Annotated in this window: 76 protein-coding genes and 10 pseudogenes; 48 read left to right on the top strand and 38 right to left on the bottom strand. The window is 59.9% G+C overall.

Going from position 1 to position 97866, the window contains the following annotated elements; genetic code table 11:
* Positions 1 to 165: 165 nt before the first annotated feature.
* The 9 genes and pseudogenes from NKH22_RS27525 to NKH22_RS27485 form a co-directional block, all read right to left on the bottom strand.
* Positions 166 to 425 (bottom strand): annotated as a pseudogene (locus tag NKH22_RS27525) (hypothetical protein); the annotation flags it as partial.
* Between the two features lie 8 nt (positions 426 to 433).
* Complete coding sequence (locus tag NKH22_RS27520; protein ID WP_023806356.1) at positions 434 to 1408, bottom strand: LysR family transcriptional regulator; 975 nt, start codon at positions 1406 to 1408, stop codon at positions 434 to 436.
* Between the two features lie 64 nt (positions 1409 to 1472).
* On the bottom strand, positions 1473 to 2261 hold the full coding sequence (locus tag NKH22_RS27515; RefSeq protein ID WP_023687364.1) for an ABC transporter permease: 789 nt from the start codon (positions 2259 to 2261) through the stop codon (positions 1473 to 1475).
* A 3-nt stretch (positions 2262 to 2264) separates the two neighbouring features.
* Positions 2265 to 3176, bottom strand: a complete 912-nt coding sequence (gene nodI, locus NKH22_RS27510; protein WP_023706355.1) for a nodulation factor ABC transporter ATP-binding protein NodI — start codon at positions 3174 to 3176, stop codon at positions 2265 to 2267.
* 54 nt (positions 3177 to 3230) lie between these two features.
* Positions 3231 to 3464 (bottom strand): annotated as a pseudogene (locus NKH22_RS27505) (carbamoyltransferase N-terminal domain-containing protein); the annotation flags it as partial.
* A 35-nt stretch (positions 3465 to 3499) separates the two neighbouring features.
* On the bottom strand, positions 3500 to 4129 hold the full coding sequence (nodS, locus tag NKH22_RS27500) for a nodulation methyltransferase NodS (RefSeq protein WP_352557337.1): 630 nt from the start codon (positions 4127 to 4129) through the stop codon (positions 3500 to 3502).
* A 14-nt stretch (positions 4130 to 4143) separates the two neighbouring features.
* Entirely contained in the window at positions 4144 to 5502 is a 1359-nt protein-coding gene (gene nodC / locus NKH22_RS27495) for a chitooligosaccharide synthase NodC (protein WP_023806352.1), read from the bottom strand.
* Between the two features lie 14 nt (positions 5503 to 5516).
* Complete coding sequence (gene nodB, locus NKH22_RS27490) at positions 5517 to 6176, bottom strand: chitooligosaccharide deacetylase NodB (RefSeq protein WP_023806351.1); 660 nt, start codon at positions 6174 to 6176, stop codon at positions 5517 to 5519.
* Complete coding sequence (locus NKH22_RS27485; protein WP_023694280.1) at positions 6173 to 6766, bottom strand: NodA family N-acyltransferase; 594 nt, start codon at positions 6764 to 6766, stop codon at positions 6173 to 6175. The genes nodB and NKH22_RS27485 overlap by 4 nt, the downstream gene beginning before the upstream one ends.
* Positions 6767 to 7003: 237 nt before the next feature.
* Here NKH22_RS27485 and NKH22_RS27480 point away from each other — a divergent pair, with 237 nt between their 5' ends.
* Positions 7004 to 8029 (top strand): LysR family transcriptional regulator, encoded by a 1026-nt coding sequence (locus NKH22_RS27480; RefSeq protein WP_023807977.1) that lies wholly within the window; start codon positions 7004 to 7006, stop codon positions 8027 to 8029.
* Positions 8030 to 8763: 734 nt separating this feature from the next.
* On the opposite strand, the gene NKH22_RS27475 is transcribed toward NKH22_RS27480, so the two are convergent.
* Together NKH22_RS27475 and NKH22_RS27470 are read right to left on the bottom strand one after the other, a co-directional pair.
* Positions 8764 to 9795, bottom strand: coding sequence for a LacI family DNA-binding transcriptional regulator (locus tag NKH22_RS27475; protein ID WP_023672231.1), 1032 nt, complete (start codon positions 9793 to 9795; stop codon positions 8764 to 8766).
* 304 nt (positions 9796 to 10099) lie between these two features.
* A complete protein-coding gene (locus tag NKH22_RS27470; protein WP_023706359.1) occupies positions 10100 to 11428 on the bottom strand; it encodes a dicarboxylate/amino acid:cation symporter in 1329 nt (442 codons plus the stop codon).
* Between the two features lie 1155 nt (positions 11429 to 12583).
* On the opposite strand from NKH22_RS27470, the gene nifA reads away from it, so the two are divergent.
* The 3 genes from nifA (at position 12584) to NKH22_RS27455 (ending at position 16852) form a co-directional block, all read left to right on the top strand.
* A complete protein-coding gene (gene nifA, locus NKH22_RS27465) occupies positions 12584 to 14347 on the top strand; it encodes a nif-specific transcriptional activator NifA (protein WP_352911802.1) in 1764 nt (587 codons plus the stop codon).
* 235 nt (positions 14348 to 14582) lie between these two features.
* On the top strand, positions 14583 to 15722 hold the full coding sequence (gene hisC, locus NKH22_RS27460; protein WP_352911799.1) for a histidinol-phosphate transaminase: 1140 nt from the start codon (positions 14583 to 14585) through the stop codon (positions 15720 to 15722).
* Positions 15723 to 15811: 89 nt separating this feature from the next.
* Positions 15812 to 16852, top strand: coding sequence for an LLM class flavin-dependent oxidoreductase (locus NKH22_RS27455; protein ID WP_031198794.1), 1041 nt, complete (start codon positions 15812 to 15814; stop codon positions 16850 to 16852).
* A 605-nt stretch (positions 16853 to 17457) separates the two neighbouring features.
* Here NKH22_RS27455 and NKH22_RS27450 read toward each other — a convergent pair.
* From NKH22_RS27450 to NKH22_RS27395, 11 genes are all read right to left on the bottom strand, one after another.
* Positions 17458 to 19350 (bottom strand): ABC transporter ATP-binding protein, encoded by a 1893-nt coding sequence (locus NKH22_RS27450; RefSeq protein WP_352911796.1) that lies wholly within the window; start codon positions 19348 to 19350, stop codon positions 17458 to 17460.
* The gene (locus NKH22_RS27445; protein ID WP_352520147.1) at positions 19350 to 21218 is read right to left on the bottom strand and encodes an ABC transporter ATP-binding protein; all 1869 of its coding nucleotides are present in this window, start codon (positions 21216 to 21218) and stop codon (positions 19350 to 19352) included. Before NKH22_RS27445 ends, NKH22_RS27450 begins: the two co-directional genes overlap by 1 nt.
* Before the next feature lie 85 nt (positions 21219 to 21303).
* A complete protein-coding gene (locus NKH22_RS27440) occupies positions 21304 to 22197 on the bottom strand; it encodes an SIR2 family NAD-dependent protein deacylase (RefSeq protein WP_352515287.1) in 894 nt (297 codons plus the stop codon).
* Between the two features lie 32 nt (positions 22198 to 22229).
* Entirely contained in the window at positions 22230 to 22442 is a 213-nt protein-coding gene (gene nifT / locus NKH22_RS27435; RefSeq protein ID WP_023672220.1) for a putative nitrogen fixation protein NifT, read from the bottom strand.
* Entirely contained in the window at positions 22439 to 22759 is a 321-nt protein-coding gene (locus tag NKH22_RS27430; protein ID WP_023687354.1) for a nitrogen fixation protein NifZ, read from the bottom strand. Before NKH22_RS27430 ends, nifT begins: the two co-directional genes overlap by 4 nt.
* Positions 22760 to 22857: 98 nt before the next feature.
* A complete protein-coding gene (locus NKH22_RS27425) occupies positions 22858 to 23052 on the bottom strand; it encodes a 4Fe-4S dicluster domain-containing protein (RefSeq protein WP_023672218.1) in 195 nt (64 codons plus the stop codon).
* Positions 23053 to 23083: 31 nt separating this feature from the next.
* Positions 23084 to 24562 (bottom strand): nitrogenase cofactor biosynthesis protein NifB, encoded by a 1479-nt coding sequence (nifB, locus tag NKH22_RS27420; protein ID WP_352520148.1) that lies wholly within the window; start codon positions 24560 to 24562, stop codon positions 23084 to 23086.
* A gap of 742 nt (positions 24563 to 25304) precedes the next feature.
* Positions 25305 to 25604: a ferredoxin family protein gene (locus tag NKH22_RS27410; protein WP_023806340.1), complete on the bottom strand. Its 300-nt coding sequence runs from the start codon at positions 25602 to 25604 to the stop codon at positions 25305 to 25307.
* Positions 25605 to 25615: 11 nt separating this feature from the next.
* Positions 25616 to 26923 carry an FAD-binding protein gene (locus NKH22_RS27405; protein WP_023712672.1) on the bottom strand — a complete coding sequence of 436 codons (1308 nt, stop codon included), beginning with the start codon at positions 26921 to 26923 and terminating at the stop codon, positions 25616 to 25618.
* 10 nt (positions 26924 to 26933) lie between these two features.
* On the bottom strand, positions 26934 to 28043 hold the full coding sequence (locus NKH22_RS27400; RefSeq protein ID WP_023685019.1) for an electron transfer flavoprotein subunit alpha/FixB family protein: 1110 nt from the start codon (positions 28041 to 28043) through the stop codon (positions 26934 to 26936).
* Positions 28044 to 28060: 17 nt separating this feature from the next.
* Complete coding sequence (locus tag NKH22_RS27395; RefSeq protein WP_352520149.1) at positions 28061 to 28912, bottom strand: electron transfer flavoprotein subunit beta/FixA family protein; 852 nt, start codon at positions 28910 to 28912, stop codon at positions 28061 to 28063.
* Here NKH22_RS27395 and NKH22_RS27390 point away from each other — a divergent pair.
* On the top strand, positions 28836 to 29045 hold the full coding sequence (locus tag NKH22_RS27390; protein ID WP_198029010.1) for a hypothetical protein: 210 nt from the start codon (positions 28836 to 28838) through the stop codon (positions 29043 to 29045). The genes NKH22_RS27395 and NKH22_RS27390 overlap by 77 nt on opposite strands.
* A 52-nt stretch (positions 29046 to 29097) precedes the next feature.
* Here NKH22_RS27390 and nifW read toward each other — a convergent pair whose 3' ends face one another.
* The 5 genes from nifW to NKH22_RS27365 form a co-directional block, all read right to left on the bottom strand.
* Positions 29098 to 29478 (bottom strand): nitrogenase stabilizing/protective protein NifW, encoded by a 381-nt coding sequence (nifW, locus tag NKH22_RS27385; protein WP_023687348.1) that lies wholly within the window; start codon positions 29476 to 29478, stop codon positions 29098 to 29100.
* Positions 29475 to 30683 carry a homocitrate synthase gene (gene nifV / locus NKH22_RS27380; protein ID WP_023727119.1) on the bottom strand — a complete coding sequence of 403 codons (1209 nt, stop codon included), beginning with the start codon at positions 30681 to 30683 and terminating at the stop codon, positions 29475 to 29477. The genes nifW and nifV overlap by 4 nt, the downstream gene beginning before the upstream one ends.
* A gap of 25 nt (positions 30684 to 30708) precedes the next feature.
* Positions 30709 to 31875, bottom strand: a complete 1167-nt coding sequence (gene nifS / locus NKH22_RS27375; RefSeq protein ID WP_023685015.1) for a cysteine desulfurase NifS — start codon at positions 31873 to 31875, stop codon at positions 30709 to 30711.
* Positions 31876 to 31911: 36 nt separating this feature from the next.
* Positions 31912 to 32139: a hypothetical protein gene (locus NKH22_RS27370; RefSeq protein WP_352520150.1), complete on the bottom strand. Its 228-nt coding sequence runs from the start codon at positions 32137 to 32139 to the stop codon at positions 31912 to 31914.
* A gap of 178 nt (positions 32140 to 32317) precedes the next feature.
* Positions 32318 to 32638, bottom strand: coding sequence for a HesB/IscA family protein (locus NKH22_RS27365; RefSeq protein WP_023698282.1), 321 nt, complete (start codon positions 32636 to 32638; stop codon positions 32318 to 32320).
* 539 nt (positions 32639 to 33177) lie between these two features.
* Between NKH22_RS27365 and hemP the strand changes: the two genes are divergently transcribed.
* From hemP to NKH22_RS27335, 6 genes are all read left to right on the top strand, one after another.
* Positions 33178 to 33282, top strand: coding sequence for a hemin uptake protein HemP (gene hemP / locus NKH22_RS27360; RefSeq protein ID WP_023685012.1), 105 nt, complete (start codon positions 33178 to 33180; stop codon positions 33280 to 33282).
* A gap of 30 nt (positions 33283 to 33312) precedes the next feature.
* The gene (locus tag NKH22_RS27355; RefSeq protein WP_352520151.1) at positions 33313 to 34404 is read left to right on the top strand and encodes a hemin-degrading factor; all 1092 of its coding nucleotides are present in this window, start codon (positions 33313 to 33315) and stop codon (positions 34402 to 34404) included.
* A gap of 832 nt (positions 34405 to 35236) precedes the next feature.
* Entirely contained in the window at positions 35237 to 36454 is a 1218-nt protein-coding gene (locus tag NKH22_RS27350) for a cytochrome P450 (protein WP_352522081.1), read from the top strand.
* A 40-nt stretch (positions 36455 to 36494) separates the two neighbouring features.
* Positions 36495 to 36686 (top strand): ferredoxin, encoded by a 192-nt coding sequence (locus NKH22_RS27345; RefSeq protein ID WP_081725572.1) that lies wholly within the window; start codon positions 36495 to 36497, stop codon positions 36684 to 36686.
* Positions 36687 to 37017: 331 nt separating this feature from the next.
* The gene (locus NKH22_RS27340) at positions 37018 to 37629 is read left to right on the top strand and encodes a nitrogen fixation protein NifQ (protein WP_352911812.1); all 612 of its coding nucleotides are present in this window, start codon (positions 37018 to 37020) and stop codon (positions 37627 to 37629) included.
* Between the two features lie 1000 nt (positions 37630 to 38629).
* Positions 38630 to 39127, top strand: a complete 498-nt coding sequence (locus NKH22_RS27335) for a hypothetical protein (RefSeq protein ID WP_352911790.1) — start codon at positions 38630 to 38632, stop codon at positions 39125 to 39127.
* Positions 39128 to 39497: 370 nt separating this feature from the next.
* Here NKH22_RS27335 and NKH22_RS27330 read toward each other — a convergent pair whose 3' ends face one another.
* Together NKH22_RS27330 and NKH22_RS27325 are read right to left on the bottom strand one after the other, a co-directional pair.
* Positions 39498 to 40088 (bottom strand): hypothetical protein, encoded by a 591-nt coding sequence (locus NKH22_RS27330; RefSeq protein ID WP_352911787.1) that lies wholly within the window; start codon positions 40086 to 40088, stop codon positions 39498 to 39500.
* Between the two features lie 251 nt (positions 40089 to 40339).
* Positions 40340 to 40582 carry a DUF6471 domain-containing protein gene (locus NKH22_RS27325; protein ID WP_352862355.1) on the bottom strand — a complete coding sequence of 81 codons (243 nt, stop codon included), beginning with the start codon at positions 40580 to 40582 and terminating at the stop codon, positions 40340 to 40342.
* A 90-nt stretch (positions 40583 to 40672) separates the two neighbouring features.
* Here NKH22_RS27325 and NKH22_RS27320 point away from each other — a divergent pair.
* From NKH22_RS27320 to NKH22_RS27295, 6 genes and pseudogenes are all read left to right on the top strand, one after another.
* Positions 40673 to 41138, top strand: a pseudogene (locus tag NKH22_RS27320) (transposase); the annotation flags it as partial.
* Between the two features lie 299 nt (positions 41139 to 41437).
* Positions 41438 to 42871, top strand: coding sequence for a hypothetical protein (locus NKH22_RS27315; protein WP_352911809.1), 1434 nt, complete (start codon positions 41438 to 41440; stop codon positions 42869 to 42871).
* Complete coding sequence (locus NKH22_RS27310; protein ID WP_023687338.1) at positions 42864 to 43682, top strand: hypothetical protein; 819 nt, start codon at positions 42864 to 42866, stop codon at positions 43680 to 43682. The genes NKH22_RS27315 and NKH22_RS27310 overlap by 8 nt, the downstream gene beginning before the upstream one ends.
* A complete protein-coding gene (locus tag NKH22_RS27305) occupies positions 43682 to 44995 on the top strand; it encodes a hypothetical protein (protein ID WP_352447976.1) in 1314 nt (437 codons plus the stop codon). Before NKH22_RS27310 ends, NKH22_RS27305 begins: the two co-directional genes overlap by 1 nt.
* Positions 44992 to 46032 (top strand): OmpA family protein, encoded by a 1041-nt coding sequence (locus tag NKH22_RS27300; RefSeq protein WP_352862353.1) that lies wholly within the window; start codon positions 44992 to 44994, stop codon positions 46030 to 46032. Before NKH22_RS27305 ends, NKH22_RS27300 begins: the two co-directional genes overlap by 4 nt.
* Positions 46033 to 46090: 58 nt before the next feature.
* A complete protein-coding gene (locus NKH22_RS27295) occupies positions 46091 to 47245 on the top strand; it encodes a DUF4236 domain-containing protein (RefSeq protein ID WP_352911784.1) in 1155 nt (384 codons plus the stop codon).
* Between the two features lie 33 nt (positions 47246 to 47278).
* Here NKH22_RS27295 and NKH22_RS27290 read toward each other — a convergent pair whose 3' ends face one another.
* Positions 47279 to 48166 (bottom strand): thermonuclease family protein, encoded by an 888-nt coding sequence (locus NKH22_RS27290; protein WP_352911781.1) that lies wholly within the window; start codon positions 48164 to 48166, stop codon positions 47279 to 47281.
* A 474-nt stretch (positions 48167 to 48640) separates the two neighbouring features.
* Here NKH22_RS27290 and NKH22_RS27285 point away from each other — a divergent pair, with 474 nt between their 5' ends.
* From NKH22_RS27285 to NKH22_RS27275, 3 genes are all read left to right on the top strand, one after another.
* Positions 48641 to 54229, top strand: a complete 5589-nt coding sequence (locus NKH22_RS27285) for a DUF3320 domain-containing protein (protein WP_352911778.1) — start codon at positions 48641 to 48643, stop codon at positions 54227 to 54229.
* A 71-nt stretch (positions 54230 to 54300) separates the two neighbouring features.
* Entirely contained in the window at positions 54301 to 55560 is a 1260-nt protein-coding gene (locus NKH22_RS27280; RefSeq protein ID WP_352911775.1) for a metallophosphoesterase family protein, read from the top strand.
* A complete protein-coding gene (locus NKH22_RS27275) occupies positions 55557 to 59027 on the top strand; it encodes an ATP-binding protein (protein ID WP_352911774.1) in 3471 nt (1156 codons plus the stop codon). Before NKH22_RS27280 ends, NKH22_RS27275 begins: the two co-directional genes overlap by 4 nt.
* 623 nt (positions 59028 to 59650) lie before the next feature.
* Here the strand turns inward: NKH22_RS27275 and NKH22_RS27270 are convergent.
* The 3 genes from NKH22_RS27270 to NKH22_RS27260 all read right to left on the bottom strand — a co-directional run bounded on the left by NKH22_RS27270 (position 59651) and on the right by NKH22_RS27260 (position 62965).
* Positions 59651 to 60868: an MFS transporter gene (locus NKH22_RS27270; protein ID WP_352535966.1), complete on the bottom strand. Its 1218-nt coding sequence runs from the start codon at positions 60866 to 60868 to the stop codon at positions 59651 to 59653.
* 57 nt (positions 60869 to 60925) lie between these two features.
* Positions 60926 to 62362 (bottom strand): RNA polymerase factor sigma-54, encoded by a 1437-nt coding sequence (rpoN, locus tag NKH22_RS27265; protein WP_352911772.1) that lies wholly within the window; start codon positions 62360 to 62362, stop codon positions 60926 to 60928.
* A 69-nt stretch (positions 62363 to 62431) separates the two neighbouring features.
* Positions 62432 to 62965: a peroxiredoxin gene (locus NKH22_RS27260; protein ID WP_352911770.1), complete on the bottom strand. Its 534-nt coding sequence runs from the start codon at positions 62963 to 62965 to the stop codon at positions 62432 to 62434.
* Positions 62966 to 64619: 1654 nt separating this feature from the next.
* Here NKH22_RS27260 and NKH22_RS27255 point away from each other — a divergent pair.
* The 26 genes and pseudogenes from NKH22_RS27255 to NKH22_RS27130 all read left to right on the top strand — a co-directional run.
* On the top strand, positions 64620 to 65822 hold the full coding sequence (locus NKH22_RS27255; protein WP_352562698.1) for a cytochrome P450: 1203 nt from the start codon (positions 64620 to 64622) through the stop codon (positions 65820 to 65822).
* Positions 65823 to 65913: 91 nt separating this feature from the next.
* Complete coding sequence (locus NKH22_RS27250) at positions 65914 to 67203, top strand: cytochrome P450 (RefSeq protein WP_352911769.1); 1290 nt, start codon at positions 65914 to 65916, stop codon at positions 67201 to 67203.
* A pseudogene (locus NKH22_RS27245) lies at positions 67187 to 67330 on the top strand (ferredoxin); the annotation flags it as partial. The gene NKH22_RS27250 and the pseudogene NKH22_RS27245, both read left to right, overlap by 17 nt.
* 168 nt (positions 67331 to 67498) lie before the next feature.
* Entirely contained in the window at positions 67499 to 68341 is an 843-nt protein-coding gene (locus NKH22_RS27240; RefSeq protein ID WP_031204274.1) for a glucose 1-dehydrogenase, read from the top strand.
* The gene (locus NKH22_RS27235; protein WP_352911767.1) at positions 68341 to 69684 is read left to right on the top strand and encodes a cytochrome P450; all 1344 of its coding nucleotides are present in this window, start codon (positions 68341 to 68343) and stop codon (positions 69682 to 69684) included. Before NKH22_RS27240 ends, NKH22_RS27235 begins: the two co-directional genes overlap by 1 nt.
* A 129-nt stretch (positions 69685 to 69813) precedes the next feature.
* The gene (locus NKH22_RS27230; protein ID WP_352862347.1) at positions 69814 to 70806 is read left to right on the top strand and encodes a polyprenyl synthetase family protein; all 993 of its coding nucleotides are present in this window, start codon (positions 69814 to 69816) and stop codon (positions 70804 to 70806) included.
* 146 nt (positions 70807 to 70952) lie between these two features.
* A complete protein-coding gene (locus tag NKH22_RS27225) occupies positions 70953 to 72503 on the top strand; it encodes a hypothetical protein (protein ID WP_352911764.1) in 1551 nt (516 codons plus the stop codon).
* Entirely contained in the window at positions 72500 to 73402 is a 903-nt protein-coding gene (locus NKH22_RS27220; protein WP_352911762.1) for a terpene synthase family protein, read from the top strand. The genes NKH22_RS27225 and NKH22_RS27220 overlap by 4 nt, the downstream gene beginning before the upstream one ends.
* A gap of 28 nt (positions 73403 to 73430) precedes the next feature.
* Positions 73431 to 74534 carry a type 2 isopentenyl-diphosphate Delta-isomerase gene (gene fni / locus NKH22_RS27215; RefSeq protein WP_502908605.1) on the top strand — a complete coding sequence of 368 codons (1104 nt, stop codon included), beginning with the start codon at positions 73431 to 73433 and terminating at the stop codon, positions 74532 to 74534.
* A 585-nt stretch (positions 74535 to 75119) separates the two neighbouring features.
* Complete coding sequence (locus NKH22_RS27210; protein ID WP_023766866.1) at positions 75120 to 75446, top strand: helix-turn-helix domain-containing protein; 327 nt, start codon at positions 75120 to 75122, stop codon at positions 75444 to 75446.
* On the top strand, positions 75421 to 76677 hold the full coding sequence (locus NKH22_RS27205; RefSeq protein ID WP_352911760.1) for a type II toxin-antitoxin system HipA family toxin: 1257 nt from the start codon (positions 75421 to 75423) through the stop codon (positions 76675 to 76677). The genes NKH22_RS27210 and NKH22_RS27205 overlap by 26 nt, the downstream gene beginning before the upstream one ends.
* A gap of 473 nt (positions 76678 to 77150) precedes the next feature.
* A complete protein-coding gene (nifH, locus tag NKH22_RS27200) occupies positions 77151 to 78044 on the top strand; it encodes a nitrogenase iron protein (RefSeq protein WP_023763052.1) in 894 nt (297 codons plus the stop codon).
* Between the two features lie 98 nt (positions 78045 to 78142).
* Positions 78143 to 79645, top strand: coding sequence for a nitrogenase molybdenum-iron protein alpha chain (gene nifD, locus NKH22_RS27195; protein ID WP_352911758.1), 1503 nt, complete (start codon positions 78143 to 78145; stop codon positions 79643 to 79645).
* 125 nt (positions 79646 to 79770) lie between these two features.
* Positions 79771 to 81312: a nitrogenase molybdenum-iron protein subunit beta gene (nifK, locus tag NKH22_RS27190; protein WP_352911756.1), complete on the top strand. Its 1542-nt coding sequence runs from the start codon at positions 79771 to 79773 to the stop codon at positions 81310 to 81312.
* A gap of 56 nt (positions 81313 to 81368) precedes the next feature.
* Positions 81369 to 82859, top strand: coding sequence for a nitrogenase iron-molybdenum cofactor biosynthesis protein NifE (gene nifE / locus NKH22_RS27185; protein WP_352657347.1), 1491 nt, complete (start codon positions 81369 to 81371; stop codon positions 82857 to 82859).
* Between the two features lie 8 nt (positions 82860 to 82867).
* Positions 82868 to 84250 (top strand): nitrogenase iron-molybdenum cofactor biosynthesis protein NifN, encoded by a 1383-nt coding sequence (gene nifN, locus NKH22_RS27180; RefSeq protein WP_352911754.1) that lies wholly within the window; start codon positions 82868 to 82870, stop codon positions 84248 to 84250.
* Complete coding sequence (gene nifX / locus NKH22_RS27175; protein ID WP_352911752.1) at positions 84216 to 84713, top strand: nitrogen fixation protein NifX; 498 nt, start codon at positions 84216 to 84218, stop codon at positions 84711 to 84713. Before nifN ends, nifX begins: the two co-directional genes overlap by 35 nt.
* Before the next feature lie 17 nt (positions 84714 to 84730).
* Entirely contained in the window at positions 84731 to 85210 is a 480-nt protein-coding gene (locus tag NKH22_RS27170) for a NifX-associated nitrogen fixation protein (protein ID WP_352911750.1), read from the top strand.
* Positions 85211 to 85237: 27 nt separating this feature from the next.
* Positions 85238 to 86023, top strand: coding sequence for a response regulator transcription factor (locus tag NKH22_RS27165; protein ID WP_352911747.1), 786 nt, complete (start codon positions 85238 to 85240; stop codon positions 86021 to 86023).
* Positions 86024 to 86402: 379 nt separating this feature from the next.
* Positions 86403 to 87005: a universal stress protein gene (locus NKH22_RS27160; RefSeq protein ID WP_352555895.1), complete on the top strand. Its 603-nt coding sequence runs from the start codon at positions 86403 to 86405 to the stop codon at positions 87003 to 87005.
* A 1322-nt stretch (positions 87006 to 88327) separates the two neighbouring features.
* Positions 88328 to 89497 carry a TlpA disulfide reductase family protein gene (locus NKH22_RS27155; RefSeq protein ID WP_352911744.1) on the top strand — a complete coding sequence of 390 codons (1170 nt, stop codon included), beginning with the start codon at positions 88328 to 88330 and terminating at the stop codon, positions 89495 to 89497.
* 334 nt (positions 89498 to 89831) lie between these two features.
* A pseudogene (locus tag NKH22_RS27150) lies at positions 89832 to 90301 on the top strand (NifX-associated nitrogen fixation protein).
* 25 nt (positions 90302 to 90326) lie between these two features.
* Positions 90327 to 90530 (top strand): CCE_0567 family metalloprotein, encoded by a 204-nt coding sequence (locus tag NKH22_RS27145; RefSeq protein WP_352911741.1) that lies wholly within the window; start codon positions 90327 to 90329, stop codon positions 90528 to 90530.
* The gene (fdxB, locus tag NKH22_RS27140) at positions 90527 to 90844 is read left to right on the top strand and encodes a ferredoxin III, nif-specific (RefSeq protein WP_352911739.1); all 318 of its coding nucleotides are present in this window, start codon (positions 90527 to 90529) and stop codon (positions 90842 to 90844) included. The genes NKH22_RS27145 and fdxB overlap by 4 nt, the downstream gene beginning before the upstream one ends.
* A 29-nt stretch (positions 90845 to 90873) precedes the next feature.
* A complete protein-coding gene (locus NKH22_RS27135) occupies positions 90874 to 91197 on the top strand; it encodes an exopolysaccharide production repressor protein (RefSeq protein ID WP_352911736.1) in 324 nt (107 codons plus the stop codon).
* Positions 91198 to 91526: 329 nt separating this feature from the next.
* Positions 91527 to 92018, top strand: a pseudogene (locus NKH22_RS27130) (pyridoxal-phosphate dependent enzyme); the annotation flags it as partial.
* Here the strand turns inward: NKH22_RS27130 and NKH22_RS27125 are convergent.
* Positions 91987 to 92549 (bottom strand): annotated as a pseudogene (locus NKH22_RS27125) (GDP-mannose 4,6-dehydratase); the annotation flags it as partial. The pseudogenes NKH22_RS27130 and NKH22_RS27125 sit on opposite strands and share 32 nt — an antisense overlap.
* Before the next feature lie 632 nt (positions 92550 to 93181).
* Positions 93182 to 94366 (bottom strand): annotated as a pseudogene (locus NKH22_RS27120) (DDE-type integrase/transposase/recombinase).
* A gap of 471 nt (positions 94367 to 94837) precedes the next feature.
* Here NKH22_RS27120 and NKH22_RS27115 point away from each other — a divergent pair.
* A complete protein-coding gene (locus NKH22_RS27115) occupies positions 94838 to 95794 on the top strand; it encodes a cupin-like domain-containing protein (protein ID WP_352911734.1) in 957 nt (318 codons plus the stop codon).
* Positions 95795 to 96030: 236 nt separating this feature from the next.
* Here NKH22_RS27115 and NKH22_RS31580 read toward each other — a convergent pair whose 3' ends face one another.
* Positions 96031 to 96303, bottom strand: coding sequence for a hypothetical protein (locus tag NKH22_RS31580; RefSeq protein WP_502908602.1), 273 nt, complete (start codon positions 96301 to 96303; stop codon positions 96031 to 96033).
* On the opposite strand from NKH22_RS31580, the pseudogene NKH22_RS27110 reads away from it, so the two are divergent.
* Positions 96257 to 96496, top strand: a pseudogene (locus NKH22_RS27110) (transposase); the annotation flags it as partial. The gene NKH22_RS31580 and the pseudogene NKH22_RS27110 sit on opposite strands and share 47 nt — an antisense overlap.
* A 4-nt stretch (positions 96497 to 96500) precedes the next feature.
* On the opposite strand, the pseudogene NKH22_RS27105 reads toward NKH22_RS27110, so the two are convergent.
* A pseudogene (locus tag NKH22_RS27105) lies at positions 96501 to 96690 on the bottom strand (leucine zipper domain-containing protein); the annotation flags it as partial.
* A gap of 240 nt (positions 96691 to 96930) precedes the next feature.
* Positions 96931 to 97617, bottom strand: coding sequence for a transposase (locus NKH22_RS27100; protein ID WP_502908604.1), 687 nt, complete (start codon positions 97615 to 97617; stop codon positions 96931 to 96933).
* Positions 97618 to 97866 lie beyond the last annotated feature (249 nt).

The raw sequence follows: 97866 nt of genomic DNA, 5'->3' as shown, positions 1-97866 counted from the left end.
CGAAAAATACTCCTAATGATGTCCCTGCCTGAGTCGTTCATATTCGTCATCGGACAATTGGAGAAATCGATTGCTTGGATAGGCACACATTTACGAAATGGATGCACTCTCGTTCGCTTCGCCCTTCTGCTGAGCAGTTGCGGGCTCGCAGGCGGCGGGGACCGGAAACAAGCGCTCTCGCAGCCAATCGTCCAGCCCGTCAACGCGGTCGGCCGAACAGGTTTACCAAACGGAACGGTCCCGCCGTGGCGGAGATACCGACGCACCGTGTTGCGCGCGCACCCGAATTCCTTCGCCCATCGGTTCGCTCCACCAGCCAAGTTCATGCAGCCGCAGCATCGCTGCTACCTCTTAGGCTGAAGCATCAGCTCTCTCCACATCGTTCTCGACAATGCAGGAATCTCCCAATTCCAATCGCCATCCATGCCTCCTCTCATAGTCGAGGGGGGAGCAGTTTCTCAATTTGCGGACAACTGAGACGTCCGGTGCTCTTAGGCAAAGGAATCATACGAGATCCCTCCTGCAACATCATTTCACGCATCCACAAGCTTGCCGGATCACTATTGTGGAGCGCAGGCCATTGGATGGCCTCCGTGAATGCGGGAGGAAGTGGTGGCGGAAGTTGGACAATCCGCAGGGGTGTTGTTTTTGCGAAATGCTGCGCCAGCCGTAAGGGCATGGTCCCGATGCGGCTGGTGCCGGATACAACGGGCGGGATCAGGCTAAAGCCGTGTACGACAACTTCGATACGTCTCTCGAAACCGTGCTCAAGCAGATACCATTCCTCGACGGAGAGCTGCCGGGTGTCCCCGAATTTGAGGACAACCTGCCCCATCGATAAGTATCGCTCCAATGTAAGTGGCTCTGACAGCTGCTTGTTCGTGCGGCAGCCTACGCATACGAGCTTATCTTCGAACAGGGCTGCGCGAGGATGTTTCGACATGAATACTTCCGGCATGATCAGAAAATCAACGTCGCCGCGCCGGAGAAGCTCCTCGGGGTCGTCGGAAATAGGGAGACATTCAAAGCGGACGGCGGGAGCTTCCCGCGCAGCACGTTCTACGATCTTCTTAAAAAATACGAGCGTGATGTAATCGGAAAGGATGATCCGGAAGCGACGATCCGATTGGGCTGGGTTGAAGGCGTCCCAGGAAATAATCGATAGCTGGATGTGCAGCAATGCCTCCCTGACTGCTGGGGCGAGCCCCTCAGCGCGCGGTGTCAAAATGAGCTCGCGGCCGCTCATCGTAAATAGCTCATCGCTGAAATAGGCGCGTAACCGAGCAACGGCGGCGCTCATTGCCGGCTGGCTCAGGTTAATACTGCGGGCCGCCGCGGTGACTTTACGTTCCCTGACCAGAGCGTCCAACACAACGAGGAGGTTCAGATCGAGTCCTTTAAAACGCATGTCTTGATCTAGGCGGCGTGTGAATGGGTTGCGCCCAAACATCCAATTCGAATGGTGAGTAGCGTCAACGCATCAGCCTTCGACGAAAAAGAGCAATCGAAAAGAAGAAGGGCAAAACCGTGTATATGCAAAGCGCGCCGATATGCAGGCCCATTTTGTCAATCGGACGGCCAAGCATCGCTGGACGAATGAGGTCGATTGCATGTGCGAGCGGCAATAAGGAGGCAGCATACTGAAAAGCGCCGGGCAATTGGTTGACCGGAAACATCGCGCCGCAAAGGAACAGCATGGGTGTAATAACAAGCGTATTATAAAATATGAAATATTCATAGCTGGGCGCAAGCGCCGTGACGACCATCGCTAGACTCGCGAAGGCGAGGCCATTGAGAGCGATGACTGGCAGCAAGCAGAGGATGGATGGCCACGATGCGTATCCGAGCGTGGTGGCAACAATAGTGATTGCTGTGCCCGCCATGAGGGCCTTCGTGGCTGCCCACGCCAATTCGCCGAGTAAGATATCGCCGAGCGTCAGCTGAGTGCATAGCATTCCTTCCCAGGTGCGCTGGTCGCCCATGCGGCCGAAACTCCCGTAGACCGTTTCAGCGGTCGCCGATGCCATCACGCTTGTGGCAACCATGCCAGCCGCGAGAAACGCAATGTACGAAGTGCCCTCAACAGGACCTATCATTGTTCCGATGCCAAAGCCGAGACCGAACAGATAGATCATCGGATCGGCGAGGTTGCCGAGAACCGATGCAAGCCCGATTTTCTTCCATCCAAGATAGTTGCGGCGCCAAACCGCGACCCAATTCCACGCATTGGCGGGCATGCCCGCCGCATAACGTTCGCCCATTGTTCAGTCCTCCATCTCGCGCCCGGTTAACCGCAAAAACACATCCTCGAGATTGGGGGGACGCTGCAGAAGGCGTAGACCCGTGCGCCCGCGTAGCTGCGCCAGCACCTGCTCCGGATCGGGTGCATAGCAAAAAAGCGTCTCACCGCTCACCTCGATGCGCTGTGCGTACGGCCGGATCAGCGCACCCAGTTCATGCGGATTGCCGCCGTAGACCTCGACCACGTCACAGCCGATCTGCTCGTCAATGAGTTCGGACGGGCGACCTTCGGCGATCTTGCGCCCCTCCTCCATAACGCACAGCCGATCGCACAGCCGCTCGGCCTCTTCCATGAAATGGGTAGTCAAAAGAATAGTCTTGCCCCGCGCCAGCAGCGATCGCAGCCGATCCCAGATCAGGTGGCGGGCCTGCGGATCGAGGCCGGTGGTCGGCTCGTCCATCACCAGCAAGTGCGGGTCATTGATCAGCGCACGCGCGAGCGTCAGGCGCCGCTTCATGCCGCCGGACAGTTCGGCGACGCGCGCATCCGCTTTGTTCTCGAGGCGGGCGAACTCAAGCAGCGATGGTATGACCGCATCGATCTGGCGTCTGCTCATCCGGAAGTAGCGCCCGAACACCAACAGGTTCTCGCGTACAGTGAACGCGGCATCAAGATTGTCGAACTGCGGGACCACGCCGATGCGCATACGTGCCAAACGCGCGCGCGCCGGCACTGGAGCGCCGAGCACAGTAATCTTCCCCGCATCAGGCGATGTCATGCCGAGGACCATACGCGCAATCGTGCTTTTGCCCGCGCCGTTCGGTCCCAAGAGCCCGAAGCATTCCCCCGCCGCAACGCGGAACGACAGCCTGTCGACAACGAGCTTGTCATAAGTTTTGCTTACGTCAGTAAGGTCGATCGCTACCATGGACATGGGTTCATTTTACCGAGAGGGACGACAAAACTGGCGGTTGCTTGGTTGCCTGCCGACCTGAAACTGTGACTCGTCTTCGCCATCCCCGCCGTCGATAACGAACTGATCGACATCACAAGGATCTAGCCGCTGCTCCGCTAAAGCGGCAACAATTGCGTCGAGATTATCGATGGATTGGTAACGCGGATCGTTGTGCCGCTTTTCCTGGTCAACGCAGAAGACGAGCCGTCCATCCTCGACCAGGGCGATCGCCCCATCATGGGTCAGCTTGGTACCACAGATGCGCATAGTGTCTCCACGTTAACGGCGATAGATTCGATTCATCAGGAAGCGGAAATCGGGTTCCGGAAACGGACGAGCAAGCAGTCTTCGTTGACCGACTCGCCCCGACACTCAAGACGCTCTACCTCGATCAACGTTTCGTTCAGCATGGCGATGACCGGCTCAGCACCAGCGGCGTGACCCCAGCGACGGCAATTAGCATCCCTTGCCGATCCGAAGATCAGATGCCCGCCTGGCGCAAGCACCCGCACCAGGTTTTTGACGGCCGCGCGCATCTCGGCTATGTCTCCGAGGTAGTAGAGGACCTCCGCCACAACGATCAGGTCAAACAACTCGTTGGTCGAAAACTGTTGAACATCGGAGACTATCCAGTTGATGCGCGACGGCTCCTTTATCCGTTGACGTGCTCGAGCAATCGCTTGCGCCACGACATCGATGACGGTGAGCCCTTGGCAGTAGGGGTCTAGTTTTTCCGTGAATGCGCCGGCAGCGCACCCGACTTCGAGGGCATTTGTAATGGAGCCTTGGGCAAGCGCCAGCTGGAGCATTTGCGTGTGGCGCTTCTGCTCGAACGGATTGCCGTCGAGGCGCCACGGATCGTCTGCGGCCAATTCCCGATCAAGCAACTGATGATTCGCGTTCTGGGTCAAACTCGTGCACCTCTCGTCCATCAGGTAAGTAGCGATCACTCGTCGCCGCAAATGTTGTCCGACAGGACTAATTCCGAAGAATCCCGCGCAAGATTGAGCCTGCGAAGCGGAGCCGAATGGGGCGAGAATTCTGCCCTGCTGGAACCAGTGATCGGAGTTTGGGTGGGGGCCTGTTTTCCCCCAGTGTTCGATGTAGCGACAGCAGAGCTTCGTGACAGCCAATCGCTATTGCTCAAGGTACACAGCGCGTAGGCCTTCAACGGAAGCAAGAGAAAGACGTTGATGAACGTGTGCAGCGAAAAGCCAAGAAATCGAAATTGTCGAGCACGAAATGCTACCACGCTGCATCGGAGCATGGTCATGGACACAATCATCAGTCCTGTCCACCAAGGCACAGTGCCTGTCAGTGCGAAATGTGCGAGGCCCGTTAATACCGATAGGGCGAGGAGTAGCGCGCCGAGATTCTGTCCGACCACGTCCAACGTGAGATAGCTATTTAGGCTAGGCAGCAAGCGCAGCCCAAGCAGCGTGTCCCGGAATGTGCTTCGTGCCCAACGGAGTTGTTGGCGCAGATACGGTCCGAGTCTGTTCGGAACGACTGTGGCCGCGATGGCGCTCGGAACGTATTCGGTTCGAAAGCCTGCTTTCAGCATCAGGATAGTGAGATGGCGATCCTCACCGAAGTCGCTTGGCTTGCCCCGAAAAAATTGCGACTCGTACTGGTCCAGTAACAAAAGGAGCGCAGACCGGCGGTACATGGCACATGGGCCGCAACAGCACATAACGGCACCGAAGCGAGCCTGTGCCGCGCGCTCCTCGTTGCAAGCCAGCCAGTACTCCATGTCTATCAGCCTGGTCAGCCAGCTCTCGGTTCGGTTACTGGCCGTCAACTGACCCATGACTGCGCCGACCGCTGAATCTCGCATCTTCGGTACAAGCTTGGAAATGACGTCGGGTGCGAGTACCGTGTCTGAATCAACGTTAAGCACCAGATCCCCTGATGAGCGGCGTATCGCGGCGATCTGCGCCTTGCGCTTTCCAACATTCTCGGGAAGCAAAATGATGTCGAACCTGGGGTCGCGCGCGTAGTCTTCGTGGACAGTTCCTAAGGCTTCGCGATTTCCAGAACCGTCATCAACCAAATAGACCCGAAGTCTTCCGGCGTATTCTTGGTCTGCAATGGAAGCCAGGCACTCTGAAAGCGTGCGCGGATCCTCGTTGAAGCAGGGGACGATGACATCCACGCTGGGCAGTTTGTCGGAGCCGACGAGAACCTCCAATGCCGACGAATCCTTTGTCGGCATAGCATAAAGCCCTTGCATGCTCTTATAGGCAGTCGAGAGCAGTGCATAAAGCGAAATGGCCACAGTGCTGGTTGTACCAAGAAGTGTCATGGGATCTCGTTTGTTCAGTGATGTTGAGGAAGTGAGCGGATTACAAATCCGCGCTCACGCAGTGCTGGAATCAGCCGGGACAGCGCCGTGACCGTCTGGTCGCGCATGCCGGCGTGAGCGCCCTGGCTCAACTCGCCGGGAGGGCATCCGTCGTGCAAGAGTACAATTGCGCCCGGCCGGACAGAGGCGAGCACTCTATCAATAATCGCCTCGACTCCAGGGCGAGACCAATCTCGAGGGTCGACGGACCAATGAAGGGCCGCCAGCCCGGCGATCTGTGATGCTGTGCAGACTTCTTCGCTCCAGGCGCCGTAGGGCGCGCGAACAAAGCGGACCGAGGCCTGCGGGCACGCTCTCATGATGGCGTCGTTCGCTTCAAAGACCTCACGTTGCACTTCGCCGAAACCGCATTGGTACAGGTCCGGATGAGACATCGTGTGGTTGCCTACCTCGTGCCCTTCTGCGATCATCCGTTGGATTAGATCTGGGTGCTCTAAGGCGTAGGCGCCGATGACGAAGAAAGTCGCCGGCACCCGCTGCTCTGCCAGCACGTCGAGAATCTCCGGTGTGAAAAGTGGATTGGGACCGTCGTCAAACGTCAGATAAACGCTTCGACGGCCGGTGCCGTCAGAGCACTCACGGCGCACTTCGTACAAGCAATCGGACCAGCTCATAGCTCTGGTCCGTTCCGATCTATCATCGTGCCCGTGGGCCATTCGCTGATCGGCCGTCCAACTGGCAGAACAATGGTGAGTGCGTCATCGATGCGTGTGGGCGGCAGGTCGAGGCGGGCCTCTGGTCGGGTGGAGCGCACGCGAATTCCCGACAAAACGGCCATAGGGCTGTATCGCCGTCCGAACCTCTCAACATGATTCCGCAGCGCGTCCCTGACCGTTCCGAAAGCGAATGGAACGCCAAGCTCCTGCAGTATTGGAAGCATGACATGGATTGAATGGGCGATTCCCAGACCCTCAAGGTCCGGACGTACCCCGTACAGGCCCAGCTCAGCCACCAACAGGTCGACCGCGTCGACCTTGATGAAACGGCGCAGTATGCCCATGTGAGCCGCTACACCGCTTGAATCATAGGCGATTACGCGGAGTTCAGGCCTGGCTCCGGCCCAGCTTCGACTACCTTCGAACGGTTCTGCGTTGGACGCCCCAGTCGGCCCGTACGTATCACGAAAGAACTCGGCGAGCTTAACGTGATCGGAGAGCTGCAACTCGTTTTCCCAGCACAACTTCCACTGCACCTGATGGCGCATTCAGGACCTCTCTTCATATTGGTTTTTGCGGCCGCATTACTCGACCAAAGCGGCGTTGGTGGCTGCACTCAGCCGTTGTCGTTGGCGAAGGTGAGCCAGACGCTCTCTCGAGTTCCGGCCCGTGTCGTCGATTTGAGCTTGACGTCGCTCACTTTCCGTTCCTCTAATGCATGGCTCGTAAATTCGTAAAATTGATTGTTTGAATGATACGCATCCACACGTTGGATAGAACATGACATGCGTTTTAAAGGGCTGGATCTAAATCTCCTCGTTGTGCTGGACGCTCTGATGAGGGAGCGTAAAGTCACTGCCGCGGCTCGCAGTATCAACCTGAGCCAGCCGGCCATGAGCGCCGCCGTTGCTCGGCTACGCGCCTATTTTAACGATGAGCTATTTACGATGAACGGCCGCGAGCTCATTTTGACGCCGCGCGCCGACGGGCTCGCCCCAGCAGTCCGGGACGCATTGCTGCACATCCAGCTATCGATTATTTCCCCCGACGCCTTCAACCCGGCCCAATCGGATCGTCTCTTCCGAATCATGCTTTCCGATTACATCACGCTCGTATTTTTTAGGAAGATAGTAGAGCGCGCTGCGCAGGAAGCTCCCGCCGTTCGCTTTGAATGTCTGCCTATTTGCGACGACCCCGAGGAGCTTCTCCGGCGCGGCGACGTTGATTTTCTGATCATGCCGGAAGTGTTCATGTCGAAACATCCTCGCGCAGCCCTGTTCGAAGATAAGCTCGTAGGCGTAGGCTGCGGCACGAACAAGCAGCTGTCGGAGCCACTTACATTCGAGCGATACTTGTGCATGGGACATGTTGTGCTCAAATTCAGGCACACCCGGCAGCCCACCATGGAGGAATGGTATTTGCTCGAGCACGGTTTCGAGAGACGTATCGAAGTTGTCGTACAGGGCTTTAGCCTGATCCCGCCCGTCCTGTCAGGCACCAACCGCATCGGGACCATGCCCTTACGGCTGGCGCAGCATTTCGCAAAAGCAACACCCCTGCGGATTGTCCAACTTCCGCCGCCACTTCCTCCTCCTGCATTCACGGAAGCCGTCCAATGGCCTGAGCTTCACAATAGTGATCCGGCAAGCATGTGGATGCGGGAAATGATGTTGCAGGAGGCATCTCGCCTGGCGCCTTTGCCTGAAATCATTGAGCGTCTCGGGCACGCCGATCCGACCTTTCGTTTCTTGGTACCGACTGCCACCTCGAAATCGCGTGCGAAGTCCCGGAAGATGTTAAGCCCCACCTAATCGCCCCCTGTAGACGGGCCGATCAGCATCTCGACAAGCGCCGGGGCGGCGCGTGTTGCCTACGTTCTGGGGCTGATCTCAGGCGAGTTGCTCGTCGAGGATGTGTGGCAGAGTGATGCCAGCTGCCTTGATTGCCCGCCTTGGCCGTAGGTGGTGACGACGCGAGCATTCTTTCGATGGCGGCTTCTGGAGGCGGACGCGATCGCGTCGGAGCGGTTGCCCTTCGGGCGTCGGGCCTTTGGCCCGGCAGAGCGGCGCAGTTCCTTGCTAAGTGCGAGGGGCCGGAACGAGCAGAACACACGCCCGGGCTGCTACTGAATTGACTGCCGCCTCGATTTGCGTGCGAAGTCCCAGAAGATGGTTAGCCCGGTTAAATTCCTGCCTTGCCGGCTGTGCCGCGGCTTTTCACGTGCAGCCAGGCGAGGAGATGGCGGTCGACGAGGTCGACCCCCCAAATGGACTGTGCTGGCCTCGCTCGGCTATTGCCGTGCGGGATCATTGACCACACCCCCTTCACGAGAACGTCGGGCATGTTGGCAGTAAAGCCGGTGGAGGTTGACGCTGCGGATCTAGGCAATCTACCTCGCGCTTCCGCCTTAAGGCGCCGCCGATACCCAATTGGCTCTTCGTCCTGGGCCGCGGCTAAGGCCCGGGGGTGCGCCCACCCGTGTGGAGGGACCATCATTCAACTTTCTCTCGTTATGAAAGGAAACTCCCGCTTAGGATAGACTCCTTCATATATTTTCCGGCAGATGGATGTCGAACGGCAGAAATGTCTGGCCGGGTGTTTCAGCGGTGCCGGTCTCGATAGCCCGTGTCATCAGCGTTATCAGCTCCTGGCAAAGCCGGCGCATTGGCGTGGCGACCGCCATCGTGACGATGTTATCTGCGAGCGCTGCCCGAGACTCAGGTGTGATTTCATTCACGATCGCGACGAGATCCCGACTTTTGCCCTCTTCTCGGAGCGCGGAGATGGCGCCCTCCATGCCGCCGCCGGCGACATAGAAGCCGACGAGCTCGGGCTCCCGCTGCATGAGATCAAGCGTTGCCTCGTAGGTGATCTGCCGTTTCTCGAGGTTCATGACCGGATCCAGCACCTCGAACGTGGGCGCGTTCTCACGGCAATAGGAGCGAAAGCCGACGTCACGGAGCTCGTGCCCCTGGAAACGATGGCTGCCGACAAACACCGCCACTTTGCCGGGCCGTTTTGCGACCTTGGACACCATCCAAGCGGCCGTGCGCCCCACCTTGCGGTTGTTGAGGCCGATATACCCCTGTCGCACGCCGGCGGCGAAGTCGGAAAGCAGCGAGAAAACCGGAATGCCCTTGGCCTTGAGGTCCTCAACCGCTGCTGTGATTTTCGGGTGGTCCGGTGCCACCATCGCGATTGCATGGCAGCGTGCGCCCAACTCCTTGAGCGGCGCGATCAGGTCGCTCGGCATATGTGACGGGGCGAATTCGACGAGCGGAATGCCGTGGAAGGACTGGGCCAAATTGACCGATGCTTCGACCTCGCGCGCAAAATCTTGGTAGAAATGCTGGGCCGGTTTTCTCAAGATGAAGCCCAGACGGTAGTGCGGTAGGTCTCGCCGCAACCGCTGCTTGATTAGCCCGGCAGCATGATAGCCGATCGCCTGGGCGGCGTCGTGGACCCGCCGCGCGGTCTCCTCGCGCACCGGATGGCGGGCGTTCAGAACCCGATCGATCGTTGCTACGCTGACTCGGGCTTCGCGGGCGAGATCGGCAATCGTGGGGCGCTTGGTCATAGGTCCTATTCTGATTGGTTTTTGACGCGGGCCGGCTCTCTGTCCGCCTAGCGCGTTTCGGTTTCGGGTGGCAAAGTGAAGACGTCCCCATACGAATGGGCACAACGTGTTGGACGAACATCATTGCAGACGTAAACCGGCCGGGTATACTGAAAGGCTCATTCGCTTAAAGGGCGGTGACGATTTGCACTCACACATTTAGCGCTTCTGATACATGGTCCGTGAGGAGCCGTTTAGAGGCTGCGGGTCGGTCGTTCAGTTATGTGACCAGCTAAGCGACTTGACAGGTCGTGGGCCGCCCACCTTACTTGCAGGAGGGTAGCCGGTTTGATGCCTCGGTAAGCTGATGACCGCTGAAGGCAGCTTTCATCTGTGCTCGGTCCAACTCTCCTTCCCAGCGTGCGACGACGAGGGATGCCACTGCGTTGCCGACGCAATTCGTCAGCGCCCGGCATTCGGACATGAATCGGTCGATGCCGAGTATCAGTGCCATCCCAGCAACGGGAACACTCGGAACTACCGCGAGCGTAGCCGCCAGGGTGATGAAGCCCGCACCTGTCACACCTGCAGCGCCCTTGGAGGAAAGCATTGCTACGAGCAGCAGCAGCACCTGATCGCCGATGGACAGATCCGTGTTCGTCGCCTGTGCGATGAAGAGAGCCGCTAGCGTCATGTAGATATTCGTGCCGTCCAGATTGAACGAATATCCGGCCGGGATGACGAGACCCACAACCGAACGCCTGGCGCCCGCCTTCTCCATTTTCTCCATCAGCGACGGGAGCGCCGCCTCCGAGGAGGACGTTGCGAGGACAAGCAGCAGCTCTTCCTTGATGTAACGAATGAGAGAACAAATAGAAAAGCCGTTGTAGCGGCAGACTGCGCCGAGAACCCCGAACACGAAGAGGAAGGCGGTGAAATAGAACGTCGCGACCAGCATCGCGAGGTTGACTACCGAACCGATGCCATATCTGCCGATGGTGAAGGCCATCGCGCCAAAAGCGCCGATCGGCGCGGCCTTCATCAGAATTCCGACGAGCTTGAAGACAGGCACAATGAGCGCCTGGAGGAAGGAAACGACAGGCTTGCCCGTCTCTCCGGCCATCGCAAGCGCCATGCCGAACAGAACCGAGAAGAACAGCACCTGCAGGATGTCGCCTTCCGCGAAGGCACCGACGATCGTTGGCGGGATGATGTTCATCAGGAAGCCGGTGACCGACTGCGCTTTGGCTTTTGCGGCATAGGTATTCACGGCCTGGACATCGAGCGAGGCCGGATCGATGTTCAGGCCGTCGCCAGGCTGGACGACATTGGCGACGATGAGGCCGACGATCAGCGCGAGCGTTGAGAAGGTGAGGAAATAAACCATTGCCTTGCCGGCGACCCGGCCGACCTTATGAAGATCGTTCATGCCGGCAATGCCGGTCGCAATTGTCAGGAAGATGACAGGCGCGATGATCATCTTGACCAGCTTGATGAAGGCATCACCCAGCGGCTTCAGGCTCTCGCCGGTCTCCGGATAAAAATAGCCAATTGCGACGCCGAGCGCGATGGCGGCAAGCACCTGGGCGTAGAGCTTGGTGTAGAAGGGTTTGCGGGGCGCGGGACTCGCGCCGCGGACTTGTGCAGCTGACACTGTTTCTCTCTCCCTGACCGGATCGAGGTGGCGTGACTTCTCCCGGGCTTCTCCCTATCGCGGCGCTCCGGTCGAACGCTGCACCAACGCCGCCGCAATACCCATGCCAGATGAATCCGCATCACCTGAACTGACGTGGGCTCGCCAATGATGGAGGAATGCGGTGTCAGACCAGCGGGCAAGGCCGCGGTCCGAACGCCCTTGATGGTCTCTGGCAGAGTGCTTGCGGGTCGATCCCTCTGGCTAGCGGCTTTGCTGCAAAAAGCGTGGTGGGTTCCTCATTAGCCGGCTTTGGACCGGGCCCCATCGTTGGCGCCAGCGCGTACCAATAGGTCGCCTGTTCAAGGCCGTCCAGATGACAGGCTAACTTACCCCTGTTCGGAAGCGCTCGTTTCTAGACAGCCTACGACCATGCAGCCACTGCAATCAGATATTCGGACGGCCTTTTGGACGACCAATTTTGCAAATCAACGCCCGCAGCAGGGGCAGCCGTTTCCAAGCGGTCGCATCGTAATCTGTTCAGACTTTTCGATACGCTCATTGAGTGTGCCGATTTCGGCCCCAGGCTGGTGATGGTGCTGACCAAGACGATGCGATTCAGAAGTTGCGGGCACCGCCTACGAAGTCGTACTCGATGCCAGCTTCGCGCCTTCACACGCGACATCGCCGCCGCCTGATCAACTCGAGAAAGATGGCGGTTGCCGCGACCGACCAGTGCCGTTGGCTGTTATTATCGCTCCCGCCCCTCCTTCGCGGGCGCTGGTGAATGGCACGGCCCCGCATTTACACTCCGCGCGGTCAGCGGCTCGGGCAAGGCATGGCCGGCCCAGGTATTTCTGCTTCAACGCAAAGATAGAACTGATGAATCCTATCATAGGCCGCGAGGTTTCCTTTCACAGATGAAAGAAAGCTCGATTGACTATGCCGCCTCGCTCCAGTCTTTTGAAAACAACGTGTGTTTGCCCGGGGCAAGCCAATAACATGGCCAAGCCTCGTGGAGGGAGTAGCCAAGCGATGCGTCAGGGCTAGACCCGCTTTGCACTCGACCACACGGCGGCGGCACGAGTTCACGTCGGAGCATTTTCGCGCGTGCCCGCGATGTCGCGGGCGCACATGCCGCCAGCCTAGATTTGATGGCGCGAGATCGAGGATCACATGCACCACAACATTAGCAAGTCAGAACAGAATGCCCGCGACTGCGGCATATCGCTGCCGAATGCGATAAAGGGTTGTCCAAAGTCCGACACGAATCCTGCGAGTGTGGCATTGCACGAGCGCGCGCTAACCGGCATCTTCGAAATATCGAAAGTACTCGCCGATGCCGCCCGGCTCGAACTCAAGTTGGCCAAGGTAGTCGATCTCCTGCACTCGTTTGTGCAGATGCGGCACGGCATCATCGCTCTCTGCGATGCCGAGGGCGGACTGGACATCACAGTGGCCACCGGCTGCGGCACGAACGGCAATGAGCCCTCCCGGTCGCGCCTGCCGCGCAACGCCATCGACCAGATTGTGACGACCGACACGCCGCTCCTCGCCGAGGACATAGCGATGCATCCGACCTTCACTGCCGCTGATATCGAGGTGCTTGGGGCCTCCGACACCGTGTCGTTCATCGGCGTTCCCATTCGTGTTGATGGGAACGCCATAGGCGCGCTGACTTTGGACCGGGTTTTGGAAAGCAGGTCAAGCTATCGGCTCGACGATGATGTCCGGCTGCTTACCATGATTGCCAACATGGTGGGACAGACAGTCAAGTTGCATCGCTTCTCCGCGGCCGACCGCGAGCGAACGCCGGAGCTGGAACATCGGCTGCAAACGAAATTTTCTGATGTTAAGCACCCTGCACCCCGGCGCAAAAAGGTCCACGTCGAGGGGATGATTGGTGACAGTCCGGCGATAAGCGCCCTGCTGGAGAAGATCGCGGTCGTAGCCAAGGCAAAAACCACAGTTCTGCTGCGAGGTGAGTCCGGTACCGGGAAGGAGCTGGCTGCCAAGGCAATTCACGAGTTGTCGCCGCGCGCCAAGCGGCCCTTCGTTAAACTCAATTGTGCAGCGCTCCCAGAGACAGTCCTGGAATCCGAATTGTTCGGTCATGAGAAGGGTGCCTTCACAAGCGCATTCAATTCCCGCAAGGGGCGCTTTGAGCTCGCTGACAAGGGGACGTTGTTTCTGGACGAGATTGGCGAGATCTCGGCCTCGTTCCAGGCAAAGCTACTGCGCGTGCTGCAGGAGCAGGAGTTTGAGCGCGTCGGCAGCAATCAGACCATCAAGGTCGATGTTCGCGTGATTGCCGCCACGAACAGGAACCTGGAAGAGGCGGTTGCAAGGAATGAGTTCCGCGCCGACCTATACTACCGCATCAACGTGGTTCCCTTGCTGGTACCAGCATTGCGCCAAAGGCGCAGCGATATTCCGCTCCTCGCAGCTGAGTTTCTCAAGAAGTTCAACGACGAGAACGGCTGTACGCTCACCTTCGATCCGCATGCGATTGAAGTGCTGATGAAATGTGAGTTTCCCGGCAACATTCGCGAGCTTGAAAATTGCGTGCACCGGACAGCGATCCTGGCCGAGGGACTGTCAATCGGGAGAAACGACTTTGCCTGCTCCCAAGGCCAATGCTTTGCCGAGGCGCTGTGGAAGTGCAGATCGGGCAAGGCCGCGCTGCAACCACCGCCGATCCTGCCGGAGTCAGCGAATTTGGCCACGCCCCCGGACGAGGCCGCCAGTTCGGCCGCGACTAACCCGCTTGCCGGCGCAACCCACCCAATTGGCGCGAGGACGCCCGATATAGAGCGCGTCATTGCTGCCATGGAAAGATGTGGCTGGGTGCAGGCAAAGGCAGCGCGCTTGCTTGGGCTGACCCCGCGCCAGATTGGCTACGTGCTGAGGAAATACGGCGTCGAGATCAAGCGTCTTTGAAAGCATGACCCTGGGCATGAGCTGAGCCGCTTAGCGCCTTGGCGCCGCGCAGCGATGCAGATCCGCGTCCGCGTCAACTCGATTCGACCGAGGACAGCCTGGCTGAATTCCCATCTCAGCCGGCGCTGCGCCCATTGTGTGAAAGGCAACCCTGCCATCGTCAATCCCGTCCGCCATGTTGCTCTCGTTGCGAGCTCATACGGATGCCCCCTGTGTGACTGAAACGGAGTTAAATATGTCCGACGCAAAACTGCAAACTGTGCTTTCGGCTCTTTCGCAAGTGACACGACAGTTGGATGCTCTGCCGTCCAACGGACCAGCGCCGGACGCAAATTTTATCAAGCTGAATACGAATGAGAACCCGTTTCCGTTGCCGCCAATCATAATGCAAAGTGCAGTGGCGGCCCTCAAGCGCCAGTATCTATATCCGGATGACGATAACTTCAGATTGAGGGAAGCAGCGTCCAGCACCTATGGCGTTTCCAGGGATCAGGTCATCGCTGGCAACGGGTCGTCTGAACTGCTCGGACTGATCTACAGAGCTTTCCTCGCACCCGGCGACAAGGTTGCGATGATGTCGCCAGGGTTTTCGTTCAACCGCAAACTTGCCATGCTTCAGGGCGCTGAGTTCCTCGAAATCGGATGTCAAGCTCATTCCCTGCCAATGGAGCAATTGCTTTCCGGTGCGGCAAAAGATGCCAAGTTTATTATGTTGGCCAATCCAAACAATCCGACCGGAACATTCCTCCCGATAAGCGATATCGAATGCCTCGTAGCACAATCGGACCGCTTGATTGTCCTCGATGAGGCCTACGTCGACTTTGCACCCGATCACGGACTGCGCCTCATCAGCCGGTATTCGAACCTTCTGATCTTGAGGTCATTCTCGAAAAGCTATGCCGCCGCTGGCATTCGCGTCGGTTTCGGTTTCGGTCACCCTGAAATTATTGGAAGGCTGCGAAACATCCAGAACGTCTTCAACATGAACGTGATCGGGCATGCCGTTGGTATCAGCGTGCTTGCGCATCGCGGCGCCTACGCAGACAACCACAAGCACATCGAGGATGAACGAGAGCGAGTGACAGTTGCACTATCGCAACTCGGATTTTCCGTAACACCCTCCCGCGCAAATTTCTTGCTGGCCCGTGTGCCCGCGGGACAGGACGGCTCATGGTGGCAAGCAGCATTGGAGAGGCAAAAGATACTTGTCGCGTTTTTTCCAGACAAAGGCTTGGAACACTGTATCCGCGTCAGCATCGGCACAAAAGAGCAGATGGATGAATTTCTTGCTGCCGCTGGCGACATTGCTGGAAGCTTAACGGTGCCAAGCTCCAGGGGCAGGGAAGCGTCAGGCTCTGCTTCTTCGTTACGCTGACGCTAATCGGCGATCAAACACATCTCTTCCGACTTGCTTGGTGATCCCAGCAAGAAAACAGCCTTCTTTTAAAATCGGGGACTTAAAGAGTGACAAACGTCTTTCCTTCAAACCTGGCTTTCGGCATCTTCGATCATTTGGATGAGGATGGCCGCGATATAGGCCGGCAGTACGAAGATCGCCTCATATTAGCAGAGGCGTGCGATCAGCTAGGGTTCTATGCCTATCATCTCGCAGAACACCACTGTACTCCCCATGGGAGAGGTCCATCGCCGAATCTGTTCTTATCGAGCGTCGCCCAGCGCACCCGGCGCTTGCGTCTCGGACCCTTGGTGATGCTGCTTGCGCTTTATCATCCGCTGCGTGCGTTCGAAGAGATCTGTATGCTGGACCAGTTGAGCGGTGGCAGGCTCGAACTGGGCATAGGGCGCGGTGCTCTCCCGACCGAATTGGGCTACTTCGGGATTGGTGCGGACGCGGTGCCGGGCCGTTATGCCGAAGCCAGCGAAATTCTTATGGAAATACTTGTTAATTCGAGGGAGGTCGGCACGCTATGCTATCAAGGCCGCCATTTTGATCTCAATGACGTTCCTTTGACGCTAAGACCTCATCAGCGTCCACATCCGCCCACATGGGTCGCTGCCAATCGACCCGAGTCCGCAGCTTGGGCCGCTGCGAATGGAACAAATATCGCGTGTGTAGGACCTTCCTCTTCTGTTCGCAAAACTACTGATGCGTTCCGCGCCTATCGAGAGGACAACGCAGGCGGGGGGGATCAAGGGAGATTTGTCGGATTGCTCCGCATGGTCGTGATTGGGCGTTGTGACACACATGCCTATTCGCTCGCGGCACCTGCTTACGCACGCTGGCTCAAGAGCTTCCAATTCCTTTACGAGCTTAACGCTATCCCCACTCCACCAAACTTGCCGCTGACCTTCGATGCGGCAGTCGAGAGTGAATTGTGCGTGGTAGGATCAGCAGAGTCTGTGCGAAAAGCTCTGCTAGATCAGTTGGAAGAGGCAGGTGCCAACTACCTGCTTTGTCAAATGGCATTTGGAAATCTGCCGCTAGATGCTTCCCTTTACACCGCGACGACCATTCAGTCCGAAATCATGGCTCGACTTGGCTGACCATGAAATTCGCGGCCTGAGGTTACATCCTTGTGCAGCGCTCCTCACACCCACGTGCTCGAGCGTGCGCGTGGTGGGGCGGGCAATCGGGAGGAGGCCAAACTGACGACGAGGAGGCGGCACAGAATACCAGCTTTGTGCGTTGGCTGGCGTCTGGGCCATCGTGTGAACATGCACGATCCTAAGGAGAGGGTAGCCGAGCGCGTCGCGATGCCGGCACGCGCCTGCTCGTCGCGCTGGCGCTAGTCGTTGCCCATAGCCAGCCGCAGGAGGTTCTTCTCGCCCGGGGCGGCGTCGGTGCGGCGCCCACTAATCCAGCTTCATCAGCGGCCCGTCGGTAGCAAAGCCGTCACTCGCTACGGCGCTATTGAGGGCGCGCTCGCGAGCGGCTTTGCGACGCCCAGCCAACACCTCGAGCGAGCTCGCCCGATGATGGTGGTGCACCGCGGTCGGATACGATGCTGGAGGAAATCGTTCGCAGCCGGTCTTCACGAACTGCGAGGAGTGCTCGTTCTTGAATGCTGGCTGCTGGCCGGACGCGGTGGCCTGAGTGGTCTGCCGACACGCCCGAAAGCCAACGCCACTACCACAAGGCCGCCAAGATGTCAGGTCTGAGAGCCAGCTTGGACGGTGGTATCGTGTTCGGGAAGGTCGTCGAAGGAGGCGTAGTTGAAATAGTAGAGTTTGGAATACAGGCTGCCCATGGCTATTAGCTCATCGTGGTTGCCAGTCGCAACAACTTGGCCATTCTGAAGCACGATGATGCGGTCGGCCCCCCGGACCGTGGCGAGACGGTGGGCGATGACGAGGCCAGTCCGCCCTTCAAGCAGCTTGATCAGAGCCTTCTGAATCTGCAATTCCGTGTAGCTGTCGATGTTGGCGGTAGCTTCGTCGAGCACGAGGATCTTGGCGTCAGCGACGAGGGCGCGGGCGAAACTGATAAGCTGGCGCTGGCCGAGAGATAAGTTGTCGCCGCGTTCGCCAAGTTGGGTCTCATACCCGTCGGCGAGGCTCATGACGAAGTCATGCGCGCCGACGGCCTTGGCCGCCTCGATCACCTTGTCGCGCGTGGCTTCCGTCTTCTGGTATCGAATGTTCTCGAAGACCGTCCCGGTGAACAGGAATGGCTCCTGCAGCACCATGGCGACCTGGCGGCCGAGCGATTCCTGGGTGAGGTCGCGTACATCATGTCCGCCGACCAGCACCTGACCCTGCTGAACATCATAGAAGCGGTGGACCAGGGCCATCGAACTCGATTTGCCAGAACCGCTCGGTCCGACTATTGCGACCGTCTCGCCCGGATTGACCTTGAACGAGACATTTTTCAGAACCGAACGGTTCGGATCGTAGCCGAAGGTGACGTCCCTAAACTCGACCGAGCCGTCCATTTCGGGCGAAAGCACCTCGGCATTGGGTTTGTCCTTAACATCGATCTTGACGTCGAGCACATCGGTCAGGCGCTTGCCTGAGGCCATGGCGCGCTGCATGACCGAATATTGCAGGGTGAGTGAGCGGATCGGGTCAAAGAAGCGCTGGATGTAAAATAGGTAGGCTACCAACACGCCCACATCTATACGGCTATTCATGACCATCGAGCCGCCGACCACAATAACGGCGGCCAAGGCGAGGCCGGTGATGCCATCGACGATGGGCACCATGACCAGTGCATATCTGGCAGCGATCAGGTGGGTCCTGAGGTTGGCATGGGCCCGATCGTCAAAAAGACTGAAATTCACCTGCTGGCGGTCCATTGACTGTATGGTCCGCACGCCGTGAATGGCTTCGGCCAGCGCGCCATTGACGACGGAATTGGTTTCGTGTGCAGCCATGAAGGCGTCGCGGGCACGCGGCAACCAGACAATGCGGACGATCACCAGGATCGGCAGAACCGATAGCGTCAGGAGGCCGAGGCGAAAGTCGAGCCACAGCATTACGAAAACGATGCCGAAGAGAAGCGCAACATCGCCTAGGGAATATACCGAGGTTTCCAGGAACTCCTGTATGGAGTTAACGTCGCCTTGCAGGCGCGACATCAGGCGTCCGACCTCGGTCTTGTCCATGAAAGAGAGCGAAACCTTTTGCAGATGGCCAAACATGGCGCGGCGGATGTCGAACAGGACAGTTTCGGCCATTTTCCCATCCAAGGCTTCCTGCATGTAGCCGGCGGCGAAATTGACCAAAATCGCCGAAAGGAACGCGCCGACGGCCGCAAGCTGGGCTGAGCGATCGGGCCTTGCCGGGTTCATGCCGAGGTCGATCGCGTAGCGGATGATCAAGGGGATGAGAAGCTGCGTCCCGGTGAAGATCAGCATCGCGACAATCGTGACAACTACCTTTGCCCGGTAGGGATGGACGAAGCCCCAGATGCGACGGAGGATGCTCTTGTCGAAAGCCCGGCCGAACATCTCCTCCTCGATCCGGTGCGAGCCGACGACCGCGCGCGGAGGGCGTCTCCCGTCGTCACGTTCGGCTTCGAGTTCGCCGCGGCCCTGGTCCATCAGCGGGCGCCCCCATCCTGGCTAATAATGCTATCACCCGGGCGCGTCTGGAGATCGTAAAGGGCCCTGTAGCGTCCCCGCTTCGCCAGAAGCTCTTCATGCGTGCCGCGTTCTACGATTTCGCCTTTATCGACAAAAAGGATTTGATCGGCATGCTTAAGCGCACTCAGCCGGTGCGCGATGATGATCGTCACCCGATCCTTTGCGAAGCGCCGCATCGCCGCGCGAATGCGCAGCTCGGTGCCGGCATCGATCGCGGCCATCGAGTCGTCGAAAATGATGACGGAGGGGCGCAGCATCATGGTGCGAGCAATCGTGAGACGCTGGCGCTGGCCGCCAGAGAGAGAAACGCCGCGTTCGCCCACGACCGTCTCATACCCTGCCGGGAGCCCGAGGATGTAGTCGTGGAGCTGGGCGAATTCTCCAGCGCGTTCAATTCGCTGTCTCTTCGCCCAGGGATCGCCATAAGCGATGTTGTTCTCGATCGTTGTGGTGAATAGGAACGCATCCTGCTGTACAACCGCGACCGCCTTGCGAAGGCTCTCGAGGGTGACATTGCGTACGTCCTGGCCGTCCAACGTGATGGCGCCATCGGTCACGTCGTAAAAGCGGGGGACCAGATGAGCCATCGTCGATTTGCCGGAACCCGGCGGACCGACGATCGCGATCGTCTCGCCTCTCCGGGCCTCAAAGCTGAGGTTCTTCAGAATGGCGCGGTTTTCGGCGTTGGGGTAGGCAAATGAGACATTGTGGAAGCGCAGAGTGCCGTCACTTATCTCAAGCGGTCTGGCCTCGAGAGCATCCCTGATTGTGATCTCCTGATCGAGGAGACCGAAAAGCCGCGAACCGCAGCTAGAAGCGCGGGCAAACGCATTGACCATGAGACCGATCTGGCGGACTGGCATTTGCAGCATGGTCATGAAGGTCAGGAAGGTCGCCATGGTTCCGACGCTGATCTCGCCAGCGACGAGCTTGTTGCCACCGATCCCAAGCACCAATCCCATTGAAAAAAAGTAGGACAAGGTCATCGCCGACGTGTTTGGTACGTAGATGTCAACGAGATCGTTGGCGAGGTCGAGCGCGTTCTTGGAAGCGCCGTCGAACTTCAGCATCTCATAGGATTGAGCCGCAAAAGCGCGGACCACACGGATACCTGCGAGATTTTCCTTCATCACGCGGCTTAGTACCGAAAGGCGCTCATAGAGGTCGAGCCAGGTGGCGCGCAGCCTAAGCTGTGTGGTCGATGAGCGCCAAGCGACAAAAGGCACGAAGCTGAGCGCGGCCAAGCCGAGCACGGGATCGGTCGAGATCATCATGTAAGCGCCAATCCCGATCAGCATCGCCAGCAGGAGCACCCGCATGAGCCCGGTGGAAAAATACATCCGCACGCCTTCGAGATCGAGCATTCCGGCGGTTATCAGATCGCCTGAATGGACCCGGTCGTGAAAGGAAAAGCTGAGACGCTGGATCTTGTCGTAGTAGGCGAGCCGCAATTCGTACGCGACATGATGCCCGACGGCTTCGGCAAAATAGTTCTGCGCCATCGTGAAAACGCCGCGTAGCGCGCTGACGGCGAGCAGCAGGAGAGCCGGGGCCCAGAGCGCTTGTCCTGCCGCGGCCCCCGCGACACCGCCCCCGATAGCTGTCTGGGTCTGGTCGACAGCCCGGCCGAGAAGCTGGGGAATGAGCAACTGGAGGATTGCCGCCATGATCGTCGAGCCCATAGCGAGGGCAACCTGCCACGGATGGCGCAGATTCATACGCGTGATGCGCAACAGCGTACTCAAATCCCGGCCCCAGCGCGCCGCTTCAACATGGGCCAACGAATTCAGTGCGTTCGTTGCGCCGCCGACAGCTTCACTGTTCACGGGTGTATTCCCGACTGCATTTTGCGCCTTCGAGGAAAGCCGAAGCAGACATCATCAAAGGCATCCGCCATTGTTAATCCCGTCCTCAACCTGCAGCCGTGCCCGTTCCCACAAGCCGAGCCGCCGCTTGACCTACTGGCATGTCGATCACCGTGATTCCGCTTGCCGCAAGGAAACGCGCTTCGTTTCTGGTCAGGGTTTCGGCGTCCATTACGGTGCAATAGGGACCGCGGGAGCGCTTCATGATCTGTCTGGCGTAGGTGCGCAGCATCTGATCGTTGAAGCGGCAGCCAACGAAGAAAAATCCACGGGTGATGCGCCGTTCCTTCACAGCGTCTGGGATCGGTGTCTGGATATCAATTTCGGACAGGACTTCGACGTAGTCGGAATCTGCGACGAGAAAGTTTTGCGCGGGCGTAATACTCCCGTGAGGTGAATAGAGAACCGTCTTGGCCCCCAATCGGGGGTCGAGCTCCCTCCCGGACAAATCGTAGGTTTTCGTCCAAATGTTGCCGATTTCATTCGCGCGCGTGACGCCTTGTATCTCAACGACGTCCGTTCGGCCCGTCTCTACCAGAGCCGTGCGCATCGCGCTGTCATACCAGCTGTCGATGATGAGGGAGAGTGGCAGCCTTGCGAGCCAGGCGTGGAAGGGGGTCGGCCCCACCGGCGCTGCGAATATGTCGGTCATCCAAGCTTGAAGGGTCCGGCGATGCCGGCGCTGTTCGATGAACTGCGCAACCGACCACATATTGGTGCGGATCCTGGAAGGGGCAGGAGCCCGTGCGTTGAGTGCCGCGGCAACAACCTCCGGGGTATGCGGCACAGGCGGTTCCACACAGTTCAACTCAAGAAGACCCGGACCGAGATAGGGGATCACCTCATCGGCGGCGAGCGCTCCCTTCGCCAGGTCAAGCAGCTTTTCAGCAAAACTGTCCCGCACAATGACGAGGTGGCCCGATGTCAGGATCGTGTTCATCTCGTTTCCTCGCGACGCACCTAGGGGCAGCATCAGCCCTCTTCGGAAATCTTCCTTGCCTCGACGGTGATCGGCAGACGCGTATCATGTGGGAGATCGGGTAGGAGGAGCCGCCACCCGTTCCTGAGCGTGACCGTTCCGCCCCACAACTCTTCCTTCTCCAGTTTGATGATCGGCTCTTCGAGGTCCTTTTTGGGGACATACGCCGACAAACCAGCATCGGTCCTGCGGATCATGACTTTCATCTGGCCGTCCCTTCATTGGTATTGCTTTCAGCACTGCAGGGCGCCTCGGCCTTGTCGAGGCTCATCAGTTCACGCGCTCGCATACCGACGACGGTGCCACGGTCGATCCACTCGACCGCATAGATGAAGAACTGCTGGAGAAAGGTGCCAATGTCGCGCACATATCCCTCGTCCCCCTTCCGCACGAGATTTTCGCCGATCTCCCTGCCAGGATAGGTGCCGTCATTCTTTATGTGGCGAGTGGCACGTACCCGCTCTCCCGGCATGAATCGTGGAGGCCTGCGGATTTCGATCTCCTCTTCGCGTCCGAGCGACATGTCCGTTCCCTGATTTCTCTTGCGGCTGAGATTGCGAACAAGGCGTTCCAGGCGTCCTGCGTAGGCAGCCCCCAACCATGTCGGCAGTCCAATGTCCGTTACGCAGGAACGCAGGTCTTCGGCACCGGACATACCGAGGCACATTGCTGCGCATCGAAGACCCCCTCGCATTCGGTGCACTTCTGTGACTCGATCACGTAGCTCTCGCCTTTGAACTTGATCGCGCCCGAAGGACATTCGAATTCGCAGGCGCCGCATTGGGTGCATTGGGATGCGATGATCTTGAAAGCCATTTTAACTCCTGGTCCGAATGAATGAGACAGCTCAGGCCGTCGCCGCGAGTGTGGGGGTCCCAGACGCGGCGATGTAAATCGCGCTGATTGCTGTCTCGATATAGTCATGGGCACAGGCGTCGGTGGCTCTGATTCCGGCCTCCGCGAGCTGATCCTGCGGGCAATTTCCGATCTTGGCGCACAGCACGATATCTATGCCTTGAAGCGCTGCGATGACGCCATCGAGGGCGGCTTCTGCGCCCCAGCCGCCGAGGCAATACTTGTCCACCTTCCGATGCCCGACGAAGCTGATCCCTTTCAGCGAGGCTTGATAAACCTGGAATTCCTTCGCATGGCCGAAATGCTCATTGACGCGGCCGCCGCCCTTGGTCGCTACCGCGAAGAGAAGGGACTTGCCGCGGCTCGCTGCCTTGACCAATCCGATCGCTTCTCTCCTAGCCTCGACGTGATCACGGCGCTCCTCCGCGACCAGCTCCCGATAGGCCTTGCGTTTGCTGGCATCGTAGGTGACCTCGCCGGGAATCCGGTCGACTGTGAATTCCTGGCCACGATCTTCTCCGAGCAGGCCCACGGCATCTGCCCGGCACTGCCGGCAGTGCCGCATCAACTGGGCGCCACCTTCGACACGATCCTGAAGAGCCTTCATCTCCATTGCGTTTGGGCCGCGCTGCCCGCTCAGTCCGTAATGCGTGCCGTGTGCCGGGTCCGAAATCAGCGGCATAAGGTTGTGCAGGAACGCGCCTCGCTCCTTAACCCATCTATTCACCTCGATCAGATGCTCATCGTTCACGCCTGGGATCACCACCGAGTTGATTTTGGTGAGGATGCCCCGCGCGGTCAGCATCTCCAGGCCCAACATCTGCCGTTGGTGCAGGATCCGGGTGGCTTCAATGCCGACGTAGCGGCGATGATCGTGAAAGATCCAAGGATAGATCTTTGCACCGACCTCAGGGTCGACCATGTTGATCGTGATCGTCACGTGATCGACATTCATGTCAGCAAGCTCATCGACACGGTCGGGCAGCGCCAGCCCATTCGTGGATATGCAAAACTTGATGTCTGGGATTTCCCTGGCGACCCTGGCGAAGGTCGCCTTCGTCTTCTTCCAGTCGTAGCAGGCGTCGCCCGGTCCGGCGATGCCGAGCACGGAAAGCTGCGGCACCTCGTTGGCGACCGCGATCACCTTGCGTAGCGCCTGTTCGGGCGTCAGCTTTTCAGAGGCCACCCCAGGCCGGCTTTCGTTGGCGCAGTCATATTTGCGATTGCAGTAGTTGCACTGGATGTTGCAGCCCGGCGCGACCGCGACGTGCATACGCGCGAAATAGTGATGCGCCTCTTCTGAAAAGCAGGGGTGATCCTTGATCTTCTCCCAGACAGCCGGATCCGTGTCGTCGGGCTTTGTCGACGAGCCGCAGGACGAAGACGCGCAGCCACCGGGTTTCATGGTGCCAAGCAACTGGTCACCGAATGTCGTGCTGAGGCTCTCAAGCGAAATTGCCGGTGCAGACATGAACGGCTCCGTTGCTGCGTGATGTCGCAGTTCAAAGCGCAAGAGCTATGCCAGCTCAAAGAGCTGTTTCGGTTCACGAATAGGCTTCTCGTGTCAGATTCCTTCGGATTGCTCCGACACACCTTTGTCGGGCTTACGACAGTGGACAGGCAAATAGGGTCGCGAAGCTAGCAGCCTCGGGCGCGCAGAGTGTGAGCGAGACCACTCCGGGCTGCTTACGCTTGACGTCATCACGACGTCTGGAATTTCTTCACCTTGTTACCATGCCGGCGCAGGGCGTAGCCGATTTTCCAGGGCGTGAGGCCAAGGATACGAGCCGCCCTGGCAAAACCCAACCGGCCTTGTCAATCGCGTCGATCAGCCACTAGCGTTCCGTCAGATGCGGGCGACAAGCGCCATGGTTCGGACGCCGGCCGTAAGGGGGAGATACCTTGCTGCGGAGGCGCCGATGCGACTGGCCGGCAGCCGCAATTCGCTCGATGTGTTACGGCCAGTGGTATGAGGTGGCGAGTGGCTGATTGAGGTGCGTGGGTATTGCCGGCAGTGGCGGCAATCTCCGGCTCTCCTTCAGCGTCCAGACGACGACTTCTCCATCACCCGTCTGCAGAAACGTGGGCAGGACGTTCACGACAATTGGCCAGCGTATGGCGAGCGCAATCTCCAGCTCGCTTGGCGCGGTCAGCACCTTCACATATCGTAGAGTCCCTGAGCGCGGTATCTGCTTAGGTCATGCGTGCGCCGGTCATCCGAATTTAAAGAGGATTCCGAAACCGCCGCGTGGATAGTTCCACTCGATCTCACCAGTCGTCCCGCACAAAATCCGGCAGGTGCCGCACTCCATGCAGCCGTCGGCAGTGATCTCCACTTGACCCTTGTCGTTCAACTCATAACATTTCGCCGGGCAGACGTGGGTCAGCGCGAGCAAATTCGCGCTCGGCTTCTGGTGCGGTCGCACTTTGATGTGCGGGCGGCCGGAATCCACCAAGTAGCGGTTCTGGTAAAGCTTGTCCTCGACACGTGACTTCGTCGCTGCGCTGGTCATTTCGTCTCCCCTCAGCGCCACGCCAATGCAAGGCGGACCGCGTCGCTGACCAGCCCCCAGCGCGAGCGCGCCTTGATGAAGGCCGCCGTGGTCGCCTTTTCCTTCTCGATCTTCGGCGTGCCGTCGACACGCATGAAGTTCTGCGCAGCTTGCGACATCAACCGCGGATAAGTCGTGAAATAATTGCATGAATTGGTGTGGAGCAAGGCCGGCATGTCTTTGTATTTCCTCAGGTCCTTGACCACGAAGGACTTGTCCAGCATGGCTTTGTAAAGGGCGAGATTCCGTTTGTTCATCGGACCGTTGCGGCTCTTGACCTCGACGATTGCCTCAGCCGCAATGCGGCCGGAGGTCATGGCGAGGTTCGAACCCTCGCGGTGAATGGCGTTGTTCAGTTGCGCGGCATCGCCGACCACGACCCAACCATCGCCAAAGAGCTGCGGAATAGCCTTGTAGCCGCCTTCGGGAATGAGGTGTGCGGAATATTCTTTCACTTCCGAGCCGGCGATCAGCGGCCGGATCGAAGGATGGCTCTTCAAGGCATCAAGGAGAACGTAGGGGCTCTCGACCATCGCGGCAAAATCGGAGACGAGGCAGCCAATGCCCAGTGAGATGGACTCCTTGTTGGTATAGAGGAAGCCGAGCCCGGCCATGCTGCGGGAGGTCGTGCCCACCGCCTCGATCACGCAGCCCTCATCGCCCTTTACGCCGAACCGCTGCTCAATGACCTCTTCGGGCAAGAAATGCATTTCCTTGACGGCGAGGGCCACGGTTTGCGGCTTTGGCATCTCGCGCAGGCCGGCTCGAGTGCCAAGCAGGCCGCAGACACCTTCTGCGAGAACGACCACGTCCGCGTAGATGGCTCCGCCCGCCCGGTCTGTGCGGACGCCGATCACCCTGTCATTGGCATCACGGATGAGTTCCGTCACGGTCGTCTCGCACAGAACGGTCGCGCCGGCCGCGCGCACCTTACGCGAAAACCATTTATCGAACTGGGCACGGATGATCGTGTATCGGTTGGGCTTCGCCTCATTGAAGTCGTCCGACCTATAGTGAATCCCTGTATGGGATGTGTCGTCCATCACCCAAAGCCGCTGTTCAACCAAATGCCGCTCGAGAGGCGCATCATCCCGGAAATCCGGGATGATCTTCTCCAGCATGTTCGCGTACATGATGGCACCCTGGACATTCTTGGAGCCCGGATATTCACCGCGCTCCAACTGCAGCACCTTCAGGCCATGGCTGGCCATGGTGTAAGCAGCTGCGTTTCCGGACATGCCTGCCCCAACAACAATGGCGTCGAAGTTTTCCTCGATCATGTCCATCCCCTTAGCTCGAAAGCTTATCGCGACTGTGGGGCGACAGCCGCCGGGTGAAGGCTTCCGTCAGTGCGGGCAGGAAGCGGATCGCGTCGGTGACGATTCCGAGGTGAGCGAAATCGAAAATCGGCGCGTTCGGGTCGGTGTTGATGGCCACGATGAGATCCGCCCCCTCCACGCCAACCCGATGCTGGACGGCGCCGGAAATCCCGGCCGCTATGTAAAGCTTCGGCCGGATCGTCTTGCCAGTTTGGCCGATCTGCCGATCAGCTGGCATCCAGCTCTTCTGGACCAACGGACGCGAACAGCCGTGCTCGGCGCCGATTGCTCGTGCGAGGTTCTTCACAAGCTGCAGGTTCTCCGCCGCGCCAAGACCAAGGCCTCCCGCAACCACGACGTCGGCATAGGCAAGGTTTGCCTTCGCCGACTGATTGTCCGGCAGGAAGCCGAGGACTTTGGTAGCGATCTCGTCCTCGGCAAGCGAAAGCTTGTGCCGGATGACACGCCCGACCGGTTTATCCGTCCGCTGCGGCATGGGCATGACCCTCGGCCGCACGGTCGCCATCTGCGGGCGGAAATTGAGCGTATAGATCGTGCACAACAAGGAACCGCCGAAAGTCGGACGCGTGGCGGCGAGCGAACTGTCGGTATCCACATCGAGTTCGGTGCAGTCGGCCGTGAGCCCCGTCTGCAAGGTCGTCGCCACGGAGCCGGCAAGATCCCTGCCCAGTGTGGTGGCACCGAGAAGAAGGATTTCGGGTTTGTGGGTATCGACCAGATCCGTCAGCGCCTTGGTGAAAGGTTCATTCCGATAGTCGGCGAGCAGGGGCGCCTCGGCGATGTAGACAAGGTCAGCGCCATACGCGAATGCTTCGGCAACGGCGTTCCCGACGGCCTCTCCCGGCGGTCCAAGCACGACGCCTGCAAGCTGGACCTGAAGCTTGTCTGCTAAGTTGCGGCCTTCGCCGAGCAGTTCGAATGACACCGGATGGACCTCGCCACGTTCGAGCTCGATGAAAACCCAAACGTGCCGATAGTCCTTGAAATGGGCGGGCAACTCCTTCTTTATGCCGGCGCGGCCGGCGGCAGGGCGAGGGGTTTCTCCGTTCGCGGTCGACATCGTTTTGCTCCTTGCCGTCACGCGCCGCCGTTAAAGGCGAGCTCATGTTCCAGCGCCGGCTGGCGGGTGAAGATTGCGGTGATGAGTTCGTCAGCGACATCGCGCAAGGCCTTCTCGGCGGTGTCGATTTGTGTCGCCTTTTCAGCTCGAGCAGGAGGGGCGAAAACACGTTTGACGACGGTCGGTGAACCGCGCAGGCCGCATTTGGTGAGATCCTCAATGCCGGCGTCGGCCGCGCTCCATTTCAAGACCTGGCTGCGCGCGGCGCACAAGGCGTCCTGGATCGAGCCCCGGCGGATCTCGTTTGTGCCTTCCAGCATGGTGATGAGGCAAGGGAGCCTGCTCTTCAGCATCTGTGTGCCGCCTTCGGAACGGCGCTCGACCTTGATCTCGCGTGCAGCAAGGTCGACAGAAGGGATCTTCGCGACATAGGTCAGTTGCAGGAGTCCGAGGCGCTTGGCGATGCCGGGCCCGACCTGGGCGGTGTCGCCATCGATCGTCTGCTTGCCGGTGAAGACGAGGTCTGGCGTGCCGAACGTCTCGCCAATCTTCGCGATTGCCTGGGAAAGGGCGAACGAGGTTGCCAGCGTGTCGGAGCCGGCAAAATAGCGGTCGGTCAAGAGCACCGCTCGGTCGGCGCCGTAACCGAGCGCCTTGCGCAGCGCGTCCTCTGCCATGGGCGGACCCATGGTGAGCACAGTGACTTCGCCACCATGGGCGTCGCGCAGTCTGAGCGCTTCTTCGAGGGCGAACAGGTCGTAAGGGTTGATGATGGTCGGAACACCCTGGCGCATGATCGTGTTCGTGACCGGATGGACCCTTATCTGTGCCGAGTCCGGCACCTGCTTGATGCAGATTACGATGTGCATTGGCGGTTTCTCTAGGCTCGTGTCCGGGTCCGGCATTGCGGTTATCTCCTTTGTCCGCATTATTCGTGCCAAGTCTCTTGCGCTCCCCCTTTCCTACAACTTCGGCTGGTTGCTTCTGACGGCGCTGTGGTGATGACCGGATTTGGCGGCTGCTCGACATTGTCGCGTCGCACCGTTGTCGCCGATCATTCCCGTCCGAACCGCTTCAGTACCGAGTCGAACGGAACAAAGGTGTGACCCGGCGCGGCAGGTTTGTTCGGATCGTGGTCCTTGAGCACCTTGAAAATCCGATGCGTGAGCGGCGAGGAAATCGCAAAGTCCTCGTAAGCTCGTTCGAGCGTCGCGCGCACCCTCGCGGCAATCACCTGGTCGGGCAGACCGGAGAAATCTTCTTCGGCGAGGTATTGGCCCACACGCTTCATGATATGGAGCCGCGAGACATTCAGTACCTTCGGGTCATAGGCGACGCCTAGGACTGAGAAGAATTCCTCTGCAGCCGACAAGCGCTTCAGTCGTGCGAGGATGTCGGTGACATCCATGGGGCGGCTGTCAGCGGAACAATTCATTGCATTCTTCCTGGTCGCAAAACTGTGGCCTCTGTGCGCTCGCGCACGGCTGACTTGGACCCGCACAGCTCGATGAGAGATGCCTCGCTGCACATTCCATCGTAGAGCTCGACCAGTCGAGTTGCAGTGACGGTCGATTTGGTCTCGGCCGCCTCGCGTCGGACGCGGGCCACCATCGCGGCTGCCAGATCCGGGTCGAGATCGCGACCGCTTTCGCTCAGCACATGGGCAATCGCAGTGGCGCCGGAATGCTTGCCGATGACGATCCGCCGGCAGCGGCCCACGAGAGTCGGATCGAGCCCCTGATAAGTACGCGAGTCCTTCAGCAGCCCTGCGACGTGAATGCCGGATTCGTGGGTGAAAACATCGGCGCCGACGACCGGCTTAGTGGCTGCGGTCTGCCGGCGGGCGGCCCAAGCCACCTGGGCGGCGAGGCCGGGCAATGCGGTCAGCTCAATGCCGGTGTCTGCGCCGTCGAAGACTGCCATTGCGGCGGCCACCTCCTCCAGCGCGGCATTGCCCGCACGCTCGCCGAGCCCCAGGACGGTGACGGAGGCATGGCGCGCGCCTGCGCGGATCGCAGCCAGCGTGTTGGCGCCAGCAAGTCCGAGATCGTTGTGCGCATGAAATTCAAGGTCGATTGGAGACTGCACCACGAGCTGGGCGACAAGTTCGAAGGTCGAAAACGGGTCGAGAACACCGACTGTGTCGGCCAGCCTCACGCGGCTTGCGCCGGCGCGTGCGGCCGTCTCGATGACGCGGGCGAGATGATCCCGATTGGCCCGCGAGGCATCCTCGCAGCCCACCGCGACGAAGAAGCCGGCATCGGCGGCGCGCCTGACCATATGATCGATGACCTGGAGCGCTCCCGCCTTGTCGAGGCCGAGCTTGGCGGCAAGTTGGATGTCCGACGCAGGCAGCGACAAATTGACCGCTTGGACGCCGCTCTCGATCGCTGCATCGAGATCCAACGACGTCATCCGGCACCAGGCCATGAGCCGAACCGGAAGACGCCGCGCTACCACGGCGCGAATTGTTTCCATCTCGTCGACGCCCATGACCGGCGTGCCGATCTCGATCTCTGTCACGCCGGCCGCCGCAAGAGACTCAGCGATCTCCAGCTTTTCCGTCGTGGTGAAGGCGACGCCCGGCGCCTGCTCGCCATCGCGCAAGGTCGTATCGTTGAGGGAGACATGACCGGTCATGACAGGCAGCCTGTTCTTCTGCGGCTCACGCATAGACCGGACTACCCGGCCCAGAACCGGAAAAGCTGCGCAGCTTCCCCACGATTCCCGGCATGACCTCGAGCACCCGGTCGATGTCCTCTTCGCTGTTGTCCCGCGCCAAGGAGAAGCGGACTGCCGCGTGTGGCGTTTTCATCGCGCTTAGGACATGGCTTGGTTCCAGAGAGCCGGAGGTGCAGGCCGAGCCAGAGGAACACGCGATGCCAATGCGGCTGAGGAGAAGTGGAATTCCATCACTTTCGACATGTTCGAAGGAGATGTTTGCGGTGTTGGGCAACCGTTGCAAGGGATCACCAGTGACACAGGTGCTTGGGATGCGCTGAAGGATCCCGCCCTCCAGGCGATCGCGGAGCGACTTTACCCGTGTGGTCTCGTCGTCCATGAATTTCAAGGCGAGTTCGGCCGCCGTGCCGAGCCCGGCTATGCCGGGCGTATTCTCGGTGCCAGCACGCCGGTTGTGCTCTTGGTGACCCCCCTTGATCAGCGAATGGAAATCGACGCCACGTTTTACGAAAAGCGCACCGATCCCTTTCGGCCCGTGCAGCTTGTGGCCGGAGAGCGACAGCATGTCGATTGCGGTCGACTTCAGGTCCATCGGAAGCTTGCCGACCGCCTGCACAGCATCGGTATGGAATAGGGCGCCCACTTCCTTGGCCAACTCGGAAAGCCTTGCCACGGGGAAGATCACACCAGTCTCGTTGTTCGCCCACATTATTGACACGATTGCAACCTGTGGGGTGAGGGCGGCCATATAGGCGTCGAGATCGAGCCGACCACGGCAATCCACCGGGATCCTGTGCACCTTGAGGCGGCGGGTCTTCTCAAGATGCGCGCAGAGCGTCAGCACGGCGGGATGCTCGACCGCGGACGTCACGATCTCGGTTCGGTTGGGCGCCGCCTCGAGCGCTGAAAGAAGCGCTGCATTGTCGCTTTCTGTCCCACCCGAGGTGAAAGTGATCTCATCCTCGAACTCCGCGCCGATCAGAGCTTGCAACTGCCTCCGCGCCTTTCTCACCGCCGCACTGACTGAGGCGCCAAGAGCGTGTGCCGACGAAGGGTTGCCGAATTGATCCCTAAAGAACGGCAACATCGCTTGCACGACCTCAGGATCGACCCGTGTGGTTGCGTTGTTGTCGAGGTAGACAGGCTTCATAGGTGCGATCCTCAGTTAAACAGAATGACGCGAGCGCTAGACCGACTCGTTGAGCCTCTGGCGCATGCCGTTGATGATCATTTGAACTGGCAGCGCGCGCAGGCGCCCGGAGTGTTTGACGTAAACCGGATCTCCGTCGATATGGACATGTTCGCAGTGGCCGTAGGTCAGCCCGCAGGTAAGGCCGCCCGAACGCGATAACGCTACCGATGAGCCGAATTTGGCGCAGCGGCGCGATTTGTCCGCAAGCAGCTCGGGTGCCACCAGGAACCGAGCTGCTTCGGGAGGCGACGTTCTTTGAATCCTACTGGGAGCGAATGGCGGTCCCGAGATCGGCTTTGACCTTGTCTTATTTTTTAGGACGGGGGCATCTGTTGTGCCGGCCATATAAGTCTCCTCTGCCGCAAAATCACTCTGTCGGCCGCACAGGCGCTTCGGGCGTTTAACTGAAGGACTTGCCGCAGCCGCACTTTTCGCGCGCATTGGGGTTATCGAAGACAAAACCGGAAGATTGGAGCCCGGTGAGGAAGTCGACGGTCATGCCGGCTACATGGGGTTGGGAGCCCGCGTCCACGAACAGCTTGACCCCATCTGTGTCAGTGATCGCGTCGCCCTCGCGCGACACGCTCTCCAGGCCCATTAAGTATTTGAAGCCGGCGCAGCCGCCGGCCTCGACCATAATGCGAAAGCCGTCCGCCGGCTCGCTGGCGCGGGAAAGAGCAGTCTTGAAGGCGGCAACAGCGTTGTCGGTGAGCGTAATCATGGCTCCATTCTCCTCAGTCCGGGACCTGCTTGCCCATCACGTCGCATGCACCGTGCCAAAGCCAAAAAACGTTTCAACACAGCGCGGCATCTCTCACACTGGTGCTTCTTGTGAGTGCATTGCTGAGAAGGTGTCGGCCAATCGACACGTGCTGTCGGGTTTGTCGGGTCAGCCACGAGGGATGTTGGGCCTGAGTTCTTGGTTGAACTCACATCACCAAATACAGAACTTCTTCTGAGCTTGCTCGGCGCAATTGGCACGGTTTTTGAAGCTCCGTTTGGCGAGACGGCAAGAGCATGCCGATCCACAATCATGCGATAGGTGCCATCGCGATGGATGGGGCGAAGCAGGGGACCAACATGTCAGGACCGTGGTCAGATACGTTTGGCAAAGCAGCGCCGCCCATGGCATCCGAATGCCCGCTTGGCCGATTGCGACAACATCCACACTCGCTCACCACCGCCCAGTAGCCGCCGACCGGCTCGATGGCATGCCATCGGCATGTGGCTGCTCGCTGGTTTTCGCACGGGTGCGACGCCGTGCGCACGCTGTCCAGCGACACCTTGTTCATGGGCCAGCAGCAGATCAGGATCGAGCATTTCGGCGCGCCTTATCGGCTGAAGATTCCCGGGCAGGGCAGATGATCCTCACACGTCGTAGAAACAGGGGTAAGCATGGACCAACGCGAGAAACCGTCGCCCGACGAAATCCGGCGGGCGTGCAAAGACAATCCGAAGATCCGGGAGCATGATCTCGCCGCTCGATTGGGCATTTCGGAAGCCGAGTTCGTCGCGGCGCATTGTGGTCACGGCGCGGTGCGCATCGAGCCGCGCGTCGATGATCTGCTGACCGGCCTCGAAGCGGTCGGCGAGGTGATGGCGGTCACCAGCAACGAAAGTGCCGTGCACCAAAAGATTGGCGTCTACGGCAAAGTGGTCACCGGCAACATGCATGCCATACTGCTCGGCGACGAGATCGACCTGCGCATCTTCCCGAAAGCGTGGGCGTATGGCTTCGCCGTCGAGAAGCGCGAGGGAGCCGAGATCCGCCGCAGCCTTCAATTCTTTGATGCCACCGGCGAGGCGATGCACAAAGCTCATCTCACGCCCGCCTCGAACCTGCAGGCCTATCAGGATCTGACGGCAGAGCTTGTATCCTCCGACCAGGAGCCGATCATATCGCTCGAGGCGAGCGGGGCGCCCGATAACGCAGTGAGTCCAGACCACGCCAACACGGTCGACGACCTACGCGAGCACTGGGGCCGGCTAAGCGACGTGCATCAGTTCTACCATATGTTGAAGACACTGAAGCTCAGCCGCTGCCAGGCGATGCGTATGGCCGACGAGGATGACGCCTGGGCACTCGACAATGATGCCGTTGGCGCCCTGTTCCAACAGGCGGCCGAAGACGAGATGCCGATCATGTGCTTTGTCGGCAATCGTGGTTGCATTCAGATCCATTCCGGCCCGATCAGGTCGGTCAAGCAGATCGGGCCGCGGATCAATGTGCTCGAAGAGACCTTCCATCTGCATCTTAGGACCCATCTCATCCGCGAGGTCTGGGCCGTGCGCAAGCCGACGAGGGATGGTCACGTCACGTCCATTGAAGCTTATGGCGCGGACGGCAAGATGATCATCCAGTTCTTCGGCACGCGCAAGGAAGGCGAACGCGAGGGCAGCGACTGGCGGTTTCTGGCCGAGAGTCTGCCACGCGTTCCCGGTCCGACCTCCAGGGGTGTGTTGACTGCCGACAGGTCCTCGGATTGAACCGACCGCGATAGGACTCAGCACCACGTTCCGACAGCGGCTCGCGAGCAAATTTAGGTCCATGAGCGGAAAGGACTGCCGTCGTAGCGCATGCGCATGGTCAGGTGATGCACGCCGGAATGGACCGCATTTATACAGTCAAGCTGGTGGCCGACCGGACCGTGCGCACGAGTGCATCGCCGTCTGATCGAAAAGCCTTGCAGCGCCTCCGATAAAACGCATACGCCATCAGCGCCGAACCGAAGCGCGGCTTGACCTTTTTGATACTCGCGCAAGCGCCGTCGGGTCTTCTCGGACCGCACCCGATCCTTGCGCTGGATTGCGTCGTTGCTCAATCCGGGCCGTGCGGGCGATCTACTCGCTCGTCGACCGGCAGGCTGTGCCGCAACAGCCAAGCCGAACAGCCCGATGTCGCGGGCTCGACAAAACCGACCACGGATGTCGGTTGTCGGACGTTGTCATAAGAATGATGGACAGGTGATCATCAGCGGCGGGCCCAGCGCAGGCTGGCATTGCTTGGTGCAGCGCCATGGCTACCCCTATCCGGCACGCGAGTTGCTTCGACAATTTGATCAGCAGGGCAGAGGTGGATTGACCAGTCTCTCAACCCTAACGGGGATAAGCGGCGGCTTTGCTTCATGACCGGAGCGCGGCGGAGATGCCCCTCTGATCGACTTCGCAACCCATCTCATCCGCGCTGGTGCAGGTGGGCTGTATCAGGCGACAGAATTTAGAAGGCACCCGACAAGAGACGTGCCCATGCTGGAAATCGACTTTATGAACAGCGGTGCAATCTCAATCGAGCCATGAACGCCAATGTAGAGAAAACAAAATGGCGACCAACCCCGTTCCAGATCATGTCCCGCCCGAAATGGTGAGGGACTTCAGCCTGTTTACATCGCCAGGGATGCCACCAACACCCAACGGGGATCCACACGCAGCTGTCGCTTGCGTACATGACGGGCCTCCGATCTTTTACTCCCGCTACAACACGCAAGATGGCCGGGGTACCTGGGTCATCACCCGTGCCGCGGACCAGCGGAAGGTGCTGCAGGACGCAGAGACTTTTTCCAGCCATCGCAGCATCTTCTCCTCCATACTGGGTGAAAACTGGCCGACGATCCCGCTTGAGCTCGATCCACCGGCCCATGGCGTCTTTCGCTCACTGCTCAATCCGCTGCTTTCGCCAAAGCGGGTGTTGGCTTTGGAACCGGCTGTCCGCGAACGGGCGGTCGAGCTGATCGAAAGGATCGCCGCGTCGGGAACAAGCTGCGAGGTGATGAAGGATTTTGCCTTTCCTTTCGCGGTGAGCACCTTTCTTCGCTTTCTGGGGTTGCCTGATGACCGACTCGATACATTCGTTGGCTGGGGGAAAGATCTGCTCCACGGCGACGATAAGGAACGACCTGTGGCTGCCCGGACGATCGTGGCATTCATCGACGAACTTGCAGCCATGCGCCGCGACGAGGCGGTTGACGATTTCATGACCTTTATCGTGCAGGCACAGGTCGAGGGCCGCCGGCTGACGGACACCCAAGTCCGCGGCATCGGCGTGCTTGTCTTCGTCGCTGGGCTCGACACGGTCGCAGCAGCTATAGGCTTTGACTTGGCGTACCTCGCACGCAACCTCAAAGATCAGCAATTGCTGCGGAGCGAACCGGACCGCATCCCGCTCGCAACCGAAGAATTGCTGCGGGCCTATCCGCCCATTCAGTTAATCCGCGTGGCCACGAAAGATATCGACTTCGAAGGCGCGCCGATCCGGAAGGGGGACTATGTTTCCTGCGCCACGATGATTGCCAATCGTGACCCGGCGGAATTCGAATGCCCCAACACGATTGATTTGGAGCGGGAGGACAACCGCCACGCAGCGTTTGGCTATGGTCCCCACCGTTGCCTTGGCTCACACCTTGCCCGGCGCGAGATTGTCATTGGCCTGGAGGAGTGGCTGGCGCGCATCCCGGCTTTCAGGATCAAGCAGGGTACGGCGCCGATAACTTCTGGCGGCCATGTGTTCGGGATCGAAAATTTGATCCTGGACTGGTCTTAGGCCCGCCCCGAGCCCGGGCACAGACAATGGAGGCAGCGCCATGCGCATCATCGTCCAAAAGGCCAAATGCCAGGGCCACGCGCGATGCGCGGCGCAAGCGCCGGACATCTTTAAACTCGATAATGACGGTTACATCCTGCCTGGTGACATTGAAGTTGCGGAAGGGGAGGAACTGCCTGCATCACGAGGCGCGCGATCCTGTCCTGAACGTGCGCTGGAACTCACTCGCTGACGCTCTGGATGAGACGGCATTCAACCGTGAGTCTGGCGGCTTGAACCATGTGGCCGCACTCAGCACGCGACCTCTGTCCCGCACGGTTCACGTCCAACTCTGCGGGGCAATTCCGGCGCCAGTGTTCCCCGTGAGGCGCAAACGGCAGGGCAGGGGTTCGCGAACCTCTTCGAATCACAGAATTTGCGTCAGAGCCGATGGACCAGACGAGAATTGCCGAACTACTCGACGCGAGGCGACCCGGAGTGCCACACCGAAGAACTGCCCGACCCATGTTGCGGCAGGCCGGGTCTCTGCATGATTTGATAGGGCGAAACCAGGAGAACGCACCATATTTGCCCAACATTATGCCCGGCTCACCACCCGCCAATGGCCGCAGCTGGAGAGGAGGTTCGACCAGCATGTGCTTGCCTGTGTGCTTTCACGTGCGCTCGAGGAGATCGAGGCCGGCGAGGCGACGGCGACGAAGGCAACCGGACTTTCGCGCGCCGAGTTGCGCGATGTCCTGGTCCGCTGTTTCCCTGCTTTTCCTATCAACGCGTTTGCGTTGGAAGAGGGGAGCGAGCCCGAGCCGGATCTGGAAGAAGAACTTCTGCGCGGACTGCTGCTGGCGCATGCCCGGCCCGACGACAAGGCAAGCGCCCGCTTCGCCAAGATCATCGCCCGGCGTGCCATGCGCAATGACCACCTCTGGCAAGACCTTGGCCTTTTTAGTCGAAGCGACCTCGCCCGCCTGCTCGCCTCGCATTTTCCGACGCTGGCGGCCGGCAACACCCAAAACATGAAATGGAAAAAATACTTTTACCGAAAGCTCTGCGAGGCCGAAGGCTTTTCGCTGTGCAGCTCCCCCAGTTGCCGGGACTGCAATGATTTCGAAAGCTGCTTCGGCCCGGAGGAAGGCGAAAGCCGCCTCACACGGACCAAGGACAACGCCCAGGACTGAGAGCCGCTTGCGTCAGTCGTACAGCGTCAGAGCTCGCGCCGCGCCATCTGTCTGTTGTCAAATCTCGACGGACGCCTTGGGGGATTTGAATACTGTGCGCTCGCGATGCTCGCTTCGGCGGGTCGTCGTCATGGCAGGCGCGAGTCGAATGTTTGTTAGATGCCGCCACAACCTAAGCCGGCATCATCAATCGCTACAAGCGCAAGGAGTTGAAGGACACGTTGCGCGATCTTGAGCAGGCCGGACTTGGTGACCAGCTCGTTAGGTTTTCCAATTCATGAGTGGCTAGAGCGATGGCTGTACTGGCGTTCGATCTCGTTTATTTTTCCGGCCTGACGGCAGACCAACTGCTAGCAGCGTCATCTCACTTCTGGCGTGTTTGCTCCTTTATAACGCTCTGGCTCCGGACCGAGTTAATCGATAGGTCGGCGGCCGCTCGGCGTCACTGCTAATGCCCTGATACGATTTTAGGAAACGGGGTCTGCAGTGTTTTCTTCCGCTTCGGCGCCACATAGCTTTCAACCAGGCGAAATGCTCGACGTCGACAGTTACCAGCGGCCGTAGGTTGATGGTCACCGTGTTTGGCGCTCAGAACTTCCTCTGTGCTAGTCAATGGCGAGCATCGGAAGCGATTTTGCAGGTTTTGCGCTGACGGGATTCTGGCTCGGCCCGCCGGTCGGGTTCGTCAAAAGGTGCTAATATAGCGTTGTATGTCCGATCGGCGGTAGTAGCCGCTTACTGATCGCCGGACGGTCGATCCCTGAACCTTGTTGCACCGCACCTGGAGTGCTTAGGGAATGATATTATCTGACAAATGGAAAAATCACGTAGGAGCCCAAGTAAAATTTCATTATATCTGACTCCTGAGAATTACCAAGTAATGATCCAAGAACGAATCTTTCGCGGCCGTTAAGTTGTTTTTCAACTCTAGTGCGTCACTATGGGGTCCGTAGATCCCAAAAAATGTCCCATCCTTTGCAGGGCAACAAGGAGGCGTACTATGGCAAGAATTTTTGAAATTCTTACGGGCAGTCTGACTGCCGGATCTGTTCTCGTAATTCTTTGTATGCCAGCGACTGCAGCTGGAATTAATGTCGGAGGCGTCGGCGGGGTATCCGTCGGCAGCGGAGGCGCCAGCGCTAATGTGGGCGGCAACAGCGGCGCTACGGCTAGCGTATCCCTAGGCGGTTCTGGGGCAAATGCCGGAGCCTCCGTCGGCGGCACTGGCGGAGCGACTGCTTCCATCGGCACCGGCGGCGCCAATGTCGGTGCCGTCACCGGGGTCGGTACCGACGTAAATGTCGGCGTTGGAACCAATCCAGCCGCCAACCCCAGCAACCCGACCGCTTCGAGCAACCCGAATCTGGCTAGCGTTGTCGGCGATATGTCGAACGCCCAGGTCACTCGGATGAAGAAGCGCTGCGTCGAAGTGCTTAGCAACGAAGACACCTATGATCGTGACCTGCGCCGGCTCTGCCTGCTGATCTCGCGCCGCTAACCAGCGACCCCTTTCCGACCTGTCGGGGCTGTCGACATGACACTCTCCAGTTCCGACAGTGGAAGCCCGCCCGCCGAAAGGTTGGGCGGGCTTTTACAGTCAGCGTCCTTCCATCCGCAGCAGGCAGGATGTTTAGGCACTTTCGCGTATGTAAACGTTGACAGTTAAGGCGCTTTCGCCTCGTAGGCAAGTTGTGTAATGCCTTGTTATTAAACAAAAAATGTGAGAACGCCTAGTTGCTTAGGCGAAAAGCGCCTTACCGAGCGAATATCAAAAATAAAGATTGTAGCGATCTTGCAACCGCCCGAGGCTGCTTTACGCGTTCAGAGCAAGTCTAAGGCCGATAAGTCATCGTTTTGCTTATGATTCTTCACGTCACGGCGGCGGTAGGTGTAGCCGGGAATGTCCTGCAAATGGAACGTATTGCCGGGAGGCGAGTAGCGGTAGATAAATCCGAATTGGCCGGTGATCCCGTTGTTAAGTGATCTCGCCATACAGATACATATGGAAGGGAACCCGCCCCTATGTGAGTATCGGACAGGAAAAGCTCATTCAGCACGTTGTTTGTGATAGGGCCGCCGCGATCAAAAGCTGCAGGGCTAAGAGCATCGTCTGCCCCGAGCACCCGTTCAACGTCATTGATTTCTCCGGGATGGTAATGCGGAGTTGGCGGCAAGTTGCAAAGCCGGAGGCTCGCCCGAATCTCGTTTATGATGGCAGGAGTGCGTCCGAAATTCTTGATCGAGTATGCCGCTTCCGGAATTGGTCTTTTGTTGTCGGGCTTGTCAGCCCAATCGTGCGTCACCCACACCAACGGTTTGGTGGCGGTGACGAACAAATACGGGCGCTCGATATCGAGCAAAGCCTTTTCGGCAATGTCGGCGCTGCGCTGGGTGTGCCTAGCAGCCTCTTTGGCGTAGTAAGCAGCGGCCATAGCAGCGGCGAGCGTGAAAGCACCCACGATAGCGCCAATGGTGGTCCAGTTCGCCGACTGTTGGGCAGCGTCGGCAGCCTTCCACTGGGCACACAGATCGGAACTGCGATCATCGTGACCTGCTTGGCATGGGTTAGTGTAACTTGGGGGTTCATTTGCCTGTTGGACTGGCGGAGGACTCGCCGCAACAGGGTTGCCTATGGTCTCTTGATGCTGTTCGGAATGTTGGGGCTGAGTGCTCTTGCGCTCGTCTGGCGGTAAAGCCGCCCCGAGTAAAACTACTCCGAAAGCCGCAATGAGGATGCCCCGATAGCGTCTAAGCATTGCAGTAAGAACGCAGCGCTAAAGCCCCCCCGGCTTATTTTGTTGTTCAAATTACGCTCGGTTTCGTGAATGTCCATAGTCGCCAATTTTTCGGCGAGTTGGGCATAGGTAACGCCCTTCCGCTTCAACTCTGACTTCAAAAGGTTCTTGGCTTTCGTCTCGTATTCGACGGTCTGCGGGTCGTCCTTGCCTGCCATAGCCTCGCCTCAAAAAATATCATCACAGTCGGTGGTACAGGCCCCTGTATTTGGCGATACAAGCCCCGCATATAACCGGATATGATGACAATGGCCCAACACTTCCTCCTTTCCGCCGAAAGCCGCTCCCTTTCTCTGAAAGAGATTTACAAGGGTGGCGAGGAAAAGGCTTACGACGCGTTCAAGCGCCTTCGCTGGGCTTCGACTCAAGGCGAGCCTGTTTGCCGGAAATGCGGGTGCCTGGATCATTACGACATTCCGACCCGTCGCAAGTTCAAGTGCGCCGCTTGCGGGGGCGCAGTTCTCGGTTACGAGCGGCACGATCTTCGCCTTGGCGCAAGCTGTCGTTTGTCGATCTGCTCGCCGCGATCTGCCTGTTTGTTAACGGCGCGAAGGGCATGTCGGCGGTCCAGTTCTCTCGCGATCTGGACGTGCAGTACAAGACCGCCTTTGTGCTGGCTCACAAGCTGCGCGAAGCCTGTCGGCTGAAACCAAGAACGAAACCCTTGAAGGCGAGGTCGAGATTGACGGCGCTTACTTTAGTGGCGTGGTGCGCGCCGGGGGCGCGCGCTTCTGCTACTGCGCGAACGCCTCTGGAGTCGATTTTTAGCAGCTCATTGGCGTGATCTTCAGTTCCTTCGCCACAAAACCCGGCGGAGAAGAGTATGCTGCCTCGCCTATTCATTGGCCCAAGTCCGCTTGCCACGGCAGCTATCGTTGTCATTTTTACATCAGACGATCGTCGCGTGAGCAGTGGACCGCAAAGTTGCGAAGACGCAGTTGCCCTTTGCTTCTACTGTGCATAGAAGCCATTTGTGCGGGCAGAGGTACAAAAATGGGTGCGGTGCTGTGGGAATAAAATTCGAAAAGCTAAATAAACTGCGGGAGTCTCTACTAGAGGCAAATCACGATTTCCGCGCCAGCACCCAATTGTTCAATAGCTTGGATGTCGCGAAAATTGGTCGCGAAATGGATCTTGAAGGTCGTGGAACGCAGCGAGGCGAGGCTAACCAGCCCCCGAAAACGGCCAAGAATTTCGACGATATAGAGCACACAGTTATCGAGAGGGTCGAGGACGAAAAGAAGGCCGCACATCACACACTCGAAGACAGCCTACAGCTACTCTCCGGCCGATTGGCTGGCCTCGACTTTGAAGAGCAGTTTGGTCTGATCCGTCAGGCGAACGCCGCCAGTGTTTCCGATTTCAAGGCCTCGATCGCGGTGGGCCTGGACGAACTTCACGGATTGCGCAAATCGCTCAACGATGCGGAGAAAGAACACGACTGGTTCAAACAGAAGCACGGGCTTGTCCGGGCTGTGAGGGTTCAACACGGAGCGGCCCATGTTTTCCGAGTGTCCCTGCTAATCTTCCTGTTCCTCATTGAAACGGCGATGAACGGAAATTTCCTCGCAAAGGGAAATGAACAGGGATTCTTTGGCGGGCTCCTCGAAGCCGCCGCTTTCTCGTTTTTGAACATCGGCGCCGCTCTGCTGTTCGCAATATTCTGTGCACGCCTGGTGACTCACAGATCGCTTTTTGTGAAGTTGATTGGCGCGCTGTCGATAGTGGCCTATATCGGCTTGGCATTGACCATAAACCTAGCGCTTGCGCATTACCGCGAGGTTAGCGGGTCCTTTGTGGACGGAGCCGGCGTCGAGGTCGTGCGCAGCGTGCTCGCCAATCCGGCTGGCCTTATGGACGTGAAATCCTGGCTTCTGTTCGGCATTGGTCTCATGTTTTCGATCTTTGCGTTTATCGACGGCTGGTTCGTTCTCGACCCATACCCGGGCTATGCGGGTGTCGAAAACAGATTGGTGGCTCGCCGGGAAGACTACATCGAGCGCAAGAGCGAGCTCATCGAGGCTCTGCAAGAGGTGCGCGATGAGCACAACGAGAAGGTGGAGGACATCGTCAAGCGGCTGGGGAGCAGACGCAGGGAGCATCGAGCGATCATCGACCATCGGTCGAGGCTGCTGACGCTCTTTGCGCAGCATCAAGACCAGCTGGAGCGAGCCTGCAACCAGCTTCTCTCAAAGTACAGGGAGGCCAATGTCCAGGCCCGCACAGAGCCAGCGCCAAAACATTTTGCCACACCCTACAAACTTGAGCGCATAAAACCCCTGATATCGTCCGACGATGAATGGAGCGAGAAGGACCTGGGCGCCTCAATTCGTGACGCGCAGGAAGAACTCAACGCTCAGGTGCGGCTCATCGGGCTGGAATGCGAGCGCGGGATCGAACAGTACCGAGATCTCGACAAGCTTCATCCGGATAGCGTGAATGGCTAGGCGGGGTCGCAGAAGAAAGAAAGGCAGTGGCGGCACAATTGTCGCAGCAGCCGGATTGGCCGTGCTGTCGGCTGTGATGCTGGCCGGTTTTGTTTGGATGTGGTCGAGATCCGGGAAGGACCAAATCGACATCAGCACGAATTGCCCACTGAACGGACCTGTGAGCCTGACAGCGGTCTTGATCGACGCCACCGACCCGATTTCGCCGATAACCATGGCGGATCTGAAGAATGAATTCCGCAAGACCATTGGGCGCGTCGAGCCTGGCGGCTATCTCAAGATATTGACGCTGGGCGCGAGGCCCGGCGACCTGACTGTGATGTTTGATGGATGCAATCCGGGCGACGGCTCGACGGTCGACAGCTGGACGAACAATCCGTCTCGGCGGCAGAAGAAATGGGAAGATGCGTTCGAGGACCCTTTGACGAACCTTCCCGACCAGATTCCCAATGGAGAATCCGCGAGCCAATCTCCGATCATGGCCGGAATTCAGAAAATCAAACTGTCGCTATTCGATAGCAGTTTGGCGAAAGAGAAGACCGCTAAGCGAATAATAGTCGCGTCAGATATGATCGAACATACGGCGCTGTACTCACAATATCGTTCGGGTCTCGATTATCAGAAGTACCTTGATAGCGCGGCTGACAGGACTTACGGGACATCGCTCGATGGCGTCGGGTTTACGATACTCTACGTCGATAGGGCGAAGAAGCCATTTGGCTCTTTCGAACATGCAGAGTTCTGGACCCGGTGGGTTCAAAGCCATCATGGTGATTTTGAGAAGCTGGTAGGGTTGGAGGGGTTAAACTAATGGCCAAGAAGCGAGGGGAGTCGTTCTTAGGACATCCGAGCCTGCCCCTTTTCGTCTTTGCGACGCTAACCCTGGGTGGCTGCGTGTTCATCGCAATAGCCAAGCTGTCGGGCGTAGACCCTATAATGGCGGCGAGCGCACCGGTGTGCCTGATGCTCATCTATCTTGCCGCGTCCGTCTTCACCGGCAAGCTACGGCTCCACGATGAGCAAACAGGCGACAATCTCTACTACATGGGTTTCCTGTTTACGTTGACGAGTCTCGGCGTATCGCTGTTTCAGTTTGGTTCCGAAGGATCCACCGACACAATCGTGAGGAACTTTGGTATCGCGGTGACGTCGACGATCACGGGCATTGCTTTGCGGATCTTTTACAATCAGATGCGCCGCGATCCTGCCGACATCGAACGGACGGTCAGGCACGAACTCGCGGATATGACGCGGCGTGTAAGAGCCGAGATGGAAAGTGTAACCAGGGAATTCGCTGACTTTCGCCGCGTAAGCAATCAGATGTTGGAGGAGGGTTTTGCCGAAATCGCCGTTCAAGCGGAGCGGAACGGAGAGCACATAAGATCGGCCCTGGATAAAATCGCGATGGAATCGATCAGACCAGTTCAAGAGGCCTCGGGAAAGCTCAGCAATGCTTTGAGCCACAATTTTGGGCAGATCGAAAGTCAGTTCTCGTCGATCGCACAGCGCGTCGAGGCGGCAGCCGATCTGCTCGACAAAGCCAACAGCTCAATGTCCTCTTCAGTTGGCAGACTGGGTGAACAGGCCGAAAGCGTAGCCACCAAGTTGGAGAAGGTTGTCGTCCCTGATGAGGTCCTTAAGAACGATCTGGCGCCGATGGTGAAACTTCTTGGCAGCGCGGTCGCTCAGTATGCTGTCAAAACAGAGACGGCTTCGCAGGAACAGCAAGCCCGCATGGCGGGCATCGTTGATGCTGTGGCTAAAGTGGCCGCAGGTGTGGAAAAGGCTGTGGCAGCCGCAGAGCAAACAGCGGAGAGCGTCCAAGCGCAACAACGCTTGACCCAGGCGCTTGCCGCAGTGGTGCAAAAGCAAAGCAAGGACACCGGAGACCTTGTCGCAACCTTGGCAGGAAGAACCCTTCACGCGCCGAGGCCTGTTCCCCCTCTCAACGCTCCTATCGCGATTGAACAGCCACTGGCAGATCTGGCCGCAAATGACACCGTCGAGAGCGCACCAATTCGGGTCGAGCCTCAGCCCCAACCAGACGCTTTCCAAACTCTGGGAAGCGAGCCTCCCGCCGAACGGACGGAACCGCCTAAGCGAACCAGTTGGTGGGGCAGGTGAGTGACGCTGGCGGGACTTCGGTCGTCTTCGAGCGCAAGGGTTATGGCCGCGGTTTGATACTGGGCCTGACCATGGCCGAGACGATGCTGCTTTTGGTGTTCTGCCTGTTGCTAGCAGCCGGTGCTATCATCACGAAAAAGCAGAAAGAGACCGATGAGGCACTGCGAGCCACTCAATCAAACAAGGAAAACGTGCAGAGGCTCGAAGCCGAGAACAAGCGGCTTGTGGCTCAGATAAAAGCGGTGTTTCAGCCCACGAGGGGAGGAACCGTTCCCGACGAACAATGGCGCGAGCTGGTCCTGGCCAAGGATGCTGTTAAGTCGGTCAAGGAAGCAGGTATTTCTCTGGAGGAGGTCGTGCGAAATGCCCCTGTCGCGAAAGTCCTTGCGGACAACGACATAAGCGTTGATCAGACCAAGGCCATGATAGATGCGGCGAAGGTCTTGAGAGAATTTGGTTACGCCGGCACCGACAAAGGGCTGCAGGATCTGGCTGATGTGCTCAAGGAGGCTGCAGAGCCGACGCAAGCAGCAAAACCTCACGATTGGCCGCCGATCATCAGTCTCAGCGAACTGGATGGCTATAATTTCGATACCGGAAGCGCAGAGCTTTCGAATGCCTTCAAAACAAAGTTGCGCGATCTTGCGAAGACCATCGCCGGGACTGCGACCTCGTACGGTGTCGACGTCATTGAGGTAATTGGACACACGGACGAACAGGCAATGGCGGGCGAATCCTCCAACATGGACAAGGGGCTCCAACCGGTCCTGTCAGGGAAAGTGGAAATCGGCTCACTCCATCCCGCCGACAATGCCGGTCTTGGGCTGGCCCGCGCGATCTCAGTTACAAGTGTGCTCAGTGACATGCCCGCATTAAAGGGGTTTACGATTTTGCCGATGTCTGGTGGTCAGCTCATCCTGCCCGGCGATCATCTCACCGACGGAGCGCAGATGGGCGATGTACGGGCTCGAAGGCGAATCGAGATTAGGGTGAGGCAGCGATCAAAATTGGCGCGGGTTGGTGGCGCCAAGCCATGAATGGGGACGAGAGACTGGCGCCTTAGCCGGTACGGCAGTTGAGTTGGGGGGGTGGGCTATGGGGTTTTACGTTCGAAAATCGATCAGTGCGGGACCATTCCGCTTTAACTTTTCGGCCGGTGGGGTTGGCGCTTCCGTTGGCGTGAAGGGCCTCCGCATCGGCACTGGGCCAAGAAGTCACTACATCCACGCCGGCGTGGGTGGGCTCTACTATCGTGGCACTTTAGGCAAGGCCAGCGCGAAGAAGGTAGTTCAGCTCTCTCAAACCCCATCTGCGCCGCAACCCCGTCCACAATTCTCGCCCCCGGAATACGTCTCTGACGGCGTCGTGATGAGAGAAATCGAGTCCCGCGATGTGGTGGAAATGCGTGACGAGACATTCGCCAATGTGCTCGATGAAATCAATGCCACGCAATCGCAGACGCGGCTGTCCGTAGCACTCGCGGTTTTGTTCGGGATTGCAGGTTTCCTTGTGGGGACCAAGCTCGGAGGAGCCGCACTGGTGCTGGGCATAGGTGCCTTTGTGCCGGGTATGCTCATTGGCAAATGGTTTGACAGTTACCGCCGGGTGAGCGTGCTCTATTACGATCTGGAAAAAGACGCGGAGGCCGCCTACGGGCGACTTGTCGGCGCGTTCGAAACTCTCACCGGCTGCGCAGGGAGATGGCATGTCGCTGCCGACGGCAAGATAGAGGATCTGACTGCTTGGAAGCGAAATGCCGGGGCCAGCATGCTGGTCGACAAAAAGCCTACGACACTTACAAGCTCCTTGCCGAAGGTTGTACGCAGCAACGTTACTCCGCCTTCAATCCATGTGGGTCGGCAGGTGCTCTTCTTCATGCCTGACCTCGTGCTGGTGAAGGACGGAAACCGATACGGCGCAGTCGGATATGCCGATCTGCAGACCCAATTCGCCCCGAGTAATTTTATCGAGACCGGCAAAGTTCCATCTGATGCGGAGATCGTGAGCTACACCTGGGCTTACCCAAACAAAAACGGCGGGCCTGACAAGCGCTTCAAAGACAATCGGCAGATCCCTGTATGCCGCTACGAAGCGTTGCGGTTTTCTAGCCCGTCCGGACTTAACGAGCTGGTGGAATTTTCCAAGACAAACGTCAGCCAGCCCTTTTGCCAGGCTCTATCGGCACTCGCGCAATTGCATCGAAGCTCCGACCGCCAATTCATAACGCGAAATCCGCACACTAGGGAGTGATGGTTGGGGATGGGCTCAAAGCGTGAGCCCAGGTCAGCAAACGCGTTCGCACGGAATCCCGTCGCTATCTCGATCCAACTTGCTCCCCCATGAGCAGTTGGCGAGATACCAACGTGCTTCTTCGCAAGAAGAAATCTGCGTGCACAAGCGGCGAGGTTGGCATGAGTAGCTCTGTGCTACTTGGCGACGGCTGACAAGCCCAAAGGGGCTTTTGGTTGGGCTCGCAGATTCGGCATGTTGTTCGCGCCAATCCCAAGGGTTGTCAAACGTCCCAATCCAGATTCCAACCTTTGCGGTTTCAGCATTAGTTTGCTGTTGCGCATAGGCGCCGTGGCTATAGCGGGGCCAGTCCAAGGCTTGGCCATGTTCGACCATCCAGGACGCGACGCTGACACCGTCCGCGCGCCGACAATCGCCGACGAAGCGACGGTACCGATCCCATGAAACAAATGTGCATTGGACAGGCTGCGAAGCCGCAAGGAAATTCGCCAATGCTTCGGCCGCCCGGCGCCCGCAGGGGTATTGATGTGCGCTAGCGTCATTGCAGTATTGGCGGCTTTCGGGTGCATCGATGCCGTTGAAGCGGACGCGCTGCCCGTGGATCTCTATCGTGTCTCCATCAATCACCGATGCTATGCCTACAATCGGCCCCCGTCTCGACCCGGCCGAGTTTGCTATATCGAGACCACGTAACTGGTCACCCGAGCCTGTAAAATAGTGGGTCGCGTAAGCAGCCAAGGCCACCACGATCACCACGATCAGAGGCAAGCGCACATCTGGAGAGAAACGTCTGCGGACGATTGGTTCCGCGCCGCGCATTGGTCGCGCGCGGCGACGATGAGAATAGCGATTGTTATTCAATTTCCGATCCTTTGCGAAACGCAAACTGCATGATTTGTAACGTGCCTCTGCACCATTCATAGGCGCCTTTTTCGCTGGCGCTGGTTTGCCTTGTAGTTCGGCGCTTTGAACACCATGGTGCCTTCGCAGATCAGCCCGAAGTCACGACTTTGTAGTTACCTTTTCCGTAAACACGAGCATCTTTCCGCGCTGGAGCCTACAAGTTTTCTTGGAATGAAATTAGGAGGCAGATTCAAAAAGAAGTCGGCTTGTGCGCCAGTTGGTCGTGGCCGGCGAGGCGGATTAGAGCTGCCAACACCTCGTCCACACGTATGATGGCATTTTGTCCGAAAAGGAACCTCGAGATCAAGGTGGGGATGCGAAGTGTCCGGAACATTAAACAAACATCCGCAATTTTTCCACCAAGCCGCAGTGCTCACAATACTAAACGATTGAAGTGTTGGTGGTTGCCATTCGAGGTTGAAAAACCAGCATTTTATGTTGCGGACAGCCCTTGTCTAGGCTCTATGTGTCCAGCCTATCAGGGGGGTGTGAGTGTCGGAAGTTGAAAAATCGGTCTTCCAAAGCGATCTGCCTTTAAAGGAAAAGCTCGAGCGAGCCAGGATGGAATTGCTCGACCTTTCTGCTCGCAACCGACTTTTGAATGTGCCACGGTTTTCAAAGAGCGCGAAGACGATCGATATTGTCGACGAGAGGTCGTCTGAGATCTATCGATTGCTGGTGAGCGAAGGAAAGGCTTTTACCTTCCTGGCCGGCAAGCCGGATCGGCCGAAGGCAGGCCAGGTTGAAAGCAGCCCTCCAGACGAGGAAATCGACTATTCCCCCGTTGCTCTTGCTCAGCCTGAGGACGAAGGATTCGACGATAGAGGGGTATCTGCGCGACATTCTGACACCAAGCTTCAGACGAGGATGACCCCAACGGGGCTGCAGCGCCGGCTCCTTGATCTCTACCACGATGCCCGCACACTTGAGGAAGAGCAGGGCGTCAATATCCTTTTTCTGGCCCTTGGCATGCTGAAGTGGATTGACCCGAGCAACAAAGAAAACATCCGTCAGGCTCCTCTCATTTTGGTCCCGGTACGGCTGGAGCGAGGGGCCGCTGGAGAAAAGTTTCGGCTGCGAGCTCGTACGGAAGATCTTACCGCAAACCTCTCCTTGGAACTCTATCTCGACCGCATTCACAAGCTCGCCCTGCCGCGTTTTGAAGTAGGAGACGACTTCGACGTCTCGGCCTATCTCGATGCCGTTGCCGAAGCAGTGTCGACCAAAGAGGGTTGGCAGGTGCTTGCCGATGATATGGTGCTCGGCTTCTTCTCGTTCGCTAAGTTCTTGATGTACCGTGACCTGGATCCGGATCTCTGGCCGGATGGCGCAAAGATTATCGAACAACCGAAGATCCGCTCGCTTCTTTCAGATGGTTTCGAAACACGCGAACCGCTGATGTCGGACGACATTGCGATTGATCCGCATATCGCGCCTGCCGAAATGTTGCATATCGTCGACAGTGACAGTTCTCAGACGCTGGCGATCCATGATGCAAGAAAGGGTCGCGACCTCGTTATCCAAGGTCCTCCCGGGACAGGAAAATCGCAGACGATCGCAAACATTATCGGGTCGGCCGTTGCCGATGGAAAGACCGTGCTGTTCGTTGCGGAAAAAATGGCCGCACTTGAGGTCGTGAAGCGACGGCTTGACACTGCGGGGGTGGGGGACGCCTGCCTTGAGCTCCATAGCAACAAGGCAAACAAGCGCATGATGCTGGATGAGTTGCGGCGCACCTGGCAACTCGGATCGCCTCGCGGACAGCTTGCTTCTTCCCTTACTGAACGCCTGCTGGAGGCTAGGGATAAACTCAATGCACATGCTACAAGGATGCATGTTCCATTTGGAACGTCCGAACTCACTCCATACCAGGTTCTTGGCCAGCTAACCCGACTAAGGCAGAACGGGCAAAAGCCAGTTGATATTGAACTTGAGGATGCCACCGCTTGGACGAATGACGGTGTCTCGCAACGTCGCAAACTTCTCGATGACGTGTCTCAGCGGATCAACGAGATCGGCTTGCCGATCCACCACCCATGGCGGGGAGTTGGCCTGGATGTCGTTCTACCAACGACCATTGAGAGGCTCGTCCCACGCATTGCGTCGTCGCTGGATCAAGCAAAGGCTCTGCACGCCAAACTGGCCGATATTGCTGAGCGGATCGAGGCGAAGCCTCCGCAAATCCTCAGCGACAGCGGCGAGGTAGAAGATCGCGCTGAGCTTCTCGCGTCCGCACCTGGACTTCCTGCCGAGGCGCTAGTCTCGCCGGTTTGGGATGAGCGTCCAAAGGACATTGCATCGCTTCTCTGGACAGGAACAGATTTCAACCGCAAATCCGAGGAACTGTCGGAGCAGTTGGTGGCGACGGCTATCGACACGCCAATTGAAGGTCTCGAGACAGAGCTTGCTAAGCTTCCTTCAGACTTTCCGAAAGATGGTTTCGTTCGTGCGCGCCAGCTAACCGTGTTGCTCCCACGCTTAAGAGAAGAAGCTGAGCGGCTAAATCAAGAACTGGGGTCTACGGTTTTACCGGACACGCTTGCAGGACTCCTCAGGTTAGTGATGACCGGCGAGAGAGTTGCGGCAGCCCCCGATGCGAGCCCTGAGGCATTCGCAGCCACAGTTTGGGACTCCGGGCTGGAACAGGCTGGTGACCTTGCCGACAGCGTAGCAACGCTAGAGACTGCTAGAGCCGAGCTTCAGGGCAAAGTTGTTGATGCCGCGTGGAGTACCAACGTAGCCGCGGCGCGGCAAGCGCTCGCCGAGCACACGGGAATATTGAAAGCATTGAATGGCGACTACCGTCGTGCCACTGCACTTGTGCGGGCTATTTTGGTGGCCCCTAGCGCGCCTGCGGCGGAGATAGTGGGTCTCCTCGACATTTTAATGAAGGGCCAAGCGGCCGCAGCAAAAGTGCGCGAAGGCGACGCCTTTGGCCGTTCCGCCTTCGGAGCCGATTGGCGCGGTGAGAGATCGTCTTCGGCACCACTCCAGGCCTTAGTGGAGTGGATGCGCACGCTGAGGGGACTTGGCTCGGAACCGCGAATTATAGCCGGGCGGATGGCGGAGCGCTCTGAAGCGGGCGCGCGTGCGGTGCGAGTTCGTAAGGTGATCGACATCGGTCAGCCGATTATCGAGGGGTTTTGGAACGATTTAGGCCACCTTGCGTCATCCATGCAAGGTGACGTGGCTTCCGCCGAGCGGGCCTCGCTGCAACTGATGGAAGCGAAGGCAAGCACTGTAGCTCAAGCCGATGACGCGTCACGACAGGTGCTGACTGACGTTCCAGATCTGATCAGTGAGCGGGTGGAGATACTGCGCCGACTAGGCAGACTACAAGCGCTTGATCAAGAGATCGAGGACGGGGAAAGCCTTGGCAAGTTCGCATTCGGCTCGTCGTGGCTCGGTCGAGGATCCGATTGGGCCGCGCTCGCGCAAGCCGAACTTTGGCTGAGAGAAAATGGCTCAATCCGGCATTTGGCTGCGCGGTTGCCTGAAAGAAAAGAGATCGCAAACTTGGCGCGTTCAGCGCGTGAAGCGGCCCAAGCGGCAGCGCGGGAATTGAAGGCGCTTGCAGGGGATTTGAAAGCCGATGCTCCCTCCTTGTTTGGAGTAGACGATTTTCCAGACGTCGCGATAGTCGAGGTTGTTTCTCGACTGGAGGGGTGGCTCGATCATCAGGAACAGCTCTCGAAATGGGTTGCCTATGGAGAGCGATCCGAAACAGCCCGAAAGGCTGGACTGGGACAGTTGATAGACGGCCTGGCCGACGGCCAGATTACAACAGGATCGGCGCGATCAGTCTTCGATATGGCCTACTACGAACGCATGTTTCTAGCGATGGCGACCGATGAGCCGGAGCTGGCAAGGTTCGACGGGGAACTGCATTCCAGGGCTGTACGTGACTTCGCCGATCTGGACCGACAGAGGATCAAGTCCGGTGCCATCGAAGTTGTGACGGCTCATCACCGAAAAATTCCTTCAAGAGACGGCGGAGCTGGACCAGTCGGACTGCTTCGTTCTGAGATGGCGCGCAGACGGGGCCACATGCCTATCCGGCAGTTGATGCAGAAGGCAGGGCCTGCCATCCAGGCACTCAAGCCAGTGTTCATGATGAGCCCGCTTTCGGTGGCCCAATTCCTGTCGCCCGGCAGGATGTCCTTCGATCTTCTTGTGATGGACGAGGCGTCTCAGATACAGCCTGTGGACGCGCTTGGCTCGATCGCCAGGGCCAATCAGGTGGTCGTTGTTGGCGACGAACGCCAACTGCCACCCACGACATTCTTCGCGAAGGTGACAGGCTCGCAGTCTGAAGATGACGAGGGTGAGGGCGCGCAGGTCGCCGACATAGAAAGCATCCTCGGCCTGTTCACGGCCCGCGGCTTGCCGCAGCGTATGCTCCGCTGGCACTACCGTAGCCGTCACCAATCTCTGATCGCCGTATCGAACAGCCAGTTCTACGAGAACCGGCTTTTCATCGTGCCAAGCCCCTATACCCAAGAGGCAGGCATGGGGTTGCGGTTTAATCATGTGCCAGAGGGGGTCTTCGATTCCGGTGGCACAGGAACCAATCCGGTAGAGGCGAGAGCAGTAGCCGAAGCGATCATCCGTCATGCGAAGGTGAACCCGCGAGAGACTCTAGGCGTTGCAACATTTTCGGTTAGCCAACGCCGCGCGATCCAGGATGAACTCGAAGGGCTGCGGCGACTAAATCCCGATACGGAGGAGTTCTTTCACGCGCACCCCAGCGAGCCATTCTTCGTCAAGAACCTTGAAAATGTTCAAGGCGATGAGCGCGACGTGATCATGATCTCAGTGGGGTATGCCAAGAATGCGCAGGGGTACATGGCCATGCGTTTCGGCCCTCTTGGTGCGGAAGGCGGCGAGCGTCGGCTCAACGTCCTCATAAGCCGTGCCAAGCGCAGCTGCGAAGTATTCGCGTCCATCACAGACGAGGACATCGACCTGGAGCGTGGCAAAGGGAAAGGCATCTTCGCCTTCAAGCTCTTCTTGCACTACGCGAGAACAGGGCGAATTTCGCTTGCCCAGGCCACGGTTCGCGAAATGGATTCAATCTTTGAAGAGCAGGTAGCCAACGCGCTGATCGGAAAGGGTTACCAGGTTCATGCTCAGGTTGGCATTGCAGGCTTCTTCATCGATCTCGCGGTTGCTGATCCGGAGAGGCCAGGCCGCTATATTCTTGGCATCGAATGTGATGGCGCAGAATATCATTCATCGCGCTCGGCCCGAGATCGAGACCGGCTACGGCAGTCTGTTCTGGAAGACCATGGTTGGATAATCCATCGCATCTGGAACGCTGACTGGTTTCAGAGGCCACGCGAGCAGCTGGAGCGAACCATATTAGCGATTGAGGCTGCGAGAAAAGAGCTCGATGAGCGGGCCGAATTGGGGGTCCAGAGAAATCGTGCTGTAGCCGTGCAGGTTGTTACGGTCGACAGAGGCAACGTGACGGAAATCGGTCTCGAAAGCACAAAGGGATCCGAGATACCCAATCGAGCCTACGAAGAGGCCGAACTAAACCGACCGGGATCGTTCGAACTCCACGAGACGCCCAGCGGAATCATGGCCGGACTGGTCGAGCAGGTGGTGGCTATAGAAACACCAATCCATGTCGACGAAATAGTTTCGCGTATTCGGGGCGCGTGGGGTCTGCAGCGGGCCGGTGGCAGGATTCAGGATGCAATCGAGCGAGGGGTAGGCATAGCGCAGAGAGGTGGTGCAGTAGCCCGTCGAGGCAGCTTCTGCTTCAAGCCAGGTGCTCCTGTTCGTCTCAGGGATCGCAGCGGCGTCGTGTCCGCTGGATTGCGCAAGCCCGAAATGATTGCGCAGGACGAAGTCGCCCAAGGCGCCATGGAAGTCGTGAAATCCAACCTCGGTGCGACGGAGGAAGAAATCGCAATAACCGTTGCGAGAATGCTGGGCTTCAAAGCCACAAGTGCACAATTGCGGCAGTTGATTTCAGCTGGGGTCGCCGATTTGATTGCCAAGGGCTTGCTGCGGCCCCAAGACGGTTTGTTGGTGGCCGGCGAGTCCGCGAGCGAGGCATTAGCTGAAGTGTGACCGGGCATTGTAGAGCCCTCGTTGCAATCTCTGTTGAAGCTCGGAACACCTCTTTTGCTGGCGGAGGCCGAATGGCATTTCGATTCGTACACACGGCCGATATTCATCTCGACTCGCCGCTGCGTTCGCTCGCGATGCGTAATCCCGATCTTGCCGGGCTCGTGGGCGACGCCAGCCGCCAGGCATTCGTTTCGATAGTGGATCTCTGCCTAGAGGAACGCGTGGATGCGTTGGTAATAGCCGGCGACTTATACGATGGTGATCAAACCTCGATGAAGACGGCGCGGTTCCTGGCAGCGCAGATGACACGCCTGCACCAGGCCGGCATCAGGGTTTTCAAGATCCGCGGCAATCATGACGCCCTGTCGCGGATTTCCAAACAGCTGGTGTTTCCTGACACCGTGACCATTTTTGGCGGTCGTGCTCAGTCGGTATTGCAGACAGCCGGCGGTGTGGACGTCGTTTTCCATGGTTTGAGCTTTGCGAACCCTAAGGCGCCGGACAGCCTGCTGCCCAAATATCCGGCTGCTCGCGAAGGAGCCGTCAATATTGGCATCATGCATACCAGTCTGGCCGGATCGCCCGGTCACGACGTTTACGCGCCCTGCAGCATCGCTGACCTGCACGCCCACGGTTTCGACTATTGGGGGCTTGGCCACATTCATCTTCGCCAAGTCCATTCCGGCGCAAGCACGGTGGTGATGCCGGGAATACCGCAGGGGAGGGACATTAACGAGGCCAGTGAGAAATCAGTTTCCCTAGTAACGGTGCGCGACGACCGTTCGGTGGAGGTCGAGGAAAGGCTGACCAGCGTTGCGCAGTTCGAGCGGGTCAGCGTCGACCTTACCGGAGCAGTTGAGTGGCCGGAAGCCGTCGCGCGTGTTCGCTACGCACTCGAAGAGATGCGGGCCACCGTCCGCTCGCGTCATGCTGTGGCCCGCGTTGGCCTAACAGGAACATCACCACTGATGTGGGCGCTGATCCGCGACAAGGACCTCCTTCTTGCCGAAGCCGAACAGGCTGCGGAACAACTGGGCCATACGTGGGTGGAGAAGCTCGAGCTTGACCTCGCGCCACCTCGGGCGGAGACGGCCGAGGATACTGCTGATCCGATTTTCGAACTCGAGCAATCCATGCGCGCCGATGCCACCTCGGAGGCCTTCCGCGCCGAGGCGAGGGCGTTCGTCCAAAGGATGGTCGCCGACCTTCCGGCCGACGGACGGGATTTTGCTGGGAAGGACGAAGCCGGGCTGGAACGGTTCCTCGATCAGGTGCTTTCCAAGGGCGCAGACTTGGTGACTTCCCGCCTTAAGTCCGGTGGATCGTCATGAGGCTGCAGCGCCTTGACCTCATTCGCTATGGAAAGTTCACCGATGGTACGATCGACTTCGGACCCAAACCGGAATCCGGACCTGATCTGCATATCGTGTTTGGCCTGAATGAGGCCGGCAAATCGACAGCGCTTTCCGCCTATCTAGATTTGCTGTTCGGCATCGAGGAACGGAGCCGCTACAACTTCCTGCATGAGTACAGCGCCATGCGCATCGGTGGGGTGCTGGAACTGGCCGGCTCCGAGCACACGTTCACGCGTACGAAACAGCGTACTAATTCGCTATTGAACGCGACGGGCCAATCGGTGAGCGAGGTGGCGATCACGGCGCATCTCGCCGGACTGTCGCGTGACGCTTACACGACTATGTTTTCACTCGATGACGAGACGCTGGAAGCCGGCGGAAAATCGATCCTGGAGTCGCGGGGCGACCTCGGCAAGCTCCTCTTCACGGCCAGCGCCGGTCTTGGGAACGCAAGCGATACGTTGAACGGCCTCGAGGCCGAAGCAGACGCGCTGTATCGGAAGCAGGCGCATGGCACCGAACTGGCGCTGCTGAAGAAGCGCCTTGTTGACGTGAAGTCGCGCAGGGATGCGATCGACACACTTGCATCGACCTATGAGGGGCTGGAGGCCGAACGTCTCGATGCATCGCAGCAGTACGGCCGAACCATCAGTGATCGGGCGGTGCTGGTGGCCAGGCTGGATACCATTGCTCGTTACGTACGTGCTGCGCCGATGCTGGCGGATATGCGCCGCAAGATTGCCCGGCTGGATCAGCTGCCGGACATCACCTCCCCAGCCCGGACATGGACGGGAAGTGTCACCGAACTGATCGATGACGATGCCAGCCTCAGAACGCGACTGTCCGCAAACATCGATGAGGTCGAGCGGCTGTCGGCAAAAATCACTGCGGTCGACGAGGACGAACGGATCCTGTCGATTTCCGAACGCATTCGCAGCCTGGCGGAGGGCAAGGTGCGCCATACCGCGGCTGGCTTTGACTTGCCCACTCGCAGGATGGGGCTGCAAATCCTCAACAACACCGTGGCAAGCTGCCTTGCCGCGTTGGGCCGGTCTTCCGAGCCGGATCCTGCCGCACTGCTTCTGCCTGCCGTCACAGTTGGCGTCGTTCGCGCTATGGTCGAGCAGAGGTCCGGTATTGCTACGGGCGCGCGCGCCGCCCGCGACGAGGCGGCGGCAGCACTCGATGCACTGCAGGTGGCAAGGCAGCGGGTCGGCGAGGAAAGGGCGGTGCCCGAACCCGCCAGGGCAAGGCTGGGCTCGGCTTTGTCGAAAGCGCGAGCAAGCGGACACAAGGCAGAGATCAAGACGGCTCGCGAGGCGGGAGATGCGGGAACAATCCGATGGAAGGCATCGCTGGCTCGCTTGCGTCCATGGAACGGAGATGCCCTCGCTCTCGCCAACGTTGCGGTTCCGAGCGCCGGGCAGATTGCCGCCTGGAAGACAGTAGCGTCAGTACTGGCAAGGAACACCGCGGTACTTGCCGAACGCCTCGCCGAATACGAGGGCAACCATGCAATGCTCGCCGCACGATTGGATGCCCTTCGAGCCTCGGTCGACGTTGTCGACGATGAAGCGGCTGCCGCCATCCGCCGTCTCCGCGATGATGCGTGGGCAACGCACCGCGCAGTGTTGACTGGTGACACCGCTGACGATTTCGCCGTGGCACTGACGCGCGATGACGTTGCCAGCGCAGGCCGGCTGGCCGGCGCGGCGGATCTGGCCGAGATCCGGGCAATGACGCGTGCCCTGGCCGAGGCCACGGCCAACCTGTCACGAAACGGCATCCAAAGCCAACAGCTCGTCAAGGATGCGGATACCCAATTGTTGGAAATCCGTGTGGCCGCCAGCGAGCTCCTCGGAGAAGCCCTGGAACCTTCGTCTGAGCGCCTGATCGAAAGGATCGAGGATCAGATCGAGGCGCGCAGCGATGCGCTCGCTTCCTGGGAGCAGATCGAACTTGCTCGCTTGAAAGCCGAGCGAGCCGCTGACGCCGGCGAGCAGATACACTTGGAAATGAGAGCGGCGCTGGAAAGCGTCGGCATAGTATCAGAGCCCGGCGACACCCTCGAAGCAATCATGGCCATCGCGGAGCTGTTTCTGGACCGGCAGCGCAAGGTGGACGCCGAGTATGCCGAGGCGCTCAGAATGGTGAGTTCCAAAGAAGAGGATCTAGCTGCCCGACGGGTTGCGGTAGGGGTGGCGGAGCGTCGCGAGGAGGAATGGCTGGCCGGCATTACCGAAGCGCTCAAGGGAACGTGGCTCGAAAGCGGTCTGTCCGCGTCAGGCGTTGGCGCTGTGCTCGATCAATTGGCCGAACTGTCAAGAAGCCTGCAGGAACGGGAGGATCTGCAGCTGCGTATTGACAAGATGGAGGCCGACAGGGCCAATTTTCTGGTCGAGGTCATCGCCGTTGCGGTCGAAGCCGACGAGCCGACGAAGGATGGCGAGCCGGAGCAGTTGGCCACCCGCCTTGCCGAGCGCCTGGAGCGTGCCGAGCGGACACGTGAAACGAAGGCAAGCCTCGGCAACGAGCTGAAGCGCCTCAAGGAGGCGCGCGAAATCCTCGACACCGAGATTTCGGCACACGAACGCCGCAAGAATGAAGTGCTGGGCGTCTTTGGCGTCGCCACTCTGTCCGAGGTAGTCGAACGCGACGAGCTGCTGCGTGAGCGCGACGGCTTGCGCACTACCGTCGCCGAACTTGAGGAACGGGTAGTGGCGGAACTCGCAGTCGATGGATTCGACCAGGCACGCTCGATCCTGGAAGCGATCGATTTCGACAGCCTCGCGGTCGAGAAGGCTGAGGGCGAGCAGCGGCTTCGCCAGTTCGATGAAATCATCCAGCAACAGCTGATCCGACAGACCCGCGCGGCAGACAAGTTAGACGCCATCGGCGGTGACAGCGCGGTTGCCCGCCTGGATGCCGAACGGCGCACAACCCTGTTGGAAATCGAGGAGAAGGCCGTTCGCTACATTGAGCTGAAGCTTGGTATCATGTCGGCTGGAAATGCTTTGCGGATCTACCGTGAGAACCACCGTTCGGGGATGATGGCGCGTGCATCAGACGCATTCAAGCTAATGACCCGTGGGCAGTATTCAGGCCTTACAACCCAGCCCGTCAAAGGCGAGGAGGTTCTCATCGCGGTGCAGCGCGACGGGCAATCCAAGCTCGCTGAAGCGCTTTCGAAGGGCGCGCGCTTTCAGCTCTACCTAGCACTGAGGCTCGCCGGTTATTACGAGTTCGCCCAATTCCGGCCCTCGGTTCCCTTCATCGCCGACGACATCATGGAAACCTTTGACCATATTCGCTCGGAGGAAGTTTTTAGATTGTTTGGGGAGATGGCGAACACAGGTCAGGTCATCTATCTCACGCACCACAAGCACCTATGTGAAATCGCCAAGGCTGTTGTGCCACAATCTACCATTCACCAGCTGGATTAGGCTCGATTAGAATTCGCGTCAAAACGGATCAACTAACCAACTCGGCTGACATAGGAACCTTCGATCGAATCCATCATGACGTCCCATAGAGGCTGAGAAATGCCTATTTTGTTCTGCAATGTTGCGTGGATGAACGACTTCGCCGGGCGGAGCGCGGATGACCCGCCTCTCGGTGGCGGGGCATTTCGAGTAAGCAGGGTATTGCGCCGAAGAATGCAACTTTGTTGCAGCCAATGACGGTTACGTTTACGTCGCTTCGAGACGATTAAGGGCGAATTGGATCGGCAGGTGCGCCCACAATATGGGTTCAGTTCAAGGGGCGTAACCCGCCCAGCACTACAAGGATAAGATCAGGTCGCTAGGACGCTCGCCGAAAATGCATTCGTGCTGCCCCGGAGGGATAGGCACCGTGTCAAAGGGTGGAGTGGCCAGGCAAGCTGATGGTATGCGAACGATACGACAGATCGATCCGCCAGAGCATTCGTCAAGAGAGTAAAGGCATTATCGAAGGCGAGCCAGTCGCTCCCGTCGGGGCATCGCCCGCAAGCGGAGGATCGCGCCGCCGTGCATGCGATTGGACCTCTCGTCCCGCTGCGCTGCTGAGATCTCTCCTGTCAGGCGGTCTAGGTTCCGCGCTTCGGGCCGAGCAGGAAAACTATGAGGGCAGCGACGAACGTGGCAACAGCACTGTAGGCAATGGCGCTGGCGATCCCCGCATTCTCCACCAATAGCCCGCCGAAAATCGCGCCGGCTGCGATTGCCACTTGGAATGCAACGACCATCAGCACACCGGCGCTTTCGGCCTGCTCGGGAACGGCCCGCCGCACCATCCACGTCTGTAATCCCACCGGCACCGCGCCGAAGGCAAAGCCCCACGCGCCAACCGCAATCCCCGAGGCGAAGGCCGATGCTCCCGCCGTCAGTAGCGAAACAGCCGCTATCCCTATGAGCAGCGGTGCAAGGGCCGCGACTGCCTTGAGACTGTACTCGGCCAGAAGCCCGCCGGCCAAATTGCCGAAGAATCCGCCGATGCCAAAAGCAAGCAACACAAGCGAGATCGTCTCGACGTCAAGCGCGGGAATCTTTTCGAGGAAGGCGCGGATATAGGTGATTCCGGCGAAGTGGCCGGAAGCGACCAGCAGGATGACAAAAAGCGCAACCTTGACCATCGGAATTTTTGCCACATCCAGCAGGCTGCGGACGCTAGTCACTCCAATCGGAGGCAGTCTCGGAATGGTTATGAGCTGCACGAGCAGTGTAGCGACGCCGCCGGCTGCGGCGAGCATGAAGGCGCTTCGCCATCCCCAGATATCGCCGACATAAGCGCCGATTGGAGCTGCGCAGACGGTAGCTACGGAAACGCCGGTGAGGATGGTCGACATAGCGCGAGGCAGGAGGTGGCTTGGAACGAGCCGCATCGCCAGTGCTGCCGACATCGACCAGAAGCCTCCGAGCGCTATGCCGAGCACGACGCGTGCAGTCAGGAGAACCGCCAGCGACCACGCGCCGGCCGCCAGAACGTCCGACAGGATCAGCAGGACCGTCATGGTCCACATGACGGTCCTGCGGTCCAGGCGCTTTGTGATGATGGCCACCGTCGGCGCCGAGATCGCCCCGACGATAGCTGTCGCCGTCATCGCCTGCCCAGCCGCTCCCTCGCTGATACCGAGATCATGCGCGAGGGGCGTGAGCAGGCTGACAGGCAGAAACTCTGCCGTGACCAGCCCGAAGGTGCCCAAGGAAAGCGAAATGACGGCACCCCATGCCGGGCCAGACGGTGGGACTGGCTTTTCTGGGTCGTGCAGAACAGCGTTCATAACGCCTGCTGCGGATCGGGTCATGAACGAAGTCTCCACTTTGATGCAATGCAACGTGATGTTGGCTGCCTTGACCCAAATCTAAAAACACAAGCGCATTTCCCGGCGGCGTTGTACGGAGGAGGGGATGTTCATTGCTTCGCGATACTTTGTGACGGTGCGACGCGCAACATCAATGCCGGTTTCCTTCAGCCGGACAGCGATGTCCTCGTCGGAAAGCACGTCGCCGGGAGATTCTGCGGCAATGATCGCTTTGATCCGATGCCGGACAGCTTCGGCAGAGTGCGCATCGCCGCCTTGGCAGGACGCGATCGCGACGGTGAAAAAATACTTCAGTTCAAAAACTCCGCGCGGGGTAAGCATGTACTTGTTCGAGGTCACCCGGCTTACCGTCGACTCGTGCACGCCGATCGCGTCAGCGACGGTTCTAAGATTAAGAGGCCGCAGGTGGGCGACGCCATGTTCCAAAAAGGCATCCTGCTGACGCACGATTTCAGCCGCAACCTTAACAATCGTCTTGGCGCGCTGATCGAGGCTGCGGATTAGCCAGTTCGCGTTTTGCAAGCATTCTTCGAGAAATGCTTGATCTTTCGAATTCTGGGCAGTCTGACGCGTGACTTCGGCATAGTAGGTTTGGTTGATCAGCAGCTTCGGCAGCGTGGCGGGATCAAGTTCGATCTGCCACCCGCCTTGCGGCGAGGGCGTGACCCAGACGTCGGGTATGATTGATTCAGACGCACCGGATTCGAATCTGTTCCCAGGCTTTGGGTCGAGCGCACGAACCTCATGCATCATGTCGAGAAGGTCTTCTTCATCGACGCCGCAATGCTGCTTCAGCGCCTCAAAATCGCGTCGCGCAAGCATTTCAAGATGGGCAACCAAAGCTGCCATTGCCGGGTCGAGCCGGTTTCGCTGGCGCAACTGAATCTCGAGGCATTCTCTGAGACTTCGCGCAAAAACTCCCGGTGGATCAAATTGTTGCAAGGTTCCGAGAACCCGTTCCACAACAGCCTCATGGACATTTAGGCTCTCGGCCAGCTCCAAAAGGTTTGCCCGAAGATAGCCAGTGTCTTCCAGATCGGCGGCAAGCTGGCCAGCGATCAGCCGCTCCTGTGGTGTGAACGCAGTGAGGGCGATCTGACGAGCGACATGGTCGTGCAATGTTTCGGCGAGGGTAGCAAACTCGTCGAGGGAAGGGCCATTGCCCGGCGGGTTGTTGGTCGTGTTGCGAAGTGATTTCCATTGCCCGAGCCGTTCAGGCGACCCTGCCCCGGTCGGACCTTCAACGACGTTTGCCCCAAAGCCGACAGGCTGATCCGCTCCCGAAATCGAAGCATCGTCAAAAGGCCCGCCATCGTTTGACGCAGATTCCAAGAGCGGGTTCTTTTCGATTTCCCCCTCCACGAACTGATGCAGTTCGGTATGCGCCAGTTGCAGCAAGCGAATCGACTCAATGAGTTGAGGCGATGCGACGATGGATTGCTTCTGGCGCTGAAACAGGCTTGCTGAAGATTGCATGGTGAGTGCGATAATCCCGTCGAGGAGCCTCTTGGGGCCTGCAATGGCGCCAGTGAGACGTTTTCTAGGTCATGCGGCGGCTTTCAGCGTTTCGAGAACGTTTTGCGGGGATGAGACGCCATACGGGTCGGCCTCGCAGTTGTCCGAGAAACCTTCCTCCTCGAACCAGTGCTCCACCACGCCATTGTTGATCAGGGCGGCGTAGCGCCATGAGCGCATCCCGAATCCGAGATTGTCCTTGGCAACCAGCATGCCCATCTTGCGTGTGAACTCGCCTGAGCCATCGGGGATGAGCTGGACCTGCTTCAGGCCCAAGGACTTCCCCCACGCATTCATGACGAAGGCATCGTTGACTGAGAGGCAGTAAATCGCGTCAATTCCCTGCTTCGCAAACTCATCATAGAGCTCGTCGAACTTGGGCAATTGGTAGGTCGAGCAGGTCGGGGTGAAGGCGCCAGGCAGCGAGAACAGGATGACCCGCTTGCCGGCAAAGTAGTCGTCAGATGTTTTTTCTTGCCAGCGATATGGATTTGGCCCCTGGACTGACTTATCGTGAACACGCGTGAGAAAGGTGACGAAGGGAACTTTCTTTCGAACTGTCATCAAGTTGCTCCTGAAGAAGACTGCGCTGAATTCTGGCAGAGGCTGGCGCAATACCGGGCAAAGGCTCGTATCCCCGGCACGGAATGAGGGCCTCGCGGCTCGCAACCTCCTTTTTTTCCTCCCGACGTACGGGAACGTCCTGGCTGCTGGCCTTTGCCATCCGAACGCAATCGATCTGAGCGAGCTGGACACCGTCGAGCCGCTTGCTTTCCACGGCTATGGCGCCGGAAGCGGGATCGGTCACTAGCGATAGTGCGTTTGGAAAAAGGATAGCGGCCGGAAGGAGCCAATATCGCAAAGCATGTGGGGGCCTGAAATGTCACTTCACGCAACAGACCCGCGTCACTGGACTCCGCGTCACTGGACTGGTTCAGCATGTTGTCGATATGTGACAGTGACCCGCCGGCCTTGGCTTGGGTGACGACCCTTTGACAAGGCTTTTCGGCACTCACATGCTGAACAGAACCGGCAAACCGCATTTGCGCGCGCGGCCCGTGTTGGCGCGCCGGCATCGGACCATCCATGCGCAAAGCGGCCACCCAGAACGGACTTCCGGAGGAGACGATGCCCCGATGTTCAGCTGGAAGGGGCACCGTCTCCTCAGGCCACGGTCTGGAGCTTCGCGTATCGGGCATGGCACAAGTCGCTTTCATCGTGATTTGATGGTGCTCTAACCAGGAGCAGCAAGCGGCGTGCCATTTGGAATAGAGGTGCCGTTGGACCGCCCCCTTTCTTCTCGGAGGCCGTGTCTTGGAAGATCGGGCGCGCGCTATAACCGCCTCGTCACACAGGCAACAACGATGCTGTATGGTGCGGATATTCGGCGCTTCGGCCCCGGCTGGGCAAAGAAGACCGGAAGCCGAGCCGATGCACTACCTGAGGCTGGCGGGCACTCCAGTCATTGCGTAGCGTGTGCCGCTAGCATTCAAGCGCAGGCACGGCTATCGCGAACACGCGCCTGTCGCGGCAACATGAGCGCGCGCTCTTGGGCAAGCGCTTTGGCCCCGTGAGGATCGAATTCCCCAATCGTGTCTGTTTGCCGCCCTCTTATGTTCGAAACTGGACCAGAATGTCGCTAGCATGACCTAAAGGTCGCCAAGGCGTTCTGTCCGACACTGTTCCGTCGCCTTTGTTGGCCCGCGACACCGGCCTATTTCGCCTAGCTCTTCTCTGGCCTCAGGCTAAGCCCGTAAAAGCATCACAGATTTTTTTCTTAGGTCGGCCAAATTGGCACGAGTTTTGAAGCCTCTTCGTTGCGGGCCGGGAGCCGCCGACCGACTTTCATTTCGTGGATGGCACGAATGGAACGAAGAAAGAAAAGCAAAATGTCAAATCCGCGTCGGATAGCGTCTATGGGCATGGTGTGCTCGGCGAAACCGCCCTTACCCAACAGCTCGCCGCCCTTGTCGACCCTTGCGCAGGAAAGCTTGGCCGGCGGCGGCTCAAACGCTCACCGCGCCGACTTTGTCCTGACCTCGAAGGTGCAAGATAACGTTCCGCATCTCGCCGCGCGATGTGCCTAGACAGTTACGCGTTAGCCGTTCTTGATAATCGGTCTTCCTTCGGAGGACGTCATCTATATGCCGTCTTAGGTCTTCGCTGCCGCAGCGCCCGCCGGTCACCTTCCGCCCTCGCTATTGAGTGAAGTGCCACCATGTCAGAACAACCCTTGCCGACGCTGCCGATGTGGCGTCTCGATCACATTGAGCCATCGCCCGAGATGTTGGCGCTACGCACCAATGGTCCGATCCACCACGTGCGCTTCCCGTCCGGGCACGAAGGCTGGTGGGTCACAGGCTATGACGAGGCCAAGGCGGTGTTGACCGACGCGGCGTTCCGGCCCGCGGGAATGCCGCCGGCGGCATTCACCCCGGATTCGGTGATTCTCGGTTCGCCAGGATGGCTGGTCTCGCACGAGGGGGGCGAGCATACGCGGCTACGCACGATCGTGGCGCCGGCCTTCAGCAACGGCAGGGTGAAGCAGCTCGCGCAGCAGGTGGAGGCGATCGCCGCGCAGTTGTTCGAGACGCTGGCGGCCCAGCCCCAGCCCGCCGATCTGCGGCGCCACCTCTCCTTTCCGCTTCCTGCGATGGTCATTGGCGCGCTGATGGGCGTGCACTACGAGGATCACGCCTTTTTTGCAGGGCTGTCCGACGAGGTGATGACGCACCAGCATGAAAGCGGCCCGCGAAGCGCGTCGCGGTTGGCCTGGGAAGAACTCCGCGCCTACATTCGCGGCAAGATGCGGGACAAGCGCCAGGATCCGGGCGACAACGTGCTGACGGATCTGCTCGCGGCGGTCGACCAGGGCAAGGCGACCGAGGAAGAGGCGATCGGCCTGGCGGCAGGCATGCTGGTGGCGGGGCACGAGAGCACCGTGGCACAGATCGAATTTGGCCTGCTGGCCATGTTCCGCCATCCGCAACAGCGCGAACGCCTGGTGGGCGATCCATCCCTGGTGGACAACGCCGTGGAGGAAATCCTGCGCATGTACCCGCCGGGCGCCGGCTGGGACGGCATCATGCGCTATCCGAGGACCGACGTGACCATCGCGGGCGTGCATGTTCCCGCAGAGAGCAAGGTGCTGGTCGGCCTGCCGGCGACGTCGTTTGATGCGCGCCATTTCGACGATCCGGAAATCTTCGACATCGGACGTGACGAAAACCCGCACCTGGCGTTCTCCTACGGGCCGCACAGCTGCATCGGCTTGGCGCTAGCCAGGCTGGAACTCAAAGCGGTGTTCGGTTCGATCTTCCAGCGCTTTCCCGCGCTGCGCCTGGCGGTGGCGCCCGAAGAACTGGAGTTGCGCAAGGAGATCATCACTGGCGGGTTCGAGGAGTTCCCGGTGCTCTGGTGATGCGCGGACGCCACGAGGAATCGCGATGTCCTCGAATTGCCCGCGCGACTGCCGCGCGCCGATCAGATCAGCCAACCAACAGGTGACCAAGATGGACGTGCAAGAAACCACGGCAGCATGCCGGGACGCCTTCGCCGAACTCACGTCGCCAGCGTGCATCCAGGACCCGTACCCATTCATGCGGTGGTTGCGCGAGCACGATCCGGTACATCGCGCGGCGTCGGGCCTCTTTCTGTTGAGCCGCCACGCCGACATCTGCTGGGCGCTTAAAGCCACTGGCGATGCTTTTCGGGGGCCGGCACCAGGCGAACTGGCGCGCTATTTCCCGCGTGCGGCGACCAGCCTGTCGCTAAGTTTGTTGGCGTCTACTTTAGCGATGAAGGAACCTCCAACGCATACGCGTCTGCGCCGGCTGATCTCGCGCGATTTCACCATCGGCCAGATTGACAAACTGAGGCCGACCATGGCTCGCATTGTCGCGGCGCGCCTGGACGGCATGGCGCCCGCGCTGGAGCGCGGGGAGGCAGTGGACCTGCATCAGGAATTCGCGCTGGCCTTGCCCATGCTGGTTTTCGGTGAACTGTTCGGCATGCCCCCGGACGACATTCTCGCGCTCGTCACCGGCATCAGCGCCATTCTGGAAGGCCTGAGCCCGCACGCCAGCGATCCGCAGCTCGCCGCGGGGGACGAGGCCAGCGCCAGGGTGCAGGCCTACTTCGGCGACCTCATACACCGCAAGCGCACCGATTCCCGCCACGACATCGTGTCAATGCTGGTCGGCGCACACGACGACGATGCCGAGACGCTGTCGGATGCGGAATTGATCAGCATGCTCTGGGGCATGCTGCTGGGCGGCTTCGCCACCACTGCTGCGGCCATCGGCCATGCTGTCCTGGCGATGCTGGCGTATCCCGAACAGCGGCACTGGCTGAAGGGAGATGCCGTGGGGGTGAAGGCATTCGTCGAAGAAGCCCTGCGCTACGACGCGCCCGCCATGTTCAGCTCCATTCCGCGTATCGCCCAGCGCGACATCGAAATGGGCGGCGTCGTGATCCCGAAGAACGCGGACGTGCGCGTGCTGATCGCGGCCGGCAATCGCGACCCGGACGCCTTCGCAGATCCCGATCGCTTCGATCCCGTGCGGTTCTGCGGCACCAGTCCTGGCATGTCGATCGACGGGAAGATCATGCTGACCTTCGGCCACGGCATCCACTTCTGCCTTGGTGCGCAGCTGGCCCGGGTGCAGTTGGCCGAAAGCCTGCCGCAGATCCAGGCGCGCTTCCCCACGCTGGCATTGGCCGAGCAGCCGACCCGGGAGCCCTCCGCGTTCCTTAGGACGTTCCGCGCGCTGCCGGTGCGGCTGCATGGGCAGGAGGGCTGAGATGCGCGTCGTGGTCGATCAGGATCTGTGCGGAACTACCGGACAGTGCGTGCTGACGCTGCCGGGCACCTTTCGCCAGCGCGAACCGGACGGCGTGGCCGAAGTGTGCGTGGCGACGGTCCCGCAGGCGCTGCATGACGCCGTGCGGCTTGCGGCCAACCAGTGCCCGGTCGCCGCCATTCGGGTGATCGAAAGCGACGCCGGCCATGACGAGCGCGCCAGCGCCGACCCTGCGCCTTCTCCGGCGCAGGCCGAGCGGCATGCCCCCGAAGAACAATGCAATTCAGGAGACACGATGGGACGGTTTGAAGGCAAGGTGGCCGTGGTGACCGGCGCCGGCGCCGGCATCGGCAAGGCATGCGCTCTCGCCATCGCGCGCGGGGGCGGCAGAGTGGTGGTGGCCGACATTGATGGCTCGGCGGCCATCGCCTGCACCGCGCAGATCGCGGCCGATGCAGGCCACGCGCTGCCCATAGCCATGGATATCGCCGATGATCAGGCGGTGGCAGCACTGTTCGAGACGGCGGAGCGGCACTTCGGGGGGGTCGACCTGCTGGTTAACAATGCGAGCGCCATGCATCTGACCCCGCGCGACTGCGCGATCCTCGACCTGGACCTGGCAGTCTGGGACCAGACCATGGCGACCAATCTGCGCGGCACGCTGCTCTGCTGCCGGCAGGCCATCCCACGGATGATCGCCCGCGGCGGTGGCGCGATCGTCAACATGTCGTCGTGCCAAGGGCTCAGCGGTGACACGGCGCAGACGTCCTATGGCGCGTCGAAGGCGGCGATGAACATGCTCTCGGCTTCGCTCGCCACCCAGTACGGTCATGCGCAGATTCGCTGCAACGCGGTTGCGCCGGGTCTTATCATGACCGAGCGTCTCCTCGCCAAGCTGGACGAGTGCATGCAACGGCATCTGCGCCGGCACCAGCTCCTGCAGCGCGTCGGCCGCCCCGAGGACGTGGCCGCGCTCGTGGCGTTCCTGCTCTCCGCCGATGCTGCGTTCATCACCGGCCAGGTCGTGTGCATCGATGGCGGCATGCTGGCGCATGTGCCGACATACGCGGACGGTGGCAACAGCTGCGCCGCGCGCCCTGCCGGCGATACCGAATCGGCGACGGCGGCGCGCTGCTGATGGACATACTGCTCAACCCACTCAACCGTCGGCACCGGCTGCGATCCGACATCCCGGTCATGCCCGGCGCTTTCCCCCTGGTCGGGCATCTTCCCGCCATTGTCTGCGACCTGCCGCGCCTGCTGCAACGCGCAGAACGGACGCTGGGCAGCCACTTCTGGCTGGATTTCGGCCCTGCCGGACATCTGATGACCTGTGTGGATCCGGACGCATTCTCTCTGCTCAAGCACAAGGACGTGTCCTCGGCGCTGATCGAAGAGATCGCGCCCGAATTGCTTGGCGGAACGTTGGTTGCCCTGGACGGCGGCGCTCACCGGCAGGCTCGCGATGCCATCAAGACAGCGTTCTTGCCCAAGGGGCTGACCCAGGCCGGGATCGGCGACCTGTTCGCGCCGGTCATCCAGGCGCGGGTGCAGGCGTGGCGCGCCTGCGGCGAGGTAACTATCCTGCGCGAGACCGGCGACCTGATGCTGAAGCTCATCTTCAGCCTCATGGGAATCCCCGCGCAGGACCTGCCGGGATGGCATCGCAAGTACCGGCAATTGCTGCAGTTGATCATCGCGCCACCGGTCGACCTGCCCGGATTGCCTTTGCGGCGCGGCCGCTCCGCCCGCGACTGGATCGACGCGCGGTTGCGCCGGTTCGTCCGCGATGCGCGCGCGCATGCCGCGCGCACCGGGTTCATCAACGACATGGTGAGCGCTTTTGACAGCAGCGACGGTCCGCTCTCCGATGACGTCCTGGTCGCGAATATTCGCTTGCTGCTGCTTGCCGGTCACGACACCACTGCCTCGGCGATGGCCTGGATCGTGATCGAGCTGGCGCGGCAGCCTGTGCTGTGGGACGCCCTGGTCGAGGAGGCGCAACGCGTGGGCGCGGTGCCGACCCGGCACGCGGACCTGGCGCAGTGTCCGGTCGCCGAGGCGCTGTTCCGCGAGACACTGCGCCTGCATCCGGCGACCACGCTCCTGCCGCGTCGCGCGCTTCAGGAATTGCAACTCGGCCAACGGCGTATTCCCGCGGGCACCCACCTATGCATCCCGCTGCTGCATTTCTCGACCTCGGCGCTGCTACACGAGGCGCCTGATCAGTTCCGCCTGGCGCGGTGGCTGCTACGCACAGAACCGATCCGGCCCGTGGACATGCTGCAGTTCGGTACCGGCCCACACGTCTGCATCGGCTACCACCTGGTATGGCTGGAAATGGTGCAGTTCTGCATCGCCTTGGCGCTGACCATGCACAAGGCCGGGGTGCGGCCGCAGTTGCTGAGCGACGTCGAAAAAGGCCGGCGCTATTACCCGACCGCACATCCGTCCATGGCAATCCGCATAGGCTTCTCATGAGCTGGCGTCGCACGCCCTGTGTGGCAAGGCAGCGGCGCTGGCGGGCGCGGCATTGCTGCACTCGGCGCACGCACTCGTGTGACGACTTGCGCTCGCCGTGGCCGTCTCAGCTACAAGGACATGAACAACATGCAAACCGGTTCCACAATACACGACGACCGAACTGGCGTTTCCGCATTCGGCGGGTTGGGCGCGCAGGCGCGTGGCGCATCCGGCGGGCTGCTCCCGGAGATCTGGATGCAGGACGGCGCAAAGCGGGTCGAACAGGCGCTGGCGCGTCTGCTCTGCGCCGAAGACGACGGTAAGACAGAGCTGATGGCAGCCATGCGCTACGCCACCTTGCATGGCGGGAAGCGCACCAGAGCCTTGCTCTGTCTGGCTGCCGGCGCACTGGCGGGCACGCCGGCGCACATGCTCGACGACGTCGGCGCCGCCATCGAGATGATGCACGCCTGTACCCTGGTCCACGACGACCTGCCCGCGATGGACGACGACGTGCTTCGCCGCGGCCTTCCGACCGTGCACGTAAAGTTCGGCGAAGCCACTGCGATCCTGGTCGGCGATGCGCTGCAGGCCCACGCCTTCCTGACGCTGGCGAGCCTGGATGCGCCGGGCGACAATCGTATAGCGCTCGTGCGCGAACTGGCGCATGCGGTGTCCGCCGAGGGTGCCGCAGGCGGGCAGGCCATGGATCTGTCGCTGGTCGGAAAGCACGCCGGGCTGGACAGGGTCCTGGGGATGCACCGGATGAAAACCGGAGCGCTAGTGCGCGCGTCGGTTCGCATGGGCGCGCTATACTCCATCGCGGAGGATGCCGCGCACTCTGCGCTGTACAGTGCGCTCGATCGCTACACCGCATGTTATGGCTTGGCGTTGCAGGTGGCCGACGACATTCTCGACGCGACGGCGGATACCGCGACTCTTGGCAAGACCCCCGGCAAGGACGCGGCGGCGCAGAAGCCGACCTGCGCGTCGATCATGGGGCTGCAGGCTGCGCGCCAGTTCGCCCTGTACTTGTTGCACGACGCCGGGGAGGCCATCGCCCCTCTGGGGCCGCGTGCGGAAGGGTTGGCGCAGATGCTGCAGCGGGCCAACGTCTATCTGTCCGCGCCATACGCATGAGCGCGCCCATCCGTAAGGACTCGCCCCTGTGCTGGTGCGATCGGCCGGCGGGCGCTGCATGCTGCACTGTGCCCGCGTCGGCGGCGGCGTGCGCGACGTCTGCCCGTTTCTGTTCTCGTTAGCCCTCTGCAGAAGGAACATCCCGCGTGAACGCGCTGTCCGAACAGATCCTTTCCGAATTGCGTCACCTGCTGAGCGAGATGAGCGACGGCGGCAGCGTCGGTCCGTCCGTATACGACACGGCGCGAGCTCTGCAGTTCGACGGCAACGTCACCGGTCGGCACGACGCATACGCGTGGCTCTTCGCGCAGCAACAGGCCGATGGCGGATGGGGAGGTGCGGACTTCCCGCTGTTTCGCCATGCGCCCACCTGGGCGGCGCTGCTGGCATTGCAGCGTGCCGATCCTCTTCCCGGCGCCGCCGACGCAGTCCAGGCTGCAATCCGGTTCCTCGAGCGCCAGCCCGATCCCTACGCGCATGCGGTGCCGGAAGACGCGCCCATCGGCGCGGAGCTGATCCTGCCGCAGTTGTGCGACGAGGCCGCATCCTTGCTGGGCGCCTTGGCGTTTCCGCGCCACCCGGCGCTGTTGCCGTTGCGGCAAGCACGCCTGGTCAAGCTGGGGGCTGTGGCGACCTTGCCGAGCGGCCATCCGTTGCTGCACTCCTGGGAAGCCTGGGGCGCGTCGCCGGCCACCGCATGCCCGGACGACGACGGCAGCATCGGCATCAGTCCGGCGGCCACCGCCGCGTGGCGTGCGCACGCCGTGACACAGGGAAGAACGCCGCAGGTCGGGCGCACCGACGGGTATCTGCAGGCGGCATCGCGGGCAACGCGCACCGGCATCGAAGGTGTCGTTCCCAACGTCTGGCCGATCAATGTGTTCGAGCCATGCTGGTCGCTGTACACCCTGCATCTGGCCGGTCTGTTCGCGCATCCCGCGCTCGCCGAGGCGGTGCAAGTGATCATCGCGCAGCTCGACGCCCGCCTCGGCGTGCGCGGTCTGGGCCCGGCCTTGCACTTCGCGGCCGATGCGGACGACACCGCCGTTGCGTTGTGCGTCCTTCGCCTTGCAGGCCGCGACCCGGCGGTCGATGCATTGCGCCATTTCGAAACCGGCGAGCTGTTCGTCACCTTCCCCGGCGAGCGCAATGCCTCGGTGTCGACCAACATCCATGCCCTGCATGCGTTGCGAATGTTGGGAAAACCCGCCGCCGGCACCAGCGCCTACGTCGAGGCCAATCGCAACCCGCACGGTCTATGGGACAACGAAAAATGGCACGTTTCGTGGCTGTATCCCACCGCGCATGCGGTCGCTGCGTTGGCGCAAGGCAAGCCCCAGTGGCGCGACGAGCGCGCGCTGGCAGCGCTGCTGCAGACGCAGCGCGACGACGGCGGCTGGGGCGCCGGTCGCGCGTCCACATTCGAGGAAACCGCCTATGCGCTGTTCGCGTTGCACGTGATGGACGGGACCGAAGAGCCGGCAGGGCGACGGCGCATCGCGCAGGCGGTGGCGCGCGCGCTGAAGTGGATGCTCGGCCGCCACGCAGCGCACGCACTGCCCCAGACGCCGCTGTGGATCGGCAAGGAACTGTATTGCCCCACCCGGGTGGTGCGCGTGGCCGAACTCGCCGGGTTGTGGCTGGCGCTTCGTTGGGGGCGGCGCGTCTCGGCCGAGGGAGCAGGAGCCGGGCCATGATCCCGACCGATCGCGCGCTGCAGCAGGTGCTAAAGTGGGGGCGTTCCCTGACCGGGTTCGCCGACGAGCATGCCGTGGAAGCAGTCCGGGGCGGCCAGTACATCCTGCAGCGCATCCAGCCGAGCCTGCGCGACACCAGCGCCCGCACCGGCCGCGATCCGCTGGACGAAACGCTGATCGTGGCGTTCTATCGCGAACTGGCGCTGCTGTTCTGGCTGGACGATTGCAACGACCTTGACCTGATCGCGCCGGAGCAGCTCGCCGCGGTGGAGCAGGCGCTGGGGCAGGGCGTGCCGTGCGCGCTACCAGGATTCGAGGGCTGTGCTGTGCTGCGCGCTTCGCTCGCCGCGCTCGCCTACGATCGTCGCGACTATGCCCAGCTTCTCGAGGATACCCGGTGCTACTGCGCGGCGCTGCGCGCCGGACACGCGCAGGCGGCAGGGGCGGAGCGATGGTCCTACGCCGAGTACTTGCAGAACGGCGTGGACGCGATCGCCTACACGAACGTGTTCTGTTGCCTGTCGTTGCTGTGGGGGCTGGACATGGCGACCTTGCGCGCGCATCCGGCGTTTCGCCAGGTCCTGCGGCTCATCTCCGCGATAGGGCGCTTGCAGAACGATCTGCATGGACGCGAAAAGGATAGGTCGGCCGGCGAGGCCGACAACGCGGCGATCCTGCTGCTGCAGCGCTATCCGGCCATGCCTGTGGTGGAGTTCCTCAATGACGAGTTGGCCGGCCACACACGCATGCTGCACCGGGTGATGGCGGAAGAACGTTTTCCCCCGCCGTGGGGACCGCTGATCGAAGCCATGGCGGCCATCCGCGTGCAGTACTACCAGACCTCAAACAGTCGCTACCGCAGCGACGCTGCGGGGGCAGCCCAGCGTGCGCCGGCCTGAACGAGCGGAAAACGGCGGCGTGCGCGCGCTGCCGTCGGTCCGACCCGACGCAACGCCGTCGCCCGATGACGCGGATGGAGCGAGCATCAGCGACACCAACTTGAGCCGGCGCAAGGACGACCATCTGGACATAGTGCTGAATCGGCGAACGGCACGGGCCAAGGCCGCCGGCTGGGAGTACATCCGTTTCGAACACTGCGCATTGCCCGAGTTGGACCTGACGCAGATCGACCTCAGCGCCTCGCTGCTGGGCAAGACCATGCGCGCGCCTCTGCTGATCAGCTCCATGACTGGGGGCATGCAACGCGCCGAGGCCATCAACCGGCATCTGAGCGAGGCAGCGCAAGCCTTGGGGATCGCCATGTGCGTCGGTTCGCAGCGCGTGAGCCTGCAATCCCGCAACTCCCAGGGGCTGACGCGCGCGTTGCGCCGCCTGGCCCCAGACGTTCCCTTGCTGGCCAATATCGGCGCCGCGCAACTGCGCGAGGCCGACGGCCTGGACCTCGCGCGCCGGGCGGTGGATGCACTGGAGGCCGATGGACTCATTGTCCATCTCAATCCGCTGCAGGAAGCGGTACAGCCGGAGGGCGACCGCGACTGGCGCGGCGTCCTGGCCCAGATCGCTCGCGCCGCACGTAGCGTCGGCGTGCCGATCGTGGCCAAGGAAGTCGGATCGGGCCTGTCCGCCTCGGTGGCCCGTGCGCTCGTCGAGGCGGGCGTGGCGGTGATCGATGTCGCCGGCGCCGGCGGCACCAGTTGGGCCGCGGTGGAGGGCGAGCGGGCCCCCGATGCCGCCGACCGTACAGTTGCGATGGCGTTCGCCGATTGGGGGATCCCGACCCCGGCCAGCGTGCAGGCGGTACGTCGGGCGCTGCCAGCGGTGAAGCTGATCGCGTCGGGCGGGATCAGCGACGGCGTCGACGTGGCCAAGGCCATCCGCCTGGGCGCGGACATCGCCGGGCAGGCGGCCGGCGTGCTGCGCGCGGCTACGGTATCCACCGAGGTGGTTGTCGCGCATTTCGAGATCGTTATCCGCCAGTTGGCCGTCGCCTGCTTCTGCACCGGCTCGGCTGATCTGGTGGCGTTGCGTCAGGCGCGCTTGTTGCCCTCGGCGCACCTGCCCGCCGGTTGACGCCGGCGGCGCCCGTACGTGCGGCGGGCGCTAGTCTTACTGAGTGAGAAAGTCTCGGAAGCGGGAGGATTGCCTGGTCGCGGGGTTGTTCGGGTGCTGCATCGTGATCGGGGAGGCACCCCGCCATGCCCCGAACGGACAGCCGAGAGTAAAGCGGTATTCGACGGCTATGTCGATGCTTGATCAGGGTGACCGGTCACGCAGAGCTTTTAGCCCCTAAAAGGGTCGGAACACCAGGTGCGGCGGGAGACCGGCAGGAGCAGATGGTACAAAGCCATTGCCATCAAGGAGTGGCGATCACATTGACCCCCAGTCAGCGCGGCCGGCCGTATGAACGAGAAGAGACGAGCGATTTCAGCCGCCGGACCTCTTGATTTAACATTCCGATGTTTCGGAGCGCTGATCGGGCGTCAGCTTCGGACGGCCTCCACGGTCGGGGTCGCCAAAAGGCAGGATGATTGATCTTTTTACGTATCATTTGTCTGATGCATGATACGCGAACAGATCCTAACACGTTGACTCGATTGCTAGATAAGATACTCTGCCATATTCATCTAGCATTGGAATGGATCGTTTACATATCATATGGACCCTCAATCGGAAATTCTACGGGAAATCGGTGGACTGTTCAGACAGGCGAGGCTGGCCGCTGCGATGACGCAAGAGCAGGTCGCTGATTTGGCGGGTATATCCCGTCCCCGGTATCGCGACATCGAAAAGGGAGCCGCAGCCGCGCGTGCAACAACGCTCATGAATATCGCTCGCGCGCTCGGTCTGGAAATGATGCTGGTTCCGCAAGTCATGGTGCCGGCTGTCCAGGCTCTATTGCGTCCGCATGATGATGACGATCGACCCGCCTTTGTTTCTCAACCTGACGATGACGATCATGCCTCCAGTCTTTCGCGCACCTAAGACGATCCCGTCGCTGGACGTGCTCTTGAACGCAGTGAAGATCGGCACAATCGTCAGGACGCCGGGCGATTTCAATGCATTCAACTTCGATGAGGCCTACCGCGCGACGGGCGGCTTTCCGGTTCTCAGCCTGTCGTTCCGGGCAGCGACGGGAGGATTGCGGAAAGATCCGAAGCCTCTGGCAAGCGCCTTGCCCGCTTTCTTCGCGAACCTCCTGCCGGAGGAGAAATTGCGGGAGGCGATGGAAAGGCACCACGAAGGCAATGTGCGGCCAGGCAATGACTTCGATCTTTTAGCGGCACTAGGCACCGATCTGCCGGGAGCCGTACGGGCGTTGCCCAGTGACGGCGCGATAGCGGTTTCGCAGGATGCTTCAAAGGATCAGCCCAAGGCACGGTTCTCGCTTGCCGGCGTGCAGATGAAGCTGTCGGTCATGAAGAACATTGGAAAAGGCGGCGGCCTTACCTTGCCGCTGGACGACGAGCAGGGCCGCTACATTGCCAAGTTCCCTTCGACGGCCTTTCCGGGCGTTTCCGAGAACGAATTCGCCAACCTGGCGCTGGCAGCAGCAATCGGCATGCAGGTTCCTGAATGCGAACTGGTCGAGAAGTCCGATTTTGAGGGCGTTCCCGAAGAATTCAATACGCTGTCGGAAGGCAAGGTCCTTCTCGTCAAACGCTTCGATCGCGGCGCCGGTGGCGAGAGGATACACATCGAGGATTTCGCTCAGGTCTTCGGTGTATACCCCTCGCGCAAATATGAGGGGGCTGCTTATCACGACATAGCCTTGGCTCTTGGCGTGGCCGTCTCGCCTACGGCGGCTCTCGAGTTCGTCCGCCGCCTGGCACTGACCGTCATCACCGGCAATGGCGACATGCACCTGAAGAACTGGTCTTTGATCTATCCCGGTAACGGCGACAAGCCGGCGCTTGCACCAATCTACGACCTCCTATCCACCGTGCCATATATTCCCGCCGACGCCATGGCGCTGTCGCTTGGAGGAGAGCGCTCGTTCAAGGCGCTGGCAGCACCGCGATGGAAAGCATTTGCGAACCGTGCACGGCTTCCGGAGCCAGCAGTCCTGAAGGCAGTGGTCGAGACGGTCAAACTCGTCAACGAGTACTGGTGGCATCTGCCTGAGCGCGACCTTGTCGCAGCGAAAGTGCTCGAGCGGATCGACGGACATGTGAAGGCGATGACGCCGATACTGAACTCCTGCGCCGAGAAGTAAACCGAGTCCCTCGGGTTGATATAGCGGAACTATTCGCCGTGGCCCCGGATGAGTGGCCGTGGATCGGTGGTATGCTAGGATCGCGCGCAAAGTGGGCGGAGTGTCCACTTGGACACGCGTTGAGCAAGCACGTCAGCTCGCGGGCACAGAAGAGTTCGCAGCATCCCGCAGAGGGTCGAGATGCTGTTCGTCCACCTCAATACAACGATGCGGTTCAACCGAATGCCGTGACCGAGGATCGCGATCCGACGCTTTGTGTCGCCAATGTCGCGTCCGCTACACGGGCTGTTCCGACGATCCTTTCTTGGAACTCAAGCTAAACCCCTGAAAAGCAACCATGAAATTACTCTTCGGTTGGATCAGCCAAATTGGCATGAGTCTTGAGACCCTTAGGTGCGAGGCGGCTAGAGCTGCCCGACCGGCATTCAAGTCGCGGCAGCCGCGATGAATGGGAACGAAGGAAGGAAAGCTACATGTCAGGTTTGCGTCAGATCGCCTTTTACGGCAAGGGCGGCATCGGCAAGTCCACCACCTCCCAAAATACGCTCGCCGCCCTGGTCGACCTCGGGCAGAGAATCCTCATCGTCGGCTGCGACCCCAAAGCCGACTCCACCCGCCTGATCCTGAACGCGAAGGCGCAGGATACTGTCCTGCATCTCGCGGCAGAGGAAGGTTCGGTGGAAGACCTGGAACTCGCGGACGTGCTCAAGGTCGGCTACAAAGGCATCAAATGCGTGGAGTCGGGCGGACCCGAGCCAGGTGTCGGCTGCGCCGGCCGCGGCGTGATCACCTCGATCAACTTCCTCGAGGAGAACGGCGCCTACGACGATGTCGACTATGTCTCCTACGACGTGCTCGGGGATGTGGTGTGTGGCGGTTTCGCGATGCCGATCCGCGAGAACAAGGCCCAGGAAATCTATATCGTCATGTCCGGCGAGATGATGGCGCTCTATGCCGCCAATAACATCGCCAAGGGCATCCTGAAATACGCCCATTCGGGCGGCGTGCGGCTCGGCGGCCTGATTTGCAACGAGCGCCAAACCGACCGCGAGCTCGACCTCGCCGAAGCGCTGGCTTCCAGGCTCAATTCCAAGCTTATCCACTTCGTGCCGCGCGACAACATCGTCCAGCACGCCGAGCTCAGGAAGATGTCTGTGATCCAGTATGCGCCGGACTCCAAGCAGGCCGGGGAATACAGGGCGCTGGCCGAGAAGATTCACGGGAATTCGGGCCAGGGCACCATCCCGACCCCGATCACCATGGAGGAGCTCGAGGACATGCTGCTCGACTTCGGCATCATGAAGACCGACGAGCAGATGCTTGCCGAGCTTCAGGTCAAGGAAGCGGCCAAGACTGCCGCACAGTAGCGACTGCTGCCGACATGAGGCGCCGCCTTACCTGGTGCGCCTTTCAAAGAACGGCGCCTCGTCGGTGAGGCGTCACCCTGAACCTTGAAAGGGGTCCCATGAGCCTGGAATACGAGAATGACGGTGGCCTCCATGCGAGGCTTATCGAGGAGGTGCTGTCGCAATATCCTGACAAGTCGGCGAAGCGCCGCAAAAAGCACCTCAGCGTTGCAAAGAGCGGCGACGAGGCTGGCGAGGAAAGCGAGGTCCTTTCCGAATGCGATGTCAAATCGAACATCAAGTCCATCCCCGGCGTGATGACGATTCGCGGCTGCGCCTATGCCGGCTCGAAAGGCGTGGTGTGGGGTCCAGTCAAGGATATGGTCCATATCTCGCACGGGCCGGTCGGCTGCGGGCAATATTCCTGGTCTCAACGCCGCAACTACTACGTCGGCACGACCGGCATCGACACGTTCGTCACGATGCAGTTCACCTCCGATTTCCAGGAGAAGGACATTGTTTTCGGCGGCGACAAGAAGCTCGAACGGATCATCGACGAGATCGAGGAACTGTTTCCGCTGAACAAGGGCATGACTGTGCAATCCGAATGCCCGATCGGCCTGATTGGCGACGACACCGAAGCCGTGTCCCGCAACAAGGCCAAGCAGCACGAAAAGACAATCGTGCCGGTGCGCTGCGAGGGCTTCCGCGGCGTGTCGCAATCCCTCGGCCACCACATCGCCAACGACGCGATCCGCGACTGGGTGTTCGAGAAAAAGGCCATCGAGTTCGAGGCCGGCGCGTACGATGTCAACGTGGTCGGCGACTACAATATCGGCGGCGACGCTTGGGCTTCGCGCATCCTGCTTGAGGAGATGGGCCTGCGCGTGGTCGGCAACTGGTCGGGCGACGCTACGCTGGCCGAAATAGAGCGGGCGCCAAAGGCGAAGCTAAATCTCATCCATTGCTACAGGTCGATGAACTACATCTGCCGGCACATGGAGGAAAAGTATGGCATCGCCTGGATGGAGTACAATTTCTTCGGCCCCTCCCAGACCGAAGCCTCTCTGCGCAAGATAGCCAAGCACTTCGGGCCGGAAATCGAGGCCAAGGCCGAGGCGGTCATCGCCAAATACCGGCCGTTGGTCGATGCCGTAATCGCCAAGTACCGGCCGCGCCTCGAAGGCAGGACGGTGATGCTCTATGTCGGCGGGCTGCGCCCCCGTCACGTCGTCACGGCATATGAGGACCTGGGCATGGTGATCGTCGGCACTGGCTACGAATTTGGCCATAACGACGACTATCAGCGCACCGGCCACTACGTGAAGAAGGGCACCCTGATCTATGACGACGTGACTGGTTACGAGCTGGAGAAGTTCATCGAAGGGATCCGTCCTGATCTCGTGGGCTCCGGCATCAAAGAAAAGTACCCGGTCCAGAAGATGGGCATACCGTTCCGTCAAATGCATTCCTGGGATTATTCCGGCCCGTATCACGGCTACGACGGCTTCGCCATCTTCGCCCGCGATATGGATCTGGCCATCAACAACCCGGTCTGGAACCTCTACGACGCCCCCTGGAAGAAAAAAGCCGAGCCGTCGGCGGCGATCGCAGCTGAATGAAAACCTGGCCTCCCGGAAGCCGGCAGGCCGTGAACGCCTGTGGCCTTTGTCCGCGGGAGACCTGAAAACGTTTCGACGTCCCTGTGCCGCCCTATGGCGGGCCAGATGGAAAGAGGTAACCACCCATGCCGCAGTCGGCTGAAAAAGTTCTCGACCACGCGCCCCTGTTCCGCGAGCCGGAATACAGGCAGATGCTAGCCGAGAAGAGGCTGAATTTCGAATGTCCTCACCCGGACCAGATCGTTACCGACCAAGGCGAATTCACCAAGACGTGGGAATACCGCGAAAAGAACCTTGCTCGCGAGGCGCTTGTCGTGAACCCCGCCAAGGCCTGCCAGCCGCTCGGCGCGGTGTTCGCGGCCGCAGGCTTCGAGCGAACCATGTCCTTCGTCCACGGCAGCCAGGGCTGCGTCGCCTATTACCGCTCGCACCTGTCGCGCCATTTCAAGGAGCCTGCTTCGGCGGTTTCCTCCTCGATGACCGAGGACGCGGCAGTGTTCGGCGGCCTGAAGAACCTGGTCGACGGGCTCGCCAACACGTACCAACTCTACGACCCGAAGATGATCGCCGTCTCGACCACTTGTATGGCGGAGGTCATTGGCGACGATCTGCACAGCTTCATCGAGAATGCCAAGGACGAAGGCTCGGTCCCGCGCGACTTCGACGTCCCCTTCGCCCATACGCCGGCCTTCGTCGGCAGTCATGTCGATGGCTACGACGTCACGCTCAAGGGGATTTTGGAGCATTTCTGGAAAGGCGAGGAGCGAACGGAAGCCGAGGGGACCATCAACATCATTCCGGGTTTCGACGGGTTCTGTGTTGGCAACAACCGGGAACTAAAGCGCCTGCTCGATCTGCTGGGCGTCTCCTATACCTTCATCCAAGACGCCTCTGACCAGTTCGACACGCCGTCGGACGGCGAATACCGCATGTACGACGGCGGCACGAAGATCGAAGACGTGAGGAAGGCACTCAACGCCGAGGCGACGCTGTCGCTGCAGCATTACAACACCCGAAAAACACTGGAGTATTGCGAGGGGGTAGGGCAGGCGACTGCCTCGTTTCATTACCCGCTCGGAGTCCAGGCGACCGACGACTTCCTGATGGAGGTCTCCGCGATTTCCGGCAAGCAAATCCCCGAGGCAATCCGCCTGGAGCGCGGCCGACTTGTTGACGCCATGGCGGACAGCCAATCCTGGCTGCACGGCAAGAAATACGCCATCTACGGCGATCCAGACTTTGTCTACGGCATGGCCCGCTTCATCATGGAAACGGGTGGCGAGCCGACCCATTGCCTCGCCACCAACGGCACCTCGGCGTGGGAAGCAGAGTTGAAGGAGCTGCTTGCATCATCGCCCTTCGGCAACGGTGCTCAAGTCTGGGCGGGCAAGGACCTCTGGGCATTGCGCTCGCTGCTCTTCACCGAGCCGGTGGACCTGCTGATCGGCAACTCCTATGGCAAGTATCTGGAGCGCGACACGGGCACGCCGCTGATCCGGCTGACGTTTCCAATCTTCGATCGCCACCATCACCATCGGTTTGCGCTGATGGGCTACCAAGGCGGGCTGCGCGTACTGACGACGATCCTGGACAAGATCTTCGACAAGCTCGATCGCGAGACAAGCGAGACGGGCGTGACGGACTATTCGTATGACCTCACCCGCTAAGCTTGACGGTCGGCTTTGGCCGATCGTCTTCCCGAGGGACTTTGGAGACCGACGCAATGTCCTCGCTCAGAGCCAAAATCCAGGATGTCTTCAATGAGCCCGCCTGCGAGCAGAACCGCGACAAGGTTGCCAAGGCGCGCAAAAAGGGCTGTTCGAAGCCACTGACCCCCGGAGCGGCGGCCGGTGGCTGTGCCTTTGATGGCGCCAAGATCGTACTGCAGCCGATCACCGACGTCGCACACCTGGTCCATGGGCCGCTCGCCTGCGAGGGCAATTCCTGGGACAACCGCGGTGCGGCTTCGTCCGGGCCAACGCTGTGGCGCACAAGCTTCACGACCGACCTCACCGAACTCAATGTTGTGATGGGGCAGGGCGAGCGGAAGCTCTTCAAAGCGATCCGCGAGATCAAGGAAGCGTATGGGCCGCCGGCGATCTTCGTCTATTCGACCTGCGTGACGGCGCTGATCGGCGACGACATCGAGGCCGTCTGCAGGCGCGCGGCGGAAAAGTTCGGCTTGGCCGTTGTGCCGGTCAATGCGCCGGGCTTCGTCGGCTCCAAGAATCTCGGCAACAAGCTTGCCGGCGAGGCGTTGCTCGAGCATGTCATCGGCACGGCCGAGCCCGAGGATGCCGGCCCTTACGACATCAACATTCTTGGCGAATTCAACCTCGCTGGCGAATTTTGGCTGGTGAAGCCGCTCCTTGATCGGCTCGGGATCCGGGTGCGCGCCTGCATTCCGGGCGACGCGCGTTACCTCGACGTTGCTTCCGCGCACCGCGCCCGGGCGGCTATGATGGTGTGCTCGACCGCGCTCATCAATCTCGCCCGCAAGATGGAGCAGCGCTGGGACGTCCCGTTTTTCGAGGGCTCCTTCTACGGCATCACCGACACCTCGGAAGCGCTCCGACAGATCTCTCAGCTGCTCGTGAAGAAGGGTGCCGATCCGGAGATCCTCGGCCGCACCGAGGCATTGATTGCAGAAGAGGAGGCGATCGCCTGGAAGAAGCTCGCAGCCTACCGGCCGAGGCTCGAAGGCAAGCGCGTGCTGCTCAACACGGGCGGTGTGAAGTCCTGGTCGGTCGTCCATGCGCTGATGGAGATCGGCATCGAGATCGTTGGCACCTCTGTCAAGAAGTCGACCGTCGAAGACAAGGAGCGCATCAAGCAGATCCTCAAGGACGACAACCACATGTTCGAGCAGATGGCGCCGCGCGAGCTTTACGCCATGCTCTCAGAACACAAGGCCGATATCATGCTGTCGGGCGGGCGCACGCAGTTCATCGCGCTGAAAGCCAAGACACCCTGGCTCGATATCAACCAGGAGCGCCAACATCCTTACGCCGGCTATGACGGCATGGTTGAACTCGTACGCCAGATCGACCTCGCCATTCATAACCCGATCTGGCACCAGGTGCGGGAGCCGGCACCATGGGATTGCCAGCCTGCGGTGAGGGAGGAACTGCCGCGCACGAAAAGCGAGACCGCGACCTTGCGTGTTGTCCAGGAATTCGCCGGCACGATGGCCGGCAATTTCGGCGAGTGTTGAGGAAGCCAATGGGCCGGATCCTTCCCCAGACCAAAGCGGCGGCGGTCAATCCGCTGAAGTCATCGCAGCCATTGGGTGCCGCCTTGGCCTTTCTTGGCGTCGACGGCGCGATGCCGTTGTTCCACGGCAGCCAGGGGTGCACCAGCTTCGCCCTCGTGCTCTTGGTGCGACATTTCAAGGAAGCCATCCCCTTGCAGACGACGGCGATGGACGAGGTGGCGACGATCCTCGGCGGGGCAGACCATCTGGAAGAGGCGATCCTCAATCTCAAGGCCCGCACAAAGCCAACGCTGATCGGGGTCTGCACCACGGCGCTGGTGGAAACCCGGGGTGAAGACTGCGCAGGCGATATCGCCAATATCAGGCTGAAGCGCAGGGAAGAACTCGCGCGTACGGAGGTGGTGCTGGCCAACACACCGGATTTCGACGGCGCGATCGAAGAGGGCTGGGCCAAGGCTGTCACCGCGATGATCGAAAGGATTACGCGGCCCGGCGAGCAGGCGCGGCAATCGAAGAAGATCGTGATCCTGCCTGGTTGGAACCTCACTGTGGCTGATATCGAGCATTTGCGTGAGATGGTTGAAAGCTTTGGACTGAAGCCGGTGATTCTGCCGGACGTCTCCGGCTCGCTCGACGGTACGGTGCCCGACCGGTGGGTCACGACCACCTATGGCGGCACCAGCGTCGAGGATATCCGCGAGCTTGGCATGGCTGTGCAATGCGTCGCGATCGGGGAGCATATGCGCCGCCCGGCCGAGCTGCTGCAGAGGTTGACCGGCGTGCCTTACGTGCTGTTCCGGTCGCTGACTGGATTGAAGGACGCCGACCGGTTCGTCTCGCTGCTGTCCGCGGTTTCGGGCGCGGCGGCGCCGGCTGGCGTGCGCCGTCGCCGGGCGCAGTTGCAGGACGCGTTGCTCGACGGACATTTCCACTTTGGAGGCAAGAAAATTGCGATCGCTGCAGAACCAGACCAACTCTACCAACTCGCGAGCTTCTTCACCGGCATGGGCTCCGAAATCGCGGCGGCGGTCACAACGGCCGCTATGTCGAAAATTCTGGAGGAAGTACCGGCGCAGTCGGTTCAAATCGGCGATCTCGGCGATTTGGAAGCTCTTGGCGCCGGCTCTGATCTTCTCGTCACCCATTCCCACGGCCGCCAGGCGGCGCAGCGCCTCAGCATTCCGCTCATGCGGGTCGGCTTCCCGATCTTCGACCGGCTCGGGGCCCAGCACAGGCTCACAATCCTCTACCAGGGGACCCGCGACCTGATCTTCGAGGTTACCAACATTTTCGAAGCCAACCGGCGCGCGCCGACGCCTGACGCGCTTGATCCACTCCGTAAGCGAGAAATCCCAGATGAGCTCCGTTCGTCGCCTCTCGCTCGTCACTGACGAGGTTCGCGCACCGGCGCCGAAACGCCAAGCCGGCGCATTGCGCGTGGCAATCGCCACGCAGGACATGAAGAACATCAACGCCCATTTCGGCTCGGCCAGGCGCTTTGCTGTCTACGACGTGATGCGCGAGGAGTGGAAGCTCGTCGAAGCCGTGGCCTTCGATGACGTTTCCGACGAGAGCGGGAAGCACCGAACTGAGGGCGATGACCGCATCACCCCGAAGGTGGAGGCGCTGAAGCACTGTCATCTCCTGTTTTGTCTGGCGATCGGCGGACCTTCGGCAGCCAAACTTGTTTCCGCAAAGATCCATCCGATCAAAGTGCCGCAGCCCCAGACCATCCAAGAGGTGCTGTTGCGCACGCAGATGATGCTCAGGACGTGTCCTCCCCCTTGGCTGCGCAAGGTGCTGGCGCAGGCAGGTGTCGCTGAACAGAAACCATCCTTCGAGGACGAGGGCTGAAATGAGGAGTGGGTGAAATGTCTGACGCCGAGGTTAGCCCTGCCGCCACCGAGGACGAGGCGGCCCTTGCCACCCCGTTCGTCAAATGCCTCGTGCGGCTGATCCGTGCCAATGATTCCCACGGGTCATGGGAAGGCAAATCGGACGCCGAGCTGCTGGGCGACTTCATCATCACCAGGGAACAGCGCCGTGCAATTCCAATCATCGGCGATCCCGATCCGGACGTGCTGTGGAGGCTCGACAAGTTCTACACCGCCGTCGGGCTTGCGATTGAGGAACGCTCCGGCCTGATGGCATCGCCGATGATGGAGATGAGCCACGAGGGCTTCGGGCGCGTGCTTTTCACGGCCGGGCGACTGGTCGTTCTGTCCAAGACCCTGCGCGACGTCCACCGGTTCGGCTTCGAGACGTTCTGGAAACTCGCCGCGGCCGGTACCCAACTGGCCGGCGATGCCATGGCAGCCATTGAGGCTCATCCCGAGGTGGCGCGGGCGTGATGCAACCGACTTTCGATCGAGGGGATCATGTCAGGTCTTGAGGACATGCGGTGGCCAGCCCTCTCAATTGAGGCGGTCCAGGCCGATATGGTTCTTGGGGTAGCGCTGATGAAGCCAGGGGTACTGATCTGTTCGCAAGATGCGGAGTTGTATCTGTACTACAGCCACATTCTGGGGGTGGATGGCTTCAGGATTGAACTGGCCAGAAGCGTGGAGGAAGCGCTGGCATTAGCCAGTGAACGGGAGCCGCAGGCCGTGGTGCTGGACTGCCAGCCGGCAAGCTCGACAGGGTCTACCATCTGTGCCCAGCTCAAGGCGGAGTTCCGGAACAGAGGCCTGCTGGTTATTGCGCTGATCGCGCCCGGCGCCGAAAACCAGCAGCTCGATCTCTTGAAGGCAGGTATTGACGAGAGCTTTGTGCGGCCCTTCACGCCGGCGATGCTGCTCGACTATCTACGCACGAAGCTGGCGCTACCGAAGCCGGGTTCAAACGGGATCGAAAATGGCAGCTGGCTCTGCTGCGGCAGCCTTGAGATGAAGCTCGATGCCCACCGAGTTCGCGGCAATGGCCACGACATCCACCTCGGACCTCTCGAATTCAACCTGCTGCGGCAATTTCTTGCGGCTCCCGGCAAGGTCTTCAGCCGAGACGAGCTGATCGACGCGGCCTGGCCGGACAATATCCATGTCGGTGAACGCACTGTCGACGTCCATATCAGCCGGATCAGAAAGGCGCTGAAGGCGGCCTCGCCAGGTAGCGTCATTCGTACTGTCAGGTCTGCCGGCTACTCGCTCGAGAAGCTGGACGACTGAATCGCGAACGGATGGTGTGCCACTCTCCGTCTTCGCTGGAAGGCAAGTCTTGCGGTTCGAAACGCGCTACGGGCCCGACATCTCAGGGGGAAGCAGTCAGATGGCCTTCAAGAAAATACTCAGTGTGACGGGAGCTGACCATTCCGATCAGGACGTCGCAATAGCTGCTCGCTTGTGCGCCGAGGTCGGCGCGTATCTTTCCGTACTAATTATATCGCCTCCGCCGCTCCTGATGTCGCCTCCGCTTATTGGGTCCCCTCCGCCGTTGGGCGGTGGCATCCCCGAGTGGTCTAGACACCGCACACACCACATTGCCGCACGGGAACAATTTTCACAGGAGATGGCCAACCTGGAAAAGACATGCAGGGAAATTCACAAAGTGCTGAGAGCCACGTGGCGCTGCTATGATGTCGACACCGAACACTGCGACAAGGCTGGCGTCGGTGACGCGGTGCGACAGCGGGCGCTCTGCACCGACCTGACAATCGTCGGCCCCGCACTTCTCAACGAGACTAGTCTCGGACCCCTTGTTATCAACGGCAGCTTGTTCGACACGGGAAAGCCGGTGCTTGTCGTACCGGAGGGCGCTGAGGCGACTCTGTCTCCACGGCGCGTGCTGGTCGGCTGGGATTCGCGAGTCGAGGCGTCCCGTTCGATTCGAGAAGCGCTGCATCTGCTAGCCGGTGCTGAGGAAGTTCGTGTCGCAGTCGTCGATCCGGAGGCGACCTGCACCGGAAACGGCGCCGAGCCGGGAGCCGACATCGCTGCCTATCTCACTCGGCACGGTGCTCGGGTTTGGGTCGACCGGCTGGCGAGCCGCGGCAAACCGGTGGCCAAGGTGCTAGCGCAGCACGCAATCGACACGTCTGCCGACGTGATCGTCATGGGCGCTTATGGCAGCCGCTGGTTGCGCGAGCGGCTCTCCGGTAGCGTGATAAGATGGATAGTTGGCACGCCTTTGCCGCTGTTTTTGGCCCGCTGACGGGTTCTGAAGTAGCACCGATGCTGTTCAAAGCTCTACTCCGCTGGCCACCTACCCTGATACCAAGTTGGAGGAAGGTCGCCGCAAACGAGCAGGTTTCGCGAAGCTCATGAGCAACTTGCAAGCGCCGTCGCAAAGAACATTCCCCGGACGCCTCTAACGCGCTCGGTGTCTGCTCGCCGGGACAACCCGTAACGCGCAGACAAACGGCCGGGCAGAAGCCCAGGCACCCTCAATGCGCTCGAAACACCAATACTCGAGCCGGCGTCAGGTCGAGAAAGAGAGTCGTTTCAGCGCGGCAGGCCGCGTTCGGACCATAGCCTCTTCGTATTGGCGTTATCACGATTCCCTCACCACTGGCCGGGAACTGAACACGGAAACGACTGTGCAGCGGCCAACGCACCGACCTTCGAGTCCGACGGTCGGGCTCTTGCCGGCCCTCGGCGCGAACGGTGGCATCAATCACGTAGCATCGCCTGAGATGGTAGCCGTCAGCGGCGAGGGCGGCCTCATCTTCGGCGTTTTCAGTCTGCCTTGGCCCATCGCGTGGCGACCTAGCGGCATTCAGGCCGGCCAATTCCGACAACGCTCACATTCGCACCAGGTGGTCCCTGTAGGGCTTGCGCACAGGGACACAGAACAACAAAAGTAGGATCCGGGAGAGTTCACCGGCCCGGCACATGCCGGCAGATCCCGGCTCTCTTCGGGCCGATCACCTCCTCGATCTGGCGTTATTCGCGACACGCAGCCGGACATGACCGGCTTCGTCGTGAAACTCTGGCGTTGCGAGCCAGGAATTCAAGCGCAAAGCGGAAGAGGTAGGGCAGAGGCGATGCTCGGATGGAGCGGCGCCTGCAATCGCAATGGCGTTGCGCTACCACCTGAGCGACCGAAACGACAAGAAGCTTAAGCAAGGCTTGAGGCGGACAATGATGACGAGGCTGGCGGTAGCCAACGCGGTCATGCATCTGTTCGTCCCTATATGTCGAGAAGTCGGTGGCCACGCTTCTGCGCCGACGGGAAGCGGGTGATGCGTGTCCAAGACCTGACAGTGGCGGAAAATATGTCGTGTCCAATACAACCGGCGATCTTGGGCGCCACAGAAGTTTTTCAAAGCATAATCAAGGATTTACCGTACGCTGAGCGCGTTGGCACGGCCTTTGCGAATTGAGATTCAGCAACACTGAGTGAAGGCTGACTGCACGCAGATGCGCATGACGAACAATGCTCTCCCTTCGTTGAACCCTCGTGCCCCGTCTCAAAAGGGGAACAAGCTTGCGCATAAGGTCACGCAACCTTTGGCAACAGCTTTGGAGGGCAAGATGATGTTGCAGATGGGGTCACCGGCTCCTTCGATCCAAGTGGAGGACTGGCTGCGTGGCGAGCCCCTTGCGGACTTACAGCCCGGCAAAGTCTATATCGTCGAATTTTGGGCAACTTGGTGCGAACTATCTGCGGCGGAGATGCTCGAGCTGATGCAGCTACAGGAGAAATACAGGGACAGCGGACTTGAGGTCCTCGGGATCGCGGCTGATGAAGAAGCTCCAACGGCCGTCGAGGCCCGGACCAAGTTGGATGCGTGGTTGGCCGAAAAGTGCCCGGATCTGAATTATCGGATTGGGTTCGACTTCACAGGCGAAATGAAGAAGCTTTGGAGGGAACCCAGCTTTTGCGTCGGGATTCCGACCTCGTTCGTAGTCGACCGAGACGGCTGCATCGCCTTTATCGGTCATCCGAGCCAACTCTGTGAGGTTTTGCCGAAAGTGTTCAACGGCAGCTGGCCTACCAGCAACAAAGCGAAAGCCGCCGATCAGCAGCGGATCGCCACAAGCGAACCCCTGGCGCGCGGACAAGCGCTGAAGAAGCCGATCGATGACAGGTTGTGGGCGGCGGTGAAGCTGGAAGATTGGAAGACGGCGCTCTGGGCGATCGAAGAGGGCATCGCCTTGATGCCGGACGACCTCAATTTCCGCTTGGCCCATGCACATCTGTTGCTTCACAAAATACAAGACATGTGGACCGGCTTGCCCGTGATGCGCCAGTTGGTTCGCGACGCGATCGACAAAAACTACGAGGATTGGATGGTTTCGGCGCTAGACCAACTTTTCCATCCGGCCAATGACCATTCGCGCCTTCCCCCTGCTGAGCGCTTCGCGATGGGCAAGGAGCTGTCCGAACACATCCTGGCGCTGAATCCCCCGCAAGGCGACAGTCCCAAGTTCCGATCTTATCCCGCCGCCGCCCGGTACTATCACGAGAACGGCAACAATGATCGCGCGATCGAGTTGGTCGAACTGGCACTGACGTCGCTGGACGGTCCGGAGCCTATCCCGGCCGAATTGAAAGAGCAGCATCTGCCGGATTTGCTGCAGGCCCTCGCCAAGTACAGGCGTGCGAAGGCTTGTTGCGGCGCTCTCTTTGCCGCTGCGCAAAACAGTTTCCCGAAGGTGCCAAAGCGCGGTCGGCCAAGAAAGAAAGATAAAAAAGGGTAATTGGTCGAAAGGGCTTACTGGCCACTGCGTCCATTTCCCTCGCGTGACCGCAGCAAGGAGGGTCCATGCAGCACTTGGTCGATCGTTTGCAGCAGGATCGAGGCTCGAATCTTCATGGCCTCCGGCCGCATTGCGGCGGAAGTGATGTTCGACGCGAATTCGCGTGGAAGACTTCGCAGCCGAGGACGTGTTCAAGGTCGGCCAAAGGGACGTCAATTGCGTGGAATCAGCGGCGCCGAGCCGGGCGTCGGCTGTGCAAGTGTGCCCGAAGTAGGCGTCCCAGAAAACAGACATCGTGCTTCGAGGAAAAGGACTGAAATGAGGAGAAGGCGAAATGTCTGATGCCGCGGTCAGCTCGGCTGTCAACGCGGACGAGGCGGCTCTTGCCATGCCTTTTGTCAGATGCCTCGTGCGGCTAGTCCGTGCTCAAGACTCGTATGGCTCGTGGGAAAGGCAAATCGGGCGCCGAACTGCGGGGCGACTTCATCATCACCAGAAAACAGCGCCGTGCGATCCCATCATCGGCGATCCCGATCCGGACGTGCTGTGGAGGCTCGATATGTTCTACACGGCCGTCGGGCTTGCGATCGAGGAGCGCTCCGGCCTGATGAAATCGCCAATGATGGAGATGAAAGCCATGGGGGCTTCGGACGATTGCTTTTCACGGTCGGGCAGCTCTCGTTTTGTCCAGACGTCCATCGGTTCGGCTTCGATACGTTCCGGCAACTCGCGGAGGCCGGTACGAAACTGGTCGACGATGCGACTGCAGCCACTGAAGCCTATCGCGACGTGGCACGGGCGTGAAGACACCGATTTCGAGGAAGGATCTATGTCAAAGCTGGACGAGATGGGAACGAAAGTCCGAAAGCTTCGGCTGCGCGCGGCAATTGCCAAGATGAAATTGCGCGACCTTGCAGAGGATCTCCCGGGAAAATGGACGGAGATAGAGGAAGTTGCCGAGGGAGCGTCGGCCGTTTTTGCCGAGTTGGATGGTGCCAGGAGAGAGCTCGCTGCCATGAAGAGGTTACGATGAGGAGCACATTCACCACCCGCGACGGCTCCGGATGGATGCCGGAATATCTCACCGCTATAGACGGCACGACCTGCATCGGCTGCGGCCGCTGTTTCAAAGTCTGCTCGCGCGAGGTCATGCATCTTTACGGCGTCGATGACGCGGGTGAAATCCTCGGCGCTTGCGACGGCGAAGACGACGATTTCGATGGCGAGCTCAATCGCATGATCATGGTCGTCGACCATCCCGGCCGCTGCCTTGGCTGCGGAGCCTGCGCCCGCGTCTGCCCGAAGAACTGTCAGACCCATGTTGCGGCCGACCAGGTCGGAGCATGATCTGAGGAGACAAAACCAGGAGAACGCCGTTGCCCTTTAGAATGTTTTGCCGCGTCCTGGGGCTGGTGCTGTGCAGCACCGCACTGACTGTCTACATCGCTTCTCATTCCGTCGGCACAGTAGTCGTCACGACGCTGGCTTGTTCGCTGCTCCTTCAGCTGGCGTATTTCGCAAGCGTGCTCTTTCTGATCTGGCGGTCTGGCTTGGTTAGCCGAGCTGGCCAAAGGGCTGAGGATTTCGGCAGTTGCAAGGAAGTTGGATCCGAGCCGCCAGACCTTGATGAGGTGACGAATGAATCCGCAGATTTGCTCCAGCGCGATCAAATGGTAGCCATATCGCTGCTGCTGCCTTGAGGTGCCATGACAAGGCCGGTGCTCAAGCTGGGACCACTTTAGACCAACCATAAATATTGAGCAGATATTCGCGGGACTACTTTGCTTGAGAAGTCGATTGGCGACCGCAGTCCGGTCATTCTAGTATTCCAGGAGATGCAGTTCTTGAATGCCATACCATCGTAGCCCTCTCGCCGGCGTGCGGTTGCAACTCTCAATCACGAACGAGGCGCTGGAAATAGTAGTGGGACTCTTCGGCGCCGGATAACGCAATGACCTCAAACCAAAGACACCTCTAGAATGACTCATACATGGCTAATTCAGCTCCATCGCGTATTGCCGGAGAGAACATGCTGGAAAAGTTCGAACGCTATCCGCTCACCTTTGGGCCCACGCCCACTGAGAAGCTCGACCGCATCTCCAAGCAGCTGGGGGGCAGGGTGGAAATCTACGCCAAACGCGAGGACTGCAACTCCGGTCTCGCGTTCGGCGGAAACAAGCTCGGCAAGCTCGAATAGATCATCCCCGACGCGATCGCGTCAAATGCTGATACGCTTGTCTCCATAGGCGGCGTGCAGTCCAACCACATGCGGATATCGCCGCGGTCGCCGCCAAGATCGGGATGAAATGTCTCCTGGTTCAGGAGAGCTGGGTACCCCATGAGGACGCCGTCTACGACCGGGTCGGCAACATTCTCTTGAGCCGGATCACGAGCAGAAGTGCGCCTTTTCGACAAGGGCTTCGATATCGGCATCCGCCGCAGTTGGGAACAGGCGCTCGATGAAGTCAATCAAGGGGCGGCAGGGCCCTGCGCGATACCGGCCGGGTCCTCAGTTCACAAATAATGAAAGTTTCGCCGCGCGTCGGTCCTTCGTGATTGAACAGAATCCCGTTGCTCGCGTAGCCCGTATGCCTCACGATAGTTCACCGTGATCCAGTAGGCGTAGAGCTTCGCCACCGCATAGGGCGAGCGTGGCGGGGTCGTTTCCCTCTGCGGGACATGCTGGACCAAACCAAAGAGTTCGGAGGTGGAGGCCTGGAAAAACCGCGTTTTTTCCTCAAGGCGAAGAATGCGGATCGCTTCCAGCAGCCGCAGCGTGCCGAGCGCATCGGCATTCGGCAGGCTGTGTGTCCTGCAAGAGACGGATCAGGTGTGTCGCATCCGTCATGTCCCCGTAATGCAGGACCATGTCGGGATGGTCCTCGTGCGGGTCTTGATAGATGTGGTCGATGCGCCGGGTATTCCCGATCAGCGAGTCTCGCCGCTTCAGGCCATGCACCATGTAGCCCTTCGCAGGCAGCAGTTCGGCAAGCAACGCGCCGTCCTGGCCGGTGATACCTGTAATGAATGCTGTACGCCGAGGTGAACTCATTTGTGATATTTCCGTGGATGAAGTCTGCTATGTTCGTGCATGAAGCATTTTGACAGGAGGTCAGCGGCACACGCGAATGACTTCCTGTGCGCTACTAGCGCGGTGTCATCAACGCTGTATGCCCGTCTTAGCTGGATCTGCGCCTCAGGTGATAAGAAAGGCGTCCGGATCAAGTGTGGTTTGCACTCGGACATCAGCGCCAGAAGGGCTTCGCCTCCCGCACGACGGGAGAGATTCTGTAGACGTCGCCTTCCTGAAGCGACGTCTTTCCATGTCCGTTAATCTTCTTAAAATCGATTGTTTCGATGAAATGCATTTACAGGATGGATGAACTCTTATATCGATTAGTCTAGGTGAAGGGGTCAGAGCCTTTAAACGCAGATCAACCTAGCGAGATCCGCGCCGCGTGGAGATGGCAAGAGCCGTTTTCCGCGCCACAGTCCCCAAACAACTGGGTGGCTGCCCTCCCTTAAGAGAAGTTTCCGGGTGCGGAGCTGCCCTATTAGCCTACGGCCAATAAGCGACAACGCCGTGCAAAATCGGCCGCCGGCCCAAGTGTGTCCGTCGTCAGGGAATTTGAGATAAGTGGCGCTCTGATTTAGCGGAGGCTCTGGCGCATCTCGGTTGTCATTTTAAGCGGCGTCTCTGCGGTGTCGCAAGCGCCGTTGTTCGATGGGTCTTTCGCTTGATCTTCTCTCGTTGCAACAGGATGGTTTGGCCGCGCCCGCAGTAGACGTCGGCCTAGACTAATTAGATTAGGTGAGATTGTCGGGGCTCTCGTGGTAGCGCCAGTGATTGTAGTGCTCGATGAAGGCGGCGATCTTCCTGTCGAGATCGCCGGGTAGGAAGGAGTTTTCGAGCAGAAGACGGTTCTTCAACGTCTGGTGCCATCGCTCGGGTCTGGGGATGGCTGGGCGCGCCACGGGTATGCTCCATGTTTTGACCCGAGAGCCAGTCGGCCAGGCCGCCGGCCAAGTAGCACGAGCCGTTGTCGGAGAGCAGCCGCGGCCGCTGATACTCCGCCGCTCGATCGCAGCCGGAAGCCTCGAGCGCCATCGTCAGCGTGTCGGTGACGTCTTGCGCCCTCATGTCGTGCACAGCTTCCAGGCGATGACGTAGCGGGAGACGTCGTCGAGGATGGTCGACGGGTAGAACCAGCCCCAGCCGATCGCCCTCAGACAGGTGAAGTCGGTCTGCCACAGCGGGTTCGGCGGGGTCGTCCGAAGCCTCCGAGACAAAGTAGCTTTCGGCGTCGGTAAACATCACCGCCAGCTCGCGCGGCGACAGCTCCGGCCGTTGAGGGCAAGCTCGACGATCCACTCCCGCACGTCCTCGGGAACGCGGTCCCAGACGCGGCCTGGCTGTGGCCGGCGATCCGCGAGCGCGTCGACACCGCCGCTCAGGAACCGGTCATACTAGCGGTGGAAGGTGGCGCGGGGAATACCGAGCTTTTCCAGCGTGCGGCGCGCCAGCAGATGCGACTGCTCGACGAGCCGTATGATCTCAAGCTTCTCGGAGGCGGGATATCTCATTCCTCGTCGCCCCCATCTGCGATCATGCTTTTTTGAGCAGTCGCAGTTCCAGCGCCCGCTCGGCGACTACCTCCTTCAAATCGCGCGTCTCGCGGCGCAGCACCTGACCTCGTCGGTGGTCGCGGCGCGCCGTGTCACCTGCCTGATAAAGACTCTCGGCGAACCTTCGCGTCGGCACAGCGCGGCGATCGATTCCTCGCCGCGCAGACCTTCCAGCACGACGCGGATATTCTCTTCCGCTCCATACTGCTTGCGGGTAGCGCGGCGTATGTCCTTGATGACCATCTGCAGACGGTTTCGGCCTCCCGCCTTTCTGTCTCATCTTCGCTCCTCTGAAGGGCTACGATGAGCCAGAAATCCTCCCTTCCCCGTTAAGCCAATTCTGTCTCACTGGCGCTGACGCCGGATTCGACAACTACCAAGAGCGATAGTTGAGAAGGTGGGAATGCCATTTTATGACCTACAATATCCTGCCGCCGAAAATACCCGGGGGACATGGATATGCATACGCGTTCCCGCGAGAGTTGTGATTCTGTGGGATTTTACAAACTCGACCGAGAACACGATGTACTCGCTGCGGCGGATCCGCCGTGCCCGCAAATAGACTTTCGCGGTGGCTAACGCGCTTGGTCTACATGACCCGTCGAAGAGCTGAACGTGGCGCATGCCGCCGAATTGTTGCCGACCAGCGAGGTTCGCTTTGCTCGCCGTGGAAGTCGCCGATCAACGTAGTCACGTAGTAAAGGAGATCGAAAAATGGCTGAACTCAAGGCAACACCCTCACAAGCGTCACGTGATCGCTCATTCTCGACGCTAGAAGACTCTGGCTGGTCAGCGGTCCCAATCGTAACAGAGCTAACTGATAGGGAATTTGCGACGAATTACCGAGATGCAATGCGGCCGGTTCTCCTACGTGGCGGCTGTGGGGCTTGGAGCGCCTGCCAGCGCTGGTCGCCGCAGTATTTTGATGAAGTCGCCGGATCACTCACTGTGCCCGTCAAGACGCTTAACAGCAGCGAGATCAAGGTTACTTCTTGGCGGCTCGCAGATTATGCTCGGTTCGTCATGGAGCAGCCGCCCGGCGGGAATGGAGCCTCATCCGACGGGAGCGCAGCTCCGTACTGCCATGACATTCCCCTACTCGGCCTGGTGGAAAATCTGGCGGGGGATTGTCAGCCCTTTCCGGCAAATTTTCTCGAGCCGTCGTATCGCTCGCATTGGTGGCGCTACTCGCAGTTCTTCATGGGTCCGGCAGGGACCGTTACCCCCCTCCACTTCGACACCTTGCTAAGTCACAACCTCTTCTTCCAGATTTACGGCGCCAAGCATTTTACCATCCTTCCGCCTAGCCAGGCTGGGCGATGTGGACGCCGCGGCTGGAGGTGGTTTGATGTCGACCCCGAGCAACCGGACCATGTGCGCTTTCCGCAGTATCAGCAAGCGACACCCGTCGTCGTCACCGTAAATGCTGGCGACATCCTGTATATGCCACCCGGAACCCTCCACCACGTCCGCAGCTTATCGGCCTCGATTTCCTTTAACATCGATTTTCACACGGACCGGAGCGTATTGCATGCGCTGGCACATGCGAACAATGGAATGCCGACAGAAGTCGCCTACTACAACGCGATCACGGCATTGGCAGTAGTCGCCAAAATACCTGAATCTGTGACCTTTCCATTGTACCGGCCCTACTTGAGCTATGTAAGTTGATAGGGTGAGCCGCAGAAGCCCGCGAGCAACGAACAGTCAGAGCGAATCATTGTGGCGGCTCAAGGTCGCGACACAGCCGCGCCGGGTAATTCCCAAGCATGTCGATTTCAATAAAGACCATGATCTCACAGAGATGAGTAACGCAGGATGGCCATTCGAGATTCTGACTGCTCCCATCCAATAAGCAAAGGGATACGGCCCTAGCAATCCCGGTACGGTTTTCCGGTATGCGCAGATCAACTGGCATGATCTAGGCCTCGATCGGGGGCGTTCGGCGGGCCAAGCCTACGTGCTGTAGGAAAGCTGAGCGTACGCTGGCCGATGCGATGATGCTCGCTGATTGGACGCTGAAACATACGCTTGAAGAAGTTCTGAAGCCCGGCGTGACGAAGGGTGTGATTTTTCATACCTTTTGCGCGAAAATGCAGGGTCCCGATTCCACGGTCATTGACAAAGGTTTGACGCAGATTGATGAGCACACCTGGCGTCGGCGCCTTGGTTGCGCTCACCTATCGCTCGACGGTGGACGACCCGACGCGGTTTGGAAAATCCAGTACGGTCGGAGCCTACCTCGGGCTTACGCCAAAAAAATATCAATCCGGTGAGACCGATCGGGACGGTGGTGTCAGCAAGGTCGGCGACGCCATGGTGCGAACCGCGCTCTTTGAAGCGGCGCACATCATGCTGACGCGAGCGACCCGCTCCTGGGGCGCGAAGAACGATCGGTCATGCCTTCGCGGCCATCAGTCTTGAACCGCTCAACCACGCGCCACGATCTTGGCCGACACACCGTAGGTCTGCGCCGCAAGGGCTTGGGAAAGACGTCCCTGGATGACCGATAGAGCCATCTCCTCTCGACGCAACGGCGTCAGACGGGCATTCTTGTGGATGTTCATTCGGACCTTCCGGTGAGTGCTGAAGCCTGGTAACTCCAGTCTCCCCCGGTTCGGTCCGAATGGACAACCTACCGAAAGCTCACATCTAGCCCGTCCTGTTCACGAGCAGTTGGTTCCCTTGTCGCTGAGCGTTCGGACATGAAGGTGTGAGGCGTCTTTTTCACCACAACTGAGACTCGACTTTGGAACGCGCTGGAGGTCGGCTGATGCGGGTTCATTGGGGCTTTGATGCTCCGGCGCTCATGGCCCTGTGGGCTGCAGCGTGATGGCGATCGCTCGGAACAGACTTGCCTCGGGACAGGTGGCGGCGAAGGCCAGACGGATGCGCGAGACGGTTTCGGTAACGCGGGCGCCGAGCTTGAGAAGCCTGAGCCGCAGCGTAGCGAACTCGGCGTTGCACAGATGATGGGTCGTGGGCACCGCCTCGCGCAGGGTGAGCATCAACCAGTATGCGGCGGTGTGCAGGACGAGACGGACCTGGTTGGCAATCGGTGAGCGGCAGCTGGTGCGGTCGGAGGCGAGCTGGCTCTTGTGCATCTTGATCAGGTTTTCGGCCTGGCCGCGGGCGCAGTAGATCACGTCGTAGACTTGCTCGGCGGAGCCTTTGTCGAGATTGGTGACGACGAAGCGGATGTCGAGGCCGAGGGTGGTTGCCTCGATGCGGGCGCAGGCGCGGCGTTCCGTCTTCCAGGATTTCGCCTTGTATTGGGTCTCGGCATAGCCGCGCAGCACCGGCTTCTGCTCGAGCGCGCGGCGGGTGCGGATATCGTCGGCGGCTTCATCACGAGACGCCGGAGAACCTTGTTGCCGGGCAATCCGAAGAGGTAGTCGACCCGCATTGTCCTCGCACCATGCCATGACTTGCGCCCGGCCATAGTGGTCATCGCCGCGGATCAGAATGCGGGTGATCGGCCAGCGGGCGCGGATGCGCCGGACAAGCCGGCGCAGATGGCCGCGGATCTCCTTGCCCGCAGGGGGGCCTGCCAGGACGCAGAATCATGGCGACCGGACATGTCGATACCGGATCAATACTCCCCAGAAGTGCCGTTTGAATCTTCCTCAGTTTAGTGTTGCCGCCGGGCTTGCCGGGGGCGCCCCCGCAGAACCGGCGCCGGGCCACTACCCAAATGTGGTAGGGTGGGGTGAGGGGGATGGGGGTGGTCAAACAAGGGGGCG

The organism is Mesorhizobium sp. M1252 (assembly GCF_040318265.1).
Lineage (GTDB): Bacteria > Pseudomonadota > Alphaproteobacteria > Rhizobiales > Rhizobiaceae > Mesorhizobium.
Note: the sequence above shows the minus strand (reverse complement) of the source record. Positions and strands in the feature narration are given on the sequence as shown.

Coding starts and splice junctions, on each gene's coding strand:
- nodB (WP_023806351.1), bottom strand. CDS start 6,176: ATGAGCTGGTCCGATTGCTTGTACGAAGTGCGCCGTGAGTGCTCTGAC.
- NKH22_RS27405 (WP_023712672.1), bottom strand. CDS start 26,923: ATGATCGAGGAAAACTTCGACGCCATTGTTGTTGGGGCAGGCATGTCC.
- nifD (WP_352911758.1), top strand. CDS start 78,143: ATGAGCCTGGAATACGAGAATGACGGTGGCCTCCATGCGAGGCTTATC.
- NKH22_RS27365 (WP_023698282.1), bottom strand. CDS start 32,638: ATGATTACGCTCACCGACAACGCTGTTGCCGCCTTCAAGACTGCTCTT.
- NKH22_RS27345 (WP_081725572.1), top strand. CDS start 36,495: ATGCGCATCATCGTCCAAAAGGCCAAATGCCAGGGCCACGCGCGATGC.
- NKH22_RS27145 (WP_352911741.1), top strand. CDS start 90,327: ATGTCAAAGCTGGACGAGATGGGAACGAAAGTCCGAAAGCTTCGGCTG.
- NKH22_RS27390 (WP_198029010.1), top strand. CDS start 28,836: ATGATCGTGTTCGTGACCGGATGGACCCTTATCTGTGCCGAGTCCGGC.
- NKH22_RS27515 (WP_023687364.1), bottom strand. CDS start 2,261: ATGGGCGAACGTTATGCGGCGGGCATGCCCGCCAATGCGTGGAATTGG.
- nodC (WP_023806352.1), bottom strand. CDS start 5,502: ATGACACTTCTTGGTACAACCAGCACTGTGGCCATTTCGCTTTATGCA.
- NKH22_RS27305 (WP_352447976.1), top strand. CDS start 43,682: ATGGCCAAGAAGCGAGGGGAGTCGTTCTTAGGACATCCGAGCCTGCCC.
- NKH22_RS27260 (WP_352911770.1), bottom strand. CDS start 62,965: ATGACAGTTCGAAAGAAAGTTCCCTTCGTCACCTTTCTCACGCGTGTT.
- NKH22_RS27235 (WP_352911767.1), top strand. CDS start 68,341: ATGGACATACTGCTCAACCCACTCAACCGTCGGCACCGGCTGCGATCC.
- NKH22_RS27210 (WP_023766866.1), top strand. CDS start 75,120: ATGGACCCTCAATCGGAAATTCTACGGGAAATCGGTGGACTGTTCAGA.
- NKH22_RS27165 (WP_352911747.1), top strand. CDS start 85,238: ATGTCAGGTCTTGAGGACATGCGGTGGCCAGCCCTCTCAATTGAGGCG.
- NKH22_RS27205 (WP_352911760.1), top strand. CDS start 75,421: ATGCCTCCAGTCTTTCGCGCACCTAAGACGATCCCGTCGCTGGACGTG.
- NKH22_RS27270 (WP_352535966.1), bottom strand. CDS start 60,868: ATGACCCGATCCGCAGCAGGCGTTATGAACGCTGTTCTGCACGACCCA.
- NKH22_RS27220 (WP_352911762.1), top strand. CDS start 72,500: ATGATCCCGACCGATCGCGCGCTGCAGCAGGTGCTAAAGTGGGGGCGT.
- nifT (WP_023672220.1), bottom strand. CDS start 22,442: ATGAAAGTCATGATCCGCAGGACCGATGCTGGTTTGTCGGCGTATGTC.
- NKH22_RS27430 (WP_023687354.1), bottom strand. CDS start 22,759: ATGTCGCTCGGACGCGAAGAGGAGATCGAAATCCGCAGGCCTCCACGA.
- NKH22_RS27485 (WP_023694280.1), bottom strand. CDS start 6,766: ATGCGCCATCAGGTGCAGTGGAAGTTGTGCTGGGAAAACGAGTTGCAG.
- NKH22_RS27475 (WP_023672231.1), bottom strand. CDS start 9,795: ATGACCAAGCGCCCCACGATTGCCGATCTCGCCCGCGAAGCCCGAGTC.
- NKH22_RS27310 (WP_023687338.1), top strand. CDS start 42,864: ATGGCTAGGCGGGGTCGCAGAAGAAAGAAAGGCAGTGGCGGCACAATT.
- NKH22_RS27425 (WP_023672218.1), bottom strand. CDS start 23,052: ATGGCTTTCAAGATCATCGCATCCCAATGCACCCAATGCGGCGCCTGC.
- NKH22_RS27325 (WP_352862355.1), bottom strand. CDS start 40,582: ATGGCAGGCAAGGACGACCCGCAGACCGTCGAATACGAGACGAAAGCC.
- NKH22_RS27295 (WP_352911784.1), top strand. CDS start 46,091: ATGGGGTTTTACGTTCGAAAATCGATCAGTGCGGGACCATTCCGCTTT.
- NKH22_RS27115 (WP_352911734.1), top strand. CDS start 94,838: ATGGCTGAACTCAAGGCAACACCCTCACAAGCGTCACGTGATCGCTCA.
- nifE (WP_352657347.1), top strand. CDS start 81,369: ATGTCCTCGCTCAGAGCCAAAATCCAGGATGTCTTCAATGAGCCCGCC.
- NKH22_RS27280 (WP_352911775.1), top strand. CDS start 54,301: ATGGCATTTCGATTCGTACACACGGCCGATATTCATCTCGACTCGCCG.
- NKH22_RS27335 (WP_352911790.1), top strand. CDS start 38,630: ATGGCAAGAATTTTTGAAATTCTTACGGGCAGTCTGACTGCCGGATCT.
- NKH22_RS27520 (WP_023806356.1), bottom strand. CDS start 1,408: ATGCGTTTTAAAGGACTCGATCTGAACCTCCTCGTTGTGTTGGACGCT.
- nifB (WP_352520148.1), bottom strand. CDS start 24,562: ATGTCTGCACCGGCAATTTCGCTTGAGAGCCTCAGCACGACATTCGGT.
- nifS (WP_023685015.1), bottom strand. CDS start 31,875: ATGAAGCCTGTCTACCTCGACAACAACGCAACCACACGGGTCGATCCT.
- NKH22_RS27395 (WP_352520149.1), bottom strand. CDS start 28,912: ATGCACATCGTAATCTGCATCAAGCAGGTGCCGGACTCGGCACAGATA.
- NKH22_RS27410 (WP_023806340.1), bottom strand. CDS start 25,604: ATGACCAGCGCAGCGACGAAGTCACGTGTCGAGGACAAGCTTTACCAG.
- fdxB (WP_352911739.1), top strand. CDS start 90,527: ATGAGGAGCACATTCACCACCCGCGACGGCTCCGGATGGATGCCGGAA.
- nifV (WP_023727119.1), bottom strand. CDS start 30,683: ATGACCGGTCATGTCTCCCTCAACGATACGACCTTGCGCGATGGCGAG.
- NKH22_RS27480 (WP_023807977.1), top strand. CDS start 7,004: ATGCGTTTTAAAGGGCTGGATCTAAATCTCCTCGTTGTGCTGGACGCT.
- nifH (WP_023763052.1), top strand. CDS start 77,151: ATGTCAGGTTTGCGTCAGATCGCCTTTTACGGCAAGGGCGGCATCGGC.
- NKH22_RS27275 (WP_352911774.1), top strand. CDS start 55,557: ATGAGGCTGCAGCGCCTTGACCTCATTCGCTATGGAAAGTTCACCGAT.
- nifW (WP_023687348.1), bottom strand. CDS start 29,478: ATGAATTGTTCCGCTGACAGCCGCCCCATGGATGTCACCGACATCCTC.
- NKH22_RS27450 (WP_352911796.1), bottom strand. CDS start 19,350: ATGGACCAGGGCCGCGGCGAACTCGAAGCCGAACGTGACGACGGGAGA.
- nodS (WP_352557337.1), bottom strand. CDS start 4,129: ATGGACGAGAGGTGCACGAGTTTGACCCAGAACGCGAATCATCAGTTG.
- NKH22_RS27230 (WP_352862347.1), top strand. CDS start 69,814: ATGCAAACCGGTTCCACAATACACGACGACCGAACTGGCGTTTCCGCA.
- NKH22_RS27400 (WP_023685019.1), bottom strand. CDS start 28,043: ATGTCGACCGCGAACGGAGAAACCCCTCGCCCTGCCGCCGGCCGCGCC.
- NKH22_RS27255 (WP_352562698.1), top strand. CDS start 64,620: ATGTCAGAACAACCCTTGCCGACGCTGCCGATGTGGCGTCTCGATCAC.
- NKH22_RS27240 (WP_031204274.1), top strand. CDS start 67,499: ATGGGACGGTTTGAAGGCAAGGTGGCCGTGGTGACCGGCGCCGGCGCC.
- nifA (WP_352911802.1), top strand. CDS start 12,584: ATGCACCACAACATTAGCAAGTCAGAACAGAATGCCCGCGACTGCGGC.
- NKH22_RS27155 (WP_352911744.1), top strand. CDS start 88,328: ATGATGTTGCAGATGGGGTCACCGGCTCCTTCGATCCAAGTGGAGGAC.
- nifN (WP_352911754.1), top strand. CDS start 82,868: ATGGGCCGGATCCTTCCCCAGACCAAAGCGGCGGCGGTCAATCCGCTG.
- NKH22_RS27290 (WP_352911781.1), bottom strand. CDS start 48,166: ATGAATGGTGCAGAGGCACGTTACAAATCATGCAGTTTGCGTTTCGCA.
- NKH22_RS27350 (WP_352522081.1), top strand. CDS start 35,237: ATGGCGACCAACCCCGTTCCAGATCATGTCCCGCCCGAAATGGTGAGG.
- nifK (WP_352911756.1), top strand. CDS start 79,771: ATGCCGCAGTCGGCTGAAAAAGTTCTCGACCACGCGCCCCTGTTCCGC.
- NKH22_RS27355 (WP_352520151.1), top strand. CDS start 33,313: ATGGACCAACGCGAGAAACCGTCGCCCGACGAAATCCGGCGGGCGTGC.
- NKH22_RS27170 (WP_352911750.1), top strand. CDS start 84,731: ATGTCTGACGCCGAGGTTAGCCCTGCCGCCACCGAGGACGAGGCGGCC.
- NKH22_RS27440 (WP_352515287.1), bottom strand. CDS start 22,197: ATGAACACGATCCTGACATCGGGCCACCTCGTCATTGTGCGGGACAGT.
- nodI (WP_023706355.1), bottom strand. CDS start 3,176: ATGTCCATGGTAGCGATCGACCTTACTGACGTAAGCAAAACTTATGAC.
- NKH22_RS27250 (WP_352911769.1), top strand. CDS start 65,914: ATGGACGTGCAAGAAACCACGGCAGCATGCCGGGACGCCTTCGCCGAA.
- nifX (WP_352911752.1), top strand. CDS start 84,216: ATGAGCTCCGTTCGTCGCCTCTCGCTCGTCACTGACGAGGTTCGCGCA.
- rpoN (WP_352911772.1), bottom strand. CDS start 62,362: ATGCAATCTTCAGCAAGCCTGTTTCAGCGCCAGAAGCAATCCATCGTC.
- hisC (WP_352911799.1), top strand. CDS start 14,583: ATGTCCGACGCAAAACTGCAAACTGTGCTTTCGGCTCTTTCGCAAGTG.